This is a genomic window from Salinicola sp. CR57 (assembly GCF_003206585.1).
Lineage (GTDB): Bacteria > Pseudomonadota > Gammaproteobacteria > Pseudomonadales > Halomonadaceae > Salinicola > Salinicola lusitanus.
This window is the reverse complement of sequence record NZ_PZJL01000001.1, coordinates 56820-169519: the sequence shown is the minus strand read 5'-3', so window position 1 is coordinate 169519 and position 112700 is coordinate 56820. Positions and strand designations below refer to the sequence as shown.

At 65.5% G+C, this 112700-nt stretch carries 110 protein-coding genes (2 of these 110 cut by a window edge); 59 read left to right on the top strand and 51 right to left on the bottom strand.

The genetic code is table 11. The features are described 5' to 3' along the window. From DOM56_RS00785 to hemG, 4 genes are all read left to right on the top strand, one after another. Positions 1-1078, top strand: the 3' portion of a protein-coding gene (locus DOM56_RS00785; RefSeq protein WP_110707072.1) for an ABC-F family ATPase. 512 nt of this gene lie to the left of the window's left edge; 1078 of the gene's 1590 nt are visible here — the last part of the coding sequence; its start codon lies beyond the left edge, outside the window; its stop codon occupies positions 1076-1078. Positions 1079-1156: 78 nt separating this feature from the next. After that, complete coding sequence (locus DOM56_RS00780) at positions 1157-1789, top strand: cysteine hydrolase (protein WP_110707071.1); 633 nt, start codon at positions 1157-1159, stop codon at positions 1787-1789. A gap of 163 nt (positions 1790-1952) precedes the next feature. Beyond that, positions 1953-3311 (top strand): aryl-sulfate sulfotransferase, encoded by a 1359-nt coding sequence (locus DOM56_RS00775; RefSeq protein ID WP_232822120.1) that lies wholly within the window; start codon positions 1953-1955, stop codon positions 3309-3311. A 143-nt stretch (positions 3312-3454) separates the two neighbouring features. Continuing rightward, complete coding sequence (hemG, locus tag DOM56_RS00770; RefSeq protein ID WP_110707070.1) at positions 3455-4882, top strand: protoporphyrinogen oxidase; 1428 nt, start codon at positions 3455-3457, stop codon at positions 4880-4882. Positions 4883-4925: 43 nt separating this feature from the next. Here the strand turns inward: hemG and DOM56_RS00765 are convergent, their stop codons facing one another. From DOM56_RS00765 to DOM56_RS00745, 5 genes are all read right to left on the bottom strand, one after another. Continuing rightward, entirely contained in the window at positions 4926-5723 is a 798-nt protein-coding gene (locus DOM56_RS00765; RefSeq protein ID WP_110707069.1) for an HAD-IIA family hydrolase, read from the bottom strand. A gap of 130 nt (positions 5724-5853) precedes the next feature. Beyond that, complete coding sequence (locus DOM56_RS00760) at positions 5854-6807, bottom strand: glyoxylate/hydroxypyruvate reductase A (protein ID WP_110707068.1); 954 nt, start codon at positions 6805-6807, stop codon at positions 5854-5856. Then, positions 6804-8423 (bottom strand): gamma-glutamyltransferase, encoded by a 1620-nt coding sequence (locus DOM56_RS00755; RefSeq protein WP_110707067.1) that lies wholly within the window; start codon positions 8421-8423, stop codon positions 6804-6806. Before DOM56_RS00755 ends, DOM56_RS00760 begins: the two co-directional genes overlap by 4 nt. After that, a complete protein-coding gene (locus tag DOM56_RS00750) occupies positions 8420-9445 on the bottom strand; it encodes a serine hydrolase (protein WP_110707066.1) in 1026 nt (341 codons plus the stop codon). Before DOM56_RS00750 ends, DOM56_RS00755 begins: the two co-directional genes overlap by 4 nt. 103 nt (positions 9446-9548) lie before the next feature. Beyond that, complete coding sequence (locus DOM56_RS00745) at positions 9549-10526, bottom strand: TDT family transporter (RefSeq protein ID WP_110707065.1); 978 nt, start codon at positions 10524-10526, stop codon at positions 9549-9551. Between the two features lie 124 nt (positions 10527-10650). Here DOM56_RS00745 and DOM56_RS00740 point away from each other — a divergent pair, with 124 nt between their 5' ends. Then, positions 10651-11547, top strand: a complete 897-nt coding sequence (locus DOM56_RS00740; protein ID WP_110707064.1) for a LysR substrate-binding domain-containing protein — start codon at positions 10651-10653, stop codon at positions 11545-11547. A gap of 109 nt (positions 11548-11656) precedes the next feature. Here the strand turns inward: DOM56_RS00740 and DOM56_RS00735 are convergent, their stop codons facing one another. After that, entirely contained in the window at positions 11657-12127 is a 471-nt protein-coding gene (locus DOM56_RS00735) for a DUF2501 domain-containing protein (protein ID WP_157958129.1), read from the bottom strand. A 248-nt stretch (positions 12128-12375) separates the two neighbouring features. On the opposite strand from DOM56_RS00735, the gene DOM56_RS00730 reads away from it, so the two are divergent. The 9 genes from DOM56_RS00730 to DOM56_RS00690 all read left to right on the top strand — a co-directional run bounded on the left by DOM56_RS00730 (position 12376) and on the right by DOM56_RS00690 (position 20927). Next, positions 12376-12564: a hypothetical protein gene (locus DOM56_RS00730; protein WP_110597683.1), complete on the top strand. Its 189-nt coding sequence runs from the start codon at positions 12376-12378 to the stop codon at positions 12562-12564. 170 nt (positions 12565-12734) lie between these two features. Then, on the top strand, positions 12735-13943 hold the full coding sequence (gene ubiM, locus DOM56_RS00725) for a 5-demethoxyubiquinol-8 5-hydroxylase UbiM (protein WP_110707062.1): 1209 nt from the start codon (positions 12735-12737) through the stop codon (positions 13941-13943). 51 nt (positions 13944-13994) lie between these two features. Further along, positions 13995-14897: a phosphogluconate dehydrogenase (NAD(+)-dependent, decarboxylating) gene (gene gnd / locus DOM56_RS00720; RefSeq protein ID WP_110707061.1), complete on the top strand. Its 903-nt coding sequence runs from the start codon at positions 13995-13997 to the stop codon at positions 14895-14897. Positions 14898-15287: 390 nt separating this feature from the next. Continuing rightward, positions 15288-15512: a glutaredoxin-like protein NrdH gene (gene nrdH / locus DOM56_RS00715; RefSeq protein WP_071230919.1), complete on the top strand. Its 225-nt coding sequence runs from the start codon at positions 15288-15290 to the stop codon at positions 15510-15512. Between the two features lie 95 nt (positions 15513-15607). Continuing rightward, positions 15608-16012, top strand: coding sequence for a class Ib ribonucleoside-diphosphate reductase assembly flavoprotein NrdI (nrdI, locus tag DOM56_RS00710; RefSeq protein ID WP_110597680.1), 405 nt, complete (start codon positions 15608-15610; stop codon positions 16010-16012). Next, a complete protein-coding gene (nrdE, locus tag DOM56_RS00705; RefSeq protein WP_348627094.1) occupies positions 15991-18171 on the top strand; it encodes a class 1b ribonucleoside-diphosphate reductase subunit alpha in 2181 nt (726 codons plus the stop codon). Before nrdI ends, nrdE begins: the two co-directional genes overlap by 22 nt. A 68-nt stretch (positions 18172-18239) precedes the next feature. Then, positions 18240-19217, top strand: a complete 978-nt coding sequence (gene nrdF, locus DOM56_RS00700; RefSeq protein WP_110707557.1) for a class 1b ribonucleoside-diphosphate reductase subunit beta — start codon at positions 18240-18242, stop codon at positions 19215-19217. Positions 19218-19411: 194 nt separating this feature from the next. Beyond that, positions 19412-20161, top strand: a complete 750-nt coding sequence (locus DOM56_RS00695) for a hypothetical protein (RefSeq protein WP_110707060.1) — start codon at positions 19412-19414, stop codon at positions 20159-20161. 145 nt (positions 20162-20306) lie between these two features. Then, complete coding sequence (locus DOM56_RS00690; RefSeq protein WP_110707059.1) at positions 20307-20927, top strand: NUDIX hydrolase; 621 nt, start codon at positions 20307-20309, stop codon at positions 20925-20927. Positions 20928-20948: 21 nt separating this feature from the next. Here the strand turns inward: DOM56_RS00690 and DOM56_RS00685 are convergent, their stop codons facing one another. Continuing rightward, positions 20949-22184 carry a methyl-accepting chemotaxis protein gene (locus DOM56_RS00685; protein ID WP_110707058.1) on the bottom strand — a complete coding sequence of 412 codons (1236 nt, stop codon included), beginning with the start codon at positions 22182-22184 and terminating at the stop codon, positions 20949-20951. A gap of 228 nt (positions 22185-22412) precedes the next feature. Between DOM56_RS00685 and DOM56_RS00680 the strand changes: the two genes are divergently transcribed. Then, positions 22413-23066: a tellurite resistance TerB family protein gene (locus tag DOM56_RS00680; protein ID WP_110707057.1), complete on the top strand. Its 654-nt coding sequence runs from the start codon at positions 22413-22415 to the stop codon at positions 23064-23066. On the opposite strand, the gene DOM56_RS00675 is transcribed toward DOM56_RS00680, so the two are convergent. After that, on the bottom strand, positions 23063-24304 hold the full coding sequence (locus DOM56_RS00675) for an MFS transporter (protein ID WP_110707056.1): 1242 nt from the start codon (positions 24302-24304) through the stop codon (positions 23063-23065). The genes DOM56_RS00680 and DOM56_RS00675 overlap by 4 nt on opposite strands. Before the next feature lie 103 nt (positions 24305-24407). On the opposite strand from DOM56_RS00675, the gene DOM56_RS00670 reads away from it, so the two are divergent. After that, entirely contained in the window at positions 24408-24977 is a 570-nt protein-coding gene (locus tag DOM56_RS00670; RefSeq protein WP_110707055.1) for a TetR/AcrR family transcriptional regulator, read from the top strand. 3 nt (positions 24978-24980) lie between these two features. Here DOM56_RS00670 and DOM56_RS00665 read toward each other — a convergent pair whose 3' ends face one another. From DOM56_RS00665 to DOM56_RS00600, 14 genes are all read right to left on the bottom strand, one after another. Next, positions 24981-26030 (bottom strand): EscU/YscU/HrcU family type III secretion system export apparatus switch protein, encoded by a 1050-nt coding sequence (locus DOM56_RS00665; RefSeq protein WP_110707054.1) that lies wholly within the window; start codon positions 26028-26030, stop codon positions 24981-24983. A gap of 27 nt (positions 26031-26057) precedes the next feature. Beyond that, complete coding sequence (locus DOM56_RS00660; RefSeq protein WP_110707053.1) at positions 26058-29621, bottom strand: hypothetical protein; 3564 nt, start codon at positions 29619-29621, stop codon at positions 26058-26060. Between the two features lie 175 nt (positions 29622-29796). After that, positions 29797-30615, bottom strand: coding sequence for a type III secretion system export apparatus subunit SctT (sctT, locus tag DOM56_RS00655; RefSeq protein ID WP_110707052.1), 819 nt, complete (start codon positions 30613-30615; stop codon positions 29797-29799). Positions 30616-30667: 52 nt separating this feature from the next. Then, on the bottom strand, positions 30668-30937 hold the full coding sequence (sctS, locus tag DOM56_RS00650; protein WP_110597669.1) for a type III secretion system export apparatus subunit SctS: 270 nt from the start codon (positions 30935-30937) through the stop codon (positions 30668-30670). A 1-nt stretch (position 30938) separates the two neighbouring features. Next, a complete protein-coding gene (gene sctR / locus DOM56_RS00645; RefSeq protein ID WP_110597668.1) occupies positions 30939-31598 on the bottom strand; it encodes a type III secretion system export apparatus subunit SctR in 660 nt (219 codons plus the stop codon). Beyond that, entirely contained in the window at positions 31591-32868 is a 1278-nt protein-coding gene (gene sctQ / locus DOM56_RS00640) for a type III secretion system cytoplasmic ring protein SctQ (RefSeq protein ID WP_157958128.1), read from the bottom strand. The genes sctR and sctQ overlap by 8 nt, the downstream gene beginning before the upstream one ends. After that, the gene (locus tag DOM56_RS00635) at positions 32865-33347 is read right to left on the bottom strand and encodes a YscO family type III secretion system apparatus protein (RefSeq protein WP_110707050.1); all 483 of its coding nucleotides are present in this window, start codon (positions 33345-33347) and stop codon (positions 32865-32867) included. Before DOM56_RS00635 ends, sctQ begins: the two co-directional genes overlap by 4 nt. Continuing rightward, positions 33344-34720: a FliI/YscN family ATPase gene (locus DOM56_RS00630; RefSeq protein WP_110707049.1), complete on the bottom strand. Its 1377-nt coding sequence runs from the start codon at positions 34718-34720 to the stop codon at positions 33344-33346. Before DOM56_RS00630 ends, DOM56_RS00635 begins: the two co-directional genes overlap by 4 nt. Then, positions 34717-35316, bottom strand: a complete 600-nt coding sequence (locus tag DOM56_RS00625; protein WP_110707048.1) for a FliH/SctL family protein — start codon at positions 35314-35316, stop codon at positions 34717-34719. Before DOM56_RS00625 ends, DOM56_RS00630 begins: the two co-directional genes overlap by 4 nt. Further along, positions 35313-35984, bottom strand: a complete 672-nt coding sequence (locus DOM56_RS00620) for a hypothetical protein (protein WP_110707047.1) — start codon at positions 35982-35984, stop codon at positions 35313-35315. Before DOM56_RS00620 ends, DOM56_RS00625 begins: the two co-directional genes overlap by 4 nt. Beyond that, positions 35981-36805, bottom strand: coding sequence for a type III secretion inner membrane ring lipoprotein SctJ (gene sctJ / locus DOM56_RS00615; protein WP_232822118.1), 825 nt, complete (start codon positions 36803-36805; stop codon positions 35981-35983). The genes DOM56_RS00620 and sctJ overlap by 4 nt, the downstream gene beginning before the upstream one ends. Positions 36806-36808: 3 nt before the next feature. Continuing rightward, complete coding sequence (locus DOM56_RS00610) at positions 36809-37261, bottom strand: hypothetical protein (protein ID WP_198655629.1); 453 nt, start codon at positions 37259-37261, stop codon at positions 36809-36811. A gap of 128 nt (positions 37262-37389) precedes the next feature. Further along, positions 37390-37587 (bottom strand): hypothetical protein, encoded by a 198-nt coding sequence (locus DOM56_RS00605; RefSeq protein ID WP_110597662.1) that lies wholly within the window; start codon positions 37585-37587, stop codon positions 37390-37392. Positions 37588-37750: 163 nt separating this feature from the next. Then, positions 37751-38305 carry a type III secretion protein gene (locus tag DOM56_RS00600; protein ID WP_110597661.1) on the bottom strand — a complete coding sequence of 185 codons (555 nt, stop codon included), beginning with the start codon at positions 38303-38305 and terminating at the stop codon, positions 37751-37753. Between the two features lie 236 nt (positions 38306-38541). Between DOM56_RS00600 and DOM56_RS00595 the strand changes: the two genes are divergently transcribed. Continuing rightward, a complete protein-coding gene (locus DOM56_RS00595) occupies positions 38542-39387 on the top strand; it encodes a tetratricopeptide repeat protein (protein WP_157958127.1) in 846 nt (281 codons plus the stop codon). A gap of 25 nt (positions 39388-39412) precedes the next feature. On the opposite strand, the gene DOM56_RS00590 is transcribed toward DOM56_RS00595, so the two are convergent. From DOM56_RS00590 to DOM56_RS19810, 7 genes are all read right to left on the bottom strand, one after another. Then, positions 39413-39865 carry a hypothetical protein gene (locus DOM56_RS00590; RefSeq protein WP_157958126.1) on the bottom strand — a complete coding sequence of 151 codons (453 nt, stop codon included), beginning with the start codon at positions 39863-39865 and terminating at the stop codon, positions 39413-39415. A 17-nt stretch (positions 39866-39882) separates the two neighbouring features. Next, complete coding sequence (locus DOM56_RS00585) at positions 39883-41193, bottom strand: type II and III secretion system protein family protein (protein ID WP_110707554.1); 1311 nt, start codon at positions 41191-41193, stop codon at positions 39883-39885. 123 nt (positions 41194-41316) lie between these two features. After that, complete coding sequence (gene sctV / locus DOM56_RS00580; RefSeq protein ID WP_110707044.1) at positions 41317-43482, bottom strand: type III secretion system export apparatus subunit SctV; 2166 nt, start codon at positions 43480-43482, stop codon at positions 41317-41319. A 1-nt stretch (position 43483) separates the two neighbouring features. Further along, positions 43484-43840, bottom strand: a complete 357-nt coding sequence (locus DOM56_RS00575; RefSeq protein ID WP_110707043.1) for a type III secretion protein — start codon at positions 43838-43840, stop codon at positions 43484-43486. Continuing rightward, on the bottom strand, positions 43837-44265 hold the full coding sequence (locus DOM56_RS00570; RefSeq protein ID WP_110707042.1) for a hypothetical protein: 429 nt from the start codon (positions 44263-44265) through the stop codon (positions 43837-43839). The genes DOM56_RS00575 and DOM56_RS00570 overlap by 4 nt, the downstream gene beginning before the upstream one ends. A 32-nt stretch (positions 44266-44297) precedes the next feature. Beyond that, entirely contained in the window at positions 44298-45248 is a 951-nt protein-coding gene (locus DOM56_RS00565; RefSeq protein WP_110707041.1) for an EscD/YscD/HrpQ family type III secretion system periplasmic domain-containing protein, read from the bottom strand. Positions 45249-45450: 202 nt separating this feature from the next. Continuing rightward, complete coding sequence (locus DOM56_RS19810) at positions 45451-45621, bottom strand: hypothetical protein (protein ID WP_167404610.1); 171 nt, start codon at positions 45619-45621, stop codon at positions 45451-45453. 909 nt (positions 45622-46530) lie between these two features. Here DOM56_RS19810 and mntP point away from each other — a divergent pair. The 3 genes from mntP to DOM56_RS00550 all read left to right on the top strand — a co-directional run bounded on the left by mntP (position 46531) and on the right by DOM56_RS00550 (position 48196). Next, the gene (mntP, locus tag DOM56_RS00560) at positions 46531-47112 is read left to right on the top strand and encodes a manganese efflux pump MntP (protein WP_110707040.1); all 582 of its coding nucleotides are present in this window, start codon (positions 46531-46533) and stop codon (positions 47110-47112) included. 171 nt (positions 47113-47283) lie between these two features. Next, positions 47284-47436: an alternative ribosome rescue factor ArfA gene (arfA, locus tag DOM56_RS00555; RefSeq protein WP_110707039.1), complete on the top strand. Its 153-nt coding sequence runs from the start codon at positions 47284-47286 to the stop codon at positions 47434-47436. Between the two features lie 151 nt (positions 47437-47587). Beyond that, complete coding sequence (locus DOM56_RS00550; protein ID WP_157958125.1) at positions 47588-48196, top strand: cyclodeaminase/cyclohydrolase family protein; 609 nt, start codon at positions 47588-47590, stop codon at positions 48194-48196. 21 nt (positions 48197-48217) lie between these two features. Here DOM56_RS00550 and DOM56_RS00545 read toward each other — a convergent pair whose 3' ends face one another. The 3 genes from DOM56_RS00545 to rhtA form a co-directional block, all read right to left on the bottom strand. Further along, entirely contained in the window at positions 48218-48826 is a 609-nt protein-coding gene (locus tag DOM56_RS00545; protein ID WP_110707037.1) for a LysE family translocator, read from the bottom strand. A 147-nt stretch (positions 48827-48973) separates the two neighbouring features. Beyond that, entirely contained in the window at positions 48974-49807 is an 834-nt protein-coding gene (locus DOM56_RS00540; RefSeq protein WP_110707036.1) for an AraC family transcriptional regulator, read from the bottom strand. A 126-nt stretch (positions 49808-49933) separates the two neighbouring features. Next, positions 49934-50827 carry a threonine/homoserine exporter RhtA gene (gene rhtA / locus DOM56_RS00535; protein ID WP_232822117.1) on the bottom strand — a complete coding sequence of 298 codons (894 nt, stop codon included), beginning with the start codon at positions 50825-50827 and terminating at the stop codon, positions 49934-49936. A gap of 109 nt (positions 50828-50936) precedes the next feature. Here rhtA and DOM56_RS00530 point away from each other — a divergent pair, with 109 nt between their 5' ends. After that, entirely contained in the window at positions 50937-51497 is a 561-nt protein-coding gene (locus DOM56_RS00530; protein ID WP_232822116.1) for an XRE family transcriptional regulator, read from the top strand. A 39-nt stretch (positions 51498-51536) separates the two neighbouring features. On the opposite strand, the gene DOM56_RS00525 is transcribed toward DOM56_RS00530, so the two are convergent. Both DOM56_RS00525 and DOM56_RS00520 read right to left on the bottom strand, forming a co-directional pair. After that, a complete protein-coding gene (locus tag DOM56_RS00525; protein ID WP_110707034.1) occupies positions 51537-52013 on the bottom strand; it encodes a carboxymuconolactone decarboxylase family protein in 477 nt (158 codons plus the stop codon). A 136-nt stretch (positions 52014-52149) separates the two neighbouring features. After that, positions 52150-53556: a PLP-dependent aminotransferase family protein gene (locus DOM56_RS00520; protein WP_110707033.1), complete on the bottom strand. Its 1407-nt coding sequence runs from the start codon at positions 53554-53556 to the stop codon at positions 52150-52152. 91 nt (positions 53557-53647) lie between these two features. Between DOM56_RS00520 and DOM56_RS00515 the strand changes: the two genes are divergently transcribed. From DOM56_RS00515 to DOM56_RS00505, 3 genes are all read left to right on the top strand, one after another. Continuing rightward, positions 53648-54100, top strand: a complete 453-nt coding sequence (locus DOM56_RS00515; protein ID WP_110707032.1) for a GNAT family N-acetyltransferase — start codon at positions 53648-53650, stop codon at positions 54098-54100. After that, on the top strand, positions 54097-54690 hold the full coding sequence (locus tag DOM56_RS00510) for an NAD(P)H-dependent oxidoreductase (RefSeq protein WP_157958124.1): 594 nt from the start codon (positions 54097-54099) through the stop codon (positions 54688-54690). Before DOM56_RS00515 ends, DOM56_RS00510 begins: the two co-directional genes overlap by 4 nt. A gap of 313 nt (positions 54691-55003) precedes the next feature. Further along, positions 55004-56554: an inorganic phosphate transporter gene (locus DOM56_RS00505; RefSeq protein ID WP_198655628.1), complete on the top strand. Its 1551-nt coding sequence runs from the start codon at positions 55004-55006 to the stop codon at positions 56552-56554. Between the two features lie 157 nt (positions 56555-56711). Here the strand turns inward: DOM56_RS00505 and DOM56_RS00500 are convergent, their stop codons facing one another. Beyond that, positions 56712-57503 carry a helix-turn-helix transcriptional regulator gene (locus DOM56_RS00500; RefSeq protein WP_110707029.1) on the bottom strand — a complete coding sequence of 264 codons (792 nt, stop codon included), beginning with the start codon at positions 57501-57503 and terminating at the stop codon, positions 56712-56714. Positions 57504-57631: 128 nt separating this feature from the next. Between DOM56_RS00500 and DOM56_RS00495 the strand changes: the two genes are divergently transcribed. The 9 genes from DOM56_RS00495 to DOM56_RS00455 all read left to right on the top strand — a co-directional run bounded on the left by DOM56_RS00495 (position 57632) and on the right by DOM56_RS00455 (position 66255). Next, the gene (locus tag DOM56_RS00495; protein ID WP_110707028.1) at positions 57632-58177 is read left to right on the top strand and encodes a hypothetical protein; all 546 of its coding nucleotides are present in this window, start codon (positions 57632-57634) and stop codon (positions 58175-58177) included. A 132-nt stretch (positions 58178-58309) separates the two neighbouring features. Then, the gene (locus DOM56_RS00490) at positions 58310-58831 is read left to right on the top strand and encodes a 2Fe-2S iron-sulfur cluster-binding protein (RefSeq protein WP_110707027.1); all 522 of its coding nucleotides are present in this window, start codon (positions 58310-58312) and stop codon (positions 58829-58831) included. Continuing rightward, the gene (locus DOM56_RS00485; RefSeq protein WP_110707026.1) at positions 58828-59829 is read left to right on the top strand and encodes a xanthine dehydrogenase family protein subunit M; all 1002 of its coding nucleotides are present in this window, start codon (positions 58828-58830) and stop codon (positions 59827-59829) included. Before DOM56_RS00490 ends, DOM56_RS00485 begins: the two co-directional genes overlap by 4 nt. Beyond that, positions 59826-62156, top strand: coding sequence for a xanthine dehydrogenase family protein molybdopterin-binding subunit (locus DOM56_RS00480; RefSeq protein WP_110707025.1), 2331 nt, complete (start codon positions 59826-59828; stop codon positions 62154-62156). The genes DOM56_RS00485 and DOM56_RS00480 overlap by 4 nt, the downstream gene beginning before the upstream one ends. 108 nt (positions 62157-62264) lie before the next feature. Then, on the top strand, positions 62265-63434 hold the full coding sequence (ampC, locus tag DOM56_RS00475; RefSeq protein WP_110707024.1) for a class C beta-lactamase: 1170 nt from the start codon (positions 62265-62267) through the stop codon (positions 63432-63434). Continuing rightward, complete coding sequence (locus DOM56_RS00470; RefSeq protein WP_110707023.1) at positions 63424-64317, top strand: LysR family transcriptional regulator; 894 nt, start codon at positions 63424-63426, stop codon at positions 64315-64317. The genes ampC and DOM56_RS00470 overlap by 11 nt, the downstream gene beginning before the upstream one ends. Positions 64318-64622: 305 nt before the next feature. Further along, positions 64623-65360, top strand: coding sequence for an SDR family oxidoreductase (locus DOM56_RS00465; protein WP_110707022.1), 738 nt, complete (start codon positions 64623-64625; stop codon positions 65358-65360). 41 nt (positions 65361-65401) lie between these two features. Continuing rightward, positions 65402-65884: a carboxymuconolactone decarboxylase family protein gene (locus DOM56_RS00460; protein WP_110707021.1), complete on the top strand. Its 483-nt coding sequence runs from the start codon at positions 65402-65404 to the stop codon at positions 65882-65884. Positions 65885-65997: 113 nt separating this feature from the next. Beyond that, positions 65998-66255 (top strand): Atu4866 domain-containing protein, encoded by a 258-nt coding sequence (locus tag DOM56_RS00455; protein WP_110707553.1) that lies wholly within the window; start codon positions 65998-66000, stop codon positions 66253-66255. A 91-nt stretch (positions 66256-66346) separates the two neighbouring features. Here the strand turns inward: DOM56_RS00455 and mqo (DOM56_RS00450) are convergent, their stop codons facing one another. Together mqo (DOM56_RS00450) and mqo (DOM56_RS00445) are read right to left on the bottom strand one after the other, a co-directional pair. Next, complete coding sequence (gene mqo / locus DOM56_RS00450; RefSeq protein WP_110707020.1) at positions 66347-67951, bottom strand: malate dehydrogenase (quinone); 1605 nt, start codon at positions 67949-67951, stop codon at positions 66347-66349. A 254-nt stretch (positions 67952-68205) separates the two neighbouring features. Then, positions 68206-69882, bottom strand: a complete 1677-nt coding sequence (mqo, locus tag DOM56_RS00445; RefSeq protein ID WP_110707019.1) for a malate dehydrogenase (quinone) — start codon at positions 69880-69882, stop codon at positions 68206-68208. Positions 69883-70286: 404 nt separating this feature from the next. Here mqo (DOM56_RS00445) and DOM56_RS00440 point away from each other — a divergent pair, with 404 nt between their 5' ends. The 5 genes from DOM56_RS00440 (at position 70287) to DOM56_RS00425 (ending at position 73357) form a co-directional block, all read left to right on the top strand. Beyond that, the gene (locus DOM56_RS00440) at positions 70287-70787 is read left to right on the top strand and encodes a DUF6438 domain-containing protein (RefSeq protein ID WP_110707018.1); all 501 of its coding nucleotides are present in this window, start codon (positions 70287-70289) and stop codon (positions 70785-70787) included. A gap of 147 nt (positions 70788-70934) precedes the next feature. Beyond that, a complete protein-coding gene (locus tag DOM56_RS19620) occupies positions 70935-71108 on the top strand; it encodes a hypothetical protein (protein WP_157958123.1) in 174 nt (57 codons plus the stop codon). Between the two features lie 214 nt (positions 71109-71322). After that, positions 71323-71859: a gamma carbonic anhydrase family protein gene (locus DOM56_RS00435; RefSeq protein WP_110707017.1), complete on the top strand. Its 537-nt coding sequence runs from the start codon at positions 71323-71325 to the stop codon at positions 71857-71859. A gap of 177 nt (positions 71860-72036) precedes the next feature. Then, positions 72037-72363, top strand: coding sequence for a thioredoxin family protein (locus DOM56_RS00430; RefSeq protein WP_110707016.1), 327 nt, complete (start codon positions 72037-72039; stop codon positions 72361-72363). Between the two features lie 61 nt (positions 72364-72424). Then, complete coding sequence (locus tag DOM56_RS00425) at positions 72425-73357, top strand: DUF808 domain-containing protein (protein ID WP_110707015.1); 933 nt, start codon at positions 72425-72427, stop codon at positions 73355-73357. Positions 73358-73379: 22 nt separating this feature from the next. Here DOM56_RS00425 and DOM56_RS00420 read toward each other — a convergent pair whose 3' ends face one another. After that, a complete protein-coding gene (locus tag DOM56_RS00420; RefSeq protein ID WP_110707014.1) occupies positions 73380-73961 on the bottom strand; it encodes a gamma-glutamylcyclotransferase in 582 nt (193 codons plus the stop codon). A 163-nt stretch (positions 73962-74124) separates the two neighbouring features. Here DOM56_RS00420 and DOM56_RS00415 point away from each other — a divergent pair, with 163 nt between their 5' ends. Continuing rightward, positions 74125-74772, top strand: a complete 648-nt coding sequence (locus tag DOM56_RS00415) for a hypothetical protein (RefSeq protein WP_110707013.1) — start codon at positions 74125-74127, stop codon at positions 74770-74772. Positions 74773-74776: 4 nt separating this feature from the next. On the opposite strand, the gene DOM56_RS00410 is transcribed toward DOM56_RS00415, so the two are convergent. From DOM56_RS00410 to DOM56_RS00400, 3 genes are all read right to left on the bottom strand, one after another. Beyond that, entirely contained in the window at positions 74777-75049 is a 273-nt protein-coding gene (locus tag DOM56_RS00410; protein WP_110707012.1) for a hypothetical protein, read from the bottom strand. Between the two features lie 120 nt (positions 75050-75169). Then, positions 75170-76519 carry a nucleobase:cation symporter-2 family protein gene (locus DOM56_RS00405; protein ID WP_280951275.1) on the bottom strand — a complete coding sequence of 450 codons (1350 nt, stop codon included), beginning with the start codon at positions 76517-76519 and terminating at the stop codon, positions 75170-75172. Positions 76520-76657: 138 nt separating this feature from the next. Next, positions 76658-77119, bottom strand: a complete 462-nt coding sequence (locus tag DOM56_RS00400; protein WP_110707010.1) for a YkvA family protein — start codon at positions 77117-77119, stop codon at positions 76658-76660. Positions 77120-77329: 210 nt separating this feature from the next. On the opposite strand from DOM56_RS00400, the gene DOM56_RS00395 reads away from it, so the two are divergent. After that, the gene (locus tag DOM56_RS00395) at positions 77330-78604 is read left to right on the top strand and encodes a Zn-dependent hydrolase (RefSeq protein WP_110707009.1); all 1275 of its coding nucleotides are present in this window, start codon (positions 77330-77332) and stop codon (positions 78602-78604) included. Beyond that, positions 78601-80040, top strand: a complete 1440-nt coding sequence (locus DOM56_RS00390) for an amidase (RefSeq protein ID WP_232822114.1) — start codon at positions 78601-78603, stop codon at positions 80038-80040. Before DOM56_RS00395 ends, DOM56_RS00390 begins: the two co-directional genes overlap by 4 nt. 37 nt (positions 80041-80077) lie before the next feature. On the opposite strand, the gene DOM56_RS00385 is transcribed toward DOM56_RS00390, so the two are convergent. Beyond that, the gene (locus DOM56_RS00385) at positions 80078-81046 is read right to left on the bottom strand and encodes an AraC family transcriptional regulator (RefSeq protein ID WP_232822113.1); all 969 of its coding nucleotides are present in this window, start codon (positions 81044-81046) and stop codon (positions 80078-80080) included. Positions 81047-81238: 192 nt separating this feature from the next. Between DOM56_RS00385 and DOM56_RS00380 the strand changes: the two genes are divergently transcribed. The 3 genes from DOM56_RS00380 to DOM56_RS00370 all read left to right on the top strand — a co-directional run bounded on the left by DOM56_RS00380 (position 81239) and on the right by DOM56_RS00370 (position 86648). After that, complete coding sequence (locus tag DOM56_RS00380; protein ID WP_110707007.1) at positions 81239-82471, top strand: MFS transporter; 1233 nt, start codon at positions 81239-81241, stop codon at positions 82469-82471. A gap of 144 nt (positions 82472-82615) precedes the next feature. Beyond that, the gene (pgm, locus tag DOM56_RS00375; protein ID WP_110707006.1) at positions 82616-84280 is read left to right on the top strand and encodes a phosphoglucomutase (alpha-D-glucose-1,6-bisphosphate-dependent); all 1665 of its coding nucleotides are present in this window, start codon (positions 82616-82618) and stop codon (positions 84278-84280) included. Positions 84281-84509: 229 nt separating this feature from the next. Beyond that, complete coding sequence (locus DOM56_RS00370) at positions 84510-86648, top strand: methyl-accepting chemotaxis protein (RefSeq protein WP_110707005.1); 2139 nt, start codon at positions 84510-84512, stop codon at positions 86646-86648. Here DOM56_RS00370 and stpA read toward each other — a convergent pair whose 3' ends face one another. Continuing rightward, a complete protein-coding gene (gene stpA / locus DOM56_RS00365) occupies positions 86649-87920 on the bottom strand; it encodes a glucosylglycerol 3-phosphatase (RefSeq protein WP_110707004.1) in 1272 nt (423 codons plus the stop codon). Between the two features lie 255 nt (positions 87921-88175). Here stpA and DOM56_RS00360 point away from each other — a divergent pair, with 255 nt between their 5' ends. Further along, positions 88176-88664: a pyridoxamine 5'-phosphate oxidase family protein gene (locus DOM56_RS00360; protein ID WP_110597601.1), complete on the top strand. Its 489-nt coding sequence runs from the start codon at positions 88176-88178 to the stop codon at positions 88662-88664. 133 nt (positions 88665-88797) lie between these two features. Then, positions 88798-89835 carry a CNNM domain-containing protein gene (locus DOM56_RS00355; RefSeq protein ID WP_110707003.1) on the top strand — a complete coding sequence of 346 codons (1038 nt, stop codon included), beginning with the start codon at positions 88798-88800 and terminating at the stop codon, positions 89833-89835. A 33-nt stretch (positions 89836-89868) separates the two neighbouring features. Here the strand turns inward: DOM56_RS00355 and phnE (DOM56_RS00350) are convergent, their stop codons facing one another. From phnE (DOM56_RS00350) to phnD, 4 genes are all read right to left on the bottom strand, one after another. Beyond that, a complete protein-coding gene (gene phnE, locus DOM56_RS00350; protein WP_110707002.1) occupies positions 89869-90669 on the bottom strand; it encodes a phosphonate ABC transporter, permease protein PhnE in 801 nt (266 codons plus the stop codon). Then, positions 90666-91484 (bottom strand): phosphonate ABC transporter, permease protein PhnE, encoded by an 819-nt coding sequence (gene phnE / locus DOM56_RS00345; protein WP_110707001.1) that lies wholly within the window; start codon positions 91482-91484, stop codon positions 90666-90668. The genes phnE (DOM56_RS00350) and phnE (DOM56_RS00345) overlap by 4 nt, the downstream gene beginning before the upstream one ends. Then, on the bottom strand, positions 91481-92278 hold the full coding sequence (phnC, locus tag DOM56_RS00340) for a phosphonate ABC transporter ATP-binding protein (RefSeq protein WP_110707000.1): 798 nt from the start codon (positions 92276-92278) through the stop codon (positions 91481-91483). Before phnC ends, phnE (DOM56_RS00345) begins: the two co-directional genes overlap by 4 nt. A 66-nt stretch (positions 92279-92344) precedes the next feature. Then, a complete protein-coding gene (gene phnD, locus DOM56_RS00335; protein ID WP_110706999.1) occupies positions 92345-93355 on the bottom strand; it encodes a phosphate/phosphite/phosphonate ABC transporter substrate-binding protein in 1011 nt (336 codons plus the stop codon). Positions 93356-93596: 241 nt separating this feature from the next. Here phnD and DOM56_RS00330 point away from each other — a divergent pair, with 241 nt between their 5' ends. The 3 genes from DOM56_RS00330 (at position 93597) to DOM56_RS00320 (ending at position 96652) form a co-directional block, all read left to right on the top strand. Then, on the top strand, positions 93597-94028 hold the full coding sequence (locus DOM56_RS00330; RefSeq protein WP_110706998.1) for a TraR/DksA C4-type zinc finger protein: 432 nt from the start codon (positions 93597-93599) through the stop codon (positions 94026-94028). Between the two features lie 82 nt (positions 94029-94110). Then, the gene (gene zigA, locus DOM56_RS00325) at positions 94111-95310 is read left to right on the top strand and encodes a zinc metallochaperone GTPase ZigA (RefSeq protein WP_110706997.1); all 1200 of its coding nucleotides are present in this window, start codon (positions 94111-94113) and stop codon (positions 95308-95310) included. Positions 95311-95551: 241 nt separating this feature from the next. Continuing rightward, positions 95552-96652, top strand: a complete 1101-nt coding sequence (locus DOM56_RS00320) for an NADH:flavin oxidoreductase/NADH oxidase (RefSeq protein WP_110706996.1) — start codon at positions 95552-95554, stop codon at positions 96650-96652. On the opposite strand, the gene DOM56_RS00315 is transcribed toward DOM56_RS00320, so the two are convergent. Both DOM56_RS00315 and DOM56_RS00310 read right to left on the bottom strand, forming a co-directional pair. Further along, the gene (locus DOM56_RS00315; protein ID WP_110706995.1) at positions 96641-97978 is read right to left on the bottom strand and encodes an amidohydrolase; all 1338 of its coding nucleotides are present in this window, start codon (positions 97976-97978) and stop codon (positions 96641-96643) included. The two genes, DOM56_RS00320 and DOM56_RS00315, sit on opposite strands and share 12 nt — an antisense overlap. A 4-nt stretch (positions 97979-97982) precedes the next feature. After that, complete coding sequence (locus DOM56_RS00310) at positions 97983-98840, bottom strand: GNAT family N-acetyltransferase (protein ID WP_110706994.1); 858 nt, start codon at positions 98838-98840, stop codon at positions 97983-97985. A gap of 266 nt (positions 98841-99106) precedes the next feature. On the opposite strand from DOM56_RS00310, the gene DOM56_RS00305 reads away from it, so the two are divergent. The 8 genes from DOM56_RS00305 (at position 99107) to DOM56_RS00270 (ending at position 109596) form a co-directional block, all read left to right on the top strand. Further along, complete coding sequence (locus tag DOM56_RS00305) at positions 99107-100582, top strand: aldehyde dehydrogenase family protein (RefSeq protein ID WP_110706993.1); 1476 nt, start codon at positions 99107-99109, stop codon at positions 100580-100582. A 78-nt stretch (positions 100583-100660) separates the two neighbouring features. Beyond that, complete coding sequence (locus tag DOM56_RS00300) at positions 100661-101992, top strand: FAD-binding oxidoreductase (RefSeq protein ID WP_110706992.1); 1332 nt, start codon at positions 100661-100663, stop codon at positions 101990-101992. A gap of 247 nt (positions 101993-102239) precedes the next feature. After that, positions 102240-102914 carry a haloacid dehalogenase type II gene (locus DOM56_RS00295; RefSeq protein ID WP_110706991.1) on the top strand — a complete coding sequence of 225 codons (675 nt, stop codon included), beginning with the start codon at positions 102240-102242 and terminating at the stop codon, positions 102912-102914. A gap of 50 nt (positions 102915-102964) precedes the next feature. Then, positions 102965-104239: an FAD-binding oxidoreductase gene (locus DOM56_RS00290; protein ID WP_110706990.1), complete on the top strand. Its 1275-nt coding sequence runs from the start codon at positions 102965-102967 to the stop codon at positions 104237-104239. 88 nt (positions 104240-104327) lie between these two features. After that, entirely contained in the window at positions 104328-105989 is a 1662-nt protein-coding gene (locus DOM56_RS00285) for an ABC transporter substrate-binding protein (RefSeq protein WP_110706989.1), read from the top strand. Between the two features lie 95 nt (positions 105990-106084). After that, complete coding sequence (locus tag DOM56_RS00280; RefSeq protein WP_110706988.1) at positions 106085-107041, top strand: ABC transporter permease; 957 nt, start codon at positions 106085-106087, stop codon at positions 107039-107041. Next, a complete protein-coding gene (locus tag DOM56_RS00275) occupies positions 107038-107946 on the top strand; it encodes an ABC transporter permease (protein ID WP_110706987.1) in 909 nt (302 codons plus the stop codon). The genes DOM56_RS00280 and DOM56_RS00275 overlap by 4 nt, the downstream gene beginning before the upstream one ends. A gap of 3 nt (positions 107947-107949) precedes the next feature. Then, the gene (locus DOM56_RS00270) at positions 107950-109596 is read left to right on the top strand and encodes an ABC transporter ATP-binding protein (protein WP_110706986.1); all 1647 of its coding nucleotides are present in this window, start codon (positions 107950-107952) and stop codon (positions 109594-109596) included. 25 nt (positions 109597-109621) lie between these two features. On the opposite strand, the gene DOM56_RS00265 is transcribed toward DOM56_RS00270, so the two are convergent. Next, entirely contained in the window at positions 109622-110548 is a 927-nt protein-coding gene (locus DOM56_RS00265; RefSeq protein WP_110706985.1) for a glyoxylate/hydroxypyruvate reductase A, read from the bottom strand. A 294-nt stretch (positions 110549-110842) separates the two neighbouring features. On the opposite strand from DOM56_RS00265, the gene DOM56_RS00260 reads away from it, so the two are divergent. After that, positions 110843-111730 (top strand): GNAT family N-acetyltransferase, encoded by an 888-nt coding sequence (locus tag DOM56_RS00260; protein WP_110706984.1) that lies wholly within the window; start codon positions 110843-110845, stop codon positions 111728-111730. A 14-nt stretch (positions 111731-111744) separates the two neighbouring features. Here DOM56_RS00260 and DOM56_RS00255 read toward each other — a convergent pair whose 3' ends face one another. After that, on the bottom strand, positions 111745-112248 hold the full coding sequence (locus tag DOM56_RS00255) for an Lrp/AsnC family transcriptional regulator (RefSeq protein ID WP_110706983.1): 504 nt from the start codon (positions 112246-112248) through the stop codon (positions 111745-111747). 250 nt (positions 112249-112498) lie between these two features. Here DOM56_RS00255 and DOM56_RS00250 point away from each other — a divergent pair, with 250 nt between their 5' ends. Beyond that, positions 112499-112700, top strand: the start of a protein-coding gene (locus DOM56_RS00250) for an Lrp/AsnC family transcriptional regulator (RefSeq protein ID WP_110706982.1). Its footprint extends 290 nt past the window's final position; 202 of the gene's 492 nt are visible here — the first part of the coding sequence; the start codon lies at positions 112499-112501; its stop codon lies off the right edge, out of view.

The following is a 112700-nucleotide window of genomic DNA, read 5'->3' as shown; positions in this document are numbered from 1 at the left end:
CTCCGACCCCGACGTGCTGCTGCTCGACGAGCCCACCAACCACCTGGACATCAACACCATCCGCTGGCTGGAGGAGATCCTGCGGGCGCGCAGCTCGACCATGATCATCATCTCCCACGACCGCCACTTCCTGAACAGCGTCTGCACCCACATGGCGGATCTCGATTACGGCGAGCTGCGGCTGTTCCCGGGCAACTACGACGAGTACATGATCGCTGCCACCCAGGCGCGGGAGCGGCTGCACGCCGACAACGCCAAGAAGAAGGCCGAGATCGCCGAGCTGCAGCAGTTCGTCAGCCGCTTCTCGGCCAATGCGTCCAAGGCCAAGCAGGCCACCTCGCGCCAGCGCAAGATCGACAAGATCCAGCTCGAGGAGGTCAAGCCCTCCTCGCGGGTGAGCCCGTTCATCCGTTTCGAGCAGAGCAAGAAGATCCACCGCCATGCGCTGACCGCCGAGAAGCTCTCCAAGGCGTGGGGCGACAACGTGCTGTTCGAGCGTTTCGGGCTGCAGGTCGAGGCCGGCGAGCGGGTCGCCATCATCGGCCCCAACGGCATCGGCAAGACCACACTGCTCAACTGCCTGGTCGGCACGATGGCCCCGGACGCCGGGGAGGTGAAGTGGACCGACGCGGCGGAAGTGGGCTATTTCGCCCAGGACCACGCCGCCGATTTCGAGAGCGGCGAGACGCTGTTCGAGTGGATGCGCCAGTGGACCACCGAAGGCGAGCAGACCGTGCGCGGCGCGCTGGGCCGCATGCTGTTCTCCAACGACGATATCGGCAAGTCGGTGAAGGTGATCTCCGGCGGCGAGCAGGGGCGCATGCTGTTCGGCAAGCTGATCCTGCAGAAGCCCAATGTGCTGGTGATGGACGAGCCCACCAACCACCTCGACATGGAGTCGATCGAGGCGCTCAACCTGGCGCTGGACAACTACCCCGGCACGTTGATCTTCGTCAGTCACGACCGCGAGTTCGTCGGCTCGCTGGCGACCCGCATCATCGAGATGAAAGAGGATGGCATCGTCGATTTCAGCGGCAGCTATGACGACTATCTGCGCAGCCAGGGCGTCTACGGCTGAGCACCACCACCGCTTCGTGGCCGGGGATGGACTACGCTGAACGACAGCGAGTCCATCCCCTGTCAGGAGCCTCCCGCCATGACATCTGCTCTCTCCCAGCGCATCGATCCGCTCAAGACCGCCCTGGTCCTGATCGAATTCCAGAACGACTTCACCACCCCCGGTGGCGTACTCCACGAGGCCGTCAAAGCCGTCATGGCGCGTGACGACATGCTGGCCAAGACCCAGCGTCTCGTCGCCACGGCACGCGCGGCGGGAGTCAGCGTGCTGCACGCGCCGATCCACTTCGCACCCGGCTATGGCGAGATCACCGCCCAGCCCTACGGCATCCTCGCGGGTGTCGTCGAGGGCAACGCCTTCGTCAAGGGCGAGTGGGGTGCGGAGATCTGCGATGCGCTGACGCCCCAGGCCGGTGACATCGTCATCGAGGGCAAGCGCGGGCTGGATACCTTTGCCTCGACCAACCTCGATTTCATCCTGCGCAGCAAGGGTATCGAAACCATCGCGCTGGCCGGCTTCCTGACCAACTGCTGCGTGGAATCCACCATGCGCTCGGGCTACGAGAAGGGCTTCGAGGTGCTGACGCTGACCGACGGTGTCGCCGCGACCAGCGAGGCCGAGCATGATGCCGCGATCCGCCACGACTACCCGATGTTCTCCAAGCCGATGACGATCGCCGACTTCACCGCACGGCTGCCGGACGCCGCTTAGGCGCTAAACATTGGCGGGGAGGGATCGAAACGCCGTTGCCGAGGTCTATCGGAAAGCCGATGGCCATGCGTCATGACTATCATCGGCCAGACAGGGAGCGCCGGCAGGCTGTCGTGCCGGCCACGCCCGCACAGGGCGAGACTCGACGAAGGAGCGACGAGCGATGATGACACGGAGAGGATCCGTTGCGGGACTGCTGGGCGCCTGGCTGATGGCCACGGCGACCACGGCGCTGGCCTTGCCCAGCAGTTTTCCTACCGGCACGACCTACTACGATCCCGAGCGGGCCTACAACGGCTTCGTGCTGTTCCCCGGTGGTGACCGCAAGACCCACCTGATCGACATGAATGGCAACGAAGTGCACCGTTGGGACTACGAGAGCTTCCCGCCCATTCCGCTCTCCGCCGAGCAGGCCGGCGGCGAGAGAGGGCATCTGCTGGTGCAACTGGCGAGGGCCGACGAGCTCCCCGAGCATGCCAGTCCCGGCAACGGGCTCACCAACGCCGCCGTGGCAGAGGTGAACTGGGACGGCGAGGTGAAGTGGCGGTGGGGCAGCCAGCAGGATCCGGTCTACCAGCATCACGACATGCGCCGGCTGCCCAACGGCAACAACCTGGTGATGACCGCCGAGATGCGCGAACTCAACGGGTTCGATTATCCGATCATCGACAACGGCATCGAGGAGGTCGATGACGAGGGCCAGGTGGTATGGACTTGGAAGGCGGGCGATCATCTCGACGAGATGGGGTTCTCCGATGCCGGCCTTCGCTCGCTCAAGGATTCCGAGGATCCCGACTTCCTGCATCTGAACACCGCCGTACCGGTGGGGGCCAATCGCTGGTACGACGCCGGCGACGAGCGCTTCGCGCCGGACAATATCCTGGTCAATTCGCGCAACGCCAACGTCACGTTCATTGTCGACCGGCAGAGCGGCGAGATCGTCTGGCGTATCGGCCCCGACCTGCCGGCCCTGCAGCTCAATGGCAAGCTTGGCCGTCCCGTGGATCAGACCGTGGGATCCCACGACGTCCACCTCATCCCCGAGGGCCTGCCGGGGGCCGGCAACCTGTTGATCTTCGACAACCAGGGCAATGCCGGCTTCCCGCCGTCGAAGCAGGGGTTCTTCTCCTCCTCCCGCGTGATCGAGGTGAATCCGAGCAGTGGCAAGATCGTGTGGCAGTACACCGGCAACATGTCGGGACGTTCGCCCTACACCTTCTATAGCTCCTTCATCTCGAGCGCGCGCCGTCTGCCCAACGGCAATACGTTGATCGACGAGGGCCAGAATGGCCGACTGTTCCAGGTGACGCCGGCAGGCGAGATCGTGTGGGAGTACGTGAGCCCGTTCTTCGGCAAGTCGATGCCGAGCGACGATTACGTCACCAACCAGGTCTACCGCGCGCAGCTCGTGGATTACGACTGGGCGCCGAAGGGCACGCCGCACGAGGAGACCGCGGTGATGCCGGACTGCGACCTCTATGTCGCGGCGCCCGGCTGTCATCCGGGCGGGCACGACGAGTGAGCCCTTTGAATGAGCCTCTGAATGAGTCCGGCGAGTGAGCGTTCCCACCGGCCGGCGTGGCGGCAAGACGCCGCACGCCGGCTGGATGCGGGGCGAACGATGTCTGCGTAGACTTCACATGACACTCTCCCGCGCGAGCTCCCATGACCAGCCATGCTCCAGATGCCCCGGCCGACACGCCTGCCGACCGACATGACGCCCCGTCCGACACCCTGATCGTCGGTGCCGGGGCCACCGGCCTCGCTGCTGCCTGGGCGCTTGCCAAGCGCGGCCAGCAGGTCACCGTGCTCGAGATCAACGACCGGGTGGGCGGCAACCTGCGCACCGAGCGCGACGGCGAATGGCAGATCGAACACGGTCCCAACACCGTGATCATGAAACCCCCGCTCTACGCGCTGCTCGAGGAGCTCGATCTCCTCGACGAGGCGCAGCCGGCCAACGCCATCGCCAACAAGCGCTTCGTGGTGATGGCCGGCAAACCGGTGGCGCTGCCGATGACACCGGCCGAGGCGTTGACCAGCCCGCTCATCGGCTGGCGTGGCTGGTCACGGCTGGTTCGAGAACCCTTCATCGGTCGCGCGAGCGCAGCGGAGGAGACCCTCGCCGCTTTCGTCGAACGCCGCCTCGGCCCACGGATTCTCGCGCGGATGGTCGATCCGTTCGTCTCCGGCGTCCATGCCGGTGATCCGAACCGGCTGTCGGTCCAGGCAGCGATGCCGCGGCTGGCGGCCATCGAGCGCGAGCACCGCTCGTTGATCCTCGGCGGTCTCAAGCGCCTGCGCCAGGCTCGCCGCGAGCCTTCGCCGGTGCCGGCCGAGTGGCGCGGCAAACTGGTCAGTTTCCCCGCCGGTCTCCAGCACCTGGCCGACCGCCTGGCCACGCGAATCGACGCGCAGCCGACGGCCGCGATCCACACCGGGTGCGATATCGTCAGCGTGCATCGTGACGGCGAGCTCTGGGAGGTGAAGGACCGCCTAGGGCAGGTGTGGCGCGCCAAGTCGCTGGTGCTCGCGGTGCCGGCCCCAGTGGCGGCACGGCTGCTGGCGCCCATGGACTCGGCCCTGGCGGAGCCGCTGGCGGCGATCGCCTATCCGCCGGTCAACGCCATCGCGCTGGGTTTTCGCGAGCAGGAGATCGCCCACCCCCTGGATGGCTTCGGGGTGCTGATTCCCCGCTCGGAGGGACGGCGCACGCTCGGTGCGCTGTTCTCGTCGACGCTATTTCCCCATCGGGCACCGGCGGGGCACAAGCTGCTCAACGTCTTCATCGGCGGCCGCCAGGACCCGGATGCCGCCGACGGCGACGATGCGGCCCAGGTCGCGCAGGTGATCGACGATCTTGGTGATCTCCTGGGGATTCATGGCGAGCCGGTATGGCAGCGCGTCATCCGCTGGCCACGGGCGATTCCACAGTACGAACTCGGCCACCTGAAGCGCATCGAGGCGCTGGACGCGGCGCTTCAGGCCCATCCCGGGCTGCACCTGGCGGGCAACTGGCGCGGGGGGATCGCGGTAGGGGACTGCCTCGAGAATGGCCGGTTGCTGGGTGAGCGTCTGCTGTCGGAGACTTGAAGCGAGGCGGCGCGGAGAGCGCCGCCTCGATGCGTCTCCGAGGCTACTTGTCGACCAGTTCCGCCACCGAGGACATGATCTCCTTGGGTCGGAACGGGTAGCGTTCGATCTCCGCCTTGTCGGCGATGCCGCTGAGTACCAGCACCGTGTGCATGCCCGCTTCGATGCCGGCGACGATATCGGTATCCATGCGGTCACCGATCATGCCGGTACCGTCGGAGTGGACGCCGAGCTTGTTGAGCGCCGAGCGGAACATCATCGGGTTGGGCTTGCCGACGATATACGGCTTGCGCCCCGTCGCCTCGGTGATCAGCGCGGCGACCGCGCCCGTGGCCGGCAGCACGCCTTCCTGGCTGGGCCCGGTGGCGTCCGGGTTGGTGCAGATGAAGCGGGCGCCCTGGTTGATCAGCCGAATCGCCTTGGTGATCGCCTCGAAGGAGTAGGAGCGGGTCTCGCCGATCACCACGTAGTCCGGCTTGGCATCGGTCATGATGAAACCGGCCTCGTGGATCGCGGTGGTCAGGCCCGCCTCGCCGACGACGAAGGCCGAGCCCCCCGGTGCCTGGTCGCGCAGGAACGCCGCCGTCGCCAGTGCCGAGGTCCAGATCTTCTCCTCGGGGACCTCCAGGCCGCTGTGTCGCAGGCGCGCGCTGAGATCGCGGGGGGTGAAGATCGAGTTGTTGGTCAGCACCAGAAACGGAATCTCCCGCTCCCGCCACTGATTGATCAACTCCGATGCGCCCGGGATGGCCTTGTTCTCATGGACCAGGACGCCATCCATATCGGTCAACCAGGATTTGATGTTGCGTCGACTCGCGGTGTTGTCTTTCTTGCTGGCCATGGGACCCCTTAGCGTGCGCGTGAAGAGATGATCGGTATCGAATCGCTTGCCCCGTTAGTTTAGCAAGTTGTCGCGCGGACGTGCGGGCGACCTTGATGGAGCGCCTTGCCAGGCTGCCGTGCGGGTGGGGTTAGTATCCGCGTGTGGCATCGGCCAGATCATCGACATGCCCGGTCTGCTCGAAGCGCTCGATATTGGCGGCGACGATGCGACTGCCGGTGGGGGCGTCGATCAGCGAGGCGATGTGGGGCGTCACCGTGATCCTGGGATGCGACCAGAACGGATGTTCGCTCGGCAGCGGCTCGACGTGGAAGACATCCAGGGTAGCGTGACTCAGTTGGCCCTCGTCCAGGGCCGCGACGAGATCCGCCTCGACAAGATGCTGACCCCGGCCGGCATTGATCAAGCTGGCACCTCGCGGCAGCCTGGCGAAGAGCTCGGCGTCGAGGATCCCCGCCGTCGCCTCGGTCAATGGCAGCAGGCAGACCAGAATCTCGCAGTTGCCGATGAAATCATCGAACCCGGCGTCGCCGGCGTAGGTGGTGACCCCCTCGATCTCGCGCTTCGTGCGTGACCAGCCCAGCGTCTCGAAACCCAGCGCGGAAAGCGTGGAAGCCGCCGCGCTCCCCAGATTGCCCAGCCCCATGACGCCGACGGTGCGACCGGTGGCAGGCGGCACCACCAACTGTTGCCAGTGCCGCTCGCGCTGATTGGCGGTGATGGTCGGCATGTCGCGGTGATGGCGCAGCACGTGCAGCGCCACGTATTCGCGCATGCGCTGGGTCAGATCCGTGCCCACGGTGCGAATGATCGGCACCCGGCGTGGCAACTCGACATCGGCCAGTACATGATCGATCCCGGCGCCCAGCGAGACGATTGCCTTGAGGTTGGGGAAGGGGAGAAACGCGCCGGTCTTCGGCTTCCACACGACGGCATAGGTGACCGCCTCAACATCGCCTGGATCGTGGATCGGGCGGATCGCCCAGCTCGGGAGTAGCGCCTGGAGCTGCTCGATCCACCAGCCGATCTTGGCCGTATCGGAAATCGAGACGATGATCGTGGCGCGTTCCTTAAATGCGATCATGGGCGTACCTCCGGCGCAGCGTCGGTGAGCGGATCGAGCTCAAACGGCGCCGGCGCGGCGCCCCCGCCGATCGGCTGAGTGGGATCGTTGATGCCGATACATTCGCCGGTTTTCGGGTCCCGCGAGACCGCCGAGACGCAGGCGTAGAGCTTGGGAAATACCAGCGGCTGGGCGATCTCCAGCGCGAAGCGCTCGCCCAGCCGCGCCAGCGTCTCGGGGCTGAAGCGGGGATCGACGCGCACCGAGCCGCGATAGCTGGCATCGAGACGCGGATGGTGCACGGCCTGTTCCAGGCTCATGTCGAAATCCATCATCAGCGCCGCGACCTGGGTCACCGCCGGCATGATCAGGTTGCCGCCAGAGGCGCCCACCGAGAAGCGTGCCTCGCCGCCCCTCACCGCGACGGTGGGGCACATGTTCGAGGCGTTGATGCGTTTGCCGCCCGCCATGGTGGTGGGGTAACCGGGGCGTGGATCGAAGTAGCTGACGCTGTCGTTCATCAGCATCCCGGTCGCCGGCAGGGTGACGCCGGAACCGAAGCGATTGAGGAGCGTGTAGGTGAGCGCCACCATATTGCCCTCGGCATCCACTGACGACATCGACGAGGTACAGGCGCCATTCTCGCCGTCGGCCGCGTTCAGCACGCCGTTGCGAATCTTGTGCTGCTTCCAGCACGCCTCGAGCGCCTCGGCATAGACGAGCCAGGTCTCTGGTGTCGGGTTTTCCGGCGGCGTAGGCATGGCGTCGAGCGCGTGCGCCAGCATCTCGCGCTGGCGCAGGCCGCCGGAGACCTCGCCCGGGGTGTATAGCGTATAGCCGCGATGCTCGGCGGCCGTGGCGGCATACTCGAACACCTCGTAGGCAGCGAGGTCCTCCCGCGAGATACGCGAGCCGCCGGCCTGAAGGTCGGCGACGATGCGCTCGGCCAGGGCACCGCGATAGAAGCTCTCGGCGCCCGCCTCGGCGATCTCGCGCAGCGTCCCGGCGAGCTGTGGAATGCGTAGCCGGCTCTCGGGCGTGGCCGGATGACCGCCAGGCAGGTAGATCGAGGCCGATATCGGGTCGCGGGCCAGCGTCCTGGCGCAGACACCGATCTGCAGGCTGGTGAACCAGTCGACGTGCAGGCCGCGGTCGGCCAGCGCGATTGCCGGTGCCATCACCTCGGCACGCGGCTTCGTGCCGAAACGGCGCAACGCATGTTCGAGCCCGGCCACGGCGCCGGGTACGGTGATCGAGCGATAGCCTTCGATATTGGCGTTATCGACCACGCCGGGGAAGCCCATGGGGGTCGCCGGCAGGCCGGGATCGACCGGATAGTCCTCGAGGCGGGTATCACCCGCCAGGGTGCCCTGAAAATCGAGGGCTATCGCGCGCTGCTCCTTCGCCAGCCAGATCACCATGAAACCGGCACCGCCGAGACCGCACATCCATGGCTCGACCGCGTTGAGCGCATAGGCGGTGGCGACGATGGCATCGATGGCGTTACCGCCGGCATCGAGCTGGGCGGCGCCCGCCTGCGCTGCCAAACGGTGCTGGGAAGCGACCACGCCGTCCGGGGAGCGCGCGGCTGGCGTGGTCAGGGTCCAGTTGTCGATATCGTGATGGGATCGTGTCACATCGTGCGCTCCTCGTTGTCTTGATTCCCTGTCGCCTCGATCAATTCGCTGACCAGTGCCTCGACACGGGTGTTGTAGGCGCTGCCGTTCGAGGGCGGGGTGGGATCGGAAGTCATGACGACGGTCATGGCGCGAGAGGGGATGACGTAGAGCAGCTGGCCGCCGTAGCCCCAGCCGTAGTAGACCGGTTCGCCGGCGAGTTCGGTGATGAACCAGCCATAGCCGTAGTCATCGCCATTGAAAAACGAGCGGGTGCGGGGCTGCCACGACTGCTCGATCCACTGGGCGGAGATGATGGCCTGTCCCTCATGCACACCACCCTGACGATAGAGCTCACCGAATCGCAGTAATGCTCGTGGGGTCAGGCCCATCTCGTTGCCACCGAAGTAGATCCCTTGCGGGTCCCGCGTCCACGGCGGAACGGCAACGTCGAGCGGATCGCCCAGCCAGTCCCGGGCCAGCGCCAGCGTGCTGCGCCCGGTGGCCTCGGTCAGTGCGGCGGAGAGCAGGTGGCTGTTGCCGGTGGAGTAGAGCATGCGCCCGCCGATCTCGGCGACGAAGGGGCGCGTCAGGGCATCGCCGACCCAGTTCGCGCTCGTCACCCAGGCGCCATAGTTGCCGCCGGAGGTGCGCTCCAGGCCGGCCTGCATCGACAGCAGGTTACCGACGGTGATGTCGCTGACGCGCGGGTCGACATCCGCGGGGACCCGCGCCCCTAGCAGCTCGACGACGGGCTGATCGACGCTTTCGATCACACCGCGGTCGATGGCGGCACCCACCAGGGCCGAGATCAGCGTCTTGGAGAGCGACTTGATATTGGCCGTCTCGTCGGTCGCGTGGCCGCGAAAGCCCTCATCGATGACGGTCTCGCCATCGATGGCGACCAGCAGGGTATGGCTGCGCGGCAGGGCGCCAGCGCGCTCGACGACGCTCTCCCGCTTGTCGGCGGCCAGGGCCGCGGCCGCCGGCTCGAACGGCAGCAGCGTCAGCAGGCCAACAAGGCAGAGACGCCAGGCAGGCATGTCGCGAGGGTTTTTCAGGGAAGTCGGCATGTTTCCGAGTGTGGCGCATGCCGGCGCGATCTGCCACGCAGGGCCGTCGGCTCGGTCCAGTCCAGGGCGCTTTTCAGACCGGGCGGGTCAGGGCGCTGGCACGCCAGCCACGCAGATAGAAACCGAGATAGCGCAGCGTCACGTAGCCGACGATGACGCTGGCGACGATCACCTCCAGCGTTGCCAGGGCGTGGACGATCGCGACATCGTGGGTGCTGAAGCCGTGGGTCTGCATCCAGTCGGCGGTCTTCGCCAGGGCCGTGGCGCCGATCACCATGGGAAAGGTGAAGGCAGCATATCCTGGGCTGTAGGGCAGGCGCAGCAGCTTGAAAAAGGCCAGATAGATGATCAGGGTCATCAGGACCGCGATGCCTCCCAGCAGGGCGACCAGCAGCGGCGACGGTGTTTCGACGACGGTGAGGTAGCCGGCCAGCGACAGGCTGGCCGGTGCCGCCATGATGGCGATGGTCGGCTTGGCGGGATCGGGGATCTCATCAGCGAAGATCAGCCGGTAGATCATGACCGGCAGCAGGATGGCGTAGAGACCCATGCCGAGATAGAGCAGGCCGATCGCCAACGGATGCAGTGCCGAGACGCCCGGAAACGCCACGTCGGCGACGATGATCCCCACCGGCGGCACGAACCACGCCGGTACCATGTGGTGGAGTTCGAACGCCTGCGCCCGGTGTACCACGAAGGCGACGAAAAAGCTCAGGTGCAGCGCTACCGCCACGAGCCAGAGCGCGACACCGACGGACGGCGCCAGCCATTCACCGGCGGCTTTCGAGACCACCATCAGCGCCATGGCGAAGGTTGGCACGACGCTGCCGACGACCGGGTGGGCCAGGTCCGTCCATAGCAGCCGAGGGTGAAGCACGAACTTGGCACTGAGGATCAGCAGCAGCACCGTCGCGGCTATCGCACCGGCCAACTGCGCCCTGCCCTCGAGGGGCGCGAAACTCTCCCAGCTCCAGCCCAGGCTGGAGATCCCCAGCGCCAGGCCGGCCATCGGCGTCGGCGCAGTCTGAAGACGTTGGGTCAGGGTCGGCATGGAGGGTCTCCTCATGATCGATGGAGACACCTTATGGCATTTTGCGCTATCGTTATATTTTAACTTTGTTTACTTGTCGTTTTGTAAAATTTAACGAACGAGGTTTGATGAAAGAGAGGAAGCAATGGCGATCACGTTCCGTCAGCTTCAAGTGTTCGTCGCGGTGGCGCGCGAGCGCACCTTGACCGCGGCGGCAGAGACGCTGTTCCTGACCAAGCCGGCGGTCAGCATCGCGCTGGCGGAACTGGAGAAGCAGTGCGGTCGCACGCTCTTCGATCGCCACCGCAACCGACTCTATCTCAACGACCAGGGGCGGCGGCTGCTGCCGATGGCGGACGAGCTGCTGGCCCGCAGCGAAGCGATCGAGCAGCTGTTCGACAACGATGCCCTGGGCGGGCATCTCCACATCGGCGCCAGTTACACGATCGGTCACCAGCTGTTGCCGGCGCTGTTGCGGGACTTCCGGGTCGAGAGCGGGCATCGTGATCAGCGGATCACCATCGCCAACAGTGCATCGATCTGCACCGCGCTGGAAGCGTTCGAGCTGGACGTCGGCATGATCGAGGGCCGCGTCGCCGGAGAGCGTTTCCACGTGCTGCCGTGGCGCCGCGACCGGATGCTGGTGGCGGCCTCCCGCGATCACCCGCTGGCAGCCCTGGGGCCGGTGGCGGTCGAGAAGCTGGCAGAGTACGCGTGGCTGCTGCGGGAACCGGGCTCCGGCACCCGGGAGCAGTTCATGCGGTTCATCGCCCCGCGGTTGCCCCAGTGGGAACTGAGCCTGGAGATCAACTCGGCGGAGGCGATCATCAACGCCGCCGCGGCCGGGCTCGGGCTGACCTGCCTTTCCGCGCTGGAGGCGCGGCACGCCTTGAGAGATGGACGTCTGGTGGAGATCGAACTGGACCTGGATATGACCCGGGAGTTCAGTCTGGTGCTGCACCGCGACAAGTATCGCAGTCCGTTGATCGAGCGATTCGTCGAGTTCTGCCGGCGACGTGACGAGGCCGATGATCCGCCTTGACCCGGAGCGGCGAGGATGGCCGTCGCCGCAGGAACGGGCGCCCCGTTGCCGTGAGCCGGGAGCGGCGGGGACGCCCGTGGAGCGGGATTGAATGGCGCGAGGGCGGGTGTCAGCCGCCGAGGAAAGAGGACATGGCCTTGTCGGTGATCATGCCGCAGGCCTTTTTACCTGCCTGCTCCTTGAGATTGGTCAGGCTGAAGGTCTGGCCATTGCCGCCCTGCAGCAGGCCGTTCAGGCCCTGTTGATAACCGGCATCCTCCTTGGCCTGACTCTGACCGCCGACCTTCTCGAGCAGGCGGCTCTTGACCTGGTCTGTCGTGCTCTCGGTATAGCCCTGCTGCTGGCAGTAGCCCAGCACTCCGGCCACATTCTGCATGCTGCCGAGATTCATCGACCCGGAGCCGAGCGAGCTGAGCAGCGAGGCGCCGCCGGTGGTGCCTGACCCCTGGCCCTGGGAGGAGTGCCCGGACATCATCTCGCCGGCGTTTTTCTTGACGCTGTCGAAGCTGAAAGCCGACGCCATGGGGGAGGCGGCGATGGACGCGGTCAACAGGGCGGCGGAGAGGAAACGAAGATTCATGAATTCATACTCCTGGCTGGAAAAGAAACCCCGTCGGGGTTTCGGTGAAACGATCCGCGAGTATCGATGATAGGGCGATGAGACGCCTTGCTGGCGCCGCTCTACGCTAGAGCAACCAGGCGCTTCTGTCCAAGCGCGGTGATGACCGTCCGCGATCCTCGAGGCGAAGAGGAAACTCCGAACCCGCATCATGGTCTAGGCTTGGAGTGTCGGAAGGAGTTCGACGTTCCCTCGAGAAAGGAGATGGCATGATTATCAACGTTGGCGAATTCAAGCGCCTGCTCGACGAATACGACGATCAGCTCGAATTGAGCTTCAGTGGCCTGGAGTATCACCGGCTCAGGCAGAAGGGCGACAAGCACCTGGAAGTCGAGTTCGAGGAGAAGATATTCCGGGACAAGACCGGGCACATCAACATTCATGGCGAAGGGCATTGAGAGCTTGCCACGGTGTCGATCCGGCAGGACGCTGCCAACTCGGCGCCGTTCGTGTCTCGCCGGGCGCCACGTTGTTGCCCCTTGAGCGTGGCGCTCGGCAGGCGTCGCGACTTCGCCGCCGAAGGCTTTTCCGTTACCGTTACGCCCATTGAGGCTAGGGAGCGGTAGGAATGGATGATTCAATCCCGACCACGCAGGTCGATGTCGCCATTGTTGGTGCGGGTCCGATCGGCCTCTGTTTCGCCAATGCGCTGTCGCGCCAGGGCGTGAGTTCGATGCTGATCGATCGCCAGCCGAGGTCGGCGATGGCGGACCCCGGCAACGACGGGCGCGAGATCGCGCTGACCCGGGCATCGCAGCAGATTCTCGATCGGCTCGGTGTCTGGTCGGGTATCGATCCCGCTGAACGGGCTCGAATGCGAGCCGCCAAGGTCTTCGACGGCCAGTCACTGTTCGCGATGGAGATCGCGCCGGGCGCCACCCGGGACGACCCGCTGGGTTGCCTGGTACCCAATCGGGTGATTCGTCGGGCTGCCTACGGCGCCCTGCAGCCGGAAGCGCCGGGAGCGGGGGATATCCTGTGGCGCGACGAACGCGAGATCGTGCGGTTCCAGGCCAACGAGGCAGCGGTCGATATCGAGCTTGGCAGTGGCGAGCGCATCCAGGCTTCGCTGCTGGTGGCAGCGGACAGCCGCTTTTCCACCACGCGGCGGGCCATGGGGATTCCGGCCCGTACCTACCAGCACGGCGAGCAGATGCTGGTCTGTCGGATGCACCACGACGAGCCTCACGACCAGACCGCCTGGGAGTGGTTCGGTTACGGTCAGACGCTGGCATTGTTGCCGGTCGATACCCACTGCTCGTCGCTGGTGCTCACCCTCTCCCCTGAAGCGATGGCGCAGCAGTTGGCACTGAGCGACGCAGCGTTCGACGCCGATATCACCCGGCGTTTCGAGGATCGGCTCGGCGCCATGCGCCGGATCGCCGAGCCGCACTGTTATCCGCTGGTCAGCGTCTATGCCGAGCGTTTCGTCGGCCACCGTCAGGCGCTGATCGGCGATGCCGCCGTCGGCATGCACCCAGTGACGGCCCATGGTTTCAATCTCGGCCTGCAGGGCCTCGCCAGGCTGGCGGAGCTGATTGGCGGGGCACGCCAGCAGGGGCGCGACATCGCCTCGCCGGCTCTGCTCAGGCGGTATCAGCGCGAACAGCGGCTGGCGACAGGCCCGCTGTTCGCGGCAACCTTGGCGATCGTCGGGCTCTATACCGATGATCGGCCACCGGCCAGGCTGTTACGCAAGGCGGTATTGAGAGCCGGCGAGACGGCCTGGCCCATTCGGCGCCTGATCGCCGGTCATTTGACCCGTTCGGCAAGTTAGCGACTGGCGGGCCAGCCCCGTCATCTCCGTTCACGCTCGACAGGAGTTCGTATGGATCTTGCAATGGTGGGCTTGGGGCGCATGGGCGCCAATATGGCGGAGCGCCTGGTACGCAACGGCCATCGCGTGGTGGGCGTCGATCCCAGCGAGGAGGCGAGGGCCAGGGCGGCGGATAAAGGCATCGAGCCGGCGGTGTCGCTGGCGGCGGCAGTCGACGCGCTGCCGTCACCCAGGATCGTCTGGCTGATGGTGCCTGCAGGCCCGCCAGTGGATAAGCTGATCGCCGAACTCGAACCGCTGCTGGCCGCCGACGACGTGATCATCGACGGCGGCAACTCGATGTACAAGGACACGCTGCGCCGCGCGGCGCAGTCGCGCACGAGTCGGCTGCACTATGTGGATGTCGGCACCAGCGGCGGCGTCTGGGGGCTCGCCGAGGGCTACAGCATGATGGTGGGCGGTGAGACCGACGTGGTCGAGTCGCTCCGGCCGCTGTTCGAAGCGCTCGCACCCGTCGCGGACAAGGGGTGGGGGCACGTCGGGCCCAGCGGCGCGGGTCACTTCACCAAGATGGTCCACAACGGCATCGAGTACGGCATGATGCAGGCCTACGCCGAGGGCTTCGCGATCATGGAGCGCAAGGATTTCGAGCTCGATCTGCATCAGATCGCCGAGATCTGGCGCTACGGCAGCGTGGTGCGCTCCTGGCTGCTCGACCTGACCGCCGATGCACTGGAAAAGAATCCATCGCTGGAGGGTATCGCGCCCTATGTCTCGGACTCCGGCGAGGGGCGCTGGACCGTGGACGAGGCGATCGAACTCGAGGTCAGCGCGCCGGTGATCACTCTCTCCCTGCTCGAACGGCTGCGCTCGCGCGAGCAGGACTCCTATGGTGACAAGCTGCTCTCCGCCATGCGCAACGAATTCGGCGGACACGAGATCAAGAAGCGCTGATCGAAGCGCCTCCGTGGCTGGCGCATCGTCGCGCCGCCACGCCTGGATCGACCTTCGTCACGCTGCCCTACCCATTCCCTTCCACTACCAGATAGTGTGTTCAGAGACGCCGGAAGACACAACTCTTCCGGCGTTTTCGGTTGGAACCACACTCGATTTTCGACCTTGACAGGGCGGGAAGCCGGCTACCATGCGGGCTCCCGAGTCATCCGAAATTATCCACAGGATGTTGACAGAAAAAGACCACATCTATGCTTGGAAAAACCGCCGGCTACCATATATAGTGTTTTTCCAGAGGCGGCGGGAGCGGTGCGAAACCGTGATTTCCTAACCGCCATAGCCTGCACCATCGGCTGTCGATGGCGTCTTTCCCTGTCAAGGATGGTTATCATGAGCATCACGATCTATAGCAAGCCGGCCTGCGTCCAGTGCAACGCCACCTACCGCGCTCTGGACAAGCAAGGAATCGACTATACCGTGGTTGATCTGACCCAAGACGCCGATGCCATGCAGCGCGTTCAGAACCTCGGCTACCGCCAGGTGCCGGTCGTGGTCGCGGGTGAAGATCACTGGGCCGGGTTCCGTCCGGACAAGATCAGCACGCTGGTCGCCTGATCCGATCGCTTCGCATCTTTCAGGCTTTGAATCTTTCCGGCTAGCGCTGGCTTCGCCCGCGCTGCCGAAACCGCGCAGGGGCGCAGGAGACCGTCATGGCTGGGCTGGTCTATTTTTCGACCAAATCAGGCAATACGCGGCGCTTCGTCGAAAAACTGGGTCTGCCGGCCAGCCGGATTCCGCTGAACCGAAGCGACCCACCCCTGCAGGTCGAGACACCCTATATTCTCGTAGTGCCGACCTATGGTGACGGTGATCCGCGCTCCGCGGTGCCCGCGCCAGTCATTCGCTTTCTGAATGACGAACATAACCGGTCCCTGATTCGCGGCGTCATCGCCGGCGGCAACACCAATTTCGGCGAGGCCTTTGGCCTGGCGGGACGGGTTGTCGCGAACAAGTGTCGGGTACCGCTTCTCTATCGTTTCGAACTGATGGGCACGGCAGAAGATGTCCATCGAGTCCTTGCAGGGGTGACCGAATTTTGGAAACGCTCAGCCTAGATACGGGTACGACCGTGCGGCCTGCCGTCAGTGCCGACCACAATGCCAAGGCGCTCGATTACCACGCGCTCAATGCCATGTTGAACCTGTATGACGCCAACGGCCGTCTGCAACTCGACAAGGACAAGGAAGCGGCGCGTCAGTATTTTCTGCAGCACGTGAACCAGAACACGGTGTTCTTCCACTCGCTGAAGGAAAAGCTCGACTACCTGGTGGAAGAGGGCTACTACGAGCAGCAGGTGCTCGACCAGTACGACTTCGGCTTCGTGACGGCACTGTTCGATCAGGCCTACGCGGCGAAATTCCGTTTCCAGAGCTTCCTGGGCGCGTTCAAGTACTACACCAGCTACACGCTCAAGACCTTCGACGGCAAGCGTTACCTCGAGCGTTTCGAGGACCGCGTCTGCATGGTGGCATTGAGCCTGGCGCGCGGCGACGAGACCCTGGCGCGACAACTGGTCGAGGAGATCATCCACGGCCGCTTCCAGCCGGCGACACCGACTTTCCTCAACTGCGGCAAGCGCCAGCGCGGCGAGCTGGTCTCCTGCTTCCTGCTGCGCATCGAGGACAACATGGAGTCGATCGGGCGCTCGATCAACTCCGCGCTGCAGCTCTCCAAGCGTGGCGGCGGGGTGGCGTTCTCGCTCTCCAACGTGCGGGAATCCGGCGCGCCGATCAAGCGCATCGAGAACCAGTCCTCCGGCATCATCCCGATCATGAAGATGCTCGAGGACGCCTTCTCCTACGCCAATCAGCTGGGCGCGCGTCAGGGTGCCGGGGCGGTCTATCTCAACGCCCACCATCCGGACATCCTGCGTTTCCTCGACACCAAGCGCGAGAACGCCGACGAGAAGATCCGCATCAAGACGCTGTCGCTCGGCATCGTGATGCCGGACATCACCTTCGAGCTGGCCAAGCGCAACGAGGAGATGTACCTGTTCTCGCCCTATGACGTGGAGCGCATCTACGGCGTGCCGTTCGGCGACATCAGCGTCACCGAGAAGTACGAGGAGATGGTCGCCGACGGTCGTATCCGCAAGAAGAAGATCAACGCCCGCGAACTGTTCCAGACTATCGCCGAGCTGCAGTTCGAGTCCGGTTATCCGTATCTGATGTTCGAGGACACGGTAAACCGTGCCAACCCGATCCACGGCCGGATCAACATGTCGAACCTCTGCTCGGAGATCCTGCAGGTCAACACGCCCACCGAGTACGACGACGATCTCGGCTATCGTCATATCGGCGAGGACATCTCCTGCAATCTGGGCTCGCTCAACATCGCCAAGACCATGGATTCGCCGGACTTCGGCACCACGGTAGAGGCGGCCATTCGCGGCCTGACCGCGGTCTCCGAGATGAGCAACATCACCTCGGTGCCGTCGATCGCCGAAGGCAACGCCAAGTCGCACGCCATCGGCCTGGGGCAGATGAACTTGCACGGCTACCTGGCCCGCGAGCACATTCTCTATGGCAGCGAAGAGGGGTTGGATTTCACCAACATCTACTTCTACACCATCGCGTTCCATGCCCTTCGGGCGTCCAATCGTATCGCCATCGAGCGCGACCAGCGCTTCGCCGGCTTCGAGCAGTCGACCTATGCCAGCGGCGAGTACTTCGACAAGTACACCGAGCAGGCGTGGGAACCGAAGACCGAGAAGGTGCGCGGTCTGTTCGAGAAGAGCGGCATCGCCATCCCGACCCAGGACGACTGGCGCGAACTCAAGGCATCGGTGATGGCCCACGGGCTGTTCAACCGCAACCTGCAGGCGATTCCGCCCACCGGCTCGATCTCGTACATCAACAATTCGACCTCGAGCATCCACCCGGTGACGGCCAAGGTCGAGATCCGCAAGGAAGGCAAGCTGGGTCGGGTCTACTATCCGGCGCCGTACCTGACCGACGAGAATCAGGCGTACTATCAGGACGCCTACGAGCTCGGCCCGGAGAAGATCATCGACACCTACGCCGAAGCGACGCAGCACGTCGACCAGGGCCTGTCGCTGACGCTGTTCTTCCGCGACACCGCGACCACGCGTGACGTCAACCGCGCGCAGATCTACGCCTGGCGCAAAGGCATCAAGACGATCTACTACATTCGTCTGCGCCAGGCCGCTCTCGAGGGAACGGAAGTCGAAGGCTGCGTTTCCTGCACGCTGTAAGCCTGAATCTGTTTGAACGCGCCGAGCCACGGGCTCGGCGCCAACCGAACGAGAACACTCTCATGGATATGCCTACTTCCGCCGCCCGTCATCTCAACCGGGTCGATGCGATCAACTGGAACCGCCTCCAGGACGACAAGGACCTGGAGGTCTGGAACCGGCTCACCGGCAACTTCTGGCTGCCGGAGAAGATTCCGCTCTCCAACGACATTCCCGCGTGGAACACCCTGACCGAGCACGAGCAGCAGCTCACCATCCGCGTCTTCACCGGCCTGACGCTGCTCGACACCATCCAGGGCACGGTCGGCGCGCCGGTGCTGATCGAGGATGCGCTCACGCCGCACGAAGAGGCGGTGTTCACCAACATCAGCTTCATGGAGTCGGTCCACGCGCGCTCCTACAGCTCGATCTTCTCGACGCTGTGCGCCACCCGCGACGTCGACGACGCCTACCGCTGGAGCGAGGAGAACCCGTTTTTGCAGAAGAAGGCGGAACTGATCCTCGAGCGCTACCGCAGTGAAGACCCGCTGATGCGCAAGATTGCCAGCGTGTTCCTGGAGTCGTTCCTGTTCTACTCCGGCTTCTACCTGCCGATGTACTGGTCCAGCCGCGCCAAGCTGACCAACACCGCCGACCTGATTCGCCTGATCATTCGCGACGAGGCGATCCACGGCTATTACATCGGCTACAAGTTCCAGCGCCAGTTGGCCCAGCTGCCGACGGAGCGTCAGGAAGAGATCAAGATCTACGCCTACGAGCTGCTCCACGAGCTCTATGACAACGAGGTCAAGTACACCGAGGCGCTCTACGACGACGTCGGCCTGACCGAAGACGTCAAGAAGTTCCTCCACTACAACGCCAACAAGGCGTTGATGAACCTGGGCTTCGAGGCGCTGTTCCCGGCCAGCGTCACCGACGTCAGCCCGGCGATCCTCGCCGCGCTCTCGCCCGGCTCCGACGAGAACCACGACTTCTTTTCCGGCTCCGGTTCTTCCTACGTGATCGGCAAGACGGTGAGTACCGAGGACGACGACTGGGCGTTCTGATCCGACGGCCTGTCTCGACAAAAGCCGCCCTGCCCAGGGCGGCTTTTTTGTGTCTGTCCGAATCTCGCCCTCGCGGTCGCGGCAGACCAGCCAATGTCGTGGGATGACCTTCCTCGCTCGCTGCACACTGTCTGCACGAAGTCGCGCGATAGTGCTTCTGCACCTGGTCTCGGTGCGCAACCGGAGTCGAAGTCATGAAATTTCACAAGTCACTCATCGCGCTGGCCGTTGCCGCTTCCACCTTGTCACCGTTGGCCATGGCCGCTCCCACCGAACAGCCCAGACCGCCTGCGCCCCACGAGGCACCCATGGCCCACGCCAACCCGCTCAAGGAGGCGGTGGTCGCCAGCTGGAACCTCGATGAGGACAAGCTGGCCCGTCTGGCCAAGGCTGACAGCGAGTTTCGCGCCGGTCTGCACCAGTTGCGCGGCGATGCCGATGGCAAGGTAGCGCCGGAGCAGCGCCATGCCGCCATCGAGTCCCTGCTCCAGCAGCAGCGCGAGCAACTCAGCGACGTGCTCAGCGATGAACAGCTGCACGCCTACCAGATGCTGGAGCGTCCGCGGCCCCCGATGATTCATCACGGCGGACCGCGCCTGGATCCCGAGCAGATGACCGCCCAGCTCGAGCAGCGCTACGCGCCGCTGTTCGCGACCTGGAATCTCGATCAGGCACAGAGCGCCAAGGTGCTCAACGCCGAGCGCACCTTCTTCGATGGCCTGCATCAGTTGAAGCGTCCCGATGTGAAGGGCGATGGCGAATCGCGGGACGCTCGCGGTGCCCAGCTCAAGCAACTGCTGGAGCAGCGTCACAGCGCGCTCTCCTCGGTCCTGGATGACGAGCAGGTCGCAGCATTCGAAGCGCTGACCAAGCCGCCGCGCGGCCCGCATGCTGGCCCGAATCACGCCCCCCAGCCGGAACACGAGGCGCCTGCGGCCGGCTGATGCCGCTATCACGTCGACACCAGCCCTTCCTCGGAAGGGCTTTTTCATGCCCGCGCCACGTGGTTGCCTGACGTCCTCGGCCACAGTTGTTAGTCTTTAGCCGAACCTGCATCGTCATCCACCCTCTGCGATCGGAAACCGACCCATGGAAGATCAATGGCTTGCCTGGGCCAAGCGGCTCTCGGCGCTGGCCGATACCGGGCTGCACTACTGTCGCGACAAGTTCGATCGCGAGCGCTATGAAGAAGTCGCCGAGATTTCGGCATCGATGATGTCAGCGTTGGGCGATATCCCCATCGGCCACGTGAACCTTGCACTGGGCGAGGGCAAGGGGCATGTCACCCCCAAGGTCGATGTGCGCGCGGCGATCATCGACGACGGCAGGATTCTGCTGGTCAGGGAGAAGATGGACGGACGCTGGACGATGCCCGGCGGCTACGCCGAGGTCGGGCTCTCGGCTGCCGAGAACACGATCAAGGAAGTGTGGGAAGAGGCTGGCGTCAAGGTCGAAGCCAAGCGGCTCTACGCCATCCGCCACAAGGCGAAGCACGCTTATCCCGCCGACGTGCTCGATTTCTACAAGCTGTTCTTTCTCTGTGAGCGGCTCGATGCTGCTCCGCTCGATCCCGGGCATGAAGTGCACGATGCCGCCTATTTCTCGCCCACGGCGCTGCCGCCACTCTCCGAGCCTAGGGTCATCGCCCGGGACATCGAGGATGCGTTCGCCTTTCATGCCCAGCCGCAGCGGTCCACGATCATCGACTAGCGAAGCCCGCCGACGAGACGCCTAGAACGCTTCCCACTCGGCGGCTTCCGACTCGCGGCGCCGGTCCGGCCGGGCGTTTGCAGGCTTGGCGCTCGCCGCCGGCAGCGGGGTGGCCTGCGGGCGTCGCGGGCTGGTCGCGGTGCGGGAGTCGAGGCGGAATACCGCAACCACCGACTGCAGTTCGTTGGCCTCTTCCTCCAGTGCCCGCGCGGCGTTGGCGGCCTGCTGCACCAGCGCGGCGTTCTGCTGGGTGACCTGATCCATCTGGGTCACCGCCTGATTGACCTGGGTGATGCCGTGGTTCTGCTCCTCCGACGCCGCGGCGATCTCGTGCATGATCTCGCTGACCCGGGTGATCGAGGTGACGATGTCGTTCATCGTGGTACCCGCCTTGTCGGCCAGGGCGGCGCCGCTCTCGACCCGCTCGGCGGAGCGCTGGATCAGGTCGCGGATCGCCTTGGCCGCATCGGCCGAACGCCTGGCCAGTGTCTGCACCTCGTTGGCGACCACGGCGAAGCCGCGGCCCTGCTCGCCGGCGCGGGCTGCCTCCACCGAGGCGTTGAGGGCGAGGATATTGGTCTGGAACGCCACCGCGTCGATGGCGTCGAGCAGCGTCACCGCCTGGCGCGAGTTCTCGCTGATCTCGTGCATCGTGCTCACCACGCCGCCGACCACCTCGCCACCGCGGTGCGCCACGCCGGTGGCCTCGTTCGCCAGCTGGCTGGCCTGGGCGGCGTTGTCGGCGTTCTGGCGAACGGTCGAGGTCAGTTGCTCCATGCTCGCGGCCGTCTCCTCCAGCGATGCCGCCTGCTGCTCGGTGCGCGAGGAGAGGTCGGTGTTGCCCTGGGCGATGCCGCTGGCGCCGTCGAGCACGTTGTCGCAGGCGTTGCGTACGTTGCCGACGGTGCGCGAGAGATGGCTCTGGGTCTGCGCCATGGCCGCGAACAGCCGCCCGATCTCATTGTTGCCGCGGCGCTCCACCGGCACCGACAGGTCGCCGGCGGCGAGCTTCTCGCAGTGCTCCACCAGGCGCTCCAGAGGACGAATCACGTTGACCGTCACTCCCCACAGCACGATCGCCACCAGGACCAGGGTCGCCACCACCGCGGCGACAATGCCGGCGTTGATCAACCCCGGCGAGACATCGGTGTTGACGGCGTAGGCGGCCAACCCCGCGACCCCCAGCACCAGGAGAGTGAATGCCACCAGTACCAGCAGCCAGCTGGTCTTCACGGTCATGTCTGCGAGACGTTTCATGCTTGGTTCACCTGCCTTCCCTTAGTATCCGAGTGCCGGGCGTCACCACGCGGGTGCCGGCCGGAACGGCGCCGATCCGCGTGGGTGCCGAGTACGTTTTATCGGCGTTTGCGCCAGCGCCTTGAGTACCCGCCGCTGCGGCAAACTGGCACACCTGGCCGGCGCCGTGGCCCGGGGGGGCGTCGCTGGCGACGTCACTTCTTATCGACAGGCAGCGGAGTACAGCAGATGAACGCACAACGGATCCTTTCCCAGCTCATGAAGCAGGCGGGTAGCGGTCAGCGCCAGAAGTCCGGCAGCAGCGGTTTCGACATCAAGTCACTGCTAGGCGGTGGTGCGTTGGGCATGCTCGTCGGCAGCAAGCGCGGGCGTAGCATGGGCGGCAAGGCGATCAAGTACGGCGCCCTGGCTGGCCTGGGCGCCCTGGCCTGGAAAGCCTGGCAGGCGCATCAGGAGCAGAAATCGGCGCCCGCCGAGGCGACGAACGCAACGGACCAGCCGCTGGAGCAGCTCTCCGGCGAGCGGCAGGAGACCCGCAGCCTGTTGATCCTGCAGGCGATGATCGCCGCTGCGCGTGCCGACGGCCATATCGATGCCCAGGAGCGGGCCGCGCTGGCCGAGCAGATCGACGCCTTGGGCGCGGATGACGAACTTCACGCCTGGGTGGAGCAGCAGATGTCCGCGCCACTGGACGCCGATGCCATCGCCCGCGATGCCGATTCACCCCAGGCGGCGCGCGAGGTCTACTTGGCCAGCGTGGCGATCGTCGACGAACAGAACCCGATGGAGCGGGCCTGGCTCGATCAACTGGCGGCAGCGCTCAAGCTCGACGGCGATCTCTGCCGTAAGCTGGAACGCCAGACCGACGAAAGCCCGGCCTAGGCCGGGTTCGTGCATTGCGCCCGGGGCCCGGACTCGGACTCGGGCGGGCGCTGGGTCAAGGTTCCGAAGAACGCGGCCAGTGACAGCAGCGCCACCAGACTGCCATAGGCGTAGGTGGTGGGTATCAGGCCCAGGTGCTGTGTCATGATCCCTCCACCCAGTGCCAGCGTGCTGGCGGATAGATAGCAAATCACGTAGAACGCTGCCATCAACGCCGACCGCTCGGTGGGCGGTGCGAGGGGCATGACGACGCGCATGGCGCCCATGAACGCGGCGCCGAAACCGATGCCGGCGATCGCCGTCCCGGCCAGCAGTATCCCTACCGCCCGTTGATGGACTCCCAGCAGCAAGCCGAACATGCCGACGATCAGGCAGGCGGTGCCGAGCAGCACTGCCAGGCGTGGCGGTCGGGCGCGCAGGACCAGCACGCTGATGCCGCCGATGAACGGGAGCAGGAAGGTGATCAGGCAGCCCACCAGCGGGTTGTGGACACCGCTGATCGTCTCCACAAGGGTGGGCCCCAGCGAGAGCGAGAAGCCCCCCAGCGCCCAGGAGGAGACGACGGCCGGGATGACCCGAAACAGTGGCCCGCGCACGGATGGCGGAATCGTCGCACGGGGACGGAGTGCCGCCAGGGCACCGGGACGCGGCGTCACGCTCTCCGGAATACGCCTGAGACAGACACCCATGACGACGAGCAGGACGATCAGTACCAGATAGACCGTTCGCATCGGCGCCGGCGCGTAGGTCACCAGCAGACCGGCGAACAGCGCGCCGATGCCCATCCCGGAAAGCGGTGCAATGCTCGCCAGGACCGGCCCGCGTGTATGGTCGCTGTCGAGCATCGCCGCGGCCAGGGCGCTGGTCACGATGCCGGTGGCCACGCCTTGCAGAATCCTTGCCGCCAGCACCCAGGCGAGCCCGTCGGCGACCACGAACAGCAGCAGCGACAGGATCTCGCCGACGATGGCGATCGCCACTACCGGTCGCCGACCGATGTAATCGGATAGCGAACCGGTGACCAGCAGCGCCAGCAGCAGCGCGAAGACGTAACTCGCGAATACCAGCGTCAGCCAGGTCGTGGAGAAGTGCCAGCTGGTCTGATAGATCCGATAGAGTGGCGTCGGTGCGCTCGAGGCCGCGAGAAACGTCACCATCAATACCGCGTAGTAGACCAGCGAACCGAGCCGGGGGGCCGGATAGCCATTGGCCGACGGGGAGGAAGATGGAGGTGACATGAGGGTGTCCATTAATGCTAAAATTTTGCGTTAGAGAGAGTTTGAACTTAGCAGACTCATAAAGCAAATATTTTGCGTTTGTGTTCTTCATCAGTGAACCGCCATGCCGATCAAAGAAGCCGTCAGACCGGGCGGGCGCAGTGCCCGGGTACAGGAAGCCGTCCATCAGGCCGTTCGCGAGCTGCAGGCGGTCAAATCGCGCGATGAATTGACGGTGCCCCAGGTCGCCGAACTGGCCGGCGTCACGCCGTCGACGATCTACCGGCGCTGGGGGAATCTGGCGGAACTGGTCGCCGACGTCTCGGTCGAGCGCATGCGCCCCGATGACGACCCCGTGGATACCGGTACCCTGGCTGGCGATCTACAGGCCTGGGGTGAGCAGTATCTCAAGGAGATGGCCTCGGTGCCCGGGCAGCGCGCCCTCAACGATGTGATGGCCAGCGCGGATAACGGCCGTCGCGAGCGCTGCTGCCGCTACAGCGAGTCGCTCATGACGACACTGCGGGAGCGCGCGCTCGCGCGCGGCGAGGCGGCAGTGCCTTCTCTGGAGCGCCTCGTCGACGGCGTGGTGGCGCCGATGACCTACCGCCTGCTGTACGATCGCGAATCGGCGACCGCCGCCAATCTCCGGCGCTGGATCGTCCGCGCGCTGGCCGTGGAAGATGTCGACTGACGTTCAGATCAGCTTGGCAGCCACCAGCAGGTCAGCCACCGACTGGAAGGTCCCGTCGGGTATCGGGTCGCCGTTGCTGGCTCGTCTGGCGATGCTGGCGGCGAGCGTGGCGTCCGCTGCCCGGGGGAGGTGGCGGGAGTTGGCACTCACCAGCAGCGCCGCGGCCTGGTCCGGTGAAGCCTTGCAGGTGACCAGCGGTACCGGCGTTTCGCCGCGCACGTAGCGAATACCGACCAGCCAGCCATCTTCGGTGCCGATCATCATCGAGGCGTGCTGCACGCCGACCTTGGCGTTCAGCTGATGCATCTCGCGCCGCCGCTTGCGGCGCTCCTGGTTCATCGTCGGGTCGCCTTCCTGATCCTTGCGTTCCCGCTTCTGCTCGGTCTTGGTCATGCGCTGGTCGCGGCGGAACAACCAGCGCTGCAGCATCACGTCGAAGCCGCCCACCAGCAGGAACGCGATCAGCGCCGTGATCACCAGCGGCTGCAGCAGATCGAGAAAAGTCCCCTGGATGCAGCCGAACCCGCAGCTCGACGACCCCATCAGCGACTGCAGGCCCAGGCCATAGACCACGATCAGGGCGACCCCCAGCGCCACCATCTTGAACAGCGACTTGAGGAATTCGACCAGCCCGCGCATCGAGAAGATGCGCTTGAACCCCTGCACCGGGTCGACTTTCTCCGCCTTGGGCAGCACCGGTTCGGTGGCGAAGACGAAACCCTGCGACACCACGATGTTGGTCAGCACGATGATCACGAAGGTGAGTGCCACCAGTGGTACCACCGACAGCAGCAGTACCTCGCCCGCCTGCGCGACCAGCCGCGGCCACAGCGAGTCGAAGGGCTCGGTGTAGAGCCGCGCGATGGTGTCGAGCAGGCCCTGAACCCGGGCGATGATATGGCTGGCGCTGACCGCGATGTAGAGCGTGCAGGCCAGCAGCACCATGGCCGTGACCAGGTCCGCGCTCTTGGAGACCTGGCCCTTCTTGCGCGCGTCGCGCAGCTTTTTCGTCGACGGCGGTAGCGTCTTTTCCTCGGATGGCTGCTGGCTCATGGCGCGAGACGTTCACTCGCCGAGTCGTCAGGCCCCGACGGTCGAGCCCTTGTCCATCTTGGTCTCGAGATTGCTGCCATCGCCGGCGTAGTCCTCATGATCGAAATCGTCCCAGGTCGAGTCGGGAAGATGGCCCTCCCGCACGTAGAACTCGTACTCGTCACTACGGTAGTCGAGGATGCTCTCGTCGTCCGGGGCGTCGCGCTGGCCGTAGTTCCGGACATACGCTTCGAGGAACTCGTAGCGCGTCAAGCCATCCTCGGTCAGTAGACCATCCTCGTCGAGAGAGGTGAAGAGCTCCTTGAGGTCGGCTTCGTGTCCTTCCAGCGCGTTGGTGCGCTTGATGTCCTGGACGATGGAGAACGGCAGCGTCGCCAGCGTCAGGCCGGCGGAGATCCAGAACAGCGGCCCGGTGGCAGCGCGGGCGACGGCAATGCCCTTGAGCGCCGCCAGCGACGAGGCGCCACCGGCAAGGCCGAAGGCGCCCGCCGCGACGGTCACCGCACCCTGACCAATGGTGGCGCCATCGCCGGCGTCCGCGCCGCGCTTGATCATCAGCCCGCCGAGGGCGATGTCCAGCGCACCGGTGGCCGAGTTGGCGGCCCCATCCAGCACGCGCAGGAAAGAGCTGACAGAGCGGGTCGTCGTCGTGGCATCGGGCAGGGCCGGGTTCTTGGCATATCCGTTCTGGGCGCCCTCGACTACCTTCTTGGCGTCTTCATAGGAGATATCCAGCTTCTTGGCGAGTGCCTTCTGATCTCCTACCGGGGCGTCGTCGATGATCTGCTGGATATTCTCGCTGAAACGCTCCCAGGTGTGGGCATCAGGAGCGGGCGCCTTGCCCTTGACCTTGTCGTCGGCCCAGATCTGCGGCAGCGTCTTGTCCAGCCCCAGCATGGCGTTGACGTTGGTGCCCTTGACCTTGTCTCTGATGTGGCTGCCGAGGTTGACGAAGTGCTGGCTGGCGCCGAGGAAACTGATGAACTCCTTGGCCACGGCCATCCGCGCCTCGTCGCTGTCGGCCAGCTTGCTGCCACCGCCGGCGAGCTGGTAGATGCCCGAGGCGAGCGAGATCAATCCGCCGGTCGAGCCCAGCGCGCCGTTGCTGTTGAGCGTGCTGATCAGCGACAGCATGCCGCCGTTGGTCTTCTCGTTGAGCGCCTTGTAGACGCCGTTCTTCATCAGGCCGTCGATATCCGATTGGGTGATGGCGCCGTTTTTCTGGAAGCGGTCGCCCAGCTCCTGCAGCGCCTTGCCGAAATTCTTCGCCGTCTGCTGATCGTTGAGATACTCGTTGACGAACTTGTCGATCGACTCCGCCGTGCGCCTCGGAATATCCACACCGGCGCGCTTGAGCGCGGTCAGTACCATCTTGACCACATCCTGTGTGGCCGTCGCGGTGTTGGCATCATTGATCTGGTCGGGGTTGGCGATCAGGTCGTCGAGATCGGTGATCATCGAGTCGAGCTGCAGGCTCTGGGCGAACTCGGCTGCCTTGTCGCTCTCTTCCGTTGCCGGGAACAGCGCCGAAAGCGCATTGTAGGTTCGCGAGATATCCTGTTCGGCGAGTTCCCCTTGACCGCTCTCGCGCAGGTCGTTGATGTAGTCGATGTACTCCTCGCTGAAGGCGGTCTCCTCCAGTCGCGAGGCGATCGCGTCCTTGTCGGCGACCTTGTCGATCGCGCCTTCCTGGGCCTTCAGGTAATCCTTCTGCACGGTCTCGGAAGCGAACAGTTCGCCTAGACTGGCATCGAGCTTCTCGCCATCGATGATCGACGACAGATCATCGCCGGTGACGTGATCGAGGCTCAGCCCCTCCGAGATATCGAGGCCGACCAGGTCCAGGCCGTTGTCGAGCGCACCCTGGGCGCGCAGGGCTCGGTAGAACTGGGCGCGCTCGTCGTTCTTGTCGATGCTGCCGTCCTCGATCCCCGTCTTCCACTCTTCGATCAGGTTCTGCCAGGTCAGTTCGCTGACGGTCAGCTTGCGTGAACTGTCGTCCGGGTCGCTCTCGCTGGTCTCCATCGACTGGATGTCGACATCGCTGAAGGCCGGCAGGTCGTGATCGCGCCGCGCCGTGTCCAGCTCCGCGTTGTCGGACAGGCGCTGGGCGTTGGTCTCGCCGCCGTGCCGCGACCAGTAACCGTCGAAGACATTCTGGACCGCCTTGCCATCGTCTCCGGCCGCGTGCCGGATCCGCTCGCGCAGGTCGTCGTTGACCTGGGTGGTGGCCTCCTCGCGGGAGGCACCGTCGCTCACCTTGCTGTCGATCAGGTTCTGGTAGAGCTGTGACAGCGTCTCCGAGCTTTCGATATGCAGAATCTGGCGCGAGTCGGTCAGGGTACTGCCCGCCAGGCCTGAAGAGAGCGCGTTGAGGTTGTCCTCGTAGTCCGGGTTGTCGGTCTCGGTGTGGTTGGCGAGGAAGTCGTCGTAGGCTGCGTAGCCGGCATCGATGGCGGCGTCCTTGCCGCCATGACGCTCCCAGTAACCGTTGAGCACGTCGAGTCCGTCGTCGCTGTCCTTGTCGGCATCGGTCAAGGCGTTGCCAGTGCGCGCGAAGAGGTCTTCCCTGGCGTCGTCGATGGCCGCCTGGAGATCCGGGGCATCGCCGCGCTCACGCTGCTGGTCGAGTTGATACTCCACCAGCTGGCGGAACTGGCTGGCGGCCTCTCCGGTCAGCGGTCTTACCGTGCGGTCGTCGATATCGATGCCTTCGGCCATGTCGGAGGAGAGCGAATTCAGCGTGTCGTCGTAGGCGATGTCGCCCTCGTCGCGATTGGCCAGATAGCTCTCCTGGGCCAGCTTCTCGGTATCGGCTTCGCCACCGTGACGCTGGAAATAGCCGTCGAAGACATTGGCGACGTCACCACCGCCGACGCTATCGATGCGCTCGCGCAGATCGTCGTTGACGTGATCCATCGCTTCCTGAGTATCGTCGCCCTGATCGATCCGGTTCTGGATCAGATTCTTGTAGAGTTGGGAGAGCGTGTCCGATGCGTCGAGATGCAGGATCTTGCGCTGGTCGGTCAGCGTGCCGCCGGCCATCCCCAGGGCCAGCGCATTGAGGTTGTCTTCGTAATCGGGGTTGTCGGTCAGCGTGGTATCGGCCAGGAAGTCGCCGTAGGCGTCATAACCCGCGTCGGTCGCGGCCTCTTCGCCGCCGTGGCGCTTCCAGTAGCCTTCGAAGACATCCAGGCCCTTGTCGGCGTTGCGGTCGGCGTTGTCGAGGGCATGCCCGATGCGGTCGAACAGCGCTTTCCTGGCGTTGTCGATCGCCTTGGCCAGGTCGGGGCGCTTGCCGTCGGCGCGCTGGGCGTTGAGCTCGGCGGTGACCAGCTTCTCGAACTTGTCCGCGGCGCCCCCCGTCAGACTGGAAACCCGGCGCTTGTCGATGTCGATGCCGTCCGCCATGTCCACCGCCAGCGAATTCAGCGTGTCCTCGTAAGCCTGGCTGCCGGGTTCGAGATCTTCTTTTTCCGCGCCCCCCTCCTTGGCCATTTTCTGCGCCAGCTTGAGCAAGGAGGTGAAGACCTGAGTGGGGGCGGACGAAACCGGATCTTTGTCGAGGGTGACATCATCGTTGACGCGCATCGGCTTGTTCTCTCTGAGAGGAGGTTGGCTCGAGGACGCCGACGTTCGATCCATGAACAGGACGGGACGGCATCGCGGGAAGACGCCTCCAGTATTCCGGCGCCGGATGACGCCCCGATGGCAGCGGTGAAACGCTGGGTAACGGACTGTATGGCTTTGGTGGGGTGGACGGCGGCTATCGCATCGCGCCGAGAATGGCTTCGAGACGCGCCATGTTGAGCGCGACGATATCGAGCTTGTCGATCATCAGCGGGATCAGGAAGACCACGTAGATCAACATCAGGAACGCGAACAGCAAGTTCTTGATCGGTAGCGACAGATCGAAGGCGTGAAGGTTGGGTGCCATCCTGGCAACGTAGGCCAGCATCAGGTCGGCGATCAGCAGCGCGATCACCAGTGGGGCGATCATCAGCACGCCGATCTGCATCACCTGGTCGAGCAGGCCGAGCAGCGACATCGCCGAGGTCTGCGACAGCAGCGGCACGAAGTCCACCGCCGGCCACAGCGCATAGCTGCGATAGAAGCCGTCGAGCAGCAGCATGAAGCCGCCGGTGATGAAGAACAGTGCCAGCAGCGTGATCGTCAGCAGCGTCGAGGTGACGCCGGTTTCGGTCGCGCCCATCGGATCGACGATCTGCGCCATGGTCGAGCCGCGCTGCAGGTCGATCAGCTCGCCGGCCACCTCGGCTGCCCAGAACGGCACGCCGAAGACCAGGCCGATGGCGACGCCGATCAGCAACTCCTTGATCACCATGCCGGCGACGCTGAAGGTCGACAGGGTCTCCGCGTTCACCATCGCGTCGAACAGCGGCACGATCAGCGGCAGCGAGATCGTCACTGCCACGGCGGAGCGGATCATGCCGGTCAGCCCCAGGCGATTGAAGGCCGGCGTCACCAGCACCATGCCCAGAGCCCGGGCCACGCCGACAGCCGCCGCCGCGATCAGCGGATAGGCAAAGTCGGTGAGGAACTGGGCAAAATCGTCGTAGTTCATCGGTCTCTTGGATTTCTCAAGAAGGAAGCGCAGCCGGTCAGGTCGCGTTTCCTCAGCGCGACCAGGCGGCGAAATTGTCCAGCACCTGATCGGTGAGGTTGACGATCTGCCCGGCCAGCAGCGGCCCCGAGAGAATCAGCACCAGCAGCACCGCGACCAGCTTGACCGCCTGCGGCAGCGTCTGGTCCTGGATCTGGGTCAGCGCCTGCAGCAGACCGACGCCGAAGCCGACGGCGATCGCCACCAGCAGCGCCGGCGCCGACACCAGCAGCACCGTCCACAGGGCGTTCTTCATCAGCGAGAGAAAGATGTCGTCGGTCATCCTAGCCGCCTCCGTAACTCAGGATCAGTCCGTGCATCAGCCGCGACCAGCCGTCCACCGCCACGAACAGGAAAATCTTCAGCGGAATCGAGATCAGGGTGGGTGAAACCATCATCATGCCCATCGCCATCAGCACGTTGGAGACGATCAGGTCGATGATCAGAAACGGGATATAGAGCAGAAAGCCGATCTCGAAGGCGCGGGTCAGTTCGGAACTGACGAAGGCGGGAATCAGCACGATCAGGTCATCGCTCTTGAGGTCCTCGCGGGCTTCGTCGGACCACAGCGTGCGGGTGGCATCGATGAAGAACGCCCGCTCGTGTTCACTGGCGTAGCGCGACAGATACGCCTGCAGCGGCCCGCGCAGGGCCTCGCCGGTCTGCTTGATCTCCTCGACGCTGGCCAGACCCGCCGAGCGCTGCTCGAACTCATGGGCCATCTCGCCGATCAACGGCGTGGTGATATAGACCGTCAGGATCAGCGCGATGCCGTAGAGCACCAGGTTGGGGGGCGTCTGCTGCACACCGAGGGCGTTGCGGATCAGGAACAGCACCACCGAGATCTTGAGAAAGCCGGTCATCGTCACCACCGCCAGCGGCACCAGGCCGATGGTGGCGACCACGATGATGATCGCGATCAGGTTGGGCTGAAACTCAGTCATCTCCGGCGCGCCCGTCGTCGAGCGCGAGCCTCTCGACCTGCACCCCGATCGCGTCACCGATGGCGACCAGGCGTCCACGTCCCATCCGCCGGCCGTTGACGACCAGGTCGACCGCCCGCTCGGGATGCCGATCCAGCGGGAGCACGCTACCCTCGCCGAGTTGGCGCAGTTCGCCGAGCGAGAGCTCCAGCCGACCCAGTTCGCAGGTCAACTGCACCGGGAGGTCATCCAGGTTCCGGTCGACCGAATCTAGAGGGCTCGGGTGCGAACTATCCACGTCCGGTACTTCCGGCGTCGGTGCCGAACTCTCCTGGGCCGTTCCGGATCGCTCGGGGGATGTTGATTTATCCACAGGGGGTTCGCTCATGGCACTCTCTTTATAAGGACGGTTCTGGGCTTCACAAGGACGGTTCGGGGCGTCACAAGGGGAACTCGGAGCTCGATCGAGGGAGCTCGCGGCGAGCGGCCCGTCGGCACGCAGTCCGGTGTCGCCGAGGCGAGCCCGGCAGCCGAAACGGTCGGCGAGATTCAGCCGGACGCCGTCGGCCGTTGCGTCGTCGAGCATGACCACGTCGCCGGCGCGCAGGCTGCGCCATTGGCCCAGCGTCAGGGTCTGGGCGCCGCTCTCGACTCGCAGGGTGGCAGTGACGCCGTCGGCCGGAACGCGTTGCGCCGGAAAGGCGCTGTCGAGCGTCGGCAGCAGTCGCTCGGCGGTGGCCACCGGCAGGTCGAGGGCGAGCGGGTGCGATTCGCCATCGAGCTCGAAAGCGATGCAGATACGTGCGGGGCTCTCCATGGTTGCCGACATCGTAGGCCGCAGCTGGATGTCGATGCCCAGCCGGTGCTCCAGCGGCTCCAGCCACTCCAGCCAGACCACCTCCAGCCACATGGCGGCCAGTTCGCGATCGACCTCGCGCAGGTCTCGCCGGCGGTCGGGATGCTGACCGAGCCGGTCCAGCGCCGCTGCGCTGCCGGACAGCGTCAGGGGCTCCCCGCCGAGATCGAGGGTGATCGACCAGGCCGACTCGATGGCGGTGTCCTCGGGCAGCAAGCGCAGCGTGGCCTTGCGGTCGTGCCAGTCGAATTCGAGCGGCCGGCGGGCAACGTGCAGCGCGTTGTGTAGCGCCAGACGGTCGGCTGCCATCGCTGGCAGCGATGCCAGCGACAACGGTGTCGCCCGGCCCGGCGCGGTCCCCCGGGGCGCCACGTCGGCCGTGATCGTTGGGGCCGGGTCCGAAGCTCGGCGTGGCGTCGTGGACAGTTGGGTCACCTCAGCGCTCCCTGCGGCGGTCGCATCTCTTCCATCTCCAGCTCCGCCAGCCGCTCGGCGTCGACCGCCAGCGCGCGGGAACGATCGGCCTGCAGGCGGTCCAGGGCCTGCTCGGCGCGCCGACATCTCGCCCATTCGGTGGCCCGCTCGTCGCGCTCGGCATCGGCGGTCCGGCGCTCCCGCGCCAGCGTTCGCCGCTGCTGGAGCAGCGATTCCTGTCGTCCGGCATCGTCGGCCAGCGTCTGCTGCCACGCCGCCATGGCCTCGGCGCCCATCGGCTGCTGCGCGCTGTCGTCGAAGAGCGCCTGCTCGCGACGTCTGGAAGCGCGCTGGTGCTGGTCGAGAGTGACCTCCAGGGCCTGATGCCGGGCATCCAGTTCGCGACAGCGGCGCTGGCTTGTCGTCAGCGCCTCCTCGGCTCTGCGGGTACGATGACGCCGCAGCTGGATCAGGCGCTCGAGTGGGTGCAACGAGGTCATCGGGCGATCTCCTTCAGCCGTTTCAGCGTCTCCGCGAAATCGCTGCGATCGTCCCGGGACTGGCGCAGGAAGGTCTCGATCTCGGCGTGCTTGCGTATCGCTTCGTCGGTGGCGGCGTCGCTGCCCTCGCGATACTCGCCCACCTGGAGCAGCAGCTCGACGTCCCGATAGCGCGCCATCAGCTCGCGGACCTTGGCTGCGTCGCGGCGATGCTCGTCGTCGGCGACGTTCTCCATCAGCCGGCTGCGACTGGCCAGCACATCGATCGCCGGAAAATGGTCACGCCGGGCGAGCTCGGCGCTCAATACGATGTGTCCGTCGAGGATGGCGCGGGTCTCCTCCGCCACCGGGTCCAGGGTGCCGTCTCCCTCGGTCAGCACCGTGTAGATGGCGGTGATGGTGCCGCTGGCGGCATCGCCCGGGCCGGCGCGTTCTAGCAGCCGGGGCAGGGCGGCGAACAGCGATGGCGGGTAACCGCGTCGGGTCGGCGGTTCGCCCGCGGCCAGGCCGATCTCGCGCTGGGCACGGGCAAATCGGGTGAGGCTGTCGACCAGCAGCAGCACGTCCCGGCCCTGGTCGCGGAAATACTCCGCCACGCCGGTGGCGACCAGCGCCGCGCGGGCGCGCTCGATGGCGGGGCGGTCCGAGGTGGAGACGACACAGACGGTGCGGCGGCGCGCTTCGGCGTCCAGCTGCACGTCGAGCAGTTCGCGCACCTCGCGGCCGCGCTCGCCGACCAGGCCGAGCACCACTACCTCGGCGCTGCTGCCCTTGACGATGGCCGAGAGCAGTGAGGATTTGCCCACGCCGGGTTCGCCGAACAGGCCGACACGCTGGCCTCTCGCCACGGTGTTGAGCGCATCGATGGCGCGCACGCCGAGCGCCAGCGGCTGTTCGATCAGCTGGCGGCGCAGCGGCGCGGGCGGCTCGGCGTGTACGGGATATTCGCGCAGCGGGGCAGTCGGATTCGAGGCGTCGCCGGGCGGCGTCGCCGCAGCGTCCAGCCACTCTCCCAGCGGACTGATGACCCGGCCCAACAGCGCTTCGCCGACCGCCACGCCCTGAGCGCGCCCGGTGGCGATCACTTCGCTGCGCGTGGAGAGTCCGTGAAGTTCGCCGATGGGCGAGAGGATTGCGTCCTCTTCCTCGAAACCGATCACTTCGGCGGCGACGCGACGTCCGCTGACCGGGTCGCGCAGATAGCAGAGTTCGCCGATGCTGACGCCCTCGATGCTGGCGTGAATCAGCAGGCCGCGGATGCGGCGCACCCGGCCGTTGACCCGGCGCGTCTCCGTCCGGGCCAGGCGTTGGCCGAGCCTCGGCAGCAGCGCGTCGAGCGCGACCGTGGCCCGGTCCGGGGCAGGTCGGCTCATGCCGGCTCCTGGTCGTCCACCGGGGCGTCGAGCAGCGCCTGGCGGAGAACGTCGAGTTGCGAATCCACACCGATGTCCATCACCGCGACCGGGGTCACCAGCAGGCACTGTTCCAGCCCCAGTTGGGGATCGGCTTCGACCTCGTAGTCTTGCGTGACGGCTGGATCTGCCGAGAGCAGCGTCGCCACTCGCGCCTCCAGCGATGGGGCCACGCGGATGCGGATCCGGTGCTCCTGCCGCCACTCGCGCAGCGCCTGGCGAACGCAGCGGGCGACCAGCTCGGCCTCGTCGAACTCGCCGAGCAGACGCCGGACCAGGTCCAGTGCAAGCTCTGCCAGCGCCGGTTCGAGACGCTCCAGATAGCGAGCCACATCATCCCGGGTGGTCGCCAGCAGCCGGGCGGCCTGGATCTCGCCTGCGCGGCGCCCGGCCTCGAAGCCCTCGGCGTGAGCCTCGTCACGGGCGTCACGAAGCGCCCGATCCTGATCGGCCGCTTGTCGGCGCGCCCGCTCCAGAAAGGCGTAGCCATCGATCCAGGCCTCGGCTTCCTCGGCACGCAGAATCACCTTGCCGGGGCGGGGAGGCAGTGAGTTCATGACCGCTCACCTCCTCGATCCGGCGCTGCTGGCCCAGCGGGCTGAGGCTGATTCTGGGCGGCAGCCGCCGTTTCGGCGGCAAGTCGCTCGGCGGCGGCCAGGCGTGCGATCTCCATGGCGCCGTCGTTCGCCTCGGCGTCGTCGCGCGCCAGCCTGCCATACCAGCCCAATTGCAACCAGGCGCGCAGCGCGGCGGGCTGGGCGTCGGCCCAGGCCAGCAGACAGCGTCTGCCATTCCGCTCGACCTCCGCCTCGAAGACGTCGAGATCGCGCACCTCGCTCTCCTCGGTCTGGCCATGCTCCCGCTTGGCCAGTGCCAAGGCGTAGAGCTCGGCACCGAAGCGCTGTCTGACGGCCGCGACCCGGGGCGCCCGGATCTCGCGGACCAGGGCTCCGGCATGGAAGATGATGCCCGCCGCGCGGGCGCAGTGTGTCAGCGACTCACCGTCGAGCAGGCAAAGCGTCTGGTCGATAGGATCTCTCGGCGGCAGTTCGGCCTGGGCGGGGAGGTGGTGGCGGCGCCGGAGCCGTTCGACCAGTCGATGCTGGAACCGCGGCTGGCGGCACCAGCGGTGCAGCGTCTCGTCGCTGGCGATGCCGTCCAGGGTGCCGGTCCAGTGGGCCGGATCGATTCGCACCGGCAGCTCGGGGGATGGCGCTGCCGTCATGACGGGGTCGCCAGGTCGTAGGGGCGTTGGCGGCGCTGGCGCCAGACCAGCCAGCCGACCGCGATGCCGAGGGCGAGAATCGCCACGCTCAGCAGCCCGAACAGCCAGCCGGCACGCGCCACGCTGGTGGCCGGCATCGCGATGCCGAGAAACGAGCTCATGGCCGGCTGAGGGGCCGAGCGTGTCTCCTCGGGCAGGGACGAGACCACCGGCACCACCGAGACCTTGTCGTAGGAGAGGCCGGCGATACCGTTGGCCACCAGGGTCTTGATCTGCGGGATCAGCGGGGCGATCTCCAGCGAAGGAATGTAGCGCACGAAAACCGAGGCCGAGGAGGGCGTGCTGTTCTGCTGCAGCAGGTCGTTGTCAGGCAGCACCACGTGGACCCGCGCCGACAGCACACCGTCGATCTGGGATACCGTGTGGGAGAGTTCCTGGCTCAGCGCGTAGATCATCTGGGCGCGCTCCTGGACCGGTGACGACACCAGGCCGTTACCCTGGAAGACCTCGCCGAGATTGGCGAACTTGCGTTCCGGCAGACCGGCGCGATCGAGCACGTCGACCGCTTCGGCAAAGCGGCTCTCGTCGACGGTGACGCGCATCCGGCCCTCATCCTCGGCATGGCGACTGGCGGGGATGCCGTTGCGTGCCAGGGTCGCCACGATGACATTGGCCTCGCGCTCGTCGAGCTGGGTATAGAGGTCGGTGTCGCAGGCCTGCAGCAGCAGGGCCATCAACAGCAGCGCAAGCCAGTGCAGCGGGCGCCGGTAGCGGTTCGGAAATGGCCGCGAAGGGCTGAAGCGTCGATCGAGAGGCGCCAAGTGTCATTGACCTTTCAGTAGGGTATTGGCCGAGCCCGATACCTGAGTGGCACCTCGCACCACCATGGTGGTCTCGATGGAGTGGTCGAAGACCTGGCTCAGCGAGTCGACGACTTTCGCCATCTTGTCGTCGCCGATGGCGGTGGGCCTGTCGCCCGCATCCGGCGCCGGCGAGACTTCCTGGGTGGTCACCTTGGCGAAGCGATCGGGAGCCTGGGCATCGGGAACCTTGGCCTGCTGCGCGAAGCTGTTGACCCGGTCGACGAAGCCGTCGAGATTGTTGATCAGGTTCGAGCCCAGCTCGCCGGGGCTCGCACCAGGGGGCGCGGCGCCGGCCTGGCCGGCCATGTGCTCGAACAGGTTCTGCGATGCCAGCGTCTTGGCGCTCGTCTCCGATGGGGTCGGCGCGGGTGTCGTCATCGGCACCCCCGCCCCCGGTGGTGTCACGGGAGTCATCATTCACCTCGTGTTCGGGCCCATGGCGGGCCGGTGTCGATTCCAACGACGGCGACCGGCCATCGCGACGTGTCGCCAACCGGTCGTCGTCCCTCGTCACCTCGCGGGATTCGGGCTTGGAGGCCTGGCTACTCTTCGCCGCCCGACATGGCTTCGCTGAGCATCTCCTTCATCATCGGCATCAGGATCAACTGCCCACCGACCTGGACCATGCCCTCGGACATCGCTTCCTGGAACTTGGCGTTGTCGACGGCGTCGTCGAAGGCCTGGGAGTCGGGGGTGGATTCACCAGTCGCGCTGGCATTGCCTACGGCATCGATAGCCATGTGTCGTCTCCTTCGGTTTGGCATTGACCGATCGGCGTCGAGCCGTCGGTGAGTCGTCGTACCGTTCTTCGAGAGAGCGCGTTCGGGAACGGTCATTGATGAGCATCGCCGTGTAATGACGGCCCGCTCGTTCCTGCCTCGTTGTCCTGCCTGCCGCAGGCGACTACTGCGCTACGGCCGGTTGCGCCACGCTACCCCGGAAGACCCTGACCTCACCGGGTGCCGAGGGCGCCGGCGTCCGCCTCGAATCCTCCACCCGCTGCGCCACCTCCGTCAGCCAGGCGGGCGGGCCCATCGCCTCAAGGCGGTGGCGGCCGTCCTGGAAATCGGCACTCAATGGCGAGCCGATCCTCGTCGCTTCAATTTCGGCGCTCAAGCGCGACACGTCGACCCCGTCGAGATCGAAGCTTCGACGACCCAACTCCTCGCGTGCGGCGACGTGGAGCACATAGCCATCGAAGAACCACGCCAGTCCGTTCGCCCGGCAGACCTGCTCCAGAAAGGCCTGGGCGGTCTCGGCGTGGATATCGCCGCGGACCTCACCTTTCACCGCGCTGCTGACCTCGACCGGCAGCGACAGGTTGCGCCCGAACTCCTGCAGCACGTCGCGGACTTTCTGATCGATCACCACGTAGCGGTAGCTTCGGCCTGCCCAGGGGGCGTCGGCTGCGAAGGCACCGTTGCCCGCCAACCCGAGCATCAGGGCGATGACGGCCAAGGATCGCCACCTGGCTCCCCGGCGGCGAAGGCCCATGAGGGCCACCGCCGCGGACGCTCCGATAACCCTAGCAAGATCGCGATGACGGTTTGGTGGCCGGTTGTATGTCTTTTTGTGGCTTTCGCTTGCCCTGTGTAAACGACTGTCACCATTCATTGACATGCCACGCTGCCCCAAGCTGCCGGTTCTCCGGTACGCTGTTCCTCCACTCCCCGAGCCTCTGGACTGATTCACGGATGAAGTCATCTTCTGCGGTTTCTCGAATGGTCTCGACCCGCGCGGCGACGGTCCGCCGCAAGGGTGTGACATGGGCGGCGGTCGTCGCCGTCGGATTCGCCCTCTCCGCGTGCGCGGCGACGCCGTCCGATACCCGGGAGGGCCGGCTGCTCAAGCTGGCCGACGATGTCGACCAGCGTGGCGACCACGCCACGGCGGCGGCCATGTACGAACGTGCGCTGGAGCAGGGGGAACCGTCCGCCGAGCTGCTGATTCGCCTGGGCAATGCGCGCCTGGCCGCCGGAGAGCCCGAGGCCGCGGCCCAAGCCTTTCGGCAGGCACTGGCCGATGATCTCGAGCTGGCCCCGGCGCTGCTGGGCCTGGGCACGGCCCAGCTGCGGTTGGGCGAGCCCCAAGGGGCGCTGCGCAGCCTGTCGCGGGCCGCCCCCGAGCTCGACAGCGTGGCTGCCTGGAGCCGTCTGGGCGCCGCGCAGGCGCTGGCGGGGCATCCCGATCGGTCGGTCGAGGCCTTTGTCAGGGCCGCGCGGCTCGAACCGCGGGATCTCGACGTCCAGGCCAATCTGGCGCTGGCCGAGTCCCTGGCCGGCGACGACGCCAAGGCCATCGCCGGTATGCGACGGGTCGTCGACTCTCCCCTGGCCGAAGCGCGCCATTACCGCAACCTCATTCTGGTACTGGTACTGGGCGGGCAGCGCGAAGAAGCCCGTCGTGTCGAGATCCCCGACCTGCCGGCGTCGCGGCGCGAGTCGTTGATCGCCAGCGCCGAGCGCATTGCCGCGCTGCCCAGCGCTGCCGCGCGCGCCCAGGCCCTCGGCATGGCCCAGGCTTCCGCCGCGCGCGAGTGAACTCGCGCCGGCGCCCACCGGCCCGTCACAGGCCATCGGTCGTCGCGGTGTCGCCCATGGCACTGCGCGCCTCGCCTTCCAGCATCGCACGCCGCTCGTTGGCGCGGCCGCGATCGTCGAGCCGCTCGCGGGCGGCGTTGGCGATGGGGCCCGCCATTGGCGGCCCCATCTCCCGCCCGCGGATCAGGTCCTGGGGATTGGCCACCATCAGCTGGAGATTCAGATCGTTGGCGCAACCCGGGGGGAGCGTCACCAGACCCTCGGCGTCCGGTTCCGTCTGGCACAGGTTGGGCAGGGTCGCCATCCGCCCGCCCGGTGCGGCTTCGTCGATCCCCGTAGCGGCCAGTGCCACCTGGCGGTAGCCGCTGGTCCAGCTCATCGGCCCCATCGACGACTGGCAGCCGGCCAGTAGCGTCAGCATCAGCAGCGGGGCGAAATGGCGGATCGCGCGCGTCGTGGCGAGCGGGTTGGGTGACATCACGGCGGTCTCCTCGCTCATCGCAGATAGAACCCGAAAGGATCGTCGACGCCCGCCGACCTGGCGTGCTGTGCCGGATCGTCGCCAAGCCGGGTGCCGCGGCTGATCTGGGCCTGGTCCAGTGGCGTTCTCGGCGTCGGGGACGAGGAGGGGCGGACCAGGTAGGGGGTGATCAGGATCACCAGCTCGGTCTCGTTGCGCTGGAAACGGCGCGACCGGAACAGTTGGCCCAGGATCGGAATGTCGCCCAGCACCGGGATGCGCTCGATCTCGTTGGAGGCCTGGCGCTGGAACAGCCCGGCAATGGCGAAGGTCTGGCCGCTACCCACTTCGACCACGGTGTCGGCGCGTCGCACCTGCAGCGACGGCACGTCGTAACCGGCGATCTGAACGTTGTCGCTGGAGAGACTGCTGACCTCGGGGCGCACCTCCATCGAGATGCGGCCGTTGGGCAGCAGGGTCGGGGTGCTCAGCAGGGAGACCCCGAACTGCTTGTAGTCGATCCCCACCAGGTCGCTGTTGACCGGTACGGGAATCGGAATCTCGCCGCCGGCGAGGAAGCTGGCGGTCTGACCCGAGACCGTGGTGATGTTGGGTTCGGCGAGTATCTGCAACAGGTTGTTCTGCTGCAGCGCCTGGAGCAGGCCGTCGACGCCCTCGCTGCCCGGGGAACTGGCGATATTGCTGGTCAGCACGCCGAACGAGAACGAGCCGTTGTTGATCAGCGCATTCCAGCTGACGCCGTAGCTGAGCAGTTCGTCGCGGGCGACCTCGGCAAAGCGCACCCGGATATTGATCTGGTTGGCGCCGTCGTAGCTCGAGCGATTGAGACCGCCATCGGCGGGCGCCTCGGCATCGAGGGTCGACTGCGTGGCCATGGCGCTCTCCACCGTCGCGTTGCGGCCCTCGGCCACCAACTGGTTGCCGGCCATGTGCAGCCTGACCTGGCTGTCGCCGTCGATGCCGCGAAGCGCCTGGCTCGCCCTGGCGTCACCGTCGCGGACCTGCAGCCGCAGCGAGGCCTGGCTCTCGTCGTCGGCGCCGAGGGCGATCAGGTTGGTATCGCCGGCCTGCTTGCCGAACAGGTAGATCACCCCGGGGGAGACCACCTGCACATCGGCGATGGCGGGGTTGGCCACGAATACCGAGGCGACCTGTCGGTCGAAGCGCAGAATGCGCCCCTGGCCAGTCTCCAGCGCCAGTGTCTCGCCGGCGCTGTCGACGGCGACATCGGCATGCGCGAACGGCACGGTCAGCAGCAGCGCCATCACCAGCTGGAGTGCCAGGTAGAAGGGGGCGAGCAGAGAGGCGTGGCTAGCGCCCCTCATGAAGTGGCCTGCCACTGTGCCACGAGCGTTGTCCATTGCTGTTGTCATCGGATCCCTTGTCGCAAAGTCCCGCTGGCCGCGGGGTCTCTACTCATACCTTGGAAATCTTTTATTGTCATCATGTTACGACTTGGTCTGCGCCTCGGTCTCGCGTCGCGGTGCGGGCTTCGGCAGGCGCACCTGGGCGATCGCCTGCAGGCTGAATTCCGGTGCGACCTCCGGCCAGGCCAGGACGGCCATGTCGATCTCCTGCTGTTTGAGCCACTGCTGCAGTGACGCGCGCACGTCCCCGGCGATCACGATCACCGGTCGCAGGTCGGTATCCAGCGCGTCCAGCTGTTGCTGGAACCAGCCATTGAGGGCCCGGGAGAGAGGGGCTGGCAGCCCGATGCGCAGGGACTGGGCCTCGGCGTGGCGCTGGGCGGCCCTTAGCGCTTCCTCCAGCGGTCGGGTGGCGACCCAGGCCGGCAGGACCCGGTCGCTGCGGGCATGGCGATGACAGATCTGGCGTGCCATGGCGACGCGAATGCGGTCGGCTAGCCGCGCGCTGCTGGACTCCTGCGGCCCCCAGGTCACCATCGCCTCGAGAATGGTGCGCATGGCGCGGACCGGTACCCCCTCGCTGACCAGACGACGCAGGATTTCCGCCATCTTCTGCAGCGAGACGACGCGAACCGCCTCGGTGACCAGCTCGGCATAATCCGCTTCCATCCGCGACAGCAGCGAACGGGCTTCCTGAATGCCGACGAAATCACCGGCGTAGCGCGTCAGCGTGCGTTCCAGGCAGCGCTCCAGTACCTGGTCCGGCGTGCGATAGCGCATTCCCGCCTCGTCGAGCGTGCTGCTCGCCGAGTCCGGCAGCCATTGCCAGTGGCCACGGCCGACCAGTGCGGGCTGTGTCTGTGCGGAGAGTTCGAGTAGCGCCAGCGTGTCGGCGTCGTCGTCCAGCAGCACGCTGGCGGCCGGCAGTTCGCCGTTGAGCACGGGGACTTCGTCCAGCTCGATAGCGAAGCGCTGCGCGCCGAGGGCCGGTTCGAGACGCAGCCCGACGCTAGGAACGGCGATCCCCAGGTCGCGCTCGACGCGCTCCCGGACCGCCTGGATGCCCTCTCGCAGCAGGTCCAGCGACAGGGAGTCCGCGAGGGTCGCGCTCAGGCACAGCATGACGCGATGCTGGCCCGGATCGTCGGCGGCCAGGCGACCGGGTGCAGCGGCCTCGGCGGGGGCGTCGTCCTGGCGCGGCGAAGACTCGCCAGCGCTCGGCGTGGTCTCGGCATCGGCCGTTTCCGCTTCGGTCTGTTCACGCAGGTGGCGCCGGCGCAGCAGGAAGGCGGCGCTACCCAGCAGCGCCGAGATCGCCAGGAACACGCCGGTGGCGAAGCCCGGGATGAAGGCCGCGCAGAACAGCACGGCGGCGGTCAGGCCCAGCGCCTTGGCGTTGCTGCCGAGCTGGCCGACGATCTCGCTGCCCAGGTCGCTGGCGTTGTCGGAACTGACCCGGGTGACCACGGTGCCGGCGCCGATGGAGATCAGAAGCGCCGGGATCTGGGCGATCAGGCCGTCGCCGACGGTGAGCAGGGAGTAGGTCTCGACGGCTTCGCCGAACGGCATGCCGTGCTCGAGCATCCCGATCAGCAGGCCGCCGATCAGGTTGACGAACAGGATCACCAGCCCGGCAATGGCGTCGCCCTTGACGAATTTCATGGCGCCATCCATGGCCCCGTAGAGCTGGCTCTCGCTCTCCAGCAGCGAACGCCGGCGGCGAGCCTCGACGTGATCGATATCGCCGTTGCGCATCTCGTTGTCGATGCTCATCTGCTTGCCGGGCATGGCGTCGAGCGTGAAACGCGCCGCGACTTCGGCGACCCGCTCCGAGCCCTTGGTGATCACCAGGAACTGGGCCACGGTGATGATCAGGAACACCACCATGCCGATGACCACCTCCCCGGCGATGACGAAGTTGCCGAAGGCGTCGACGATCTGGCCGGCATCGGCGTCGAGCAGGATCAGGCGGGTGGTGGTGATCGACAGCGCCAGCCGGAACAGCGTCGCCAGCAGAATGATCGGTGGCAGCGAGGAGAACTCCACCGGGTGAGAGATATAGAACGCCACGATCAGGATCAGCAGGCTGAAACCGATGTTGACCCCAATCAGCGCGTCGACCAGGGCGGTGGGCAACGGGATGATCATCATTACCACGGCCAGCACCATGAAGGCCGCGATAATCACGTCGCTGCGCTGGGAGGCGCGGCGGGCGAGGATATTGAGTCGACCGAGAAGCTGGTTCATGTCATGCCCGCTCCCGTGGTGCATCGGCTTGCTGTCGGTGTTCCAGGTAGCGTCGAAAGTGGCGTCGCGCGGCGTCCCGGTCGCCGTTCAGCCATTCGGCACGGCTGCGCAGCAGGAGCAGCGTGGCATCGCCCTGACCCGCGGCCTCGAGGCGCTCGATGACATTGAGGGCACGCCCGCCGTTGCCGTGGGTCAGGAATCCGCGACACAGCGCGCGCAGGATGCCGGTATGCTCCGGCGCCATGCGGGTGGCGATCAGCAGCAGCACCAGCCCCCGCTGAGTCTGGCCGCTCTTGAGGTAGAGGTGGCCCATCAAGTGCAGCAGGTCGGCCGCATCGCGATCGTTGGTCTCTGTCATGACGGCTCCTCGTCGTGGGCATCGTCACCACCGGGAGCGGCGCCTGCCTGCGGTGCCATGATGTCACTCATGCGTGCTTCCCAGGCCTGGCGCCACTCGAGCTCCTCGCCGATGACCTCCTTCGCCATCCCGACGATGTCATCGTCCGCGTCCAACGTCGGCAGCACGCCTTCGATCACGTGCTGGAGCAGTTCGATGCTGCGGGCGTTGGCGTAGCTGCGGGCATCGCTGGCCTCGGGTCGCTCGAACGCGTCCAGGCGCGCGGCCAGCGCCGGCTGGTCGGCGCCGCGAGCCCGGGCGTGAGTGACCGCGCGGATGAAATCGTCGTCCCGCCCGGCGGGTGTCTCGACGGGACGGACAGGCGCCGCGCCCGTACCTGGGGAGCGATAGCGGTCTGGTTCGACCTGGCGACCGGTGATCTTCATGACACGACGGCCTCGTCAGCGCGGTCTCTCATTCAGAGCGTCAGCGCGAACTGGTCGTCGCCGCGACTCAACGTGATGCGGTCCGGCTGAATCGCGGATATCACCCATCCGGATTCGAGCGCGGCGCCGGGATAGAGTCGCTTCCCGCGGCCGTCGATGACATAGGGGCTTTCGCCCAGCCATACCGCCTGCAGCTTCAGGTCGGGTGGTGCGGCGTCCTGCCGGGCCTTGACGTCGTTGAGCAGCACCTGATGGCCGCCGTAGTGCTGATCGAACCAGCGCTGGGTCTGGTCCCAGGCCGCGCCCTGCGCCGCCGCGTACTGGCCGGATACGCTCAGGTAACCGCCGTGATCGACGACACTCAGCGAGTCGAGGCCCGCGTCCGAGAGCTGGCGACGTAGCGCTTCCGCCGGGCCCGGGCGGCTCTCCGTGGTCAGCCGATGCGCTCCGTCGAGCGCCTGGGGATCTAGGGAGGCCGTCGGATAACCGCCGATATTGGCACCAGCCTGGTTGACGTCGATGAATTCGTAGACCGCCAGCACGCCGAGCGTCGCCACCAGCGCGGTGAACGTGGCGCCTCGATTGAGCGAGGTTCGCCAGCGTGGTGGCAGGGCCGGGAGCTTGGGGAGTGCCGGGATCATCGAGGGCGCGGAGGGACGCGACAGCGTCAGTGACACGCCCTCGAAGCGCAACTCGGCCGGAAGCTCGCCGCGCTGGCCGGTCCCCTGATGCACGACGCGACCGTTGACGATGATATCGCCGCCGATCGCTTCGACCGCCAGTTGGCGCCCGTGGAACCGCAGTATCAGGTGTTCGGGCGCCACGCCGGGGTCGCCCAGCAGAATATCGGCGGCCTCGTCGCTGCCGATCCGGCAGGTCGGCTCGCCGAGATCCATCGTCGCGCCGTGATGCACTCCAGCGGTGACCGTGAGCGTCGCAACGACTTCGCCTGCCGACGCCATGGGGGAGGTGACGGTGTTCATGCGGTTGACTCGCTAGTGTCGTACGAAGCGGGAAGAAATTCCTTGGCTGTCCGTATCGGACCCTTCGAGGCGGACAGCCAAGGAAACTCCAGGAAATCCAGCGTTCTCCATCTTTACCGTGTTCAGGGCGTCCTGAACGCATTGCCGTGGTGGCGGCGGGGAGCGTCGCGGGCGGTGAGAATTCGCCCGCGACTTCTCCGCATCAGTTCTGCGGACGCTGCTTGGTCGCATCGAGCATGGTCTTCTTCTCGGTCGTGACCTTGGTGATTTCAGCGGATTTCTCGATCGCCTGATCAAACACGGCCTTCAATTGATCGATGGAAGAGTCTGCGCTGTCATTCGAAGTTGACGGATCGATTGCGGGCGTAGCCATGGTGTTTCTCCTGGTAGCGTGAAATTCAAGGTCCGCTATTCCAGCGGTTTGAAGAGGTGCCAGACCGGGTTCTCGACATCGACCAAACTTTGGGAACGCGATCCAACGCAATTCAGACTACTGGCTGCGAATGACAATGCGACGGCTTGGAAGTAAAACTTTGATGTTTTGCGTTGCTGTAGAGTAACGGAAGGAAAGCCAAATTGATTCCATTAACCTACTAATTTATAAGAAAAATATCTATATTGAACGGCTGTTCAATCGATCCCTGGTATGCATTTATTACCCCACGTTACGTTGAAATGAGCGTTTCAATTCGCTGTATCACTTTCTCCATCCCCGGGATTCGATGCCGCTCGATGACGAATGCGCATCAAAGTGCGCAATTTTTCTGCCGGGTTTTCATGCGCCCTTATTTTGAGATATTTCTGAATTAGTTTTGTCTGAATTTTTCGGCTTGAATTGTCGGCAGGGCGAGACATTTTTCCATCCGCATGTCGCTTCATGGCGTCACCGGGAATAATTCATTCCAACTTGATGTCGCAGTGTCACCACCAGGCTCCGGTTCGTCACGATCGCTGCCAATCTTGCCGTGCCGGCTCGTAACCTCGTCATCAAAGTCCAACCGGCGTTAACTTGATTAACGTCAACGACATGAGTTAACCGAGGTGAATTTTTCCCTTTAAATTCAATCATTTATTGCTGTTCTTCGTTTTCGTGGCTATAGTCTGAGACCTCCTTGGGGAGTAGCCGATCACGACCGCAAGACCTGGTGGCCGTGATGTCCGTGTCAACACACCCGGCAATGCCGTGGCACGAACGCCGAGACCGGTTGGCGAGACCATGGGCATCCGCGGTACGAGTCGGGTACGGCGAATGTCGTGGCAACACCACCGGCTGGAACGGACAATGAATCCTGCATCCCTGTTCATACTCGCTTTCGCCATGTCGACCGATGCCTTCGCTGCCTCGGTCGGCAAGGGTGCGGCTCTTCGGCGTACCCGGTTCCCCGAGGCACTGCGCATCGGTGCCATTTTCGGAACGGTCGAGGCCATCACGCCGGTCGTCGGCTGGGCTATCGGCTTGGCCGCCACGCGGTTCGTATCCGAATGGGACCACTGGATCGCCTTCGTGCTGTTGGGAGCGCTCGGTGCCCACATGATCTGGGAAGGGTTCAAGCCGGTTCCGGTCGAAGCGGATGACGGCAGCGCGTCGGAGCGCAAATCGGGCTGGCTGCTTGCGCTCACGGCGCTGGCCACCAGCATCGACGCCATGGCCGTCGGTGTGACGCTGGCCTTTACCGATGTGAACATCGTCGTGGCGGCGGCGGCGATCGGCCTGGCGACGATGTTAATGGTCACCGTCGGCATCATGCTGGGCCGCGCGATCGGATCGCTGATCGGCAAGCGGGCCGAAATCGTGGGAGGGCTGGTCCTGATCGGAATCGGTTGTACCGTGCTCTACGAGCATCTGGTGACCCGTGTCGCTTGAGAACTTGCCGACAACTGCCTAGGCCTATTCACACCATCCGTGCGGTCGCGACGGAGCCGGTTTTTTTCGTGAGACCAGGCGCGAGCCTCGGGTCCTGGGGTTCCAAGCGCTTGGCTGTGGCCCTAAGCTGTGTGCCCCCCATCCGTGAAGTCGAACGAACCTGGAGGTCAAATGGCATCACATCCCATTCGGGACAACGCGCTAAAGGCGACACTGCGCTCGCCTCGATTCCGACAGCAGCAACAGAAACCGAAGAAAGGCAAGGGCAGCTACTCCCGCAAAGGGCGGTCGCCCGAGGGAGGGCGCCATCGCCAAGCGGCCTGAAACGATCTGCGGCCGCTTCGCCATGGTGCTCCCCCCGTTTTTCCTACCCATACCTCCCGATGCCCCCCTTTCGGCCGTATCGCGCCCTTGATTTGCCACGCTTTCCGTGGCGGCGTCTATGCTGAGACATCGATCCTCTCCGGGAGCTTTCATGTCGACCTCATCTTCGCTCTGGCACGCCTCGCTCGCCGATTTCCAGCACGCCGTCGAAACGCGGTCCACGCCGGGTTGCGGTGCTGCCGCGGCGTTGAACGGCTGTCTGGGCCTGGCATTGATCCTCAAGGGCGTGCGCTTGCATCGGGGGGAAACCGATCCGCATCGCCAGCGTCTGATCTCCGAAGGAGACGCGTTGCAGCAGGCACTGGCCGAGGCCGTCGACGATGACGCCGCGGCATTCGACGACTATCTACAGGCGCAACGGCGATCGCACGATGATGCCGCCGAATCGGATCCGTGCGATTCGGCTCTTGATGAGGCTCGTGAGGCGTCGATCCGGATTCCGCTGGCCGCCGCCGAGCGATGCCGGGAGGGGTTGGTGCTGGCACTCGAAGCGCTGCCGCTGACCTCGCCGGCGATGCGCAGCGACACGCTGGCCGGCGCCACCATGCTCGGCTCGGCGCTGGAGGCGTTGGTGATCGGGGCCGAGGCCAATCTCGAAGCGCTACCCGATCCCGCCACGCGCCAGGCCCTGGAAGCGCGTTGCAAGGCGCTTCGCGCAGAGGTTCGGGGGCTCCGCCGGCGACTCGGCAGCGAGGGCTGACGCCGCGGCGCCGGCAGGTGGTCAGCCCGTGATCAGGAGACTCCACCACGCCACTGACAACAGTAGCAGTGCCAGCACGCGATTGAACCACTGCCACTGATACGGGTGCCGGAACAGCCTGGCGACACCGCTACCCACCAGCCCCCAGAGCGCCAGGCAGGGCAGGGCCACGACACCGAACGTCAGGGCCAGCAGAGCGATATCCAGTGCGCGGGAGGCCGGGCCGGCGAAGACACCGACGACCGACAGCGCCATCATCCAGGTCTTGGGATTGATCAACTGCAAGCCGGCGGCCTGGCGCGCCCCGAATGCCGGTGCGGCGGATATCTCGTCTCCGGCCTCGACTTCCGGTGGCGGGCTGCGAAAGAGGCGCCACGCCAGCCAGCTCAACCAGGCCACGCCGATCGCCGCCATCAGCCGACGCACGAGGGGATAGGCCAGTAGCGTCTGCGATAGCCCCAGTCCCACCGCCAGCACGATCGCCGCCGCCGCCAGGCTGGCACCGAAAACGGCGGGGAGGGCACTTTTCCAGCCCCGGCGCGAGCCCTGCGCGAGTATCAGCAGGTTGGTCGGCCCCGGCGTGATCGAGGCGACGAAGGCGAACAGGGTGAACGGTAACCAGGCGGACATGATCGACTCCGGAAATAGCATGGAGCCGCCACTATCGCGCCATTGCCACCCAGGGTCTGGAAGGTTTGAGCAGCCGCGCCCCGGAATTGCTTCGAAGCCGCTTCAACAGCGCCCCGCAACCGGCGCCTACCGAAGCCCCAGGCCGATTCAACCGCCCCGGCCGCAACGCTGGCGATAGCTCGCCGGCGTCAGACCGTAGGCGCGCCGGAACCAGCGTCCCAGATGGCTCTGATCGGCGAAACCGAGCTGGCTGGCAACCGAGGCGGGCGATTCGCCGGCAGCGAGCCGCTGGCGGGCGAGGCTCAGGCGCAACTGCACCAGATAGGCATGAGGTGCCAGGCCGAAGGCCGACTTGAAGGCGCGGGTCAGCCGGAACCGGTCGACGCCGCACTGCTCGGCTAGGGTCTGCAGGCCGATATCCTCGGCATAGTTCGCATGCAGCAGTTCCTGCGCCCGACGGGCGGCGCGCGGCAGGCGCGGATCCGTCAACGGACGTCGGCGCCAGCCCAGGTGTGGCACCAGGCCCTGGAGCAGGGCATCGAGAGCGTCGTCGCGTTCGAGCCGCGACGTCGACTGACGCAGGGTCGTGAAGGCGCGGGCGATGCTCGCGATCAATGGGGTGTCGTCGACCAGCGTCGAGGCGAAGCCCGGTTCGCCGGCAACGGTGCCGGCGGTCGCAAACTGGCGCAGCTCACGCTGCAGCCAGTCGGGGTCGAGATAGAGCATGGCGTAGGTGAAACCGCCCTCGGCCGGCGCATGGCCGTCGTGAATCTCGCCAGGCTCGACGAAGAACAGGTGGCCGGGTGTGCTGTCGTGACGAACGCGGCGGCAGTGGAACTGCTGCACGCCCTGCTCGGTGAAGCCGACCAGATAACTGTCGTGCCAGTGGGGATCGTAGGCGTGGCCCTCGAAGTGGGCACGGATCGTCTCGATGCCGGTATCGCGGTCCTGTCGCAGATCGATCCAGTTCGTGGATGTCATGCTGCCTCCCGTCCGGCTGCCCATCGATGCGCTACGCCGGTTCGATCCTGGCAGCATGCCAGAAAGGGACGCCGGGGTCTGGAACGTTCGTGCACTCCGGGCCTCGCCGCAGGAATGCGGGCGCGTTCAATCCGGCACTGGCGCCTCGAAGGTGTCGCGGCGCCGGATCGTCAGCGTCGTTCCGATCGAGGCGGCAATCACCAGTCCGATCGCCAACCACTGCAGCGTACCCAGCAGCTGGCCCAGGAACAGCAGGCCGGAGAGCGCGCCCACGGCGGGCTCGAGGCTCATCAGGGTGCCGAAGGTCTGGGTCGGCAGTCGCGGCATGGCGATCATCTCCAGGGTGTAGGGCAGCGCGGTGGAGAGTATCGCCACTGCCAGGGCGTACGGCAGCACCTCCGGCGCGAAGATGGCCGTACCCGCGTCGAGCAACCCTACCGGGGCGATGACCACCGCGGCGATGGTGATACCGAGGGTGGCGCTCTGGGCGCCATTGATCGCCCCGGCCTTCTGCCCGAACAGGATATAGAGTGCCCAGCAGACGCCGGCGCCGAGGGCACAGGCCGCGCCGTAGGGGTCGATCGGGCCGCTGCCACCATCGCCCAGCAGCAGCAGGCAGATCAGACCGAGTACCGCGAGGGCCACCCAGAGCAGATCCAGCCAGCGCCGCGACGAGAGCATCGCCACCGCCAGCGGCCCGGTGAACTCCAGCGCCACCGCGATACCCAGCGGCACGGTCCGCAAGGCCTGGTAGAAGAGGAGATTCATGACGCCCAGCGAGACGCCGTAGATGAGCGTCGATTTCCAGGCGCGACGGCTCAGCGGCCGGCGCCAGGGTCGCATGACGAGCAGCAGCAGCAGGGCGGCGAGGATCAGGCGAATCGAGGTGGTGCCGGTGGCGCCGATGACCGGGAACAGCGACTGGGCGACGGAGGCGCCGCTCTGGATCGAGCACATCGCCACGATCAGCATGGCCACCGGCCAGATTCTGGCGAAGAATTCGCGCATGGCGACTGACATGACACCTCCCGAGGTCTGCGGCATGATGGCTCGCCAAAACGTGACCGTCTATCGCCTTGGCGATGAGCGGCATGGGACGAGAGTCGCGATTGTACGGATGGGCAATATATTGCACAACTCTAACGAGCGCCCCGACGTACTGGTGCACGTGGCCGCCAATGTCAGGCGCCTGCGCCAGGCGGTCTCACTGAGCCAGCAGGCACTGGCCGAGCGGGCCGGTGTCAGTCGGCGCATGCTGGTCAACATCGAGAAGGGCGACGTCAACGTCAGTCTGGGCATGCTGGATCGCCTGGCCGAAGCGCTGGGCGTGCTGTTCTACGCGCTGGTCCAGCCGCCGGACAGCGAAGACTCGGCGCGCATCGACGAAGTGGCCTGGGTCGGCCGCTCGCCGGAGAGCCGGGCGCGGCTGCTGGCGAGCAAGCCGGCCCGCCAGGAGGTCGAGCTGTGGTCCTGGTCGCTCGAACCAGGAGATATCTACGAGTCGGCGGCCGACGATAACGGTTGGCACGAAATGCTGGTGGTGATCGAAGGTGTGCTGACGCTCGAGCTGGCGGCGGGAGATATCGTCATCCCCGCCGGCGACTTCCATGTCTATCCGAGTAACCAGCCCTATCGCTATCGCAACGACGGGAGTGGCACGCTGCGCTTCATTCGCAACGTGGTGCATTGACCCTGCAGCGCATTCGGTGCCAGGCCCGGTAGCGCCCGATCACAGCCCCGCCTTGTCCAGCCCGAAGGCCTTGTCGGCGGAGCCGGGAATGGCCTGGAAGGCGATGCTGAGACGATTCCAGCCGTTGATGGCGACGATCAGGAAGGTCAGGTCCGAGAGCTCCGCCTCGGAGAAATGGCTGCGCACGTTGTCGTAGGTGCCATCATCGACCCCATGCTCGGGCAGTCGGGTCAAGGTTTCCGTCCAGGCCAGGGCAGCCCGTTCGCGGGGGGTGAACAGCGTCGATTCCCGCCACAGCGCAACGTGGTGCAGGCGCAATTCGCGCTCGCCGTCGATCTTCGCCTCCTTGACGTGCATGTCGACGCAGAAGGCGCAGCCGTTGAGCTGGGAAGCGCGCAGCGTCACCAGATGCTTGATCTCCTTGATCACGTCGTTTTGCGATAGCGCCATGCTGAAATCGAGGTACTGCTGCGCGGCCTTGGGAGAGGTCTGGTAGTAATTCACGCGGGCTTTCATGTCGTTCACCTGTCTGGGTAGTGGGTCATGGGAAGATGCGAACCAGATACCGGGACAGGATGAGATGCAGGCGTGAGGTCTCACAGAGCCAAGATCTGCGACGATTTCTAGGCCATGGCAAGAGGCGCCGGGTGCATCACGTCATGAGCGCGGCCAGCCGAGCGGCCAGCGCGTCGGCATGGGCCGCATCGATGACGTTGGTGAAGCTCAGCAACAGCCCGGACTGTCTTGCCGCGCTCAGGTACCAGGCGGACAGTGCATGCCCACCCAGCCCGGCGCTGGCCGCCCGTCTCGCGAGAGTCACGTCGTCGGCGCCGTCGGGAAGACGGGCCAGCAGGTGCATCCCGCCGGCTTGTAGATCGAGGTGAGTCCGGTCGCCCAGATGATGTTCGAGCGCCTGTCGAAGGTGTTCACGGCGCATCTGGTAGAGCGCCCGCATCCGCTTGAGATGGCGGGCGAAATGGCCATCTTCGATGAAATCCGTCACCACCGTCTGGTTCAACGTCGGACAGCCATGCCCCAGGCCCCGCATGACGTGCTGGAAGGTCGCGACCTGGGCGCGGGGGACCACCAGATAGGCCAGCTTGATGGCGGGAAACAGCACCTTGCTGAACGTGCCGGTGTAGAGCACGCGTTCGTCGCCATCGAGACTCTTCAGTGCCGGGACGGGCTGGCCGCGATAGCGGTACTCACTGTCGTAGTCATCCTCGATGATCCAGGCCGCTTCCCGCTTCGCCCATGCCAGCAACGCCTGGCGGCGGCCCAGCGTCATCGTCACCCCGGTGGGGCTCTGATGCGTGGGCGTGACGACGGCGAAACGGGCCTGGGCGTCGCGTGAGCACCCCTCTTCGACATTTACTCCTTCACCGTCGACGCTCACCGGGGTCAGGTGCATCCCCTCGCCCAGCAGTCGTTCCCGCGCCATCACGTAGCCCGGCTCTTCGAACCATCCACTGTCGCCGGGTGTCAGCAGGGCCCGGCAGATCAGGCCAAGCGTGTCCCGATAGCTGTCGGTGATGAAGATCTGTTCGGGCTGGCAGGCGATGCCTCGCGATACGCCGAGGTAGCTCACCAGTGCGCGCTTCAGCGCCGGGTGGCCCGTCGGCGGCGGGTAGTTGAGTTCGGCACTGGTTTGGGCCCGGAGTCGGCGATGGGCCAGGCGTGCCCACAACTTGTGGGGGAAGGCGTCCAGCGCTGGAAGCCCCAATTGAAACGGTTGCGGCGGTTCGAGATCAGACTCGGGTGCCTGCCCGGCCATCGTATCCGGTGTCGGGGCCGGCCCCGAGGCATCGGGCAAGTGTGGCGAGACGATCGTGCCCGCCGGGCCTCGCGGCAGCAAATACCCTTCGCTGACGAGCAGTTGATACGCCAACTCCACCGTGCCGCGCGACAGGTTCAGCTCACTGGCGAGGCTGCGTACCGAAGGCACCCGTTTGCCGGGTGGCAGGCGCCCGTCTGTCATCGCTTCGCGCAGGCGCTGGTAGAGCTGCCGGTAGATCGGCACGCTCTGCGTACGGTCGAGCCGAAGTCGGGTATTGGACATGTCGATGTCCCAGAAGATCGAAGACGTCTTGGCGCTGCCAAGCGGATCTGTCCGATTCTAACCTGACTCCTCTTCACAAGGAGGATGTCCGATGACCACCGTTCGACTACTACCGGTGACGACGGAGCAGGAGTGTCTGCGCTGCTTCGATGTCATGCGGGAGCTTCGCCCGCCTCTCGACGCACCACAGACATTCGCCAGCCAGATCATGCGCCAGATGGCCTTGGGTTATCGGCTGTTGGCGGCATGGGAGGGGAATCGGGTCGTCGGACTGGCGGGCTATCGCCTGACCGAAAACCTGCTCTATGGCCGCTTCGTCTATGTCGACGATCTCGTCGTCAGCGCAGCAGGCCGTCGCCACGGCCTGGGGGCGCGGCTGCTGTCGGCGGTGCGCGAGGAGGCGAAAACCATGGCGTGTCGGCATCTGGTGCTGGATACCGGGCTGGGCATGGCACTGGCACAGCGCTTCTACTTCCGGCAGGGGCTGCTTTCCCGAGGCATGCACTTCGTGGAAGCCTTGAGCGTCGAGGAGACGGCATCGTGACGATACGAACACTGCTCGTGACCGCCAGCCCGCACCGCGACGAGGCCTTGGGGAGCCGTCTGGCGCGGAAGATCGCGGCGCGACAGGGGAGCGACCTGCTGGTGCGGGATCTCGTCGCCGAGCCGCTGGCGCCGTTGACGATGGACTATGCCCGGGCGCTGACGCTGCGCGATCCCTTGCCTCGCGCGAACGCGACGCTGGCGTTATCCGAGCGCCTGATCGAAGAGCTCGAATCCACCGACCGGCTGATCATCGCGACCCCCATGCATAACTTCGGCATGCCCGCGGCACTGAAGCTCTGGGTCGATTACGTGCTGCGCATCCATCGGACCTTTGCGGCATCCCCGCAGGGCAAGGTGGGTCTGCTGGCGGACCGAGCGACGCTCGTCATCGTCAGTTCCGGCGGCTTTCACCGCGCCGGAGAATCGCAGCAGCCCAATTTCCTCACCCCCCATCTCGAAGCCGTGCTGAATACGCTGGGCATTCGCGCGCCGCAATTCGTGTATCTGGAAGGGCTGGTCAGCCGACGCGACGCGCCGGAGACGATCATCGCAGAGGCGGCCGCCGCGTTGGGCGACGCCTGGTACTGACGGCGCCCGTCCGATACGGCGACATTGCCCTTCGCGACCCGCAGCGGCGAGGCCTGCTGCGTCGAGAAATGGCAACCGAGCCCGCCCGAGAGGCTAGCCTCGCCGATATCCGACGCCTTCAGGGCGTTTAGAGTGATCATCGAGCCTGGCCTATCTGGCTTCACCGTTCTGTCATGCTCGTGCCCCAATCTGCCGAGGAATCAGCCACCACTCACGGCTTGATCCATCTTCACGTGGGGAACGAGAGGAAGCGAGCATGGCCAATCCGGCAGCCAGCGGTAATCCGACGATACTCGGTGATTCTGGAGGAGGCTTGCGGACAAGTCTCTTTTTCGGCGTTTTGCTTGTCGTCACGACGGGTTACTTCCTCGTCTGGGGCATGGGCTACATTCGGGGCGACAATACGCTGTTGTTCGTGCTGGCCACGTTGTTCGGTGTCTTCATGGCATTCAACATCGGCGGCAACGACGTCGCCAACTCATTCGGCACCAGCGTCGGCGCCGGCACGCTGACCATCAGGCAGGCGCTGTTCGTGGCGGCGATCTTCGAGGTCAGTGGCGCGGTCATCGCCGGCGGCGAGGTGACCTCGACCATTCGTGGCGGGATCGTCGATCTCGGTGGCATTCAGGTAGCGCCTCTGGACTTCGTCAACATCATGATGTCGGCGCTGATTGCCGCGGCACTCTGGCTGCTCTTTGCGTCGCGCAAGGGGTATCCGGTCTCGACTACCCACTCCATCGTCGGCGCGATCGTCGGCAGCTCGATCACCCTTGGCATCCTGATCAATGGCACCGACTCCGCGATGGATCTGGTCCAGTGGGGACAAATCGGTCAGATCGCGATCTCCTGGTTGTTGTCGCCACTACTGGGTGGCGTAGTCGCCTATCTGCTCTACTCCCAGATCAAGAAGCACATCCTCTCTTACAACGAAATGGCGAAGAGCGAGCTGACCGCGGTGCGCGAAGAGAAGCGGCAGCATAAACGCGAGCACAAGGCGCGCTTCGAACGGCTCTCGGAGATTCAACAGATCGCTTACACCCATGCCATGGCACGGGACATGCAGACGGTGAACGACGGTGATTACGGGACGGAGGATCTGGAGTCAGAGTACTACCGTGATCTGCACCAGATCGACGAGAAGCGGCGCCAGATTCACTCCCATCGCGCACTGGAGAGCTGGGTACCCATGGTGGCCGCGCTGGGCGCCATGATTATCTCGGCAATGCTGCTGTTCAAGGGACTGAAGAACATGCAGCTTGGCCTGAGCACACTCGACGACTACCTGATCATGGGGATGATCGGCGCTGTGGTGTGGATGGCGACCTTCATCTTCGCCAAGACTCTCAAGGGCGAGTCGCTGGATCGCTCGACCTTTCTGATGTTCAGCTGGATGCAGGTATTCACCGCCTCCGGCTTCGCCTTCAGCCATGGCTCCAACGACATCGCCAACGCCATTGGTCCGTTCGTGGCGATTCTCGATGTGCTGCGAACCGGAGCGATCGGCGATGAAGCCACGATCCCACCGCTGGCGATGCTGACCTTCGGTGTGGCATTGATCGTCGGGCTCTGGTTCATCGGCAAGGAGGTGATCAAGACCGTCGGCGAGAATCTGACCAAAATGCACCCGGCGTCAGGTTTCTCCGCGGAACTCGCCGCTGCCGCCGTGGTAATGCTCGCCTCGATGCTGGGCCTGCCGGTTTCCAGCACCCACATCCTGATCGGCGCCGTGCTCGGCATCGGCATGGTCAACCGTCAGACCAATTGGGCACTGATGCGGCCCATCGCCCTGGCCTGGGTCATAACCCTGCCGGCTGCGGCGATAATGGCGGCGATTGCCTTTCTGGTGTTGAGAGCCGTCGTTTGATCGCGCCAGCAGACGTTCGGAGTCGAATCGGCGAGCCAGCAACCCGCCTTTGGCCTTGTCGATATCGGACATCGGCATCGTGAACGCCTAAGCTCTGTCTGGAGAACCGGCGAGAGCGGGTATTTTTCAGACAAAGCGTAGTGCCTCGGTCGCGCGCTCACTCCACCCCCAGGTAGATCATCAGGCAGGCGCCGGGCAGGTCGGGGATCCGCAGCGGCAGGTAGTCGAACTCGCGGTCGGTGCCGTCCGGCATTCGCATCGCCTTGCGGCCGCTGCCGAGTTCGAGCACGCCCTGCTCGGCCCAGAGTTCGCGGAAGGTGTCGCTCGCCTCGAGCAGGTCGTCGATGAGTTGGCGCATGCGCGGGTCGTCGGCGTAGCGTGTGGCCTGGCTGCGAAAGATCGACACCAGGGTGCGCGCGGATTTCAGCCAGTCGACCTGATGCGTCTCCACGCGCTTCTGGGTAAATATCCACCACAGCTTGTTGCGTGGATGCTTGTCGCCGGGGCGCTCGATACTGAACAGCGCCCCGGCCGCGTCATTCCACGCGATCACTTCCCAGTAGGCGTCCATGACGTAGGCCGGTTCCGGTTCGAGACGATCGAGCAGGCGCTGCAGGATCGGATTGACCGTCGATTCGCCGTCGATGGCGCGCGGCGGTGCCGGGCGTCCGGCCAGCGCGTAGAGATGTTCGCGCTCGGTTTCGTTCATCATCAGCGCACGTGCCAGGCAGGCCAGGGCCCGATCGGAGGGTTGCACATCGCGGCCTTGCTCCAGGGCGGTGTACCAGGCCGAACCCATGCTGGCGCGGCTGGCCACTTCCTCGCGGCGCAGGCCTGGCGTACGCCGACGGCGACCCGGCGGCAGACCGGCCATCTCGGGCGTGATGTCGGCGCGCTTGGCACGCAGGAATTCGCCCAGCGAGGGCGAAGGGGAGTCGAATGCACTCATGGGGTGATGGCCGAGCCTGAGGTTTTCAAACGTAGGATAAAGTCGCGGATTTTGTAGGATAGTGGAGAATACTAGGGTTTCCGACAGCGGCGTCAACCGACGTCTTCTTGGCTGACCGGAGAGAGTGGATGGAACCCGATTCACGTATCACGCTGGGTCTCGGGCTCGACGATAGCGAACTCGGGGCCTTGCTGGCATCGGGCTGGGCCGATGCCACGCTGTTGCTGGACGAGTCGACCGCTCCCGCCGGACCTTCGTCCCAGCCCGGTCCGAATGCGGCGGTTAGCGAAGTGGTCGGTCTGCCCTTGTCGATCGGCGATGCCGGTGCGCTGCAACGGGCGGCAGCCTGGATCGACGATCGATACGGGCGGCTGGATGTCCTCGCCATCGGCACGGTCGAATGTCTCGCCGAACCCGACCGTCGCTGTCCCTGGGCAAGACGGACCTCACCCTATCGCTTTGCCACCCTGGGGCCGGTTCTCGCCTTCCTGCCACTGCTCGCCCGGGCGGGCGCGGCCCGCGTCGTCCGCTTTCCCTCCTTCGATGCGATCGGCGGCGAGGCGCTATCCGATCTGCTGCAGGGCACGGCGATTCGGCTGGAGACCCTGCCATTGCCCACGAGCTCCCAAATCTCCGGCCCGGGGGGCCGACAAGGCGCAGTCGGCATCGTCTGACCGGGCCGCCACGAAAGAGTGATCTTGCCAGACCGGGAAGCGAGCTACGCTCGATAAACACCCGCGATCCGCACGTAGCAACGACCTGACGACAATCCGATAACGATACACAACCGTGACTCGAGGCTCGATATGCAATGGACGATCAACGGCCAGGTTCGGGAGGCCGAGGTGGATTTCCGAACGTCACTGCTCGATCTGCTGCGCGAGCAGTTCCAGCTCAGCGGCACCAAGAAGGGCTGCAACCAGGGCGCCTGTGGTGCCTGCACCGTGCTGGTCGACGGGGAGCGCATCAACGCCTGCCTGGCACTTGCCGTTCAATATCAGGGCCGGGAGATCACCACGGTCGAGGGGTTGGCCGAGCATGGCAAGCTGCATCCGGTTCAGGCGGCGTTCGTCGAACACGACGGATTCCAGTGCGGTTACTGCACCCCCGGCCAGCTCTGCTCGGCGGTCGGCATGATTGGCGAACTCGAACGCGACCTGCCGAGTGCGGTCACGGCCGATCTGGCGGCGGACCAGATCGAGTGGCAGCGTGACGAGCTGCGCGAACGGATGAGCGGCAATCTGTGTCGTTGCGGGGCCTACAACGGCATCGCCGACGCGATTGCGGCGGTGCTCGCCGAGGAGCTGGGTGAGGAGATAGCGCGATGAACGCCTTCGACTATCACCAGGCCACCGACGGCACCCAGGCGATCGAGCAGGCCGTGCGTTGCCAGCAGGCGAAGTATCTTGGCGGCGGCACCAATCTGGTCGATCTGATGCGCGAAACCGTGGAGCGTCCGCGAACCCTGATCGACGTGACGCGATTGTCCCGCGATATCACCGACACCGATGGGGGCGGCCTGATCATCGGTGCCGCCGCCACCAACGCCGCGCTGGCCGGCGATGCGCGTGTCCGCCGCCGCTACCCGCTGCTGGCCCGCGCGATCCTGAGTGGCGCCAGCGCCCAGATCCGTAATATGGCGACCGTCGGCGGCAACCTGCTGCAGCGGACGCGCTGCGCTTACTTCTACGACACGGCGACACGCTGCAACAAGCGCGAACCGGGCGCGGGCTGCGATGCGCTCGAGGGCTTTCACCGCTACCACGCCATTTTCGGTACCTCGTCATCCTGTATCGCCACGCATCCCTCGGACATGGCGGTGGCGCTGGTGGCGCTCGATGCGCGTGTTCATTTGCGTGGACCCGCTGGTGATCGGCAACTGGCGATCACCGAACTCCATCGCGAGCCGGGCGAGCGTCCGGATCTCGAGACCGAACTGCAACCCGAGGAGCTGATCGTCGCGGTGGAGCTGCCGCCGTTGGCGATGGCGGTGCATTCCCAGTACCGCAAGGTGCGAGACCGTGCCAGTTATGCCTTTGCGCTGGTATCGGTGGCGTCCATGGTCGAGCTCGACGGAGACACCATCGCTGATACGCGCCTGGCGCTGGGCGGCGTGGGGACGAAACCGTGGCGGGCCTGGCAGGCGGAAGCGGCGCTGCGGGGCCAGCCGGCCACCGCGGCGACGCTCGCCGCCGCCGTCGATGCCGAGCTGGCCGCTGCCCGGCCGCTGCCGGGCAATACCTTCAAGGTCGAGCTGGCGCGACGACTGATGATCGCGGAACTGTCGCAGCGTCTCTCGGACGCGCGTAACGGAGGTGACGCATGAGTGCTCTCGATACAGGACGGTCGGGCGATACCCAACCCGCGGGCGTCGCCCTGGCCGGCGACTACTGGCGTCCGGAGGGGCGGCCGGATCCCTTGGGCGAGAAGGGGCGAAGCGGGATCGGCGCGCCGCTGTCGCGTGTCGACGGGGCGGACAAGGTCACCGGCGGCGCGCGCTTCGCCGGCGAGTTCCGCTTCGACGGCATGCTCTACGCCGCACTGGTCTACAGCACCATCGCCAACGGCCGCATCGTCGGGATCGATACCCGCGACGCCGAGTCCTTGGACGGCGTGGCGCTGGTGATGACGCACCAGAACGCACCGCGGCTCAATACCCCGCCGGTGTTCCTGCGCGCCCCCAACGGCGCCGCCGGCGACGATCATCCGATCATGCAGACCGATCGCGTCCACTGGAACGGCCAGCCGGTGGCGCTGGTGCTGGCCGAAACCCAGGAACAGGCCGATGCCGCCGCCGAGAGTATCCGCGTGGATTACGCGGCCGAACCGGCGATGACCGATTTCGCGATCGCCAAGACCCAGGCGCGCCAGCCGGACAACGTGCTCGGCGGGCCGGCCGAGATCCGCGTGGGCGATGCCGATTCAGCCCTGGCAGCCGCCGCCTACAGGGTCGACGCCACCTATACCACTCCACGCCACAATCACAATGCCATCGAGCCCCATGCGTTGACGCTGGCGTGGGTGAACGAGGCAGAGGGCGAGGGCGAAACGCTGCGAATTCACGATGCCTCCCAGTGCGTCGATCTGGCCGTGGCATCGCTGGCCGAGGTGTTCGGCATCGATATCTCGCGGATTCACATTACGTCGCCGTTCGTGGGGGGCGGCTTCGGTGGCAAGACACTGTGGCAGCATCAGATCCTGGCCGCGGCGGCGGCGAAGCTCGCGGGTCGCCCGGTACGGCTGGCGCTGTCTCGCGAGGGCGTCTACCGAGTGGTCGGCGGACGGGCCTGCACCGAGCAGCGGGTCGCCCTGGGGGCGGACGACCGGGGCAGGCTGCAGGCACTGATCCACTCGGGAGTCGCGGCGATGACTCGCCACAACAACCTGCCCGAACCCTTCTTCCAGGCGACCAAGTGCCTGTACGCGGCCGACCATATCCGGTTGTCGACCGATGTCGCGGACATGCACATGCTGGCCAACACCTTCATGCGTGCGCCGGGCGAGTCGGTGGGCACTTTCGCGCTGGAATCGGCCCTGGACGAGCTGGCCGACCAGCTCGGCATGGACCCGCTCGAACTGAGGGCGCGCAACGAGCCGGAGCGCGACCCTACCAGCGGCCTGGCGTTCTCCTCGCGTCACTTGCTGGAAGCGGCTCGCGCGGGAGCCGAACGCTTCGGCTGGTCCGAGCGCAGCGCGACGCCCGCCGGCCGGCACGACGGCGAGTGGCAGATCGGCATGGGCTGCGCCACGGCCACCTATCCCTACATGCGCATGCCCGGGGCCGCGGCCAGCATCACTCTCACGCCCGACGGCGCGACCGTGGGCATCGCCGCCCATGAGATGGGGATGGGCACGGCGACGGTGCAGACCCAGGTCGCCGCCGCACGGCTAGGTCTGCCGGTGGAGAAGATCGCTTTTCGGTATGGCGATTCACAGCTGGCCGGAAGCGTGCTGGCGGGTGGCTCGCAGCAGACGGCGGCGATCGGCGGTGCGGTGATCGCGGCGCAGCGGGCGCTGGTCACGGAGCTGCTGTCGCTGGTGGATGAGCATTCGCCGTTGTCCGGTCTTTCGCCGGACGAGATCGAATGCCGGGACGAAGGCCTCGGCGCCATCGGCGATGGCTCGCGCTTCGAGAGCTATCGTCAGATCCTGGCGTCCGCCGGCCGCAGCGAACTCTGCGTGGAGGCGAACGCCGCCGAATCGCAAGAACTCGGCAACTGGTCGATGCACTCCTTCGGCACGATCTTCTGCGAGGCGGGGGTGAGCGCGGTCACCGGCGAGGTGCGCGTCCGCCGCCTGCTCGGGTCATTCGACTGCGGCCGGATTCTCAACGCCAAGACGGCGGCTAGCCAGTTCCGCGGCGGCATGATCATGGGCCTCGGGATGGCGCTGATGGAGGAGACACTGTTCGATGCGCGCAGTGGCCGGGTGATGAACCCCAGCCTGGCCGACTACCACGTGCCGGTGCAGATGGACGTGCCGGAGATCGAGGTGATGTGGACCGATATTCCCGACCCGCGCACGCCCATGGGGGCCCACGGCGTCGGTGAGATCGGCATTACCGGCGTCGGCGCGGCGGTGGCCAATGCGGTCTACAACGCTTGCGGAAAGCGTGTTCGCGATCTGCCGATCACGCTGGACAAGCTGCTGTAGCCGATCGACGACGGTTTCGGTTTGTGCGGTTTTTGCGCATGATTGGCGGCACCGTTTTCCGCGCCCGACGTTTACCGTCGGCGCGCACTGCCGAGGACCGAAATCGTCATGAAAGGAATCGCATTGGGAGTGTCGCTGCTGTTGCTGGGCTCGTCGAGTGTGGCGCTGGCGGAGGACGATGACGTCGATGTGCGCGATACCGTCGATCCGATCGTCGCGTCGTTGATGCAGCAGCAGAGCATCCCCGGCATGGCGGTGGCGGTGGTACGGCCGCAGGGCGTGCAGATTCTGAACTACGGCGTCGCCGATCGTGACGACGGCACCCCGGTCGACGGCGATACCCTTTTCGAGATCGGCTCGCTCAGCAAGATCTTCACCGCCACGCTGGCCACGCTTGCCGCCGTCGAGGGCAAGCTCGATCTGGATGCGCCGGTCAGCCGTTATCTGCCGGCGCTCGAGGGCAGCGCGTTCGACCGGATCAGCGGGCGCAACCTGGGCACGCACACCACCGGCGGACTGCCGCTGTTCGTGCCGGACGAGGTGACGGACCACGACTCGCTGATGGCTTGGTACCGACAGTGGCAGCCGACCGAGGCGATCGGCGAGGTGCGCACCTACTCCAATCTGGGTATCGGTCTGCTCGGCGTCGAGACTGCCGCGAGCCTCGATCAGGGGTTCGTGCCGGCGATGCGGGCTCGGGTGCTGGAACCGCTGGGTTTGCAGCACACCTGGTACGACGTTCCCGAGGCGCAGATGGCGCATTACGCCATGGGCGAGGACAAGCAGGGCGAACCCATTCGCGTGGCGCCCGGGGTGCTCGATGACGAGGCCTACGGTATCAAGACCACTGCGGGCGACCTGGCCCGGCTGGTGCAGGCCAATCTCGGCCTGCTCGAGATCGACGACGACCTGCAGCAGGCGATCGACATCACGCGCCAGGGCAATTTCCAGGTCGGCGACATGACCCAGGATCTGATCTGGGAGCAGTACCCGCTGCCGGTCTCGATCGATACGCTGCTGGCGGGCAACGGCTACGACATGATCCTGAAACCCAACGCGGCCAAGGCGATCGAGCCACCGCAGGCACCGCGGGACGACGTCTGGATCAACAAGACCGGCTCCACCAACGGCTTCGGCGGCTATGTGGTTCTCGTGCCCGGCAAGCAGGTCGGGCTGGTCATGCTGGCCAACAGGAACTATCCCAACGATGCGCGAGTGCAGGCGGCCTACCAGATGCTGTCGAAGCTGAACGTGGTCGACGGTGGCGATGCGCGGTAATGAGTTCGCCGAACTGCAGGCATTTCTCGCCGTTGCCGAGCAGGGCAGCTTCGTTCGCGCGGCGGAGGCGCTGCAGGTCTCGCCATCGGCCCTGAGCCAGACCATCAAGGGGCTCGAGGCGAGGCTCGACGTCCGGCTGTTTCATCGCACCACCCGCCGGGTCGGGCTGAGCCAGGCGGGGGAAAGGCTGCTGGCCCGCCTGAAGCCGGCGGTGGAGGAGGTCGAGGCGGCCGTCGCCGATGCCGCCGAGCTCGGTGAGCGGCCCCAGGGCCGCCTGCGTCTTCATGCCTTCCGGGTCGGCTACCAGCTCTATCTGGCACCTCTGCTGGCCCGCTTTGCCGAGGCGTATCCCGATATCGAACTGGACCTGACGCTGGACGATCAGCCGGTCGACATGATCGAAGCGGGCTTCGACGGGGCGATCCGGCTCGGCGAGCTGCTCGAGCAGGACATGATCGCGATGCCGCTGGGCGCGACCCTGCGCCACTGCGTGGTCGCGTCACCGGCGTACGTGAAGCGCCACGGCAAGCCCGCCACACCCTCGGACCTGCACCGGCACCGCTGCATCAATTGGCGCTGGCCGGGGCAGATGCATCCGTACCAGTGGGAGTTCCATCGCGACGGTGGCTGGTTTCGGGTCGCCGTCCATGGTCCGCTGATCGTCAACGATCTCAGGGCCATGCTCGAGGCGGCCGTCAACGGCGTCGGCATCGCCTTCACCGTCGATGCCTGGGCAGCCCCGTTGATCCGCGAGGGGCGCCTGGTGACCATGCTCGACGAGTGGTGCGCGCCGTTCGACGGGTTCTACTTCTGCTACCCGCGTCAGCGTCACCACCTGGCCGCGATGCGGGTCTTCATCGACTTCCTCAAGCGGAACGCCTGAGGCGCCAGCGCCCGGGTCAGGCCTTCGAGCGGGACGCCTGAGGCGCCAGCGCCCGGGTCAGGCCTTCGAGCGGGACGCCCCGTGCAGGGGCAGACGGAGCGTGGCGATCAGGCCGTGGGGCTTTCGAGACGGCGAGGTCACAAGGGTGATCGGTTCCCGGGGTTGTCGTCGCCATTGTCGGATTGTGTATTTCCAGCTTCATAGCGCATGAATATTTCCCCCGATTATCGTTCTCGTCTCACTCAATAGACTGCTCCTCGTTGGTCGTGCCGTCGTACGACCCTTCATGAGACGGAGTAGTTGCCATGACGGAACTGACAGACAAGGTCGTACTGATTACCGGTGCGAGTAGCGGCATCGGCGAAGCCACCGCACGCCATCTGGGGGCGCGGGGGGCCCGACTGATGCTGGGGGCGCGTCGCGTCGACCGGCTCGAACGTCTGGCCGACGAGATACGCGAGCGCGGTGGCGAGGCCAACTGGCGCCAGCTCGATGTCACCTCCATCGATTCCATGCGCGGTTTCGTCACCGCAGCGCAGGAAACCTATGGTCGCGTCGACGTCATCATCAACAATGCCGGCGTCATGCCGCTTTCGAAGCTCGAGGTGCTCAAGCTCGACGAGTGGAATCGGATGATCGACGTCAACATTCGCGGTGTCCTCCACGGTATCGCGGCGGTGCTACCGGTCATGCAGGACCAGAAGGCGGGTCAGGTCATCAATCTGTCCTCCATCGGCGGACATGCGGTCTCGCCCACCGCGGCCGTCTACAGCGCGACCAAGTTTGCCGTGGGGGCGATCTCCGAAGGGCTGCGCCAGGAGGTGGGGGGCGACATTCGCGTGACCGTGATCAGCCCCGGTGTCACCGAATCCGATCTTGCCGACTCGATCACCGATCCGACTGCCCAGGAGGCGATGAGAACCTTCCGCCAGGGCGCCATACCGGCCGAGGCCATTGCCCGATCGATCGCCTTCGCCATCGAACAGCCGGCCACCGTCGATGTCAGCGAAATCATCGTTCGCCCCACGGCCAGTCCCTACTGACCTTGGCCGCTGGATCGGACACCCGAAAGGGAGGAAGCGAGATGACATTGACGACACTGGGAACATCATGTTGCCACGGGGCACTATGGCTCTCGACGGCGCTGTTCGCTCTCGAACCGGCACATGCGGCGAGCGAGCGGGAGCGCCTGGAGACGGGAAGAGAAGTGATCGAGCGCCTCAACCAGGGGCAGCCCCAGCCCGCGCTGGAGGCCATGCGCGAGGAGTTTCCCTTCCTGGCCGATGCCACCCAGGGCTATGCGCTGGGTGAGGTGTGGGGCCGCGAGGTGCTGGATGATCGCACGCGTCAGCTGATCACTGTCGGTGTCTTCGCCGCTCTCGGCCAGCCTGCCTACATGAAGATTCACGCCGGTTACGCCCTGAATGCCGGTGTCAGCGAGGAGGAGTTGAAGGAGGTCATCTACCTGACGACCGTCCATGCCGGGTTTCCGCCGGCCATCGCGGCATCCGTCGCTCTGTCCGAGCTGTTCGAGGAGCGGCGCCAGCTTGTCGAGGCGGGGCCATGACCGGCCGCGTCCGGCATTTCCGAGGCTACCGAAAAACGTGCATCGGCATCTTCGCTGCCGCGCTCGGCTTTGGGGCCCAAGCATCCGCAGAGAATCACGAGGGGGTCACCGACATGACGGATCGAACCTACGTTGGCTTATGGGCGACGGCAGACGGTCACGTCCGCCACGAGCTACTACCGAATGGCCGCTACGACGAGGCCAGGGGGACGCGGGAGAGTGCCTACCAGGGCCGATATGAAATCACCGGAGACCACATCGAGTACTGGGACGACACCGGCTTTACTGCCGATGGCGATTTCATCGATGGTGTCCTGCACCACGGCGGGATGGTGCTCTATCGGCAGGAGGCGTCGCCAACAGCGAGATAGAGCGGCGAAAAGCCAGACATGGGTCGAACGGATCGCCCGCCCTGGTTCATCCAGGGCGGGCGGTGTTTTTCACGGAGGGTGGCGATTCGGTTCAGCTGCCGCTGGTTTCCGGTTCCGAGCTTGGCACGGGCGTGGTGGTCAAATCCGGCTCGCTCAGTTCCAGCAGCTCGCGTGACATGGCGCGAACGTCGTAGAGCAGTTGCGGGTTGTCGGTCAGTGCCTTGCCATAGGAGGGGATCATCGACTTCAGCTTGGCCTGCCACGCTTCGCTGGACACCTGGTCGGGGAAGACCTTCTCGAGCAGGGCGAGCATGATCGACGGTGCCGTCGAGGCGCCCGGCGATGCGCCCAGCAGTGCGGCGATGGAGCCTTCAGCACCGGTTACCAGTTCGGTGCCGAACTGCAGGGTGCCGCCCTTGCCCTCGATATCCTTGATCGTCTGCACTCGCTGGCCGGCGGTCCACAGTTTCCAGTCGTCGCGGTTGGCCTCGGGATAGTAGTTCTGAAGCTCCTTGAACTGGCCGCTTTCCGACATGCGAAGCTGGCTGATCAGATATCGCACCAGATCCAGGTTGTTGATGCCGACCTTGGTCATCGGCCACAGGTTGTTGGGCGTGATCGAGCGCACCAGATCGGTCCAGGAGCCGTTCTTGAGGAACTTGCTGGAGAACGTCGCGAAGGGGCCGAACATGATCGCCGGCGTACCGTCGAGGATGCGCTTGTCGATATGGGGCACCGACATGGGCGGCGAGCCGGCCGGCGCCAGCCCGTAGACCTTGGCGTCGTGCTTGGCGACCACTTCCGGGTTGGTGGTGTAGAGGAACTGGCCGCCGACCGGGAAGCCCCCGTACATCCGGGCTTCGGGAATGCCGGACTTCTGCAGCAGTGGCAGGGCCGCACCGCCCGCGCCGATGAAGACGAAGCGGGCGTTGACGCTGCGCTCGTTCTCGCCGTCGCTGGTGTTGGCCACGGTGACTTTCCAACTGCCGTCCGCATTGCGCTTGAGGTCGCGCACCTGCGTGTTGACGGAGAGGTGGAAATTGTCGCGGCGGGCCAGCGAGTTCATCATCTGGCGGGTGATCTCGCCGAAGTTGACCTCGGTGCCGATCGGCATGCGGGTCGCGGCCACGGGTTCGTCGGTATCGCGCCCCGTCATGACCAGCGGGATCCATTCCGAGATCTTCTTGGGATCGTCGGAATATTCCATGCCGGCGTAGAGCGGGCTTTCCCGCATCGCCTCGAAGCGTGTCTTCAGAAACGATACGCGCTCGCCGCTCCAGACGAAGCTCAGGTGCGGCACGGTATTGATGAAGGAGCGCGGGTTGGCCAGCACGCCTTCACGGACCTGGCTGGCCCAGAACTGGCGTGATACCTCGAACTGCTCGGTAATGCCGATGGCGCGCTTGATGTCGACGCTGCCGTCGGGCTGCGGCGAGGTGTAGTTCATCTCGGCAAAGGCCGAGTGGCCGGTGCCGGCGTTGTTCCAGACGTTGGAACTCTCTTCGGCCGCCTTATCCAGGCGCTCGTAGAGGTGGATGGTCCAGTCGGGCTGTAGTGACTGGAGCAGCGTTCCCAGGGTGGCGCTCATCGTGCCGCCGCCGATGAGAACGACGTCGACGTTTTGGGTCTCGCCGGATTCGGCGCCAGTCTGGGTCTGCAGGCTGGAGACGAATGTCATGCCGTGACGCAATTTCATGAAGGTTCTCTGTCTGATGGATACGGACAGGCGCGAACGCGACTAGGACGACAGTTTAATGAGGTCGCGGCGTTAGTGCCATGACTATGACAGAGGCGGCGTGGATGGGAGGTCGTCGTTTAGTATATTTATTCTTTCGAATCAGTAAGTTGAACGGAAAAGATGAACTTCCTACAGATTTGAAGGAAGAAACCCCGCACCGCCGAAGGGCGGTACGGGGTCATGGCCTGCGCGATGGCGGCGCGGGTCGGGTGTCAGGTGTCGGTCCGGGACTCGCCGGCGACCGGGCCGCTCGGTTCGATCGCCTCTTCGGAGGGCGCATCGCCTTCCTCGCGCTCAGCCTTCACCGCCTGCTCGAAAGTGGTCGGCTCCGGTCCGCCGCCGACCAGCCCCAGTGAATTGGCCGTGCGGCGGCGCAGGTCGCGCAGTAGCTCCGGGTTGTCCGCCAGTTTCTGGCCGTAGGAGGGAATGATCTCGTGCAGTTTTTCCTGCCATTCCGCGCTTTCGACCTGCTGCGGGAAGACCCGGTTCAGCAGGCGCAGCATGATCGGCGGCGCGGTAGACGCCCCCGGCGAGGCGCCCAGCAGTGCCGACATGGTGCCATCTTCCGACGCGACCACTTCGGTGCCGAACTGCAGCACGCCACCCTTTTCGGGGTCGTTCTTGATGATCTGTACGCGCTGACCGGCGGTCCACAGCTTCCAGTCATCGGGGTTCGCCTGCGGGTAGAACTGCTTCAGCGCATCCATCCGATCGTCGTCGGACTGCATCACCTGGCCGACGAGATACTGGACCAGATTGAAGTTGTCCATGCCGACTTCCATCATCGGCCAGGTGTTGCTGAAGGTCATCGAGCCAAACAGGTCGGTCCAGGAGCCATTTTTCAGGAACTTGCTGGAGAACGTCGCGAACGGCCCGAAGAAGATTGCCGGCTGGCCGTCGAGCATTCGAGCATCCATGTGCGGCACGGACATCGGCGGAGAACCTTCCGCGGCGAGGCCGTAGGCTTTCACTCGATGCTGGGCAACGACGTCCGGGTTGGTGGTGTAGAGGAACTGGCCACCTACCGGGAAGCCGGCGTACTGCTCGGCTTCGGGAATGCCGGAGGCCTGCAGTAGCGGTAGTGCGGCGCCGCCGGCACCGATGAACACGTAGCGGGCGTTGACGCTGTGTTCCTTCTCGCCATTGGCGAGATCGGCGACGGTGACTTTCCAGGTACCGTCGTCATTGCGATCCAGGCCGCGCACTTCGCTGTTGAGCGAGAGCTTGAAGTGGTCGTTGTCACTCAGCGAGTGGATCAACTGGCGGGTAATCTCGCCGTAGTTGACCTCGGTACCGATCGGCATGCGGGTCGCGGCAATGGGCTGATCCCCATCGGCGCCGTCCATGACCAGCGGCAGCCACTGGCGGATGGTGTCACGATCTTCGGTGTACTCCATCTGCTCGTAGAACGGGTGCTGGTGCATCGCGGCATAGCGGGCACGCAGGAAGTTGACGTGGTCGTCGCCCCACACCAGGCTCATGTGCGGCATGCTGGTGATAAATGACGCCGGGTCGTGCAGTACGCCCTGGTCGACCTGATGGGCCCAGAACTGGCGCGAGACCTCGAAGTCCTCGGTGACCTTGATGGCGCGGTCGATGGCGACGCTGCCGTCCTCGAGTTGCGGCGTGTAATTCATCTCGCAGAAGGCCGAGTGGCCAGAGCCGGAGTTGTTCCACGCGTTGGAGCTCTCTTCCGCGACTTCACCGAGGCGCTCGAACAGGGCGACATTCCAGTTCGGCTCCAACTCCTGAATATAGGTGCCGAGCGTTGCGCTCATCGTGCCGCCACCGATCAGAACGACATCGACGGGTGTCTCGTCGGCGGCCATCAGTGCCGAGGAGATCGTCAACAGGCCTACTCCTGCCGCCATGCTGCGATAAAGTTTCATTGAATGATCCCTGATTCCTGAATGAAGTCGATCGCGATCACATGAATCCCTCAATCATTGATGAAAAAATGAGTGGATCATGATCGAAGGACTGTCACGAAAGTGTCGTGTCGATGATGCCGACATCACGTTCTGAAGCATTCTGCGATGCAGACAATGTGATCTGCCGCGGGCGAGAGTCGGGCGATATTCTAGGGAGCGGAGGTAGCGCTGTAAATTGTCGCAGGGCGCGTGAGGTAGCGCATATCTTCACAATGATTTTATAAGTTTAATATTAAAATCGAGAGGATGCGTAGAATCATGAGGTTGTCGAATTTCTCAACAATGCTGGAAGCTTTTTAGTGCTGTTTTTAAACTAGATGAACTAAAGAAATTTAAGATGTGACAAAAAGAGGGACTCTCGAATGCAATGGAAAATCCGCTATTTCGTCGCGGTACTTGGCGTACTGGCGGTCAGCGGATGCGCTCGACAGGAGCTGGCTTCACCCCGTGAGCCGGCCATCACTGCCATTCGATACCAGGCTGGTCCCTGCCATGGAACTTGCCCGGTCTATCGTGTCGACCTTCGGCAGGATGGAACGACTCGCTTCATCGGCGAGCGCTATACCGCCGTCGAGTGCGAGCGGATGACAACCGGCGACCCGGAGCGTTTTGCGCTGGTGAAACAGCGTCTCTCGGCCTGGCAGCCAGCCATGGGAACCACGCTTAAGACGGCCGAGACGCCGCGTTGCGGGCCGCGGGCCACGGATTTCTCCCACTACACGGTGACCTGGATACGTCGCGACGGTGAAGTGGCGGTGCTGGAGCATGACAGCGGCTGCCGGTCGGATGATGCGCGCCAGCTCACCGCTGTACTGCGGTCGCTTCCCGAGATGTTGCACATCCAGAGCTGGGTGCAGCCTTGAACCCCGAACGGCGGCGTGTCGTCGCGGCAGGCATGGAGACGCTCTCCCTTCGACCATTCCGTGCTTGACGGCCATCGTTTCGTTTAGCATGCTAATAAGGTCTCGCGACAAAACGTCGCAGGGCGCCCCATTACCGAAGGAGTGGTCATGAAAGCGTTCAACAAGCTGTTTTCGATGTTGGCCGCCATCGTCGTCTCCGCCGTGTTGCCGTTTTCCATGGCAGCGGAGAGCGAGGCCAGCCAGCACCTGAATTCCTATAGCGGTAGCAGTGTCACCACCTCCGTTACCAGCGAGAGCAAGCAGGACGACGAATCCGCCTAGCAGTGACGGGCAGGCGTCGTGGCGAGGTAACGGGCGAGCAGCAAGCGTGAACGAGAGGCCCCGGCGTCGATTCGATGCCGGGGCCTCTTTGCGTCGGTGCCTGCGCTTGCCGAGGCATGCGAAACCGTCACCCGGGGCGCCCTGGGGCTAAAGTCGGCTGGTAGAGGACGCCCGCGCGGGTGAGGATAAGCCTCTTTCTGTCGGAGCCGAGCCCATGCCTGTCTACGCCTATTTCGACGCGGTACCGAGTCTGCCGGACCGGAATCGCTACTGGGTCGCACCAAGCGCTCATGTCATTGGCCAGGTCGAGCTCGGGGAGGATGTGGGGATCTGGTTCAACGTGGTGATCCGTGGCGACAATGACCGCATCGTGATCGGCGCGGGCAGCAATATTCAGGAGGGATCCATGCTGCATACCGATCCCGGTTTCGTGCTGCGTGTCGGTCGTGGCTGTACCGTCGGTCATCACGCGATCCTGCACGGCTGCACCCTGGGCGACAACACGCTGATCGGCATGGGGGCTACCGTGCTCAACGGCGCCGAGATCGGCAGCAACTGCCTGGTCGGCGCCAATGCGTTGGTGACCGAGGGCAAATCCTTTCCCGACAACTCGCTGATCGTGGGCGCGCCGGCAAAAGCCGTGCGCACGTTGGACGACAAGGCGATCGAGGGATTGAAAGCGTCGGCCGCGCACTATGTCGAGCGCTGGCAGGCGTTCTCCCGCGGGTTGAAACCGCTCGACCTCGATTGAAGCGCCGGAGATCGAGCGAGGTGCGAGCCCGCTCTCTCCCATTGGCTGGCTGAATGCCGGAGGGGCTTTTGCCCTAATTCCTCGCGCCGGCGATGTTGCCGGCGTTTGCGGTAACTTCCCCCGTTCATGACTACAGTGTGCTGGCGGACCGCAAAAGACCGGGGCGAGGAGAGTGCCATGACGAACCACTACACGACGGACGAGCCGGATCGCGAAGCCCTGCGTGCCACCCCGGGGCCTGTCGTGGTCGAATTCGGCGCGCCCTGGTGCCCTTGGTGTCAGGCTGCCCGGCCACTGATCGACGAGGCGTTCGCGGGCCACGAGGGCCTGACGCACTTCAAGATCGAGGACGGCAAGGGCCGCCCGCTGGGCCGAACTTTCCGGGTCAAGCTCTGGCCGACGCTGATCTTCCTGCTGGATGGCGAGGAGGTCGCGCGCTGCGTGCGTCCGGAATCGGCGGAGTCCGTGAAGCAGGCGCTGGCAAAAATCGTCACGTCAAGGTGAGGATTTCCGCTACGCTTGGCCTCATCCAGCCGTGCTTTGTTCGATCGAGAGGGGAAGACTCGTGGCCGCAGGCAGTTTACTGACACTACTCGACGACATCGCCACGCTGCTCGACGACGTATCCCTGATGACCAAGGTCGCCGCCAAGAAGACGGCGGGGGTTCTGGGTGACGACCTGGCGCTCAATGCCCAGCAGGTCACCGGCGTTCGCGCCAATCGGGAGCTGCCTATCGTCTGGGCGGTAGCGAAAGGGTCGCTGCGCAACAAGCTGATTCTGGTCCCCGCGGCGCTGCTGATCAGCGTCGTCGCTCCCTGGTTGATCACGCCGCTGCTGATGCTGGGGGGCGCGTTTCTCTGTTACGAAGGGGCGGAAAAACTGGCCCACAAGTTTCTGCATGGCGGGGGAGAAGCGAGCAATGAGGCGGTGCGGGCCGCGGCGCAACTGAAGTCGAAAGAGGAGCGCCTGGCTTTCGAGAAAGAGAAGATCCAGGGGGCGGTTCGTACCGACTTCATCCTCTCGGCGGAGATCATCGCCATCACGCTCGGCTCGGTGGCCAGCGCCAGCTTCCTGCAGCAGGTCGTGGTGCTGGCGATCATCGCCGTCGCCATTACCGGCGTGGTCTATGGCCTGGTGGCAGGCATCGTCAAGCTCGACGATCTCGGCCTCTATCTCACCGAGCGTGCCGCGCCTGTCGCCCAGTCGATCGGCCGCGCCATCCTGTGGGCGGCGCCCTACCTGATGAAGCTGCTGTCGATCGTCGGCACCATCGCGATGTTCCTCGTCGGCGGCGGTATCCTGACCCACGGCATCCCCTTCATTCACCACGGCATCGAGGATCTCGCCGAGGCGCCCGGCGAGATCCCGGGTATCGGCACGATCATTCAACCGCTGACGCCCATGCTGCTGAATTTCGGCTTCGGCCTCCTGGCCGGTGCGCTGGTGCTTGGCGCGGTCTTGCTGATCAAGAAGTTCCGATCCGGTAGCAGCCATTGAGTCGAGCCACAGCTGGCTCACCTCAGCGACAGTTACCGAGCAGCGCACGCTCCAGGGCGAATACGTGGGCGTCCTCGAACCCCAGCTCGCGCAAGGCAGCGGCCAGATTGAGCAGGTAGTCGCGATTGGGACCGCTGGGACCGTGTGATTCGGCGATCTGCCGCGCGATGGCCGCTTCCTCGGCGGGGCCGAGATAGGCCGCATTATCCTCCCCCGCCAGATAGACGACGCCTTCGGTTCTTTCTACCTCTCCCGAGGGTGCGTCCTCGAACGTCATCTCGGTCACCACGCGCAGGTAGCCATTCTTCTCTCGAACATCCAGCGGTTCGAACACCCGGGGGGAAATGCGGTAGGCCATGCCGTGGCAGACGGCGTTGTCTTCCGGCACCAGTGTCACCACTCTTCCCGGTGCTTCCGGCGTACCGCGATGATCGTGAGAGCCTTGCCAGAAGCGACGCGTCCAGCCGCGAATCGACGCCGGCCGGCGCTCCAGATAGTCGAAATCCGCCTTCCAGATCAGTGAGCCGTAGCCAAAGAGCCATACCGACTCGTGCTTGTCGAAGTAGGTCATCCGGCGGTTGTGGGTGGTGGTATCGAAGGACATGGGACTCCGTTGCAGAACGCTGGCGAATACGCAATATGCGGTGGCAGGGGAGACATCTCAAGGCCGCTTCTCGCCCTCGGCGCATGCGAATCAGCCAGCGGTCGATTTGACAGCGTGCCCGCTGCTGCCATGTTGAAAGTCCGTACTGCTTCGAGGAGACAACATGGCCCGCCAGAGACGAATCGTCGAAGTCCTGATGCAGCGTCACGGTCGAACCTTCGCCAGTGAACTCGGCGTCGACCTGCGCAAGAACACGCCGTCGCCGCTGTTCCGCCTGCTCTGCTATTCGCTGCTGACCAGCGCGCCGGTCAGTGCCGACCTGGCGATGCGAGGCGCCAGGGCAATGGCCGAAGCCGGCTGGACGACGCCACGGAAGCTGCAGGCGAGCGACTGGGCGAGTCGGGCACGGGTGCTCAATGAAGCCGGCTACGCCCGCGTCGACGAGAAGACGGCCACGCAGCTGGCCGACATGAATGCCGAGCTGCTGGATACCTATGCTGGCGATCTGCGCAAGCTGCGGGAAGCGGCGGGCAGCCCGAAAGCCCTGCGCAAGCGGCTCAAGACGTTCAAGGGAATCGGCGGTACCGGTGCCGATATCTTCCTGCGCGAGGTCCAGTCGGTATGGGATGAATGCTATCCCTACGCCGACAAGGCAGCACTCTCGGCCGCCGACAAGCTGGGGCTCAAGGCCGATGCGGAGAAGCTCGCCAACAAGGTGTCACCCGAGGACTACCCCAGGCTGATGGCCGCACTGGTTCGTTGCAAGCTGACCAAGGATATCAAGAGCGTGCTGGAGGCGGCGAAAGCCTGACCGCCTACCACTGCCGTTCAGGGGCGCTCAGCCATTGGCTTACCGGGCCGATACCGTCGGTGCACCAGGGTTCGCTCAGTCGGGTGATGAAAAAGCGAGTCTGCTTGCCGAATGCCCGACTCAAGCGGGAGCGCAGGAATTCGATCGGATCGGTCGACTCGATCAGCCACGTGGTGCGGAACAGTACAATGGAGTCGAATCGCCGGAGCATCGACTCCAGGCGATGACGGTCCATTCTCCCCAGCGGCCTGTCGAAGGTCAGGCAGTAGATACCCATGGCATGCTCCTTGCTGCCGAATTAACCAGATCCAGTTCAGGGTAGCTCGTTCGGAGATCGATTGTCCTTATCGCGGATGAAGTCGGGAAGCCCCCGCTGATGCCTGCCGGCCCAGGTGGCTCAGGGCTCGGCAGGGTCCTTCGTGGCGGGTTCGTCGTCCGCCCGGGGCAGGATCAGGTTGAGAATGATCGACGCCAGCGCGCCCGGAATCAGGCCTGACTCCAGCAGCACGCCGATCTGCTGCGGTGCGCCCTGATAGAGTCCGCTCTGGGCCGGCAGGCCGATCGCCAGCGCCAGCGATACGCCGACGATCAGCATGTTGCGCTTGTTGAACCTGGCGTGAGAGAGCATCTTCACCCCGGCGCTGGCGATCATGCCGAACATGATGATCACCGCGCCGCCCAGCGCCGCCGCCGGGATGGCGGATACCAGGGCTCCCAGCTTCGGCACCAGCCCCGCCAGGACCAGGAAACCGCCGCCGAGCGCGACGACAAAGCGGCTGGCGACCCCGGTGAGCGCCACCAGGCCGACGTTCTGGCTGAAGCTGATCTGCGGGAAGGCGCCGAACAGTGCGGCAAAGCTGCTCGAGAGCCCGTCGGCCATGACGCCGCCGGACAGCTCCCGCGCTGTCGGTTCGCGCTCGGCGCCGCCGATCGCCGTGCCGGAGATGTCGCCGATCGACTCGGCGCAAGTGACCACGGCCATCAGCGTGATCGCTAGGATCGCCGCCGGGTCGAAGGCAAGACCGATCTCGAAGGGGATCGGAAGCTGGAACCAGCCGGCTTCGGCGACGCGGGAAAAATCGAGCAGGCCCATCGGTGCCGCCGCCACGCAGCCGACCAGGATACCGATCAGTACCGCGGCCTCTGAGAGAAAGCCGCGGCAGAACTGGTGGAACGCCACGGTCACCACGAACACCAGTGCCGCCAGCAGCAGATGATGCGGTGCGCCGAAGTCCGGAGCGCCGACGCCACCGCCGACGTAGGCAAACCCCACCGGCAGCAGCAGGATGCCGATCAACAACACGAAGGTGCCCGATACCACCGGCGGGAAGAAGACGCTCAAGCGCCTGTAGCAGAGCCCCACCACCGCCATCGCCAGCCCACCGATCAGGGCGCCGCCGAACACCGCCGGCAACCCCTGGTTGGCGGCGATCGGAATCATGACCGGCACGAAGCCGAAACTGGTACCCATGACGATGGGCAGACGGGCGCCGAGAGGGCCGATGCCGAGCGTCTGGACCAGTGTCGCCACGCCCGCGACGAACATCGCCATCTGCACCAGGAACACCGTATCGGCACCCGAAAGCCCTGCCGCGCCAGCGATGATCAGCGGCACCGCAGCGTTGCTGACGAACATGGCCAGCACGTGCTGTATACCAAGAGGGATGGCTTTTCGCAGTGGCGGAAAATAGTCGACGTCGCGTAACGGGTTTTTCTTAGTTTTTTGATTTTCTTCGAATTGATGCAATGAATCCGACCGTTCTGCGGTATCCAGGCTCATGATTGACTCCCACGTTGATTGTTTTTATCCGCTCTTGGGAAGCTACTGTAGATTGTTTTTGTGTACAAAAAAACTGTCGACGAGGCGTCGCTTGCGACGGCTGTTTCAGCGCTGTTCGGCCTGGGGCCACCAGCGCGCCAGGGCGGACTCCGCCTGGCATTTGATCTCCTCGTCGATATAGATCGATACCGCCACCAGAGCGGCAGCCAGGACACTGGCATCATCGGTATAGCCGACACCGGCAATGAAATCGGGAATGGCATCCAGCGGCGAGATGAAATAACCGAGCGCGCCGATGATGGTCGACTTGGCCCACAACGGCACATCGGGGCGCTTCAGCACGAAATAGAGCTGCAGCGCCTTCAGCGCCACCTCGCGGCCGGCACGTTTGCCGAAGCGGGTCATCTTCCGCCAGAAGCGCTCGTCGCTGTAACTCTCGGCATGGCTTTCGAGCCTGCCAGCGCGAGCCTCGCTCTCGTCGGACAGCGTATCCGCTGCCTGGTACTGACCGTCGTCGTGAGGCAGCGAGGGAGTGCTGTTGGGGAATAGGCGGGGAAGGCGGGGCATGGTCTGGCTCCATCGTCACGAGCTGTCGCCGTAGTCTAGCGCACGTCGGCGCGTCTCGGCTTGCGGCGAGCTTGATCCGACGCTGGCGGCGACGTCATGATCGATCGATACGTATCGATAGTAAAAACTGACAATGTCGACTGACGCTCAAGCACAATACCCCTGGCGCTGAGGCTCGCCGCGCTTCATCTCGATGATAAGGACAACGACATGAACGAGACACTTTCGACCGAGGTCAACGTGCCCGCCATCGATGGCGAACGCCTGTGGCAGACACTGATGGAGCTGGCCGTGATCGGCGGCACGCCCAAGGGTGGCTGCAATCGCCAGGCGCTGACCGAGCTCGACCGCGAAGGTCGTGAACTGCTGATCCGCTGGTGCGAGACCGAAGGCCTGACGGTGCGCTTCGATGCCATCGGCAACCTCTTCGCCCGCCGCGATGGCAGCAAGGCCGACGCCGACCCGGTCGTCATCGGCAGCCATATCGACACCCAGCCCACCGGCGGCAAGTACGACGGTTGCTTCGGTGTGCTGGCGGCCCTAGCGGTCATCCGAACGCTCAACGCCAACGGCATCGAGACCGAACGGCCGATCGAGCTGGTTTCCTGGACCAACGAAGAGGGCTGCCGGTTCGCGCCCTGCATGATGGGCTCCGGCGTGTTTGCCGGTCAGCTCACGCTGGAAGATGCCCTGTCGCGAACGGATGTCGACGGCATCACTGCGGGCGAAGCGCTCGAGGCGATTGGCTACGTTGGGGACGATGCCAATCGTCCCGGCCGATTTGCGGCCTATCTCGAAGCCCATATCGAGCAGGGGCCGATCCTCGAGGACGAGGGCAAGACCATCGGCGTGGTCACCGGGGCGCTGGGACTGAAGTGGTTCGATGTCACGGTGACCGGCATGGCGGCCCACTCCGGTTCGACGCCGATGCATCTACGCCAGGATGCGCTGCTGGGCGCGACCCGGGTGGTCGAAGCGGTCAATCGGATCGCGCTGGCGCACCAGCCCGACGGTCGCGGGACGGTGGGGGCGTTTCAGCTGCTGCCCAACTCGCGCAACGTGATCCCAGGACAGGTGAAGCTGAGCGTCGACTTCCGGCACAGCGAGGGCGAGGTGCTCGACGCGATCGTCACCGAGTTTCGCCAGACGCTGGACGCCATCGCCCGCGAGACTGGCCTTGCCATCGAGATCACGCCCACCGCCGATTATCCACCGCAGCATTTCGCCGCCGATTGCATCGCCGCCGTGCGTCAGGGTGCCCAGGCCAACGGCTATACACACCGGGATATCGTCAGCGGCGCCGGGCATGATGCCGTCTTCATCGGCGACATCGCGCCGGCGGCGATGATCTTCATTCCCTGCGAGAAGGGGATCAGTCACAACGAGAGCGAGTACGCCGCGCCGGAAGATGTCACCGCCGGCGCCAACGTATTGCTGCACGCGACGCTGAACCTGGCTGGGCCTGTGGCCGGGGCTGTGTCATGAGCGGCGACGGGCACAACAGCATGCGCAATGTAACGACGACCGAGCTGGCCGATCTGACCGCCCTCGAGGCCCTGGCGCTGTTCGAGCGGGGCGAGCTCTCGCCGGTGGAGTTGACCCGGGACTGCCTGGCGCGCATCGAGCGCCACAACTCGGTCGTCAACGCCTTCTGCCATGTCGATGGTGAGGGCGCGCTGGCGGCGGCGCGGGCATCGGAAACGCGCTGGCGGCGTCATGATCCGATGGGGCCGCTGGATGGCGTGCCCAGCACGATCAAGGATTTGACCCTCACCGTCGGCATGCCGACCCGCAAGGGCTCGACGACGACGTCGGCGGATGGCCCCTGGACGAGCGATGCCCCTTTCACGGCGCGGATGCGCGAGGCGGGTGCCGTGCTGCTGGGCAAGACCACCACGCCTGAGTTCGGCTGGAAGGGAGTGACCGACAACCCGCTTTACGGCATCACCCGCAATCCGTGGAATCCCGAGCTGACCGCCGGCGGGTCTTCGGGTGGGGCCGGCGCCGCCGCGGCGCTCAATCTGGGCATGCTGCACCAGGGCAGCGACGCCGGCGGCTCGATTCGGATTCCATGCGCGTTCACCGGCACGTTCGGCATCAAGCCGACCTTCGGCTGGATCCCTCAATGGCCGGCCAGTGCCATGACGACCCTGTCGCACCTGGGGCCGATGACGCGCACGGCCGCCGACAGCGCGCTGATGCTCTCGGTGATCGCCCAGCCCGATGCGCGGGATGGCTATGCTGGTCCTGACTGTCCGCTCGACTGGCTGGCCGCCGCGCCGCGCCGGCTGGACGGCATGCGCATCGCCTACAGCCGTGATCTGGGCTACGTCTCGGTGGCGCCGGACATCCTGCGTGCCGTGGAGGCGGCGGTCGAACGGTTGCGGGCGCTGGGCGCGGAAGTGATCGACGTCGATCCGGGGTTCGGCTCACCCAAGGTGAGCTTCGATACGCTCTGGCACGCGGGTGCCTCGCGGCTGCTGGACGGCTTGAGCGACGCCCAGATCGAAGCGCTGGACCCGGGCCTGCGTGCCATCGCCGAGCATGGCAAGACACTGTCGCTGACCGATTACCTGGTCGCTCGCGAGCAGCGCGCGGCTCTGGTGGCGCGGATGGCCGAATTTCACCGCGAGTTCGACCTGCTGGTGACCCCGACGCTGCCGTTGTCGGCCTTTGCCGCCGGTCATGAAGTGCCACCCGGCAGCGACTATGTCGACTGGGTGGACTGGACCCCGTTCAGCTACCCCTTCAACCTCACCCAGCAACCCGCTGCCTCGCTGCCCTGCGGTCTGGACGACAATGGCTTGCCGGTCGGTCTGCATCTGGTCGGCCCGCGCTATCGTGACGACCGCGTGATGGCCGTGGCCCGGCTGCTGGAAACGCAACTGCCCAGGTTGGTGCCGCCGCTGGCGATGGCGTGACCCGACGAGCGACGGCGTGGTGCGGAAGGCATGGTCTTCAGCCGCCCCGCGCCTCGCCCGGTGTCTGCCCGGTGGCGCGCTTGAACGCGCGGCTGAAGGCGGCCTGGGAACCGTAGCCCAGCTGCCAGGCGACTTGATCGATGGAGAGGCGTTTCTCGCGGATCCACTGGGTGGCGAGTCGCATCCGTAGCTGCGTCACGTAGCCCAGTGGCGAAACACCCAGGACAGTGCGGAAGCGCTCGGCGAAGGCCGAGCGTGAGCTACCCATTTCCGCCGCCATGTCGGCCACGCTCCAGTGGCGTCCCGGTTGGCGATGGACGGCCGCGATCACCTTGCCCAGGCGCGGGTCGCGCAGCGCCTCGACCCAGCCGCCGATCTCCGCACAGCCGCATTCGACCCAGCCGCGTACGATACTGGCGGCCACCACGTCCGCGAGTCGCGACAGGATGCCGGCAGCGCCGGCCCGGCTCAGGCTCGCCTCGCGCTCCATCGCCTCGAGCATCGGCAACATTTCCGGGTAGCGCGACAGCAGCGTTCCCACGTGCATCACGGTAGGCATCATCGAGACCAGGGGCTGCATGCCTCCGAGATCGAACTGCATGCAGCCGCTGAACAGCCGCACGCCCTGGCCGTGCTCGAGGCGCGCCGAGCCGTCGTCGATACAGCTGAACGAGTCGCAGAGCGGGATGGCGTCGATCTTCTCGATGTCACGACTCTCCACCTCGGGGGAGGAGAGCAGGCAGTGATGTCCGCCGCGCGGCAGCAGCACCGCATCGCCGCTCTCCAGCTGCTGCACGTCGTCGCCGATTCGCAGGATCGCCGAACCTTGCGCGATGAAGTGAAATTGCGCGCAGGTGGCATCGGTATCGAAGGCGATGGCGAACGGCGATCGCATCTGCGCGCGCCGATAGTTCAACCCCGAAAGCCTCATTCCGAGCAAGAGCGCATTGATCCACTCGCTGGACTTCTGGAGCGGCGGCTGTCCCATCGGCGGGGTGTCAGGCACGCGACTCTCGGACGATAGCGTGTCGGCCGATCGGTGGTCTGGGGACCGGGAGCGCGGGGAGGATGACTGAGAGATCGAGGGTTTCATCGTTATCTTGGACTTTTGATCAAAGATCCTGGAGTTTTGATGATAGCGGATCTTGCGATGCTACTTTAGTCTACGCAGCATCTCAATGATCGATGGATGTCTCACATGACCACGAACGACTCGCATGATACGCGCCCGACGGGGGCATCCCGAGGGGCCTGGAGCGCCGTTTTTTCGTTGACGCTGGGTGTCTTCAGCCTGGTGATGGCCGAGTTTCTGCCGGCCAGCCTGCTGACGCCAATGGCGGACTCTCTGGCGATCAGCGAGGGCCAGGCGGGGCAGGCCGTCACGGTGACGGCGGTGGTGGCGCTGCTGTCGGGGTTGCTGGTGACCTCCGCCACCCAGCGGCTCGACCGTCGCCACGTGCTGCTGGGATTTTCCGGACTGATGATCGCTGCCAATCTGCTGGTCGCCTACTCGCCGGACCTGATCTGGCTGCTGGCCGGGCGGGTGCTGCTGGGCGTGGCGCTAGGCGGATTCTGGGCGCTCTCCGCCGCTACCGTCATGCGACTGGTGCCGGAGCACGACGTGCCGCGCGCGCTGTCGCTGCTGTTCACCGGCGTCCCCATCGCCACCATCAGTGCCGCGGCACTGGGCAGCTATCTCGGCGACCTGGTCGGCTGGCGTAACGTGTTTCTGCTCGCGACGGCGATCTCGGTAGCGACGCTGATCTTCCAGTACGTCACCTTGCCGTCCATGACGCCGGAGCGTCCCACCCCGCTCGGCACGCTGGTGAGCGTGATGAAACGACCGGGCATGATGGTCGGTATCGTCGCCATCCTGCTGGTGTTCTGTGGCCATTTCGCCTTCTTCACCTACGTCCGTCCGTTTCTCGAGGGCGTGTCGCACATGGGGATCAACGCATTGTCATCGACCCTGCTGGCCTTCGGGGTGGCTAACTTCGTCGGAACCTTGGCCGCGGGGTATCTGCTCGAGCGCAGCCTGCGTCTGACATTGGTGCTGATGCCGCTGATCATGGGCTCGCTGGGCTGGCTGCTGGCGACGCTGGGCGGCTTCTCGCCGGGGACCGATGCCCTCATGGTCGCGCTGTGGGGCTTCGCCTTCGGCGCCGTGCCGGTGGCCTGGTCGACCTGGATCACGCGTGTCGTGCCGGACGAAGCCGAGAGTGGCGGTGGCCTGATCGTCGCATCGATCCAGTTGGCGATCGCTCTGGGAGCGGCCGTGGGGGGCGTTGTCTTCGGCATCGGCGGCGTGCTGGCCGTCTGCGCCACCGCGGGCACGCTGCTGCTGGCCGCGGCCGCACTGGTACTCGCGGGCGTGAGAACGAGACCGGTGCCGGCTGGCGAAGGCGACACGGTGGTGGCTAGCTGTCAGTAGGCGATGGGCTGGTGTCTGTCGGTACGACCGACCGGGCGAGGTGAGACGCGGCAAGCATGGCCGAGCTCATCTTGCCTGTCGGGCGTTGAAGATGGTCTGCTATAAGAAAGGCATTCCTCCCCAGACCATCGAAAGGAACTGACGATGAGCATCGATTCCCAAGCAGGACGCTTGCCGGACGAGCACAGCCTCGCCAATATTCCGCGCCTGGTGTCGCGCTACTACAGCGAGCGGCCGGACCCCAGCGACCCGGGCCAGCAGGTGGCTTTCGGCACCTCGGGCCATCGCGGCTCCTCGTTGAAGACCAGTTTCAACGAATGGCACATCCTGGCCACGACCCAGGCGATCTGCGAGTACCGTGAAGCGCAGGGTGTCGACGGCCCGCTGTTCATCGGCATGGACACCCACGCGCTCTCCGAGCCGGCATTCTGCTCGGCGCTGGAAGTGCTGGCGGCCAACGGTGTCGAGACGCGCATCGATGCCGGCTGCGAAGAAACCGGTGGCGAGGTGGGGTACACGCCGACGCCGGCGATCTCCAACGCCATTCTGGTCTACAACCAGGGACGCAGCGGCGGGCTGGCCGACGGTATCGTCATCACCCCTTCGCACAACCCGCCTGGCGATGGCGGGTTCAAGTACAACCCGACCAACGGCGGGCCGGCCGATACCAACGTCACCAAGTGGATCCAGGAGCGGGCCAACGAACTGCTCGCCGGCGGCCTCGAGGGCGTTCGCCGCATCGGTTATGCCGAAGCCCTGAAGGCGCCGACCACCCAGCGTTTCGACTATATCGAGAGCTACGTCGGTGGCCTCGACAAGGTCATCGACATGGCCGCGATCCGTGACTCCGGGCTCAGGTTCGGCGTCGATCCGCTGGGCGGTGCCGGGGTGCACTACTGGCCGCGGATCGCCGCGAAGTACGACCTGCCGCTGGAAGTGATCTCGACCACCGTCGATCCGACCTTCCGCTTCATGCGCGTCGACTGGGACGGCAAGATCCGCATGGACTGCTCGTCGCCCTACGCCATGGCCGGGCTGATCGAGAACAAGGATCGCTTCGATGTCTCCTTCGCCTGCGACACCGATCACGATCGCCACGGCATCGTCGCCCGCTCGACCGGACTGCTGAATCCCAACCACTACCTCGCCGTCGCCATCGAGTATCTGTTCACCCATCGCCCGAACTGGAGCGACAAGGCCGCCATCGGCAAGACCCTGGTGTCGTCGTCGATGATCGATTACGTCGCCCAAGGCCTGGGTCGGGAGGTGGTCGAGGTGCCGGTGGGCTTCAAGTGGTTCGTCGATGGCTTGATCGAGGGCAGCCTCGGCTTCGGTGGCGAGGAGTCCGCTGGCGCCTCGTTCCTGACCCTGGACGGCAAGCCCTGGTCCACCGACAAGGACGGCATCATTCTCGGCCTGCTTGCCGCCGAGATCACCGCCGTCACCGGCAAGGACCCGGGCGAACGCTACCAGGCGCTGACCGAACGCTTCGGTGCGCCGGTCTACGAACGCGTCGATGCCCCGGCCGACCGTGAGCAGAAGGCCAGGCTCGGCAAGCTGTCGCCCGAGCAGGTCAGCGCCGACACGCTGGCGGGCCACCCGATCACCCGCAAGCTGACCGAGGCGCCCGGCAACGGCGCCGCCATCGGCGGGCTCAAGGTGGTCACCGACGCCGGCTGGTTCGCCGCACGTCCCTCCGGCACCGAGGACGTCTACAAGATCTACGCCGAGAGCTTCGAGGGCGAAGCGCATCTCAAGCGGATTCAGCAGGAGGCCAAGGCGCTGGTCGACGAGGTACTGGCGGGCTGACGCCGGGTGCGGGACCGGGAGACCTCGCGCTCCCGGCCCCGCCCGCCGGTCGCTCGGCCATCATCCGGGCCAGCCAGGCGCCCCTCGGCAAGTCGCGATGCAACGTCGTACTGCCGAGCGCGAGCCGTTTTCGCCGAAAGCCTAAAGTTGCCTTCGACATGGGCGATATCTCCTCTGTCAATTTCGATGCCGTGCCCCGGGCGGCGCCTTCCTCTGGCAGGGATACCCCATGCATTTCAAATCTATACGCACACTGGTCACGCTTCTGGTGGGCGCTTGTATCGTGCTGGTCGCCGCTGCTCTGGTGGGCTACTCCTTCTACGCCGACGCGCGCTCGCAGGCGCTGGTGGACGCTCGCACCCATACGCTGCTCGAGTCGAGCATCGACCGGCGCCTCTCCGCCGTGGCCGGCCGCCAGGCCGAAAGCATCCAGGCCCGGCTCGAACACGCGCTGACCCTGGCGCGAAACCTGGCCAGTACCAATGCCCTGATGGGGGAGGTCGACGATCAGGGCCGGCGTCGGCTTCTCCTCGGTCGCGACGAACTCTCCAACCTCGTGCGCCAGACGGTCGTCGACAATCCCGATCTGCTCGACGCTTTTATCGGCTGGGAGCCCAATGCCTTCGGCAGTGATCGCTACTACACCGGACGAGAGGATGCCGGCTACGGCGAGGACGGCCGCTTCATGCCGTGGTGGTATCGGACCGAGGATGGCAAGGTCGCGGTGCTGCCGTTGGGCGAGACGATGGATAGCAGCAAGATCATGGACAGCGGTGTGCGAGAAGGGGAGTACTATCTCTGTCCCAAGGAGACCGGCAAGCCCTGCATCATCGATCCGGCACCCTACGACTACAACGGCCGTAGCCTGATGGTGACCTCCTTCAACGTGCCGATCATGGTCGATGGCCAGTTCCGCGGTAGCGCCGGCGTCGACCTCTCCGTCGACTTCATCCAGGGGCTGCTGGCCGACGCCAGCCGCTCGCTCTACGACGGTGCCGGTGACTGGACCCTGGTCGCCCCGCAAGGTGGAATTACCGCCCGCACCGGCGAACCCTCTGGCGTGGGCAGCAACGCGGAGACATTCTTCGATGCCGCCATCAACGCCCGGCTTGACGAGGCGCGCCAGGGGCAGCCGGTCCTCGACAGCCACGAGGGCCAGATCGAGATGCTATGGCCGTTCACCGTCGGTCCGGCCGACAGCAAGCCATGGGTATTGATGATCCGGCTGCCCCAGAGCGTGGTCATGGCCGGGCTGACCGATCTGCGCCAGCAGCTCGCCAGCCAGCGTCACCACGACACGCTTGCGATGCTCGCGGTGGGTGTCGGCGTGGCGCTGCTGGGGCTGTTCGCCGGTTGGCTCCTCGGCGGTAGCCTGTCGCGGCCGCTCAGACGCCTGGCGTTGCGGATGCGCGAAATCGCCTCCGGCGACGGAGACCTCACCCAGCGCCTGCCGGTGCGCGGCCGTAACGAAAGCGCTGAGCTGGCGATCCAGTTCAACGCCTTCGCCGACAAGATGCACGAGGTCATGCTCGAGGTGCGCGAGAGCAGCGAGTCGGTACGCGCCGCATCCCAGGAGATCGCCAGCGGCAGCGAAGATCTGTCGCGCCGCACCGATGCCATGGCGGCCAGCCTGCAGCAGACCTCGGCCTCGATGGAGGAGCTCACCAGTACGGTCGACCACACCGCGCAGTCGGCGCGCCAGGTCGATCAGATGGCGGTATCCGCCACCGACGCGGCGCGCCGCGGTGGCGAGGTCGTCGGTGACGTCGTCAATACCATGGGTGAGATCGAAGCCTCCTCGCGCCAGATCGCCGAGATCGTCACCACCATGGATGGCATCGCGTTCCAGACCAACCTGCTGGCGCTCAACGCCTCGGTGGAGGCTGCTCGCGCCGGTGAACAGGGCAAGGGATTCGCGGTCGTCGCCCAGGAAGTGCGCAACCTCGCCAGCCGCAGCGCCGACGCCGCGCGCCAGATCAAGTCGCTGGTGGATGTCGCCAGCGGCAAGACGCAGCTGGGTGCGGAGCGCGTCCGCCATGCTGGCGAGGCGATGGAGGAGATCGTTGCCAGCATCGCCCGGGTGACCGACGTGCTGGGCGAGATCAGCGCGGCGACCAGCGAGCAGAGCCAGGGGATCGGCCAGGTCAATCAGGCCGTGGCGGAGATCGACCAGGTCACCCAGCAGAATGCGGCGATGGTTCAGCAGACCGCGACGGCGGCGGCCGAGCTGCGTCACCAGTCGCAGCGTCTGGCCGTGACGGTGGGGGCGTTCCGGCTCGCCGATATGCCGGCGCCCGCCTTGAGCGGGGAGACCACATCGACGCAGCCGCGGCTGCAGCCGTCGCGGCGCGCGGTGCCGGCCGTCTGATCAGCGCCGCGCGGCCAGCTCGCAGAAGAAGTCGACATACTGGGTGTGGCCTTCTGGAAAGATCACATCCAGCGTCAACGGATCCTCGGCATCGCTGATCCCTTCCAGTGCCGGCCAGACGTCGATGTCGGGATTTCCGGCGTGGCGCGCCAGCCGCTCGGCGTCGACGCCGGCGCGGCGAACCTCGCCACCGCTGCTGTCGACATAGAGTACCCGGTTGCCGCTGTCGAAAGCGTCTCCCAACTGCTGAATGAGCGTCAGGAAACCGCGGTCGCTGCCGCCGCGCTGGCGCTCGCCGCGCGCATCGCCAGACGGAATGAACGATGTCACGGTATCTCCCACCCCGACGATGCGCGGCATCAGCGCGGGATCGAAGCGGTCGCGGGCCAGTTCCAGCAACGCCGCCTGATCGCGGGGAGCCTCGCGGGCGTTGAAGCCCTCGCCCAACGGGTAATGCCCCGTATGGCGATGGTAGTAGTGGTTGAGAATGACCAGCACGCCCACCTCCTTGACGCCGCCACGCAACATCAGCTGGAAATCGGTGGTGCCGGCACCTTCCCCGTTCTCGTCGCCCTGTCGCAGGCGCTCTTTGCCGTCGGCGTCATGGCCGGCATTGGGGGCGTAGTGGATGAAGAAGGCGTCGCCCATTCCCGACCGGCGGGCCGCCTCGAGCCGCTCGTGCATGAACTCGGCGACGTCGGCCTGTAGTGCCCGATAGTGCTCCGGCGTCGCCTGCCAGTGACGGTGGAAGACGTTGAGGTTGAGTGTCGGCGAGGCGATGTTGTCGAGGACCGCCGCGGCGATCAGGTCGCGTCTCGCCTCGGACGGCAGGTCGTAGGGTGGCCGCGACAGCAGCGACTCGAGGAACGCCTCGGCCCGATCCGGAAACGTCTTCAGAAACGCCAGCTCGGCGTCGCTCACGCCGGGGTGCGACACCGCCCCGAAGCGGTCCTGCCACTGCACGCCACCGGCGGCCAGGCCGGGCAGGTAGCGCCCCTGCTCGCCAGCGCGATCCGGCGTCTCGAACAGCGCCTCGACGATACCGTTCACGCCGCGGGAGCCGATGTGTTCGCCGTTGGTCAGCACGAAGAAATGGCCATCGAGCCGACGGGTGGCGTCGAGGTAGCGTCGTTCCAGTTGGCGCGTCAGCGGATTGCCGACCAGTCCCATGCAGACGCCATCTAGGTCCTGGATGACGAGCAGATTGTCGGTGGCCGCCAGTTCGTCCAGCAGAGCGGCGTGATCGAGCGAGAAAGGGCGAGTCAGGGGCATGATGGGCGCCTTGGTCGGGGCGAGTGATGGTGGCGTTATCGGGCGAACGTTTACCAGTATAGCGTCAGCTCGTGATCCGAATCGCGACGGTTTGCCGGACCGGGACGCCCCGACTAGGCTTCTCTGTGGGCGTCGCCAAGGCGACAAGACGCCCAGACGATCCAACGTCAGTGCAAGACGCTCACGCCCGGATGGCGTGATGACAGCCCGGCGAAGGGGTAACCCCGCCAAGGGCAACATTAGCAGGAGGCAACGATGTCCAGTCCCGAGCACAAGCAGAAGATCTGGAAGCTGATCGAGAAGATCAAGGTCGGCATGTTGGTCACGCTCGACGATGGCGTGCCGCGAGCGCGCCCCATGCATCTGGTGCAGGATGCCTACGACGGCAAGCTCTGGTTTTACACGCGCCGCAGTGCCGAAAAGTCGTTCGAGGCGAAGCAGGATCAGGATGTCTGCATCACGTTCTCGGACCAGGATGACGGCATCTACGTGTCGATGTCCGGCCGGGCACGCCTCAACGACGATCCCGCGCTGATCGAGAAGTACTGGAATCCGTTCGTGGCCGCCTGGTTCACCGGTGGCAAGGAGGATCCGGACATCACCATGATGGAGATCGACATCGACTTCGGCGAGCACTGGCAGTCGCGTGAGAGCAAGACATTCCAGCTCTACGAGATCGCCAAGGCCAACGTGAAGAAGGAGCACCAGCCGGATCTCGGCGAGAACGAGAAGTTCGGCCACTGAGCCGCCGGACCCGACCTGGCTTTTGATGCCGCCGATGTCCGATGGGATGTCGGCGGCGTTTCTCCGGGAGGCCATTGACAGTTGCGTGACAAGTCAGGATAAAGAGTCCTCACAAGTCACATAGCGACCCCCCATGTTTCTGCTGACGGCATTCGTCGTTCTCTCCATCGGTTTTTCCTTCGTCTGTTCGGTGCTGGAAGCCGCGCTGCTCTCGCTCACACCGAGTTATATCGCGCAGCTCAAGGACGACCGCCCCAGGCTTCACGACAAGCTCAACAAGCTCAAGTCGAATATCGATCGGCCGCTGGCGGCGATCCTCACGCTCAACACGATCGCTCACACCGTCGGTGCCACGGGTGTCGGCGCGCAAGTGGCCGTCGTGTTCGGCGATGCCCACGTGGCCATCGCCTCGGCCTTGATGACCTTCGGCATCCTGGTGTTCTCGGAGATCATCCCCAAGACCATCGGAGCGACCTACTGGCGTAGCCTGGCGCCTCTGCTGCCACCGACGCTGCGCTTCATGGTGCTGCTGCTGCTGCCCTTCATCTGGCTGTCGGAGATGATCACCAATCGTATCGCCAAGAACGAGGGCGATGTCGACATGCGCGGCGAGATCAAGGCGCTGGCGAGGATCGGGCTGGAAGAGAAGGCGCTGGATGCGGACGAGACCCGCACCATCACCAATATCCTCAATCTGCACGAGATCCCGGTGAAGAGCGTGATGACGCCGCGAACCGTGTGTGAAACGGTGACGCCCGACATGACCGTGGCCGAGTTCGATCAGCGCTATGGCAAGACGCAGTTCACGCGTTTCCCGGTGATGGATGGCGGCGAGGATGCCCTGGGCTACGTGCACAAGGCGGATACCTACCACGCCGAGGATAGCGAGAGGCTGAAATCGCTGATGCACTCCGTCGCGATCATCGACGAGAACGATAGCGTCGAGCATGTCTTCACCGCCATGCTCAAGGATCACAACCACCTGCGCGTGGTCTACGACGACCATGGCAACTGGGTCGGGCTGATCACCATGGAAGACGTGATCGAGACGATCCTGGGCCAGGACATCATCGACGAGACCGACAACGTGCATAACCTGCGCAAGTACGCCAAGCAGCGTTGGCTGAAGCGAATCAAGCGCGGCGAATCCGCCCAGCCGCCGCCGGGCTGAAGCCGGCGGCGGTCATCTCGTGGCAGGGCTCGGTCAGATGACCTTCTTGCGTAGCCAGGCGGCGAGCGCTTCGCCCAGGATGACCAGGGCGATGATCGCCAACAGGATGGTGGCGACGGTCTGCCATGCCAGCGTGTCGATGGCGCCCTGCAGGATCACGCCGATCCCGCCGGCGCCTACCAGGCCGAGTACGGTCGACTCGCGCAGGTTGATGTCCCAGCGCAGGATGCCGACCGCGAAGAATGTCGGCATGACCTGCGGCACGATCGCGTAGAGCACCACCTTGGCCCGCGAGGCGCCGGTCGCTTCCAGCGCCTCCACCGGGCGCCGATCGATCTCCTCGATCGCTTCGCCCAATAGCTTGCCGAGAAAACCGATCGACCGGAACATGATCGCGATGATCCCGGCCAGCACGCCGGGGCCGAAGATCGCCACGAACAGCAGGGCCCAGATCAGCGTGTTGACCGAGCGGCTCGAGACCAGGATGAAACGCCCCAGCCACAGCGTGAAACGGTTGGGGGTCGTGTTCTGGGCCGCGATGTAGGCGATCGGCAGCGACAGGAAGACGGCTACGAACGTGGCGATGGTGGCGATGTTGAGCGTCTCGACCAGTGCCCACAGGATCGCCCGCAGGTTGCTCACGTCCGGCGGCACCATGCGCCCGAACAGGTCACCGACCTGGGCCGGGGCATCCCACACCCAGGGCCAGATGATATCGATGCTCTCCACCGCCCACACCACGGCCGCTGCCACGACCAGCAGTGTCAGGAAGCGCTTCCAGCGCTGTTGCGGGGTATAGCGCGCCCAGGTGCGCTCGGCAACGGTCTGCGTCATCCGATGTTCCTCCTGATCCGACCGCTGATCGCTTCGCTGACCAGAATCACGCCGATGATCACCAGCGTGATCGCCAGGGCGAAGTCGTAGTCGTAGCGGCCGAAAGCGTTCATCAGCGTCGAGCCGATGCCGCCGGCGCCGACGATACCGACCACCGCCGACGCCCGCAGGTTGCTGTCGAGCTGATAGATGCCGAGGCCGATCTGGCGCGGCATGATCTGCGGCAGCACGGCGAACTGCAGCACGCTGATATAGCGGGTGCCGCTGGCACGTAGCGCTTCCACCTGACCCCAGTCGATCTCCTCGATTCGCTCGGCCAGCATCTTGGCGACGAAGCCGATCGAGTAGAGCGTCAGCGTCAGGATGCCGGCCACCGGACCGAACCCCACCGCCTTGACGAACAGGATCGCCACGATCACCGGGTGGAAGCTGCGCGCCAGGATGATGATGGCCCTGCCAATCATGTAGATCGGCCTGGCGGCGATGTTGCGGGCCGCCATGAACGCGATGGGAACGCTCAGCGCGAGACCCAGCAGCGTCGCCAGGATGGCGATCTGCAGGCTTTCGAGGAAGCCGTCGATGAGCAGCTCATAGCGGTCGAAGTTGGGCGGAAAGGCGCCGGAGAAAATCCGCGCGGCACGGGTCATGCCCTGGCTGATGCGATCGAGATCGAACGGCAGGATCGAGATCGCCCACACGGCGTAGATCGCGACGCCCACGACCAGCCCCCAGCGCAGCACTGGATTGGCGATGAACGGTGGCTTGCGCCAGTGTCGCCGCGACGACGGGACCGTCTGATCGGTGCTGGTGCTCATGACACCACCGCCGGTGAGTGGGCCGACCCGCTCTCGGCCTGCTGACGTGCCTCCCCCGGGGTGCCGCTGTAGACGGCATCCATCGCCTCCTGGTCCAGGTCGGCGGGAACGCCATCGAAGATCAGCTTGCCGAATCGCATGCCGACGATGCGCTGGGTGTATTCACGCGCTTCGGCCACGTTGTGGATGTTGATCAGTACCGGGAGCGACAGCTCCTGGGAGAGCGTCTGCAGCAGCTCCATGATCTGGCGCGAGCTCACCGGATCCAGCGAGGCCGTGGGCTCGTCGGCGAGCAGAATTTCCGGTTGCTGCATCAACGCCCGAACCACGCCGACACGCTGACGTTCGCCACCGGAGAGTGCATCGGCGCGTTTGTTGGCGTAGTGCGCGATGCCGACGCGCTCCATCAGGTGGTAGGCGCGCTCGATGTCTTCCGCCGGGTACTTGCGCAGTGCCGCCCGCCAGTAGGGGATATAACCCAGCCTCCCACACTGGACGTTCTCCATCACCGTCAGGCGATCCACCAGGTTGAAGCCCTGGAAGATCATCCCGATGCGCCGGCGCGCCTTGCGCAGCTCTTCACGCTTGAGATGCGTCAACTCCAGGCCGTTGAGCTCGATGCTGCCTTCCGTGGGCTCCACCAGCCGGTTGATGCAGCGCAGCAGGGTGCTCTTGCCGGCCCCCGAAGCGCCGATGATCGATACCACCGATTCACCGGGAACGTCGAGATCGAGCCCGCGCAGCACCGGCTCGCCATGGCCGTACCGTTTGATCAGATTCTGAATGCGCAGCATGGGAGATCCTCTGCTGACGGCGCCATCGGCCTTCGTGGCCGATGGCGCCGCCTGTGGTTCGGCGGATTACTCGACGTTTTCCTGGGAGTAGACGACGCCATTGGCGTCCTGAATGTCGCGGATGACTTCCCAATCCTTCTGATAAGTGACCGGGATGAACTTGGTCACGCCGTCGAACTCCTCGCCCAGCTCGGTGCCTTTCATGTCGAAGCTGAAGAAGGCCTCCTTGATCTTGTCGATCAGCTCGGGCTTGAGGTTGTAGGCATAGGTATAGGAGGTGGTGGGGAAGCGCTTGGACTCGAACACGATCTTGACCTCTTCCGGGTCGTAGAGGCCCCGCTCGGCCATCCGATCGACCACCTCGGAGGCGACCGGCGCAGCGTCGTAGTCCCCCGCCACCACGCCCAGCATCGACTGGTCGTGGGAGCCCGAGTAGACCACTTCGTAGTCTTCGTCGGGGGTAATGCCCTGCTTCGGGAACAGGGCGCGCGGCGCCAGGTTGCCGGAGTTGGAGGTGGGGGAGGTGTGCGCCACGCGCTTGCCCTTGAGATCGCTCAGCTCGTCGATGCCGCTGTCCTTGCGGGTGTAGACCTGCAAGGTATAGCCGAACTCGCCGTCGTCGCTGCCCATGATCGCGAACGGCACCGCCCCGGCGAGGTTGACCGCGAACGGCGTCGGCCCGGTGGAGAAGCCCGCGACCTGGATGCGCCCGCTGCGCATCGCTTCGATCTCGGCAGCATTCGATTGCACGGCGTAGAAGCGAACGTCCTTGCCGGTGACATCGCGGAGGTGCTCGATGAACGGTTCCCAGATATCGGCGTAGATCGCCGGGTCCTCGACCGGGGTATAGGCGAAGACCAGCGGATCGGGGTCGAGATATTGGGATTCGTCGGTCGGCGCATCGGCGACCAGATCGCCGTCGGCGTCGCAGTACATGGGCGCCAGGTCCCCGCGTTGCGGGCACGCATCGGCGGCCTGCGTCGAGAGAGCGAGGCCGCAGCCGAGTAGCAGCGTGGTCAACAGGGAAAGCGGCAGGCGCAGCGAGGGGGAGCTGGAGGATTCGAGGCGTCGTAGCATGGCGGATCTCCTGGAACGGAGGTTGTTATAAGCGACACCGGCCGCGCGATTTGTCGATCTCTTTATAGATGCTTTCGGTGTCATGGTTTTGTCACAGTGTGCGCAAAATTCGGCGTAAAGCGCATACGACTTTCGCTAATGACTGCGTTTCATGTTCGTTTCCGAGCAGGAAGAAGAAAGTTGGTGTTTTTATTGTTATGTTATAACATTGGTTTTTCGCGACGCTCCGGAGGAGACTGCCATGCCGTTACCGCTTATCGAGGAAGAGAGCCAACTGCTGGCAATGCCCGAGAACGCCTACATGAACGAGGCTCAGCTCGACTTCTTCCGACGGCGTCTGCTGGTGGAGCAGGCGGGGCTCGAAGCGGCGCTTGAAGAGACTCGCCGCACCATCGTCGACAGCCGTGGTGTCGGCGACGAGGCCGACCTGGCCGCCAACGAGGAGACGTTGCGTCTGCTACTACGCCAGGCCGACCGTGAGACCCGGCTGCTGCGCAAGGTTGCCGGTACCCTCAAGCGGTTGGATGAGGGCGACTATGGATTCTGCGAAGAGACCGGCGCGCCGATCGGCCTGCGACGATTGTTGCTGAGACCCACCGCCACGCTCTGTCTCGAGGCCAAGCAGCGTCAGGAGCAGCGCGAGCACCATTACGCCAAGCGACACAGCGCCTGACACCTCGCTTGTCGGCGACCCAAGACATCGACGGCCCGCCCGATACAGAGGCCGACCCGGACCGACCTTGCTGGAGGAATCCATGAATCCCTTACCCGTTACCGTGCTTTCCGGCTTTCTCGGCGCCGGCAAGACCACGCTGCTCAACCATCTGCTCAACAACCGTGACGGCCGCCGTATCGCGGTGATCGTCAACGACATGAGCGAGATCAATATCGACGCCGCCCTGGTCGAGCGCGAAGTCGATCTCAACCGTGCCGAAGAGAAGCTGGTCGAGATGAGCAATGGCTGCATCTGCTGCACCCTGCGCGAAGACCTGCTGATCGAGGTGAACCGTCTCGCCGAGGAGGGCCGCTTCGACTACCTGGTGATCGAATCCACCGGCATCTCCGAGCCGCTGCCGGTGGCCGAGACCTTTACCTTCGAGGATGAACAGGGCCGCAGCCTGTCCCAGGTGGCACGCCTGGATACCCTGGTCACCGTGGTCGACGGTGCCAACTTCCTGACCCAGTACTACGAGGCCAAATCGCTGGCCGAGGCGGGTGAAAGCCTGGGCGAGGAGGACGAGCGCAACGTCGCCGACCTGCTGGTCGACCAGATCGAGTTCTGCGACGTGCTGCTGATCTCCAAGAGCGATCTGATCGACGCCGGCCAGCTCGCCGAGGTCGAGGCGGTGCTCAGAACCCTCAATCCGGATGCCGAGATCCATGCCATCAGCCACGGCCAGATCGGGTTGGACCGGGTGCTCGATACCGGCCGCTTCAGCTTCGAGAAGGCCCAGCTTGCCCCCGGCTGGCTCAAGGAGCTGCGCGGTGAACACGTCCCCGAGACCGAGGAGTACGGCATCAGCAGCTTCAGTTTCGAAGCGCGCCGCCCGTTCCACCCGCAGCGCTTCTTCGAGCTGTTGCACTGCGACTGGGGTGACGGCCGCCTGCTGCGCTCCAAGGGCTTCTTCTGGCTCGCTAGTCGTCCCGAGTTCGCCGGCCAGTGGAGCCAGGCCGGCGGTATTGCCCATCACGGTTTCGCCGGTCTGTTCTGGCGTGCGGTACCCGAGTCGCGCTGGCCCCAGGACCCGGAGTATCTCGCCTCGATCCGGGAGAAATGGGAAGAACCCTTCGGCGACATGCGCCAGGAGCTGGTGTTCATCGGCCAGGGGCTCGACGTGGCGAGCATCCGCCGCCGCCTGGAAGCGTGCCTGCTCGACGATGACGAGCTGGCCCGCGGCAAGGGGTACTGGATGACCTTGCCCGATCCCTTCCCCGAGTGGGGCGTCGCTGCCTGAGCCTGCTGTTGCCGACTCATCTTGATCTGGTCTCCACCAGAGCTTCCCCGGTAATCCCTCGCGGATTTGCCGGGGTTTTTTATGGCCGTCATTGGTAGCGGTCATCGTGCGAGTGGTCATCTCACGACCTCGACAGCCATCCGATAGGATCTGAATTCCACCATTGAGAGTCGGGCATTGCTAAAAAATTATTAGCAAGCTACATTTTTGCCATCATTCGTCTCAGTCAGGAACAGGATTCATGGCATCTCCCAAGCTCTTTACATCGCTCAAGCTTGCCGAGCTCGAGCTGGCCAACCGTATCGTGATCTCGCCGATGTGCCAGTACTCCGCCGACGGCGAGGGCAGCATGACCGATTGGCATACGATCCATCTCGGCCAGTTGGCGCTCTCCGGCGCCGGCCTGCTGATCATCGAGGCCTCGGCCGTGGCCGCGGCGGGGCGTATCACCCCGGGCGACGTCGGGCTCTATTCCGACGCCAACGAGCAGGCGATGGCGCGCACGCTCGCGTCGGTACGCGCCCACTCGCCGATGCCGATCGGCATCCAGCTCGGCCACGCCGGGCGCAAGGCCTCTTGCCAGGCCCCCTGGGAGGGCGGCAAGCAGTTGAGCCTGGAGGCGGGAGGATGGCAGACCCTGGCGCCCTCCGACGTGCCCTATCAGGCCGATCAGCGCCCGCCGCAGGCGATGACCCTCGACGATATCGCGGAGCTCAAGGCGGATTTCGTCGCCGCGGCCAGGCGTGCCGAGCGTCTCGGCTTCGATCTGATCGAGCTGCACGCGGCCCACGGCTATCTGCTGCACCAGTTCCTGTCGCCGCTTTCCAACCAGCGCGAGGACGCCTACGGCGGCAGCCTGGAGAACCGCATGCGCTTGGTCCTCGAGATCTTCGATGCGGTGCGTGAGGTATTCCCGGCAGAGAAGCCGGTGGGCATTCGCATCTCCGGCAGCGACTGGGTCGAGGGCGGCTGGGACCTGGACCAGAGCGTGGCCCTGGCTCAGGCCCTCGATGCCCGCGGCTGCAGCTTCATCGACTGCTCCGGTGGCGGGCTCGACCCGCGCCAGGCCCTCGATGTCGGCCCCAGCTACCAGGTGCCGTTCGCCCGGCGCATGAAGCAGAAAGTCGCCATGCCGGTGATCGCGGTGGGTCTGATCACCGAGCCGGAGCAGGCCGAAGGGATCGTCTTCAGCGGGGAAGCCGACGCCGTGGCGCTGGCCCGCGGCATGCTCTTCGATCCGCGCTGGCCGTGGCACGCCGCGGCCAAGCTGGGGGCCAGCGTGCACGCACCCAAGCAGTATCTACGCAGCCAGCCGCATACCTTGAAAGGGCTATTCGGCTAGTTCGCTCTCGTCGACATCCGCTGTCTCGCCGGCGAGTGCCAGCGCGGTGCTCGCCAGCGCCTCCAGCGTGGGCGCCAGGGTCGCTTCGTCGAAATCGAACTCGGGGTGGTGGTGACCGGCCGCGAGTCGGGTGCCGAAGATCAGATAGGCGGCTTCTCCGCCCCGCTCGATGACGCGACGCATCAGCAGGGTCGCGTCTTCCGAACCGGCGGGCGTGGTGTCGTGGGCGATCAGCTCACGGATGCCTGCCCGGCCCTCGAGCGCCGTCGCGATGCGCTCGACCAGCGCGGGACTCGAGGTGCACTCCACCGCGGCGCCGAGACGCGCGATGGCCAGCTCGACGCCCTGCATGCGCGCCGCACCTTCCAGCACCTCTCGGGCCCGGCCCTCGACATAATCGTTGATCGCCGTGGTGCTGCCGCGTGTCTCCAACTGCATGAAGGCCGTGTCGGCGATCACGTTGCGCCCGCTGCCGGCTTCCAGGCGGCCGACGTTGAGCCGCGAGGCGCCTCCGGCGTGCGGTGCGATCGCATGTAGCGCCTGCACCGCCTGCGCGGCGGCGAGCAGGGCATTGCGCCCCTTTTCGGGTTCCCCGCCGGCGTGGGCGGCGCGCCCGGTGAAGGTGACGTCGAGCTTGGTCGTCGCCAGAAAACCGTCCGCACCGCAGATCAGCGTGCCCTCGGGCTGCCCCAGCCCCAGATGGGTGGCGATGAAGTGATCGACGTCATCGACCACGCCGGCCGCGACCATGGCCCCGGCACCTCTGACACCCTCTTCGGCCGGTTGGAAGAGCAGCTTGATGCGGCCGGTGAGGCGTGAGGCGAGCGCCGGCAGCAGATGTGCCAGACCGAGCCCCAGGGCGGTGTGCCCATCGTGGGCGCAGGCGTGCATCGACCCCGGATGGCAAGAGCGAAATCCCAGGCGCGCGGGAAAGTGCGTGTCGGCCTCGCTTTCGAGGATCGGCAGGGCGTCGAGATCGAAGCGGTAGGCGAGCGTAGGCCCCGGACGGCCGGTGTCGAAGGTGCCGACGACGCCGGTCAGCCCGCCCTCCATGGCGGCAAGCCAGCGCGCAACACCACCCTGGTCGCGGGCGCGCGCCAGGGCGTCGGCGAGCGTCGCGGCGTCGGGCACGCCCAGGCGCGCCTCGCGATCGACGACCGCCTCGCCGACGGCGACCTGGTAGCCGAGCGCGTCGAGGCTTTCCGCCACGAGACTGGCGGTGCGGAACTCGGTCCATCCCTGCTCGGGGTGGCGGTGAAAATCCCGCCGCCAGGCGATCAACTGTGGCGCGAGCGCCTCGACCTGTGCCGCCAGCGAGTGAGGCATGACGTTACCCCATCGTCTGTGTCGTCAGTCCGACACGGGTCGGACCAGGAATTTCCGGTAGCTCGCCGCGTCGCATCCGTTCGATGCGATCGACACAGCGCAGCCCCGCCGACTGTAGCCAGTCGTCGTTCGGATCCGGATCGACCAGGTCAAGCCGCACGAAACTGCCTTCATGCTCGGCGAACAGAGCCTGGATGAGCGCGCGCGCCGCCGTGTCGGAATCGGCAAGGACCGGTCCGATATGGTGGCCGCGTCCGAAATCCCGCCATAGCGCACACCCTTCGAGACGTCCGTCCACGTCCAGCACCATCCCGTGGGTAGCTTCGCGCACCGCCAGCGCATGAACGGGGTTATCGGGCACCAGCGCCAGCAGGGCTTCCCAGTCCGAGGCGATCGCCGGCCGCAGGTGCGGCAGCGATGGTGCCGGTGTCGGCTCGATGATGCCCTGGTACTGACAGACGAGATTGCAGGTCTCGAAACCCAGCTTGCGGTAGAGCGGCGCCCCTGCCGTCGTCGCCACCAGGGCGAGCGGCCGCTCACCGGCCAGGGCCATGAGGTGAACCAGGATCTCGCGCCCCAGGCCGCGCCCCTGCCAGGCGTCGTCGACGATGATCAGGCCGAGTGTCGCCATGTTTCCGTGGTCGGTGCAGAAGCCGGTGCCCACCAGCTCGCCGCTGTCGCTGCGCAGGACGATGCCCTGGCCGACCTCGAGCATCTGGGCCCAGTCCTCGCGGCGGTGGGGCCAGCCGAGCCGGCGCGACAGCTGCAGGGCATCGTCGAGGTCCTGGGTATCGAAACGGCGATAGCCGAGCGTGGCATCGCGGGATGACAAATGGGGGGCTGCAGTCGCGTCTTGGGGCATGTCGGCGTTCTCCTGTATTCGAGGGCTCCGTGGCGGGTACTTTACTCAGCGTGAGGTACGGCCTGCCACGCGCGAGCGACGGATTCTCGGAATTCGGCAGAATGCGCCGAGAGGGAGCCGGTTCGGCGCATCAACTGCGCCAGGCAGGCGGACTCTCGGCACCCTGTGCTGGGCGTTCCGCCATACGATGGGAGCAGACGACGACGGTGGCTTTCGCGGCCCCCCGACTCGATGTCGCTTCTCCATCTCTCACGGCAAGGTGCATCATGGCGAGCTTCGACCCCGATCGCATTTCCCTTCCTGGCGGCCACTACATTCATGGTCGTCTCGTTCACGAGACAGGGACCCTGGCGGTATCCCGGCCGTCGGACGGCAAGGTCTACGCGATGCTGCCCGCGGCCGATGCCGGGTGTGTCGATGCCGCCGTCGACAGCGCGCGGCGCGCGTTCACCAGCAGCGATTGGGCGCGTCGTCCGCCGCGCGAACGGGCCAGGGCGATGCGCCGCTGGGCGGATCTGATCGAGGCCGACATCGATTATCTCGCGGCGCTGGAGTCCCTCGGCTCGACCCGGCCCATCGATCAGGCACGCGCCTGGGATGTGCCCTATACCGCTGAAGGGATTCGTTTCTTCGCCGAATTCGCCGACAAGTGCGGTGGAGAGGTGGCGGCGACGGCACACGATCATCTGGGCATGCAGATCGCCGAGCCGCTCGGTGTGGTGGGGGCCATCGCGCCATGGAACTTCCCGCTCAGCATGACCTGCTGGAAGGTCGCACCGGCGCTGGCGGCCGGCAACACGGTGGTCCTGAAGCCTTCGGAGATGACGCCGTTCTCGGCGGTCCGGCTGGCCGCGCTGGCGGTGGAGGCGGGCATTCCTCCTGGGGTGTTCAACGTGGTCCAGGGTAGCGGGCCGGTCACCGGAGAGGCGCTCTGCCGGCATCCCGGTGTCGCCAAGGTGACGTTCACCGGCTCCACCGGGACCGGACGCGCGATCATGCGCGCCTGCGCCGACACCGGACCGAAACCGGTCACGCTGGAGCTGGGCGGCAAGAGCCCGCAATTGGTGTTCGCCGACGTGCCCGATCTCGACCGTACCGCGCAGACGCTGGCCGCCGCCATTACCGGCAACGCCGGCCAGGTCTGCGTCGCGGGCTCGCGACTGCTGGTCGAACGGCCGCTGCTGGCGCCGCTCGTCGAGCGTCTGCAGCAGCGCTTCGCCACGCTGGAACCGGGGTTGACCTGGCACTCGGGCACGCGATTTTCGCCGCTCATTTCCGCCGTCCAGGCCGAACGCGTGGAGACGATCGTCTCTCGCGCCCGCGAGGCCGGCGCCGAGCTCCTGGCTGGCGGAACCCGCTTCGAGACGGATATGGGGGGCTGTTTCTACCGACCGACGATCCTGCAGGTGGGGGCTTCCGACAATCCGGCCGTGCGTGAGGAGATTTTCGGCCCGGTGTTGACGATCCAGGCTTTCGACGACGAAGAGGAGGCGCTGGGCCTGGCCGAGCACGAGATCTACGGGCTCGCCGCGGGGGTACACACCGCCGATCTGGGGCGGGCGCTGCGAGCGGTTCGGCGGTTGTCGGCGGGCACCGTGTGGGTCAACCGCTATGGACGCAGCAACGACTACATCCTGCCCACGGGTGGCTACAAGCGTTCCGGGATCGGCCGCGACCTGGGCCGGGCGGCCTTCGAGGCCAACCTGCAACACAAGAGCGTGCTGATCGACCTGACCCCGTGATGTCGTGCCTGTGCATGCCCTATTCGATACGTCGCCGGCCTGACTGGCGTCGCGCAAACTGACAAGAGGCTCTCGATCATGTTCGTCAATATGGACCCGGTTTTTGACACGCCCGACTTTCCCGAGCAGGTGGATGTGGTGGTGATCGGGGGCGGTATTCTGGGCACCTGCGCCACCTATGAGCTGGCCCGCCGGGGCATCTCGGTGGCACTGCTGGAGAAGGGGTTGATCGGCTGCGAGCAGTCGAGTCGAAACTGGGGCTGGGTGCGTCAACAGAACCGCGCCCTGTTCGAGCTGCCGCTGGCGATGCACAGCCTGAGCCGCTGGGAGGCCTTCTCGCAGGAAATCGGGCGTGACGTCGGCTTCCGGCGCAGCGGTATCGTCTATACCACCGATAGTCAGGAGAGTCTGGATAAATGGGAAGCCTGGGGTCGCCAGGCCCGCGAGCAGGGCTTCATCGGCCAGATGCTGAGCGCCGCGGAGGCACATGAGCGTGCACCGGGCACCACCTCGCGCTGGCTGGGCGGGGTCTGGTCGCCCACCGACGGGCGTGCCGAACCGGCCATGGCGTGTCCGGCGATCGCGCAAGGTGCCCAGGACCATGGCGCCCATGTGCATCAGAACTGTGCGGTGCGCGGACTGGATCTCACCGCGGGCCGTGTCAGCGGGGTCTGGACCGAGCGCGGACTGATCCGCACCTCGAGTGTGATCTGCGCCGGGGGCGCTTGGAGCTCGCGCTTCTGCCGTCGTCACGGGGTGGACCTGCCCTCGGCCAACATCATGGGCACCGCCATTCAAACCACGGCGGCGCCCGAAGTGACCCCCGGCTGTCTGACCACACCCAAACTTGCGCTGCGGCGGCGGCTCGATGGCAGCTATACGCTGGCCATGCCCGGGCTGGGCCGGGTCGAGATCAGCCCCCAGGGGCTGCGTTACGCCACCCGGTTCTACAGCGCCTATCGCAGCAAGCTGGCCAAGAAGCTCCAGATCAGGCTGGGGCGCTCTTTCTTCAGCGGGCCGGAAGCGGCTGGACGCTGGGAGTTCGACCAGATCTCACCGTTCGAACGCCAGCGCATTCTCGATCCCATGCCGGACATGGCGCTGGCCCGGGCCACGCTTGCCGCGCTGCACGCCGAGTATCCGGCGCTGAAGGGCGTGCATCTGGCGCGCGCCTGGGCCGGCATGATCGATACGACACCGGATCTGGTGCCTGTCATCTCGCCGATCGACGCGATTCCGGGCTTCACCGTCGCGTCCGGCTGCAGCGGCCACGGCTTCGGCATCGGCCCGGCAGCCGGGCAGCTGGCGGCCGATATCGCCACCGATGCCACGCCAATGGTGGATCCGTCGCCCTACCATCTGTCGCGTTTTTCCGATGGCAGCCGTATCCGCCAGCCCGAGATGATGTGAATCCGTCGCCGCAGCCTGTGCTGTCCTCGGCCCCAAAAAGGGCGATTTGTGCCACCCCGGCGCCCGCTTTCAGCGTCGGCCACCGTGGACCCGGTGCTGTAATGAGGGATACCGAAGCGGCGCCGGTGCTCGTGTTGGCATCCTGTGCCGTCCAGACGAACGGTGGCCTATGACCCCCGGCCACCGCAACGCCACGACAACGCCATGACAAGGCCACGACAAGGCCACAACAACAGGACGAAGCCCCATGAGCGACATCATGCGCCCCAAGTACATTACCTTCGACTGCTACGGCACCTTGACCAACTTCCAGATGGGGAGTCTGACCCGCGAGATATTTGCCGACCGGATCCCCGACGCCGAGCGCATGGCGGCCTTCGTGAAGGATTTCGGCGCCTATCGCTTCGACGAGGTGCTGGGGCCGTGGAAGCCCTACGCCGAGATCCTGTGCACGGCACTCGAGCGGACGTGCCAGCGCTGGGGTATCGAATATCGCGACAACGAAGGCCTGCGCTACTACGAGGCGGTGCCGACCTGGGGGCCGCATCCCGACGTGATCAAGGGGCTGTCCAAGATCGCCGGCAAGATTCCGCTGGTGATCTACTCCAACGCCGATGACACGCAGATCATGTCCAACGTCCAGAAGTTGGAAGTCCCGTTTCACGAGGTGTTCACCGCCGATACCTTCAAGGTCTACAAGCCTCGCTTGGCCGCCTTCGAAGCCATGATCGACACCCTGGGTTGCCGCCCCGATGAGCTGCTGCACATCTCGTCGAGCTTTCGCTACGACCTGATCTCGGCCTCGCTGATGGGGATCGAGAACAAGGCGTTCGTGGCGCGGGGGCACGAGCCCTACTGCGCCGGTTACGGTGCCACCGAGATCGCCGATATCCGCGGTCTGCCGGCGCTGGTCGGGCTCTGAGCACCGAGCTCGCCACCGCATCCTTGTCGCCCGAGACGGAGGAAGGTGCCATGCAGTTCGATTCCTACTGGCTGGCGACGGCGCCGGCTTTCAGCGGGGCGCGGCAGACACCGCCCGAGGAGCGCTATGACGTCGTCGTCGTGGGGGGCGGATTCACCGGGCTGTCGGCGGCGCGAACGCTGGCCCGCGGCGGGGCGCGCGTTGCCCTGATCGAGGCGGGCCGGGTCATCGGCGAGGCGTCAGGGCGCAATGGCGGCCAGTGCAATACCGGTGTCGCCCAGGACTACGCCAGCCTGGTCGAGCAGCTCGGGCGCGAGCGGGCGATGTGCCACTACCGCCACTATGCCGAGGCGGTGGCGAGCGTGCGCCGGGTGATCGCGGAGGAGCAAATCGAGTGCGACTACCTTCATCACGGCAAGCTCAAGCTGGCCGCCAAGCCCGAGCACTACGCCAAGCTCGTGCGCAGTGCCGAGGCGATCGCCCGTGACGTCGATCCAGAGGTCGAGCTGATCCCCCGAGACGCGATCCGCCAGGAGGTCGACTCGCCGATCTTCCATGGTGGCCTGCTGCAGAAAAACGGCGGGCAGATGCACATGGGGCGCTTCGGTATAGGGCTGGCCGAGGCGGCCGTGGCCCACGGCGCGCAGCTGTTCGAGCATACCCCGATGACCGGCGTCGCCCGGCAGGCGGGGGGCTACCGTGTGGCCACCCCGGGCGGCACCCTGCAGGCGGACAACGTGCTGCTGGCGACGGGTGCCTCGCGCCAGGGGCCGCTCGGCTGGTTTCGCCGCCGGCTGGCGCCGGTGGGCAGCTTCATCGTGGTCACCGCCCCGCTGAGCGAGTCGCAGTGCCGGGCGCTGTTACCGCAGCGGCGTGCCTATGTCACCAGCCGCATCGTCGGCCACTATTTTCGCCTGACCCCCGATAACCGGTTGCTGTTCGGCGGACGCGCCCGGTTCGCGATGTCGGGCGGCAAATCGGACACCAAGAGCGGAGAGATCCTGCGCCGGGGCCTGGGCCACGCCTTTCCCTCGTTGGCCGACACCGATATCGACTACTGCTGGGGTGGGCTGGTCGACATGAGTCGCGACCGCCTGCCACATGCCGGTCGCCACGACGGCATGTACTACGTCATGGGCTACAGCGGCCACGGTGTCCAGATGTCGGTCCATATGGGCCAACGCCTCGCCGAGGCGATGCTGGGTCAGCGACACGCCTACCCGTGGCAGGAGCGTCACTGGCCGGCGATCCCCGGCCACTTCGGCAAACCCTGGTTTCTGCCCCTCGTCGGCGGCTGGTATCGGCTGCAGGATCGGTGGCATTGAGCCGTACGCCCGGCCGGGGAGAAACCGTTATTCAGTAAGCGCTATATCCGAGTTCCATAACAATTTCAGTCGATCTAGGAGAAGGCTTATGACGCGTCACGACAACAGTCACGACAACCGTCGCGACAACAACAGCGGCAAGCTGACGTCTCCCCAGGAGAGTCTCGAGGTCTATCGGGCCATGCAGCGCGGGCTGTCCCGGCGCGATGCCATGAAGCTGCTCGGCGCGGCCGGGCTGCTGGCCATGGGCGCGGGCGGGGTGCCCGGCTTGTCGCGGGCCTTCGCCGCGGAAGGCGAGGGGACACCGCAACGCGGCGGGCGTATCCGCGTCGCCGCCCACTCCTCCTCGACCAAGGATTCACTCGATCCCGCGCAGGGCTCGACCGCAATCGACTACTGCCGCGCCTACATGTTCTACAACGGCCTGACCCAGTTCGATCCGGGCCTGCGCCCGCAGCCCTGCCTGGCCGAAAGCTTCGAGACCACCGACAACGGCAGCCACTGGATCTTCGTTCTGCGCCAGGGGGTGACGTTCCATGATGGCAAGGCGCTCACGCCCCAGGACGTGGTCTACTCGGTCATGCGCCACAAGGATCCCGCGGTCGGCTCCAAGGCGCTGTCGATGGTCGAGCAGATCGATAGCGTGCGGGCACTCGACCAGCGCCGGGTGGAGTTCAACCTTTCTGCGCCCAATATCGAGTTGCCCTCGGTTCTCGCCGTCTCGCATCTGGTCATCGTTGCCGAGGGCACCCAGGACTTCTCCAAGGGCAACGGCACCGGCGCGTTCCGTTGTCAGGAGTTCTCGCCCGGGGTTCGCTCTGTCGGTGTGCGCAACGAGAACTACTGGCGCGAGGGGTATCCGTACCTGGATGCCATCGAGATGGTCGGCATCGGAGACGAATCCTCACGCGTCAACGCGCTGCTCTCCGGCGACGTTCAGATGATCAACAACCTCAGCGGCAACTCCGCGGAGCGGATCAAGCAGAGCGAGACCGGCGTGCTCAAGGCGACCAACTCCGGCAACTACACTGACCTGGTCATGCGCTTCGACCAGCAGCCGACGAGTCGGCCGGCGTTCCGCGAGGCGATGAAGTACCTTTTCGATCGCGAGCAGATCAAGCGCGTGGCGCTACGCGGCTATGGCGAAATCGCCAACGACCAGCCCATCGCACCGGGAACGCCCTACTACTTCGACGGCCTGCCCCAGCGGGAATACGACCCCGAGCGCGCCGCCTCCCTGCTTCAGAAGGCCGGTGTCGCCGGCGCCACCGTGCCGCTCGTCGCATCGCCCGCCGCCAACTACTCCGAGGATATGGCGGTGCTGCTCCAGCAGTCGGCGGCGGCGGCCGGTCTCAAGCTCAACATCAACCGGGTTCCGGCGGACGGCTACTGGTCGAACCACTGGATGAAGCATCCCCTGGGTTTCGGCAACATCAATCCGCGCCCGACCGCCAACATCCTGCTCTCCCAGTTCTTCCTGTCGAGCGCCGCGTGGAACGAGTCGGGATGGAAGAACGAGCACTTCGATCAACTGGTCGTTGCCGCTCGGGGCGAGCCCGACGAGGTCAAGCGCAAGCAGATGTATGCTGACATGCAGACCTTGATCCACGACGAGGGCGGTATCGGGATTCCCGTTTTCCTCAACGATCTCGAGGGTTATGACTCGCGGATCGGCGGCATGGATCGCACCGTGCCGCTGGGCGCCCTCATGGGCTACATGTTCGCCGAATACGTCTGGTGGAAGGGCTGAGCCGGGCTTCGCACGTCAACGCAAGCGCCGATCGTCGCCGACCTCGCTCGGGAGCGGGTAGGGGGCGATCGGGGCACTCGAGTCGGAGACGACCCATGCGCAACACGCTATTTGGACTCGTGGCCGGACGGCTGGGCGCCAGTCTGCTGACCCTGTTTCTGGTATCGCTGGTGATCTTCGCCATCACCTCGCTGCTGCCCGGCGACACGGCCCAGCAGATTCTGGGCCAGTTCGCCACGCCCGAGCAGGTCGCTGCGCTGAGAGAGCAGTTGGGACTCAACCAGCCGGCCATCGTGCGTTACTGGCACTGGCTGTCCGGTTTCGTCACCGGTGACCTCGGCCAGTCGGCAAGCAACGGCATGGCGGTCGCGCAGCTGATCAACGATCGCCTGCCAAACTCGCTCATCCTCGCCGGTATCACCACCCTCGTCTCGGTACCCATCGCCATCACCATGGGCGTCGTGGCGGCGATGTGCCGCGGCGGCCTGATCGATCGCCTGCTCAATCTGGTGACCCTGTCGATGGTCGCGGTGCCGGAGTTCCTGGTGGCCACGCTGGCGGTACTGATTTTCGCGGTCCAGCTCAACTGGCTGCCCGCACTCTCCTATGTCTCCACGGTCGACTCGCTGGGGGACGCCATGAAGATCTACGCCATGCCGGTACTGACGCTCTGCTGCGTGCTCATCGCGCAGATGGCGCGGATGACAAGGGCAGCGCTGATCGATCAGCTCGATAGCCCCTACGTCGAGATGGCGCAGCTCAAGGGCGTGCCGCCGATCCGCCGGGTCATGCGCCACGCCCTGCCCAATGCGGTCGGGCCGATCGCCAATGCCGTTGCGCTGAGCCTCTCCTATCTGCTCGGCGGCGTCATCATCGTCGAGACCATATTCAATTATCCGGGGATCGCCAGCCTGATGGTGGACGCGGTATCCAATCGCGACCTCTCGCTGGTGCAGGCCTGCGCCATGCTGTTCTGCGGCACCTATCTGGTGCTGGTCATGCTGGCCGACATCTGCGCGATTCTCTCCAACCCGAGGCTGCGCAACCGATGAACTCGCTCAAGACGATGACGCATCCCAAGGCCAATACCCCCAGACGGTTGCGCCACGGCAGCCACCTGCCTGTCGGCGCCCCCCAGCGCCGCAATCGCCGCCGGCTTCAGTTGACCCGCTGGATCGGGCTCGGCGTGTTCGGCTTCTGGATTCTGGTGGCGCTGTTCGGGCCGCTGCTGGCGCCCCATCCGATGGGGGCATTCGTCTCCGACCAGATGTTCGGCGGGATGAGCGCCGCTTACCCGCTGGGTACCGACTACATGGGCCGCGACATGCTCAGCCGAATCCTGACCGGCGCTCGCTACACCGTGGGTCTCGCCTTGGTCGCCGCCTGTCTCTCCAGCCTGATCGGCGCCGGCTTCGGCATGCTTTCGGTGCTGTTGCCGAAGTGGCTGGAGGAGTCCGTACGACGGATATTCGACACCCTGATTTCGATTCCCAGCAAGATGATGGCGCTGGTGATGGTGTCGGCCTTCGGTGCCTCGATCCCGCTGCTGATCACGGCCACCGTGTTGAGCTATGCCCCCGGGGCTTTCCGGATCGCCCACAGTCTGGCCACCAATCTGGCCACGATGGAGTACGTCCAGGTCGCTCACACCCGGGGCGAAGGCCGACTCTACATCGCCGCCCGCGAGATCTTCCCCAACATGATCCAGTCGGTGTTGACCGACATGGGAATGCGCTTCGTGTTCATCGTGCTGCTGCTCAGCGGCATGAGTTTTCTCGGGCTGGGTGTGCAGCCGCCGGCGGCGGATCTCGGGTCGCTGGTGCGCGAGAACATCGGCGGCTTGAGTCAGGGCGCGATCGCGGTCATCGCGCCGGCCCTGGCCATCGGCACGCTGACGATCGGCGCCAATCTGCTGATCGATAGCCTCTCCACCAGCCGCGCGACGCAGAAGGAGTGACCCATGCAAGGTGAATCGCTCATCGTTCGCGACCTCGAGATCGTCGCGACCCCCGATGACGGGGAAGAACGCAGCATCGTCAGCCGGATCGGCTTCTCGCTCGAACCGGGCGAGGTGCTGGCGCTGATCGGCGAGTCCGGGTCGGGCAAGACCACCATCGCCCTGGCCATGCTGGGGTACGCCAGACGCGGGTGCCGTATCGCCGGGGGCAGCGTGCGCCTGGGCGAGACCGAGGTGCTGTCGCTTTCGCCGGTGGCAACAAGGGCCCTGCGAGGGCACCGCGTGGCCTATATCGCCCAGAGCGCGGCGGCGGCGTTCAACCCCTCGCGTTCGCTGATGGATCAGGTGATCGAGGCGGCGCTGCTGCACAAGGTGATGGATCGCCGCACCGCCCGGGACAAGGCCATCGGCTTGTTCCGGGATCTGGCGCTGCCCGACCCCGAACATATCGGCGAGCGCTACCCTCATCAGGTCTCGGGTGGGCAGTTGCAACGCGTGATGGCGGCGATGGCCCTGCTCACCGATCCGGCGCTGGTGATTCTGGACGAGCCGACCACGGCGCTGGACGTGACCACCCAGGTCGAGGTGCTGCTCGCGTTCAAGCGCGTCATGCGTGAGCGCGGCACAACGGCGATCTATGTCTCCCACGATCTGGCCGTGGTCGCCCAGATGGCCGACCAGGTGCTGGTGCTCAACGGGGGATGCGAGCAGGAGCAGGGCCGGATCGAAGAGATTCTCGAGCGGCCTCGGCATGCCTACACCCGGAGCCTGCTGGCGGCGACCCGACCGGTGCGCCTGGCCGACTCGGTGCCGGTCGCCGCGGGGCAGCCACTGCTGGCGGTCGAGCAGCTCGATGTCGGCTACGGCAAGCTGAACCGTGACGGCGAGCCGTCGAGCAAGGTGCTGCGTGGAATCGATCTCACGCTCTCCGCGGGCCGCTCCATCGGCGTCATCGGGGAGTCGGGCTCCGGTAAATCGACCCTGGCCCGCGCGATCGCCGGGCTGATCGCCCCCTGCCATGGCAGCGTACAGTTCGATGGCACCCCGCTGCCGCCGACACTGCGTGGCCGCACGCCGGATCAATTCCGGCGCATCCAGATGGCCTTCCAGAGTGCCGACAACGCGCTCAACCCGGCCCATTCGGTACGCCGACTGCTCGGCCGGCCGCTGGAGACCTATTTCCATCTGGACCGCGCCGAGCGACGGCGTCGGATCGACGAGCTCATGGCACTGGTCAAGCTGCCCACCAGCCTGCTGGATCGCAAGCCCGGCGAGCTCTCCGGGGGCCAGAAGCAGCGCGTCAATCTCGCGCGCTGCCTGGCGGCCAAGCCGGATCTGATTCTCTGCGACGAGGTGACCTCGGCACTGGATACCGTGGTCGGTGCGGCGATTCTCGAACTGCTGGCGGAGCTGCGCCAGGAACTGGGCGTTGCCTATCTGTTCATCAGCCACGATATCTCGACAGTGCGCGCGCTCTGCGACGATGTCATGGTGCTCTACCACGGTGAGTGCGTGGAGTTCGGGGCATGCGATACGGTACTCGAGGCACCGCGCCATGACTACACGCGCAAGCTGATCGGCTCCGTGCCGGAGCTGCGCACCGGCTGGCTGGAAAACCGCTCGCTCGCCCCGGCGGAGGCCCCGGCCTGAACTGCGCCGGGGCGGGAGCGATGATTCAGTAGCCGCGCTGGCGGTCGATCTGGCCGCTCATCGGCTCGCCGCGCTGGTGGCGGCGGAGGTTGTCCAGTAGCACCGGGAAGGCGGTCTCCGGCTGCGTCATGGCGGCCACGTGGGGTGTCATCAGGATGCGGTCGTGATGCCAGAAAGGGTGGTCCGGCGCTGGCGGCTCCTGGCCGAGGACATCCACCACCGCCGCCGACAGCTGCCCCGACGCCAGCGCCTGAAGCAGGTCGTCGTCGACCAGGTGGTCGCCGCGGCCGATGTTGACCAGGGCCGCACCCTCGGGCAAGCGTGCGAACAGCTCGCGATCGAGGATGCCGCGGGTGGCATCGGTCAGCGGCAAGACGCAGATCAGGATGTCGCTGGAGGCCAGAAAGCGCTCCAGCCCGTCGGGGCCGGCGTGACAGGTGATCCCCGGCAACTGGCGCGGGCTGCGCGACCAGCCGCTGACCGGGAAGCCGTAGCCGCTCAGGTGCGTGGCGATCGCCTGTCCCAACTGGCCCAGGCCGAGGATGCCGACACGGCGGTGCTCGGCGGCGACCAGGGAATGGGCCTGCCATTGGCGCTCGCGTTGCTGGTGCACATAGGCGTACAGGCGGCGATGCAGCCACAGCGTGGCGAAGGCGGCGTACTCGACCATGCCGGTCTCCAGCGCCGGGTCCAGCATGCGCACCAGCGGCACGCCGGCGGGCAGTTGCGAGAGGTCGAACTGGTCGACGCCGGCGGAGGTGGCGAACACCACCTCGAGGGCGGGCAGCCGGGTGGCGAGATCGCTGGGTGGCTCCCAGGCCAGCAGGTAGCGCACCTCGGCAGGGTCGCCGACATCTGGCCATTGGCGGAACTCGATGTCGGGGGCATATTGCGCGAACAGCGCCCGCCAGCGCTCTCCTCTCACCGGGTCGGACTTGTAGAGCAGGGCCATGAACCTCTCCTTCGCGGGGAAAGCTTCAGGCTACGACAAGGGCGGGGCAGCGAATGTCGTTGTGCCGTGCTGGGCGGCGATATCTGCCGAATTGGCAGGCTTCAGCGCAGATTCCACTGTGTCGGGGCGGCGCTGGCGCCAAACCGGCGGGTGGAAGGCGAAAAGGTGCGGTGGCCGGGAAAGGTCGCCGCTAGACTGTTCCGGTGCAAGCGATGGCAACGACCTGCCGCGAGCACCGGACCCGAAGGCGTCCCCGGACGTCGTTTCCGCGGACCGGGTATTCCAGGAGGAGGCATGAACCCTACCGATATTGCTACGACGCAGAGAGTGGATGCATTCGTGAGTGCGGCCCGACCGCTGGAGAGCGGTGATCTCCATCATCTCCATCAGCTTGCCGTCAGTGTTGCCTGGCCCCACCGGGCGCGGGATCTGAGGCTACTGATGGCGCTGGGGCGAGGGTATCTGGCGCTGGACGAGATCGAGCGCGTGCTGGCATCCGGCATGTACTTCGAGATGGGCGAGGATTTCGCCATGCTCGGCATGATGATCACCGCCCCGAGGCTCCAGACGTTCGGGGCGGGGCGCTGGTTGCTGGATCGGATCCTGGCGGATTGCGGCGGTCGCGATCTGCGCTTGAACGCGACGCGAGCGGCCTATCGCCTATATGAAAGTGCCGGCTTCGTGCCGGTGGCAACGGTCCATCAGCGCCAGGGCATGGTGGGCGAGGGGCCGCTGCCCGAGAGTGGGGCGACGTGCCCGGTCCGCACGCTGCAGGCGTCGGATCTGACGGCGCTGCGGATGCTCGACCAGGTGGCCTTCGGGGCCGAGCGCCGCGCGGTGCTGGATGCGCTCTTCGCCGTCAGCGAGGGCACGGTGGCCGTTCGCGATGGCGCGGCCGCAGGATTCGCGCTGATTCGTGACTTTGGCCGGGGGCGCGTGATCGGACCGGTGGTGGCGGAGGACGAGGCGATGGCGATGGCGCTGATCGCGCCGCTCGTCCGGGAGCACCGTGGGCAGTTCCTGCGCATCGACACCACCTGCGACACCCCGACTTTCTTCGCTTTCCTCGACGCTGCGGGACTCGACGCTTTCGACACCGTCACCCAGATGCGCCTGGGCCAGCAGAGAGGCGGGGACGGGCCGGTCCGGACCTTCGGCCTGGCCGCGCATACGCTCGGTTGAGCGCGTAGGCGCGGTCACGTCCCGCCGTGGCTATCGTCCTCGATCAACTGGCCCAGCGGGACCTCGACCCGGGTCAGCGGTGTCTTCATCACCACGTAGCTGAAGTAGCGTGCGATCCCCACGTCCTGCCCCAACCATCGCTCCATCAGCTGCTGGAACTCGGAGAGGCGTGGCACGAGTATCCGCAGCAGATAGTCGTAACCGCCGGAGACCAGATGGCACTCCATCACCTCGGGCGTTGCCGCCATGGCCGCCTCGAACCGCTGGAAGCTGTCGCGACGGTGATTGCTCAGCGTAATCTCCACGAACAGGGTCATCGACGAGCCGAGCCGGGCCAGATTGAGACGGGCGTTGTAGCTCTCGATGTAGCCGGCCTGCTGGAGCCGCTTGACCCGGGACAGACAGGGAGAGGGCGACAGCCCCACGCGATCCGCGAGCTGGGCATTGGTGATGCGTCCGTCGCGCTGCAGCTCGGTCAGGATGGAGACATCGAGGCGATCGAGTTTGGGTGATGTCATGAGTCTAGGGCCCAGGGCCGATTCCCGTTGGCGTCGCCGCGGCACTGGTGGGATGCCTATGCTGCCTGGCGGATGGCGTTTCCATCGCCCTGCAGTTTTCAATATCGTGACTCGGGGGGCAAGTTACGGGCACGAATCTTTTTACCCGATCGCGTCAGGCGTCGTCGCGAAGGTAAGCTGATGCATCGGGCCCGCCATCGCATGTCGCCAAGGCTCCGCCGCCAGGTAGCCGACTTTTGGGGAGACAACAATGAAGCTGGATCGTACCGATCTCAGAATCCTGACCGAACTGCAGAAAAATGGCCGTATCCCCAACGTCGAGCTGGCCGAGCTGGTTCATCTATCGCCCAGCCCCTGCCTGATGCGGGTCAAGAAGCTGCAGGCAGCGGGTTACATCACCGGCTATTCGGCGCTGATCGATCTGGCGAAATTCGACGAGATATTGACGGTAT

Coding starts and splice junctions, on each gene's coding strand:
- DOM56_RS00690 (WP_110707059.1), top strand. CDS start 20,307: ATGGAAGATCAATGGCTTGCCTGGGCCAAGCGGCTCTCGGCGCTGGCC.
- DOM56_RS00390 (WP_232822114.1), top strand. CDS start 78,601: ATGAGCGGCGACGGGCACAACAGCATGCGCAATGTAACGACGACCGAG.
- DOM56_RS00260 (WP_110706984.1), top strand. CDS start 110,843: ATGAACCCTACCGATATTGCTACGACGCAGAGAGTGGATGCATTCGTG.
- DOM56_RS00745 (WP_110707065.1), bottom strand. CDS start 10,526: ATGCCGACCCTGACCCAACGTCTTCAGACTGCGCCGACGCCGATGGCC.
- sctV (WP_110707044.1), bottom strand. CDS start 43,482: ATGAACCAGCTTCTCGGTCGACTCAATATCCTCGCCCGCCGCGCCTCC.
- DOM56_RS00500 (WP_110707029.1), bottom strand. CDS start 57,503: ATGAGTGCATTCGACTCCCCTTCGCCCTCGCTGGGCGAATTCCTGCGT.
- DOM56_RS00480 (WP_110707025.1), top strand. CDS start 59,826: ATGAGTGCTCTCGATACAGGACGGTCGGGCGATACCCAACCCGCGGGC.
- DOM56_RS00515 (WP_110707032.1), top strand. CDS start 53,648: ATGACCACCGTTCGACTACTACCGGTGACGACGGAGCAGGAGTGTCTG.
- DOM56_RS00490 (WP_110707027.1), top strand. CDS start 58,310: ATGCAATGGACGATCAACGGCCAGGTTCGGGAGGCCGAGGTGGATTTC.
- DOM56_RS00595 (WP_157958127.1), top strand. CDS start 38,542: ATGAAGTCATCTTCTGCGGTTTCTCGAATGGTCTCGACCCGCGCGGCG.
- DOM56_RS00280 (WP_110706988.1), top strand. CDS start 106,085: ATGCGCAACACGCTATTTGGACTCGTGGCCGGACGGCTGGGCGCCAGT.
- DOM56_RS00420 (WP_110707014.1), bottom strand. CDS start 73,961: ATGTCCTTCGATACCACCACCCACAACCGCCGGATGACCTACTTCGAC.
- DOM56_RS00610 (WP_198655629.1), bottom strand. CDS start 37,261: ATGACTCCCGTGACACCACCGGGGGCGGGGGTGCCGATGACGACACCC.
- DOM56_RS19620 (WP_157958123.1), top strand. CDS start 70,935: ATGAAAGCGTTCAACAAGCTGTTTTCGATGTTGGCCGCCATCGTCGTC.
- DOM56_RS00395 (WP_110707009.1), top strand. CDS start 77,330: ATGAACGAGACACTTTCGACCGAGGTCAACGTGCCCGCCATCGATGGC.
- DOM56_RS00520 (WP_110707033.1), bottom strand. CDS start 53,556: ATGTCCAATACCCGACTTCGGCTCGACCGTACGCAGAGCGTGCCGATC.
- DOM56_RS00265 (WP_110706985.1), bottom strand. CDS start 110,548: ATGGCCCTGCTCTACAAGTCCGACCCGGTGAGAGGAGAGCGCTGGCGG.
- DOM56_RS00355 (WP_110707003.1), top strand. CDS start 88,798: ATGTTTCTGCTGACGGCATTCGTCGTTCTCTCCATCGGTTTTTCCTTC.
- hemG (WP_110707070.1), top strand. CDS start 3,455: ATGACCAGCCATGCTCCAGATGCCCCGGCCGACACGCCTGCCGACCGA.
- DOM56_RS00295 (WP_110706991.1), top strand. CDS start 102,240: ATGAGCGACATCATGCGCCCCAAGTACATTACCTTCGACTGCTACGGC.
- DOM56_RS00625 (WP_110707048.1), bottom strand. CDS start 35,316: ATGAACTCACTGCCTCCCCGCCCCGGCAAGGTGATTCTGCGTGCCGAG.
- DOM56_RS00680 (WP_110707057.1), top strand. CDS start 22,413: ATGAACGCACAACGGATCCTTTCCCAGCTCATGAAGCAGGCGGGTAGC.
- sctR (WP_110597668.1), bottom strand. CDS start 31,598: ATGACTGAGTTTCAGCCCAACCTGATCGCGATCATCATCGTGGTCGCC.
- DOM56_RS00370 (WP_110707005.1), top strand. CDS start 84,510: ATGCATTTCAAATCTATACGCACACTGGTCACGCTTCTGGTGGGCGCT.
- sctT (WP_110707052.1), bottom strand. CDS start 30,615: ATGAACTACGACGATTTTGCCCAGTTCCTCACCGACTTTGCCTATCCG.
- DOM56_RS00660 (WP_110707053.1), bottom strand. CDS start 29,621: ATGCGCGTCAACGATGATGTCACCCTCGACAAAGATCCGGTTTCGTCC.
- DOM56_RS00565 (WP_110707041.1), bottom strand. CDS start 45,248: ATGAACACCGTCACCTCCCCCATGGCGTCGGCAGGCGAAGTCGTTGCG.
- phnE (WP_110707001.1), bottom strand. CDS start 91,484: ATGAGCACCAGCACCGATCAGACGGTCCCGTCGTCGCGGCGACACTGG.
- DOM56_RS00430 (WP_110707016.1), top strand. CDS start 72,037: ATGACGAACCACTACACGACGGACGAGCCGGATCGCGAAGCCCTGCGT.
- sctS (WP_110597669.1), bottom strand. CDS start 30,937: ATGACCGACGACATCTTTCTCTCGCTGATGAAGAACGCCCTGTGGACG.
- mntP (WP_110707040.1), top strand. CDS start 46,531: ATGAATCCTGCATCCCTGTTCATACTCGCTTTCGCCATGTCGACCGAT.
- DOM56_RS00380 (WP_110707007.1), top strand. CDS start 81,239: ATGACCACGAACGACTCGCATGATACGCGCCCGACGGGGGCATCCCGA.
- mqo (WP_110707020.1), bottom strand. CDS start 67,951: ATGAAATTGCGTCACGGCATGACATTCGTCTCCAGCCTGCAGACCCAG.
- DOM56_RS00485 (WP_110707026.1), top strand. CDS start 58,828: ATGAACGCCTTCGACTATCACCAGGCCACCGACGGCACCCAGGCGATC.
- DOM56_RS00435 (WP_110707017.1), top strand. CDS start 71,323: ATGCCTGTCTACGCCTATTTCGACGCGGTACCGAGTCTGCCGGACCGG.
- DOM56_RS00575 (WP_110707043.1), bottom strand. CDS start 43,840: ATGACAGAGACCAACGATCGCGATGCGGCCGACCTGCTGCACTTGATG.
- DOM56_RS00440 (WP_110707018.1), top strand. CDS start 70,287: ATGCAATGGAAAATCCGCTATTTCGTCGCGGTACTTGGCGTACTGGCG.
- pgm (WP_110707006.1), top strand. CDS start 82,616: ATGAGCATCGATTCCCAAGCAGGACGCTTGCCGGACGAGCACAGCCTC.
- DOM56_RS00550 (WP_157958125.1), top strand. CDS start 47,588: ATGTCGACCTCATCTTCGCTCTGGCACGCCTCGCTCGCCGATTTCCAG.
- nrdI (WP_110597680.1), top strand. CDS start 15,608: ATGGCTGGGCTGGTCTATTTTTCGACCAAATCAGGCAATACGCGGCGC.
- stpA (WP_110707004.1), bottom strand. CDS start 87,920: ATGCCCCTGACTCGCCCTTTCTCGCTCGATCACGCCGCTCTGCTGGAC.
- phnE (WP_110707002.1), bottom strand. CDS start 90,669: ATGACGCAGACCGTTGCCGAGCGCACCTGGGCGCGCTATACCCCGCAA.
- DOM56_RS00635 (WP_110707050.1), bottom strand. CDS start 33,347: ATGACCTCGTTGCACCCACTCGAGCGCCTGATCCAGCTGCGGCGTCAT.
- arfA (WP_110707039.1), top strand. CDS start 47,284: ATGGCATCACATCCCATTCGGGACAACGCGCTAAAGGCGACACTGCGC.
- DOM56_RS00695 (WP_110707060.1), top strand. CDS start 19,412: ATGAAATTTCACAAGTCACTCATCGCGCTGGCCGTTGCCGCTTCCACC.
- DOM56_RS00300 (WP_110706992.1), top strand. CDS start 100,661: ATGTTCGTCAATATGGACCCGGTTTTTGACACGCCCGACTTTCCCGAG.
- DOM56_RS00460 (WP_110707021.1), top strand. CDS start 65,402: ATGACATTGACGACACTGGGAACATCATGTTGCCACGGGGCACTATGG.
- rhtA (WP_232822117.1), bottom strand. CDS start 50,827: ATGTCAGTCGCCATGCGCGAATTCTTCGCCAGAATCTGGCCGGTGGCC.
- DOM56_RS00675 (WP_110707056.1), bottom strand. CDS start 24,304: ATGTCACCTCCATCTTCCTCCCCGTCGGCCAATGGCTATCCGGCCCCC.
- DOM56_RS00750 (WP_110707066.1), bottom strand. CDS start 9,445: ATGCCTGCCTGGCGTCTCTGCCTTGTTGGCCTGCTGACGCTGCTGCCG.
- ampC (WP_110707024.1), top strand. CDS start 62,265: ATGAAAGGAATCGCATTGGGAGTGTCGCTGCTGTTGCTGGGCTCGTCG.
- mqo (WP_110707019.1), bottom strand. CDS start 69,882: ATGAAACTTTATCGCAGCATGGCGGCAGGAGTAGGCCTGTTGACGATC.
- DOM56_RS00465 (WP_110707022.1), top strand. CDS start 64,623: ATGACGGAACTGACAGACAAGGTCGTACTGATTACCGGTGCGAGTAGC.
- nrdF (WP_110707557.1), top strand. CDS start 18,240: ATGCCTACTTCCGCCGCCCGTCATCTCAACCGGGTCGATGCGATCAAC.
- phnC (WP_110707000.1), bottom strand. CDS start 92,278: ATGCTGCGCATTCAGAATCTGATCAAACGGTACGGCCATGGCGAGCCG.
- DOM56_RS00740 (WP_110707064.1), top strand. CDS start 10,651: ATGGCGATCACGTTCCGTCAGCTTCAAGTGTTCGTCGCGGTGGCGCGC.
- phnD (WP_110706999.1), bottom strand. CDS start 93,355: ATGCTACGACGCCTCGAATCCTCCAGCTCCCCCTCGCTGCGCCTGCCG.
- DOM56_RS00545 (WP_110707037.1), bottom strand. CDS start 48,826: ATGTCCGCCTGGTTACCGTTCACCCTGTTCGCCTTCGTCGCCTCGATC.
- DOM56_RS00290 (WP_110706990.1), top strand. CDS start 102,965: ATGCAGTTCGATTCCTACTGGCTGGCGACGGCGCCGGCTTTCAGCGGG.
- DOM56_RS00415 (WP_110707013.1), top strand. CDS start 74,125: ATGGCCCGCCAGAGACGAATCGTCGAAGTCCTGATGCAGCGTCACGGT.
- zigA (WP_110706997.1), top strand. CDS start 94,111: ATGAATCCCTTACCCGTTACCGTGCTTTCCGGCTTTCTCGGCGCCGGC.
- DOM56_RS00670 (WP_110707055.1), top strand. CDS start 24,408: ATGCCGATCAAAGAAGCCGTCAGACCGGGCGGGCGCAGTGCCCGGGTA.
- DOM56_RS00275 (WP_110706987.1), top strand. CDS start 107,038: ATGAACTCGCTCAAGACGATGACGCATCCCAAGGCCAATACCCCCAGA.
- DOM56_RS00685 (WP_110707058.1), bottom strand. CDS start 22,184: ATGAAACGTCTCGCAGACATGACCGTGAAGACCAGCTGGCTGCTGGTA.
- DOM56_RS00780 (WP_110707071.1), top strand. CDS start 1,157: ATGACATCTGCTCTCTCCCAGCGCATCGATCCGCTCAAGACCGCCCTG.
- DOM56_RS00305 (WP_110706993.1), top strand. CDS start 99,107: ATGGCGAGCTTCGACCCCGATCGCATTTCCCTTCCTGGCGGCCACTAC.
- DOM56_RS00400 (WP_110707010.1), bottom strand. CDS start 77,119: ATGCCCCGCCTTCCCCGCCTATTCCCCAACAGCACTCCCTCGCTGCCT.
- DOM56_RS00320 (WP_110706996.1), top strand. CDS start 95,552: ATGGCATCTCCCAAGCTCTTTACATCGCTCAAGCTTGCCGAGCTCGAG.
- DOM56_RS00665 (WP_110707054.1), bottom strand. CDS start 26,030: ATGAGCCAGCAGCCATCCGAGGAAAAGACGCTACCGCCGTCGACGAAA.
- DOM56_RS00605 (WP_110597662.1), bottom strand. CDS start 37,587: ATGGCTATCGATGCCGTAGGCAATGCCAGCGCGACTGGTGAATCCACC.
- DOM56_RS00330 (WP_110706998.1), top strand. CDS start 93,597: ATGCCGTTACCGCTTATCGAGGAAGAGAGCCAACTGCTGGCAATGCCC.
- DOM56_RS00255 (WP_110706983.1), bottom strand. CDS start 112,248: ATGACATCACCCAAACTCGATCGCCTCGATGTCTCCATCCTGACCGAG.
- DOM56_RS00360 (WP_110597601.1), top strand. CDS start 88,176: ATGTCCAGTCCCGAGCACAAGCAGAAGATCTGGAAGCTGATCGAGAAG.
- DOM56_RS00590 (WP_157958126.1), bottom strand. CDS start 39,865: ATGTCACCCAACCCGCTCGCCACGACGCGCGCGATCCGCCATTTCGCC.
- DOM56_RS00455 (WP_110707553.1), top strand. CDS start 65,998: ATGACGGATCGAACCTACGTTGGCTTATGGGCGACGGCAGACGGTCAC.
- DOM56_RS00585 (WP_110707554.1), bottom strand. CDS start 41,193: ATGAGGGGCGCTAGCCACGCCTCTCTGCTCGCCCCCTTCTACCTGGCA.
- nrdH (WP_071230919.1), top strand. CDS start 15,288: ATGAGCATCACGATCTATAGCAAGCCGGCCTGCGTCCAGTGCAACGCC.
- DOM56_RS00310 (WP_110706994.1), bottom strand. CDS start 98,840: ATGCCCCAAGACGCGACTGCAGCCCCCCATTTGTCATCCCGCGATGCC.
- DOM56_RS00765 (WP_110707069.1), bottom strand. CDS start 5,723: ATGGCCAGCAAGAAAGACAACACCGCGAGTCGACGCAACATCAAATCC.
- DOM56_RS00410 (WP_110707012.1), bottom strand. CDS start 75,049: ATGGGTATCTACTGCCTGACCTTCGACAGGCCGCTGGGGAGAATGGAC.
- DOM56_RS00270 (WP_110706986.1), top strand. CDS start 107,950: ATGCAAGGTGAATCGCTCATCGTTCGCGACCTCGAGATCGTCGCGACC.
- DOM56_RS00540 (WP_110707036.1), bottom strand. CDS start 49,807: ATGACATCCACGAACTGGATCGATCTGCGACAGGACCGCGATACCGGC.
- gnd (WP_110707061.1), top strand. CDS start 13,995: ATGGATCTTGCAATGGTGGGCTTGGGGCGCATGGGCGCCAATATGGCG.
- DOM56_RS00735 (WP_157958129.1), bottom strand. CDS start 12,127: ATGAATCTTCGTTTCCTCTCCGCCGCCCTGTTGACCGCGTCCATCGCC.
- DOM56_RS00495 (WP_110707028.1), top strand. CDS start 57,632: ATGGAACCCGATTCACGTATCACGCTGGGTCTCGGGCTCGACGATAGC.
- DOM56_RS19810 (WP_167404610.1), bottom strand. CDS start 45,621: ATGGCTACGCCCGCAATCGATCCGTCAACTTCGAATGACAGCGCAGAC.
- DOM56_RS00760 (WP_110707068.1), bottom strand. CDS start 6,807: ATGATCGCATTTAAGGAACGCGCCACGATCATCGTCTCGATTTCCGAT.
- DOM56_RS00620 (WP_110707047.1), bottom strand. CDS start 35,984: ATGACGGCAGCGCCATCCCCCGAGCTGCCGGTGCGAATCGATCCGGCC.
- DOM56_RS00525 (WP_110707034.1), bottom strand. CDS start 52,013: ATGAAAGCCCGCGTGAATTACTACCAGACCTCTCCCAAGGCCGCGCAG.
- DOM56_RS00570 (WP_110707042.1), bottom strand. CDS start 44,265: ATGAAGATCACCGGTCGCCAGGTCGAACCAGACCGCTATCGCTCCCCA.
- DOM56_RS00775 (WP_232822120.1), top strand. CDS start 1,953: ATGATGACACGGAGAGGATCCGTTGCGGGACTGCTGGGCGCCTGGCTG.
- DOM56_RS00470 (WP_110707023.1), top strand. CDS start 63,424: ATGCGCGGTAATGAGTTCGCCGAACTGCAGGCATTTCTCGCCGTTGCC.
- ubiM (WP_110707062.1), top strand. CDS start 12,735: ATGGATGATTCAATCCCGACCACGCAGGTCGATGTCGCCATTGTTGGT.
- DOM56_RS00630 (WP_110707049.1), bottom strand. CDS start 34,720: ATGAGCCGACCTGCCCCGGACCGGGCCACGGTCGCGCTCGACGCGCTG.
- DOM56_RS00285 (WP_110706989.1), top strand. CDS start 104,328: ATGACGCGTCACGACAACAGTCACGACAACCGTCGCGACAACAACAGC.
- DOM56_RS00730 (WP_110597683.1), top strand. CDS start 12,376: ATGATTATCAACGTTGGCGAATTCAAGCGCCTGCTCGACGAATACGAC.
- DOM56_RS00315 (WP_110706995.1), bottom strand. CDS start 97,978: ATGCCTCACTCGCTGGCGGCACAGGTCGAGGCGCTCGCGCCACAGTTG.